This is a genomic window from Luteimonas sp. S4-F44, from assembly GCF_022637415.1.
Lineage (GTDB): Bacteria > Pseudomonadota > Gammaproteobacteria > Xanthomonadales > Xanthomonadaceae > Luteimonas.
Genome location: NZ_CP093340.1, coordinates 852,888 through 963,746 on the forward strand (window position 1 = coordinate 852,888; position 110,859 = coordinate 963,746).

The window sequence follows — 110,859 nt, forward strand, 5'->3', positions numbered from 1 at the left end:
TACCTGGGCCGGCTGTACGAGGAGTCCAAGCAGCGGCCGCTCTACTTCGTGCGAGATTGGCATCCGGCGGGCGCCGCCAGGCCTGCCGTCGACAATCCAGTCGACCACAATCCAGTCGACCACCGCCACAACGGCTGAGGCTCACTTGGCGTAGGCGCCGCCGCAGTTGCTGTCCTCGCCACCGCCCAGTTCCAGGGTTGCCAGCAGCGCTGCGGGCGGCGCGATCGAACCGAGCGCGAGCGCGAGTGCGCCACGCAGGCCCAGCCGGGCCATGTCGGGACGGAAGCTGGGATCGGCGAAGGTGCCGCCGATGACCAGCGGCGAGCGCAGCGCGAGGATGCTGCGGTCCTTGGGGCGCGGGCGCAGTTCCAGATCCAGCGTCTCCTGGCCGAGGTCGATGCGACCGTCGCCAACGATCAAAGTGTCGGTGGTGTCGAATGCGAGCGCGCGGCTTTGCATGACGCCCTTCTGCACGCCGAAATCGGCGAATGCGCAGCGGACCGGAATCTGCTTGTCCTTGCCGATCAGGTACTTGAGGGTTTCGTAGATGTCGATTCCGGCCAGTTCGACGAGCATGTTGCTGACCCGTCCCTTGCCCATGCCGACGGCGATGTCGCCGTTGGCGCTGCCCAGCATCGCGGCCACCGAGTTGCCGGTGCCGGCGAGGTTGAAATCGCCGCCGATCTTGCCCACCGCCTGGTTGGCGAGGGCGGTATCGGGGAACAGGCCGCCCAGATCGACGCGGCGGACGCTGGCCTGAAGCCGGGTATCGATGGTGTCCTTGCGCGCATCCATGCGGACGGTCGAGCGGATGTTGCCGCCGGCGACGCCGAAGTTCAGCGGGTCGAGCCGGAGCAGGCCGGCCTCGAGTTTGAGGTGGGCATCCATGTCGTCGATCGGCAGTCTCGGCGCGTTGATGCGTTGCGCATGCAGGCGCACATCGGCGTCCATCGAGCGCAACTTGCCGAGCTCATAGGGCGTATCGGGGATCACCTTGCCGCGGGCGGCCAGGGCCTGCTCGCGGCGGACGAGTTCGGGATCCAGCGGGGCATCGCCCTCGGCGTCGGGGGTGCCGCCGATGAAGCCGGCCAGGTCATCAAGATCCAGCCGCCTGGACACCAGGTCGGCCTGCAGGAACGGGCGCTCACCACCGATGGTGAAGGCGGCCGAACCGCCGAGGTCGCTCTGGCCGACCTTGCCGGTGAAGCCGTCGTAGTGCCAGGTCTGGCCATCGCGGGTCAGGCGCCCGTCGAGGGCGTAGGGCGGGGTGTCGGGCAGCGCGACGCCGACCAGCGGATACAGATGTTCGAGGTTGCGCCCGGACAGCGCGAATTGCAGATCGAAATCGCGCAGTTCGAACGGCGCGGTGAGGCTGCCGCGCGCGTGTGCGTGGGTGGTGCCGGCCGACGCGCGCAGGTCGAGGTGATAGGGCTTGTCCTCGTCCTGCAACGCGAGCGGTGATTCGGCCACGCCTTCGAGCGTGAAGCGGTTGCCGCTCCACTGGCCATCGCCTTCGATCGCGATCGAAGGCGCGGCGTCGGTCCCCGCGCGCGGTGGCCGGCTGACCAGGCGTACGTCGACCCGGGTCTTGCTCGATGCGTCGACGAAGCGCAGGCGCCCGTCATCGACCCAGAGACGGCGGATCTGCATCGGCTCGCCGTCGCCATCGCCCATGTCGAACGTCCAGTTGCCGCCGTTGCCGTCCGGGTTGGTTTCGAGCAGCAGCACCGGGCGCGCCAGGCGGATCTCGGGCAGGCGGATGCGGCCGCGCAGCAGCGGAAAGACTTCGACCTGGAGCTCCAGCCGGTCCGCCGCCGCCATCGTCCTGTCCTGGGCCCAGTCGGCGTTGGCGAAGCGCAGGCGATCCGCACGCACCGTGGTCACCCGGCCCAGGTCGACATCGAGGTCGCCGCCGATCTGCAGGACGCGGCCTGTCTGCGCGTGGACGATGCGCTCGACCGGGCGTTTGAACCAGTTCCAGTCCCAGAAGATGATCAGCAGCAGCATCAGCGCGGCGATCACCGCCAGCACGATGCGCCAGGGGTGGCCGGAGAACGCGTCGCGCACGCGCCTAGCGGGCGCGCGATGCGGCGGCGCGGGTGTGGGCGTGGGATCGGTCATCGGCTTGCGTCCTGTTTGCAAGGCACCTTCCCGCCGGATCGATCAAGCCCCGGTGAACCCGTTGTGGCGCGTTCAGTCCATCGGTGTGGATATCACAGCGCGCCGTCGCGTCAGCGGGCCGGTACGACCTGGGCCAGCACCGCGACGTAATGACAGACGCTGCCGGCGATGCAGAACAGGTGCCAGATCGCATGCGCATAGGGGATCGACTCGCGCATGTAGAAGAACGTGCCCAGGGTGTAGAACACGCCGCCGGCGATGATCCAGCTCAGGGTCCAGGTGTCGAGCGCGGCGGCGACCGGGCCGATTGCGATCACCACCAGCCAGCCCATCGCCACATAGATCGCGGTCGACAGACCACGGAAGCGGCCGGTGTAGAACAGCTTGAACACCACGCCGGCCAGCGCCAGGGTCCAGATGGTGCCAAACAGCCACCAGCCCAATGGGCCGCGCAGCCCGATCAGCGTGAACGGCGTGTAGGTGCCGGCGATCAACAGGTAGATCGCGCAGTGGTCGAATACTTTCAGCCGGCCCTTGAGGACCGGGTGGTGGATGGCGTGGTAGAGCGTCGAGGCCAGGTAAAGCAGCAGCAACGTGATGCCGAAGACGATCGAGGCGCCGAGTTGCCAGCCGTTTCCGAACAGCGCAGCGAGCGTGATCAGCACCGCGCTGGCGGCGAGCGCCGCGGTCGCGCCGAGGCCATGGGTCAGCGCGCTCGCGAATTCCTCGCGCTTCTCGCGCGCGGACAGGGCAGGGGAAGGCATGGTGGTGCGTCCGACGGGGGAGGGACTGGTCGGATTATGACTCCCGCGGCGTGCTCCTGTCAGACCGCGCCGGTCGAGCCGGCGTTCAGGCAGCCGGCATTGCGTGCGCATGTTCGCGCGTTGCCAGGAACTCGACGCCCGGCGCGCGCTCTTCGGCCAATTGCAGGTTCACCCGGGTCGGCGCGAGGTAGACCAACTGGTCGGCCGCGTCGATCGCGAGATTGCCGGCGTGCTTGTCGCGGAAGTCCTCGAGCTTCTTGGCATCCGCGCAGCGGATCCAGCGCGCGGTCGAGACCTGCACCGGCTCGAAGATTGCGTCCACGCCGTACTCGTCCTTGAGCCGGTAAGCGACCACGTCGAACTGCAGCACGCCGACCGCGCCCAGGATCAGGTCGTTGCTCATCAGCGGTTTGAAGAACTGGGTCGCGCCTTCCTCGCTGAGCTGCGCCAGGCCCTTCTGCAACTGCTTGAGCTTGAGCGGGTCGCGCAGGCGCGCGCGGCGGAACAGCTCGGGCGCGAAGTTGGGGATGCCGGTGAAGGCGATCGGCTCGCCTTCGGTGAAGGTGTCGCCGATCGAGATCGTGCCGTGATTGTGGATGCCGATCACATCGCCCGGATAGGCCTCGGCGGCAATCTCGCGGTCGCTGGCCATGAAGGTCAGCGCATTGGCGAGCTTGAGCTCCTTGCCGCTGCGCGGGTGGAAGGCCTTCATGCCGGCGGCGAACCGGCCCGAGCACACGCGCATGAACGCGACCCGGTCGCGATGCTGCGGATCCATGTTGGCCTGGATCTTGAACACGAAGCCGGTCAGCTTCTCTTCCTGCGGCGCCACGGTGCGCGTAGTCGTGGCGCGCGGTTGCGGCGGTGGTGCGTGTTCGACGAAGAAATCGAGCAGCGGCTGGACGCCGAAGTTGTTGACGCCCGAGCCGAAGAACACCGGCGTCTGCCGGCCGGCGCGGTAGGCCTCGAGGTCGAACGGATGGCTGGCGCCCTGCACCAGCTCCAGTTCGTCGCGCAGATCGGCGAGCATCGCCTCGCCGATCCGCGCGGCCAGGCCGGGCGCGTCCAGCGAGGGGAAGATCGTCGAGTCCTGGCGGGTGAAGTTGCGGCCCTGTTCGTAGAGGTGCACCTCGCCGGTGAGCAGGTGCACGACGCCCTTCAGACGCTGGCCCATGCCGATCGGCCAGGTCACCGGGGCGCACTGGATGCCGAGCACGCGCTCGACTTCGTCGAGCAGGTCGACCGGGTCCTTGCCCTCGCGGTCGAGCTTGTTGATGAAGGTCATGATTGGCGTGTCGCGCATGCGGCACACCTCCATCAGCTTGATCGTGCGCTCCTCGACGCCCTTGGCGACGTCGATGACCATCAGCGCCGAGTCGACCGCGGTCAGCACGCGATAGGTGTCCTCGCCGAAGTCGGCGTGGCCGGGCGTGTCGAGCAGGTTGACGATGCGGCCTTCATAAGGGAACTGCATCACCGAACTGGTCACCGAGATGCCGCGCTCCTTCTCCAGCGCCATCCAGTCGGACGTCGCGTGACGGGCGGCCTTGCGGCCCTTGACCGAGCCGGCCATCTGGATCGCGCCGCCGAACAGCAGCAGCTTCTCGGTGAGGGTGGTCTTGCCGGCGTCCGGGTGCGAGATGATCGCGAAGGTACGGCGGCGGGCGGCTTCGGTGGCGACGTCGGGCATGCAGGCGGCGCACGCGCGCGCGTGCGGTCTCAAGGCTTCAGGGAGCCGGCGATTATACGCGGCGGGTCGGCTCAGTCCGGCGGCGGGTGGGCGAAGCGCAGGACCCCGCCGGGGCCGAACATGCGGAAGGGCAGCGATTCCAGGCGCAGGCCACGGTTGGCCTGCACCGCGAAATGCAGGTGCGGACCGGTACTGGCGCCAGTGTTGCCGGAAAAGCCGAGGATCTGGCCGCGGCGCACGCGCTCGCCCGGCACGACGATGACGCCGCCGCGCTGCAGGTGCGCGTACAGCGCCATCGTGCCGTCGTCGTGCAGCACCCGCACGAAGTTCGCGCGGGCCAGGTCGTCGTGTGCCGCGCCCATGCGCGCATGGCCCGACATTCCAGCCTCGACCTGCATGACGGTGCCGTCGCGCGCGGCCAGGACCGGCGTGCCTTCGTCGACCGCGAAGTCGACGGCGTGGGCGTGCTCGGGGTCGCGATGGCTGAAGCCGCCGCCGAAGCCCTGGGCGATCCGCAGCGGGGCGCCGCGCAGCGGGTAGGCGTACTCGACGTCACGCGGGCGCGCATTGGGATGGCCGGGCACAGCCCGCAGCGTGAGGGTGACAGCGCCGTCGGCGGCATCGGGCAGCCAGGCGACGAGCGTGCGGCCATGGGCCGGGACGGTCGCGCGGGCCGGCAGCGGCGGGTCGCTGCCCGGCGTCGCGCCGTCGGCGGTCAGCAGCACTTCCACCGGACCAGCCAGGGTGTTCTCCGCGACGATGCCCACGCGTCCCGCGGCGGGCTGCCGGTGCAGTCGGACCGCTGGCAGTGAAGCTGTCGCCGGCACCCCCTGCATGGGCGCGGGAGGCGACGTCGGCCAGGCGGCGCTGGTCTGCGTCTGGGCCGAGACGACGGAGGGCAGCGCAAGCGCCAAGCCGGCGAGGCCGCCGGCAAGCGCGACATCAATGACCGGGCTGAGGCGTCTGGCGCGTGGGGCCAGGTCGGAAAGGGACGGGCGGCGCATGCGCGCGATTATGCCGGGCGCTCGCCCGTCGCCGATGCCTCGCTGCGTCGTGGCATCGGCCGCATCGGCGGCTCGGCTTGGAACCTGGAGGTCGCCCGGCATGGGTTCCATCGCTGCATCCGGATGAAGCGATTGACATCGCACGCAGGCGCTGGCAACCTGCATGACATCCATCGAGACCGGCGGAGGGACAGGCCCTTTGATGCCGGGGCAACCTGATGGGATCCGCGCGCCGCGCGGGCCCCGTCGCGGTGCCAAGTCCTGCGGGGACCTGTGCGTCCACCGGAAGATGGTTATGCGTCGCTTCGACATCGAGGCGATGCATCCGCCGAATCGGCGGCTTCCGGCATCCCCCGCAAGACGCGATGGTCCGTTCCCATCTGGACATCGCCATGAGTCTTGTCGACACCGCGCCCCGCCATTTCGATGCCGGCCCCGATCCGGCCTTCGTGCCCACGTCGTCGCCCGCGAACGCCGCGACCGAAGATCGCGCCCTGCGCGGCCGCATCGATGTCGCGCTGCCGATGCGTCACGCCGGTTTGCGCCACGTCGGCCTGCGTTACGAACTGCGCGGCACCCCCGGTGCGCCGGTGGTGTTCGTGGCTGGCGGCATCTCCGCGCACCGCCATGTCGCCTCGAGCGCCTCGTACCCCGAGCCGGGGTGGTCCGAGGCGCTGCTCGGGGAGGGGCGCGCGCTGGATCCTGCGCATGTGCAGGTGCTGGCCTTCGATTTCATCGGCGCCGACGGTGCGCTCGATGCGCCGATCGACACCGCAGACCAGGCCGATGCCGTCGCCGCGCTGCTCGACGCGCTCGATATCCCGGTGCTGCATGCCTTCGTCGGCTATTCCTACGGTGCGCTGGTCGGGCTGCAATTTGCGGTGCGCCACGGCGACCGGCTGCAGCGGCTGGTCGCGGTCAGCGGCGCGCATCGCGCGCATCCCTACGCCGCGGCGTGGCGCGCATTGCAGCGCCAGACCGTCGCACTGGGCCAGCTGCAATGCGCCGATGCGCAAGGCCTGTCGCTGGCCCGGCAGTTCGCGATGCTCAGCTATCGCACCCCCGAGGAGTTCGCCGAGCGCTTCGACGCTGCGCCCGAGGTCGTCAACGGCCGCGTGCGCGTCGCAGCCGAGGATTATCTCGACGCCGCGGGCGCGCGCTACGTCGCCTGCACGCCGGTCGCCGCGTGGCTGCGACTGTCCGAATCGATCGATCTGCACCGGATCGAGCCGGGGCAGGTCCGGGTGCCGACTACCGTCGTCGCCGTCGAGGGTGACCGGTTGGTGCCGCTGGCCGACGCGGTGACGCTGCTCGAAGGCCTCGGGCCGAACGGTCGGCTGCGCGTGCTGCGCTCGCCCTACGGTCATGACGCCTTCCTCAAAGAAACCGATCGCATCGACGCCATCCTGGCCGTCGCCCTGCGCGACACCGACCACGGAGATCCCGCATGAGCATCCAGAGCCCGTCCTTCGATCCGCCCGCGTGCCGCCCCAGCACGCGTGCGGTGCGCGCCGGTATCGACCGCGATCCCGCCTACGGCGCGGTGACCCCGCCGATCGTGCTGTCGAGCAACTTCAGCTTCGAGGGCTTCGAGCGCAAGCGCGACTACGACTACACGCGCAGCGGCAACCCCACCCGCGATCTGCTCGGCGAGGCGCTGGCCGCGCTCGAGGGCGGTGCCGGCGCGGTGGTCACGCCGACCGGCATGGCCGCAATCACACTGGTGCTCAACGCGCTGCTGCAGCCCGGTGACCGGCTGGTGGTGCCGCATGACGCCTACGGCGGCAGCTGGCGGCTGTTCGATGCGCTGGCGCGCAAGGGGCATTTCGAACTGGTCACTGCCGATCTCACCGACCCCCGCGCGCTGGCCGATGCGCTGGCCTGCGGGCCGAAGCTGGTGCTGATCGAGACGCCGTCCAACCCCCTGCTGCGCATCACCGACCTGCGTTTCGTCATCGAGGCCGCTCAGCGGGCGGGTGCGCTGACGGTGGTCGACAACACCTTCCTGTCGCCGGCGCTGCAGCGGCCGATCGATTTCGGCGCCGACGTGGTGCTGCACTCCACGACCAAGTACATCAACGGCCACAGCGACGTCGTGGGCGGCGCAGTGGTGGCGCGCGACGCCGAAGTGCACGCGCAACTGGCGTGGTGGGCGAACGCGCTGGGCATCACCGGCTCGCCGTTCGACAGTTTCCTGACTCTGCGCGGGTTGCGCACGCTCGATGCGCGGCTGCGTGTGCACCAGGAGAACACCGCCGGCATCGTCGACCTGCTGGACACGCATCCGGCGGTGGCGCGGGTGCACTATCCGGGCCTGGTCTCGCATCCCGGGCACGCGATCGCCGCGCGCCAGCAGTCGGGCTTCGGCGCGATGCTGTCGTTCGAACTGACCGGCCGCGATCCGCGCGCGGCGGTGCGTGCGTTCGTCGAGGGCCTGCAGTACTTCACGCTGGCCGAGTCGCTGGGTGGCGTCGAGAGCCTGGTGGCGCATCCGGCGACGATGACCCATGCCGCGATGAGCGCGGAGGCGCGCGAGGCGGCCGGCATCTCTGAAGGCCTGCTGCGGCTGTCGGTCGGCATCGAGGCGCTCGACGACCTGCTCGACGACCTGCAGGCAGCGCTGGCGCGCGCGGCCACGGTGGCCGGCCAGGCGCCGGCGATCCGCGCCGGAGCCGACGCATGACCACGGTCGTCGCCCTGCACCGTGCGCGCCGGACGCAGCCGCAGCCCGCCCGGCTCGCGTTGCTGGGCACTGGCACCGTCGGCAGTGCCTTCGTCGCACGCTACCAGCGGCTGGCCGCGCAGGGCGTGGCGCTGCCGGCCATGGCGCGGATCTGCAATTCGCGCACGCAGATCGCCTGCGGCGATGATGATCCGTTGGCGGTGCTCGAACAGGCGCGTGCCGCGGCGAGCCGACGCAACGGCTTTCCGCCCTGGGCCGAGGGCGAGAGTCCGCGGCCGGGCGATATCGTGGTTGATGCCACCGCCAGCGAGACTGTCGCCGACTGGCATCCCGAGTGGCTCGCGCGCGGGGTCCATGTGGTCACCGCCAACAAGCTCGGCAACGGCGGCGAACTCGGCCGGGCACAGGCGATCGCCGAGGCAGTCGGCAACGAAGGCGGCGGCCGCTATGGCGACAGCGCCACGGTCGGTGCTGGGTTGCCGTTGCTGCGCAGCCTGCGGGCGCTGGTCGCCGGTGGCGACCGCATCCACGCGGTGGAGGGGGTGCTATCGGGATCGCTGGCCTGGCTGTTCGCCCGGTTCGACGGCAGCCAACCGTTTTCGGCCCTCGTGCACGAGGCCCGCGCCGCCGGCTTCACCGAGCCCGATCCGCGCATCGATCTGTCGGGCGAGGACGTGCGCCGCAAGCTGCTGATCCTGGCGCGGGCGGCGGGTCTGCCGTTGTCGGCGCATCAGGTTGCGGTCGAATCGCTCGTGCCGCCGGTATTGGCCGGATGCGATGTCGGGGCGCTCGAGGCCGGATTCGCCGAGCTCGACACCGCGCTCGCGGCGCGCTGGACCGCAGCGTCCGCGGAAGGATTGCGGCTGTGCGTGGTGGGACGCTTCGACGCTCGCGGTGGCGCCAGTGTCGGTCTGCGTGCATTGCCGGCGCACCACCCGCTATGCGCGGGCAGCGGGACCGACAACCGCGTCGCGATCCACAGCGATCGTTATCGCGAGCAATCGCTGGTGATTCAGGGGCCCGGGGCCGGCGCGGAGGTCACAGCGGCGGCGTTACTTGACGACGTGCTGGCCTGCGCTCACCCCTGACCCGCCCCGCGCACTGGGGCCGGCCCTAGGTGGGGTTCACCCCGATGGCAGGAAGCTGAACGACGGTCTGAAATGGCGTCACTCAGTGTCTATGTCGATCACAGGGGTCTCCATCATGTCCAACCCGTCTTCCCTGAGCATGTCCGTCTCGCTGAGCGTCAGCGGCCAGTTACCGTCGGCGCAGAGTTCGGCGAGCACCCAGCGCACGCCCGACGGGCGGGTGCAGTTCGAGAACGACAACTACCGCATCACCGCCGGCGACAATGACGAGGTGGTGGTGTTCAACAAGAACACCGGCGAGAACTACCGAATCTGGGGCGATCCCCACGTCGAGATCGACGGCAAGCACGCCTTCGACTTCTGGGGCCAGACCACATTTCTGCTCGACGATGGCACCAAGGTCACCATCGAGACCACGCCGTGGGACCAGGGCGGCAATGGCGCGACGGTGGCCTCGGTTGTGACGATCACCGACGGCGACTACGGCGTGCAGATCTCAGGTGTCGACAGCAACACCCACGGCGACCTGGCGTTCCAGGAGTTCGCTGGCGGCGGCCGTCTGCTCGATGCGGCCGTGCGTGACGGCAACGTGCTGCTGGAGAACGAGAACGGCAGCGGCTTCATCGCCGTCGACAAGAACGGCAACATCCAGAACGTCGACCAGGCCTTCATCAATGCCACCGACGAGCTGAAGAACGGCGGCCCGGACTTCCTGGCCCACTTTGCCGAGATCTTCTCGTTCTTCACCGGCCTGATGTCGATCGGCTTCAATGGCGGGCTGTCGCTGGGCAGCGACAATCCCAACCGCGCGCCCGAGCCGGCCGCGCAACCGGTGCCGTGGCAGTTCAGCCTGACGCTGTCGATCAGCGCCTGATTGACGCGTGTCGCAAAACGGCGTCGCGCGGCGTCGCCGTGCGCGGCTTCAGCCTCGATACCCGAAGGGGTCGAACACTGGCACGCCAAAAGGGCGGAAATCCTTGAGGTTCCGTGTAACCACGGTCAGCCCATGGACGAGGGCCGTCGCAGCGATCAGTCCATCTTCGAGGTGATGGTCTGGACGGCCGTGCATCAGCCGCGCCCATTGCCGGAAGACGGCTGCATCGGCAGGCAGCACGGCGTATGAGCCAGCGAGCTCATCGAGCCAGACCTGGATGTCCGACGCCTTGGCCGGGTCGAGTCCCCGGGTGATCTCGATGCCGGCCTGGATTTCTCCAATCGTCACTGCCGACAGGTAAAGACCACTTTCGGGCGCCTGTCCAATCCAGGCCTGCACACCGCCGTGCGGCCTGTTCTTGCGCAGCTCTGAAACGACGTTTGTGTCCAGCAGGAACATGCGGTCAGTCGAGTGCCTCGGGATCGTGCCGCCGCAGACGGCCGCGCGGCGGCAAGGGCAGGCCATCCGGCCCATCGGGCGCCTGCAGCAACGCCTTCAGGCTGCGTGGCCGCTGCTGCAACCGTTGCCACTGCTCCATCGGAACGACGACCGCGGTCGGTTTGCCATGATGGCTGACGATCTGCGGGCCGTCCTCCACGCTAGCGCGCAGAAGCTCGCTGAAGCGCGCTTTTGCTTCCTGAACCTGCCAAGTCTTCATGACATCCTCAACCTCTACGTCCGAACTGGTCTGAATTCTGGTCCGAAATCGGGTCCGGGTCAACTCAGCACTCGATGACGTTCACCGCCAGGCCGCCGCGCGAGGTTTCCTTGTACTTGTCGCGCATGTCTCGGCCGGTTTCGCGCATCGTGCGGATGACCTTGTCGAGGCTGACCTTGTGCTTGCCGTCGCCGCGGAAGGCCATGCGCGAGGCGTTGATCGCCTTGACCGCGCCCATCGCGTTGCGCTCGATGCACGGAATCTGCACCAGGCCGCCGATTGGATCGCAGGTCAGGCCCAGGTTGTGCTCCATACCGATCTCGGCGGCGTTTTCGATCTGGCTGGGTGTGCCGCCGAGCGCGGCGGTCAGCCCGGCGGCCGCCATCGAGCAGGCCACGCCGACCTCGCCCTGGCAGCCGACCTCGGCGCCGGAGATCGAAGCGTTCTCCTTGTAGAGGATGCCCACGGCCGCGGCGGTCAGCAGGAAGTCGAACACGCCCTGTTCGTTCGCGTTGGGGATGAAGCGGTCGTAGTAGTGCAGCACCGCCGGCAGGATGCCGGCCGCGCCGTTGGTCGGCGCGGTGACCACGCGGCCGCCCGCGGCGTTTTCCTCGTTGACCGCCAGCGCATAAAGGTTGACCCAGTCGAGAACGGTCAGCGGATCGCGCATCGCCGCTTCGGGCTTGGCGGCGAGCTCGGCATGCAGTGCCGGGGCGCGGCGGGTGACGTGCAGCCCGCCGGGCAGGGTGCCGCCCTCGCGGATGCCGCGCGCGACGCACGACTGCATCGCCGCCCACAGTTCGCGCAGGCCGTCGAGGATCTCGGCCTCGCTGCGCCAGACCTTCTCGTTCTCCAGCATCAGCCGGGCGATGCCCAGCCCGCTGTCCTGCGCCTGGCGGATCAGTTCGTCGCCGCTGGCGAATGGGTAGGGCACCTGGGTGGTGTCGGCGACGATGCGGTCCTCGGCCGCCTCGTCCTGGTTGACGACGAAGCCGCCGCCGACCGAGTAGTAGTCGCGCGTGGCGATCACCGCATCGTCGGCGCCATAAGCAGTGAAGCGCATGCCATTGGTGTGGAACGGCAGCTTCTGGCGCTTGTTCATCACCAGGTCGCGCTTCTCGTCGAAGTCGATGTCGTGGGTGCCGCCCAGTCGCAGCCGGCGCTCGCCGCGGATGCGCGCCAGCGCATCGGGAATGATGTCCGGGTCGATACGGTTGGGCATGTGCCCTTCCAGACCCATCATCAGCGCCTTGTCGGTGCCGTGGCCGCGGCCGGTCAGCGCCAGCGAGCCGAAGACCTCCGCGCGGACGCGGACAACCTCGTGCAGGCGGCCGGGCTCGGCCAGCCAGCGCGCGACGAAGCGGGCACCGGCGCGCATCGGCCCGACCGTGTGCGAGGAACTCGGCCCGATGCCGATCTTGTAGAGGTCGAAGGTGCTGACTGCCATCGCGCTATTCTACGGCCCGCTTTCTGTTCCATGCCTGACGCGACGCCGCATGACGACGACCCCGGCCCTGATCCTGTACCAGCGCGACGACTGCCATCTGTGCGACCTCGCGCTCGCGGTGCTGGCGCAGGCGCGTGCGCCTGCGTTCGACAGTGTCTTCATCGATGATGACGATGCGCTCGAGGCGCGCTACGGCAGCCGCGTGCCGGTGCTGCGCGATGCCGGACGTGGCGTCGAACTGGACTGGCCGTTCGACGCCGATGCGGTGCGGCGGATGCTGGCCTGACCTGCCGACGACGCGACGTCAGTTCGCAGGCTTGAGATACACCCGCGTAGCGACCGCGATCTCGTCGGGGATCGTGCCGGTGTCGGCCCATTCACCGCCGCCGACGCCGAAATCCAGGCGACGCACGGTCGCCCGGCCCGACAGCAGCGGACGCGGGCCCGGGGTCCAGGTGAAGGTCAGCGTGACCGGTTTGCGTACGCCGCGCAGCACAAGCTCGCCGTCGGCGGCGTAGCGGCCATCGCCGAGGTCGCGGAACCGGGTCGCGATGTAGGTGGCCTGGGCGAAGCGGCCGGCGTCGAAGAACGACGCGCCGCGCATCTCGCCGTCGTAGTCGTCGTTACGGGTGGTCGCGGTCGCGATCGGGATCGTCACTTCCAGCTTGGCGCCGGTCAGGTCGGCCGGGTCAAACGCGAGTGTGGTGCGAAAGTCGGGGAACGTGCCGGTGAACACCTCGCCTTGGTACTTGCCGGCGAAAGCCAGCGACGAACCGGCGGCCTGCTCGTAATCGGCAGCGGAGGCGGAGAGCGGCATCGCGACGGCGAACGCGGCCGCGAGCAGGAAGCGGGAAGCAGGGAGCATCGGTCAGTCCTGGGGTGAGGGCGGGGAGACGGAGCGCAACCAGCCGCGCGGCAGCATCCGTGCCAGCGTGGCATCGCGCAGGAACAGGTGGTGATACAGCGCGGCGGCCGCATGCAGCAGCGCCAGCGCCACCAGCGTCCAGAACAGCCATTCGTGCACCTGGCCGGCCAGGCCGCGCAGATCCGGGTCGCGCGCGACCAGCCCCGGCAGGTTGAACAGGCCGAACCACTGCAGCGGGTAGCCGGCAGCCGAGTTGAAGGTCCAGCCGCTGAGCGGGATCGCCAACAGCAGCGCATACAGCAGCCAATGCGTGAGGGTGGCGATGCGGTCCTGCCAGCGCGGGGTGCCGGGCACCGGCCGCGGCGCGCCGGCGAACAGCCGCCAGGCCAGCCGCAGCACCGCAAGCGCGAGGATCGTCAGCCCCAGCGACTTGTGCAGCGCGTAGACCTGGACCTTGGTCGGGCTGGGCCGCATGTCGCCCATCGTCAGACCGATGATGCCGACCGCCAGGATCAGCACCACGACGGTCCAATGCAGCAGCTGGCTCACCGCGCCCCAGCGCTCGACATTCTTCAGCGTCATGGTGTCTCATCTCCGGGTGTGTCGGTGCCGACCGCCGTGTCGTGGGCATCGTCCGCATCCGCGTCTGCATCGTCGGGACCCACGCCGCGCTCGCGCTCGCGCACCGCTTCGAGTTCGATGCGCAGGCCGACCGCGTCACCGATCATCGATGGCCAGGCGTCGATGCCGAAGTCAGCCCGCGACAGCTGCGCGGTGGCCGAGAATCCGACCATGCGCCTGAACGGCGGCATCGGGTGGCGGCGCGCGGCGTTGAATGTCGCATCGAGCGCGACCTCACGGGACACGCCGCGTAGTGTCAGTGTGCCGTGGACGATCGCATGCGTGGCATCGCGCGGTTCGATGCGGCTGGAGACGAACGTGGCGGACGGATGGCGCTCGGTGTCGAGCAGATTGCGCGCGCGGACCGCGCGGTTCCAGCGGTCGTCGCCGAAGTCGACGCGGTCCAGCGGCACCGAAACCTCGACCCGCGCGCTCGACCAGTCCGCAGGATCGAAGACCAGCGTCCCCTGGCTGCCCGATACCGTGCCGATCGCCTTCGACAGGCCGGCGTGTTCGATCTCGAGCATCACCCGGGTGTGCACCGGGTCGAGCGCGTACTGCGCCGGCCGCGCGGCTGCCGGCGCGCAGGCCAGCGCCAGCAGCAGGCAGGGGACGAACAGGCGCTGCGGCAGTCGCATCGTCTCAGGCTCCGGTCGCCGCGGGCGGCGTGCGTGGATTCTAGGCACGAATCGCATGGCCGCGCAGCCGCGGTGCCGCTTGCATCCGGGACGATGCGTTGCGAGCATCGCGCGTTGCGGGCAAGGCCGCGGGGGAAGGGATGTCGGGCCCATGTGGAAGCGTGTCGCCGCTCTGGCGTTGATCTGGGCGTTCGTCTGCGGTGTCCTGGCCGCGACGCCGGAGATGCCGCGCCTGCGGGTGCTCGGCGTCGCCGACGGCCTGCCCACGTCCGATGTCACCGGCATCGCCCAGGACAGCGACGGTTTCGTGTGGATCGCCACCGCCGACGGCCTGGCCCGCTACGACGGTGCCGGATTCATGGTCTGGCAGCACGACCCCGAAGCGGCGGATGCCTTCCCCGGCAACAATCTGCAGGCGTTGCACGTCGACCACGAAGACCGCGTCTGGGTCGCGGCCCAGGAGGGCGGCGTCGCGGTAATGGACCGCGACCGCTCGGCGGGCTTCCGGCCCTATCGGATCGACGCCCATCCCGAAGCGCGGCTCGGCGATGTCTGGGACTTTGCCAGCCGACCGGGCGAGATCTGGATGGGCCTGGGCACCGACGGTGTCTACGGCCTGCGCGCCGACGGTAGCTTCGTGCATCTGCGCCACGATCCCAACGACCCGCGCACGCTGCCCAGCGACAACGTCGTCAGCCTGTCGTTCGACAACGACGGCATGTTGTGGATCGCGACGATGGCGGGCCTCGCCCGCTACGACGGCCGCCGAGTCTGGCGCGAGCCGTTGCCCGGCGGCGACATACCGCTGACGGTGACCGACGTGCAGGCGATGGGCGACGAAGTCTGGGCCTCGAGCGCGCGCGGGCTGTTCGTGCGCATGCGCGACGGGCAGTGGCACTGGCAGCCATGGTCGGGCATGTTCGCCCGGCCCAACAGCGTGCTGTCGATGCTCGCCGATCCGCGCGGCGGCTACTGGCTGGGCACCCGCCGCGGTCTGTGGCGGTTGTCGGAGGACGGCATCCCGACCCCGGTGCCGGTCGGTCGGGACGCCTCGCGGCCGTTCCCGGCGCGGGCGATGTTCCTCCAGCCCGACGGCGCGCTGTGGGCATCGGCGCCGGGCGAGGGCGTCGGCTTCCTGCGCTCGGATTGGCGGCACGTTGCCGAGCTGGTGCGCGGCGAACGCGGGTTGCAGGGCCACGGCTACGCGACGATCGCGCCGGCCAACGACGGCGGGCTGTGGCTGGGATCGGAAACCGGCGTCGTCGAGCACGTGGATCAGGCGCTGCAGGTCTCCCGGCTCGACGGCGAGGCGCGGGCGCGCCTGGCCAACCAGCGCATCCTTGGCATGGCCGAGACGCGCAGCGGCGTGCTGTGGATCGGCCATGTCGGCGGCCTGTTCCGACACGGCAGCGACGGCACCCTGAGCGAGTGGGAAGGCGAGCCGGGCACCTCGGTCGCGCACGGCGTGGGCTACAACATCGTGCGTGCCGCGCCCGACGGCACCTTGTGGACCGGCAGCATGGGCGGTTACGGGGTCGAGCACCGCGACGGCGACACCGGCCGCATGCTGTGGCAGGCCGGCGACGATCCTCTGGTGCATGAAGGCGTCTACGGCTTCGACGTCGCGCCCGACAACACTGCCTGGGCGGCCTCGGTGCCGGGGCTGGGTTACTTCGACCCGCAGGCCGGCCGATTCGTGATCGTCAGCGCAGAGCAGCCCTACTACGCGGTCGCCGCGCAGGGCGAGGACACGGTCTGGGCCGCCGGACGCGACGGACTGGAACGCTGGCACCGCGCGGACGGCACCTGGGCGCGGCAGGAGCGGATCGGCACGCGCGAGGGGCTGCCGTCGGTGATGCCGATGGGGCTGGCGGTCGACGTGCGCGGACGTGTCTGGGTCTCCACCCGGCGCGGTCTCTACCGCTGGGATCCGCAGGCCCGGCGCATGCGCCGTTACGGCAGCGAACACGGTCTGTCGTCGCAGGAGATGTTGTTCCGCTCGATCGCGGTGAGCAGCAGCGGCCTGCTCGCCGCCGGCACCGCGGTCGACTCGGTAGCCATCATCAATACCGCCTCGGAAGAGACCGGCCGGGTCGAGGAGCCGAAGCTGCGCGTTCTCGGCCTGGACGTGCGCCGCGATGGGCTGTGGCAACCGCTCGAGGGCGCTCGTCCCGAACTGTTCCCCGACGACCGCGAGCTGCGCGTCTCCGCCCGGCTGCTGGCCTACGACGACCCGGGCTCGAACCACTACTGGACCTGGCTCCAGGGCCTGGATACCGGCTGGGTCGACCAGGGCGCCAACGGCGACCGGGTGTTCTCGGGTCTGCGATCGGGCAACTACGTGCTGCGCATCCGCGCCAGCGACGCTTACGGCAACGCCGCACCGATGCAGGAACTGCGGTTCCGGGTGTTGCCGCCGTGGTGGCAGACCTGGTGGGCGCTGACGCTGCTGATCTGCGCGATGGGGCTGGTCGCGCTGTGGGGCGCGTCGATCTATCGTCGGCGTGTGCGGCGACGCGCGGAGCTGCAATTGGCCGGACGCCAGCGCGAACTCGCCGAACAGGCGTCGCTGGCCAAGAGCCGCTTCCTGGCCACGCTCGGTCACGAGGTCCGCACGCCGATGACCGGCGTGCTGGGCATGAGCGAGTTGCTGCTCGACACGCCGCTCGATGCCCGGCAGCGCGGCTACACTGAGTCCATCCGTCGCGCCGGTGACCATCTGATGCGTCTGGTCAACGACGCGCTGGACCTGGCGCGGATCGAGGCCGGCAAGCTCGAGCTTGATCCGCAGCCGTTCGAGCTGCGCGCATTGATCGAGGACATCGTCTCGCTGTCCGCGCCGATGGCCCGGCACAAGGCGCTGCGTTTCGAGGTCGCCTTCGACGATGGCGTGCCGGCCTGGGTACATGGCGATGCGGTGCGGGTGCGGCAGATTCTGTTGAACCTGATCGGCAATGCGATCAAATTCACCGACGACGGGCGGGTCGGGCTGCGGATTGCGCGTCCGCCCGAGGGCCTGTGCTTCCAGATCAGCGACACCGGCCCCGGGCTCAGCGCAGAGCAATGTCAGCGGCTGTTCCGGCGCTTCGAGCAGGCCGACGGCGCGCGCACCGCCGCGCGCTACGGCGGCAGCGGCCTGGGGCTGGCGATCAGCCAGGAACTGTCGCTGGCGATGGGCGGCCGTATCGACGTCGAGAGCACCCTCGGCGAGGGCACCCGGTTCACGGTCGTGCTGCCGTTGGCCGAGGTCGTCACGCCGCCGCGGCGCACGCGCTTCGAGGGGCACGAGCGCATCACCGCGGCGGTCGGGCTGGTGGTGCTACTGGTCGAGGACGATCAGACCGTGGCCGACGTGATCCGGGGCCTGCTCCAGGCGCAGGGCCACCGGGTCGCACATGCGATGCACGGCCTCGCCGCGCTGACCGAAGTGCGGACCCAGGCGTTCGACATCGCCCTGCTCGATCTGGACCTGCCGGGCATCGACGGCCTGACACTGGCGGGCATGCTGCGGGCCCAGGGCTTCGACCGCCCAATGGTCGCGGTCACCGCGCGCGCCGATGCCGAGGCCGAGCCGGCGGCGCGCGCGGCCGGTTTCGACGGCTTCCTGCGCAAGCCGCTGACCGGCGAGATGCTGGCCGACGTCCTGGCCCAGAGCTGGCGTCCGGTCCACGAAGGCGGCGGCCTGGACGACCGCGAGGACTGAATGGCGGCTTGGCACCGCCTGCACGGCGGCGTCGCCAGACTGCCGTCATGGCCGCCTTCCGTCCGTCTTCCACCGCCCGCATGCCGAAAGGGCGGCGCGACGACCTCATCCAGTTGCGCCCCGAGGGCCTGTACTGCCCGGCCGGCGATTTCCATATCGATCCGTGGCGCCCGGTGCCGCGCGCGGTGATCACGCACGGCCACGGCGACCATGCGCGCACCGGCATGGGCGCCTACCACACCACGCGCGCGGGGCTGCCGATCCTCGAGTGGCGCCTGGGCGAACAGATCTATGTCGCGCACGACTACGGGGCGCCGTTCCAGATGGGCGCGGCCACGGTGTCGCTGCACCCGGCCGGCCACGTGCTGGGCTCGGCGCAGGTGCGGGTGGAGGTCGACGGCGAGGTCTGGGTCGCCTCGGGCGACTACAAGCGCCAGCACGACCCGACCTGCGCCCCGTTCGAGGTCGTGCGCTGCGACACGTTCATCACCGAGGCCACGTTCGGCCTGCCGGTCTACCGCTGGCCGGACACCGCACAGGTCGCAGGCGAGATCGAGGCCTGGCGCGCGCAATGCGAGACGCGCGGCGAGGCGGCGGTGCTGTTCTGTTATGCGCTGGGCAAAGCCCAGCGCGTGCTGGCCGAACTGGCGGCGTACACCGATCGGCCCGCGCTGCTGCACGGCGCGGTCGCCGCCGGCGTCGAGGTCTACCGGCGGGCCGGCATCGCGATGCTCGACACGCTGCCGGTCGCCGAGACCGATCGGGGGGCCGATTTTGCCGGCCGGTTGGTCATCGCGCCGCCATCGGCGGCCGGCAGCGCATGGATGCGTCGGTTCCGCCGTGCGCAGCAGGGGTTCGCATCGGGCTGGATGCGCATTCGCGGCAACCGGCGCCGTCGCAACTACGATCGCGGCTTCGTGGTGTCCGACCACGCCGACTGGCCAGATCTGATGCGGACCGTGCGCGAGACCGGCGCCACGCGGGTGATCGCGACCCACGGCAACACCGATGCGATCATCCGCGCGCTGCGCGAGGGCGGCATCGCGGCCGAAGCCTTCCGCACTGATTTCGGGGACGAGGAATGAGCGTCCGGCGCCGGAGGATGCGCGCATGAGACGCTTTGCCCGGCTGTACCGGGAGCTCGATCGCAGCACCGCCACGCTCGACAAGCGCGCGGCGCTGGTCGCGTACTTCCGCGAGGCTCCGCCGCACGATGCGGCCTGGGCGCTGTTCCTGCTGGCCGGCGGCAAGGTCGCCGGTGCGGGGCGACGCATCGCCAATACCCGCGAACTGCGCGAATGGATCGGCCAGGCCGCGGCTCTGCCCGACTGGTTGGTCGACGACTGCTACGACCAGGTCGGCGACCTGGCCGAAACCTTGGCGCTGCTGCTCGACGATCCCGCCGCGCCGGCCGACGACGTCTCGTTGGCCGAATGGATCGAACGGCGGCTGATCCCGGTCGCCAATCGCGACCCCGCGGTCCGGCGCGCGCTGGTGGTCGAGGCCTGGGCCACGCTGTGTTTCGACGAGCGGCTGGTGTTCAACAAGTTGTTGACCGGCGCGCTGCGCGTGGGCGTCTCGCAGCGACTGGTCCAGCAGGCGCTGGCGGAGATGAGCGGGCTGGACATCGCGCGCATCGCCCAGCGCATGCTCGGCAGTTGGACGCCGAGCGCGCAGTTCCTGCGCGACCTGCTCTCGCCCGACGAATTGCCCAGCGACCGGCGCCAGCCGTATCCGTTCTTCCTCGCTTCGCCCTTGGAGCAGGCGCTGCGTCCCGACGCGGCGAGCGAGGGCTCGGACGCCGAGGCGGCTCCCGATGTGGATCTGGATGTGGATCCGGATGTGGATCCGGATGTGGATGTGGCGGCGCCGGCGCTGGCCAATGATCCCGACGCGGTCGCGCGTGCGCTCGGCCCGATCGACGATTGGCTGCTGGAATGGAAATGGGACGGCATCCGCCTGCAACTGATCCGCCGCGGCGCGGACATCGCGCTGTGGTCGCGTGGCGAGGAACGTCTCGACGGGCGCTTTCCCGAGATCGAGGCCGCGGCGCTGACGTTGCCGCGCGACTGCGTGTTCGACGGCGAGCTGCTGGCCTGGCGGCCGGGCGAACCTGCGCCGATGCCGTTCACCGCGCTGCAGACCCGCATCCAGCGCCGCAAGCCCGGGCCCAAGACGCTCGCCGACACGCCGGTGCGCGTGCAGGTCTACGACCTGCTCGAACTCGACGGTGAGGACTGGCGCGACCGGCCGCAGACCGAGCGTCGGGCGATGCTCGAGGCATTGGTTGCCGAGCACGACGATCCGCGCATCGTGATTTCGCCGCGCGTGGACGCTGCCGACTGGCCGCAGGCCGCGGCCCTGCGCGCTGATGCGCGCGCGCGCGGCGTCGAGGGGTTGATGCTCAAGCGTGTCGATGCCCGTTACCAAGCCGGCCGGCGTCGCGGTGACTGGTGGAAATGGAAGATCGACCCGCTGACCATCGACGCGGTGCTGATCTACGCGCAGGCCGGCCACGGCCGGCGCAGCACGCTCTACACCGACTACACCTTCGCGCTGTGGGACGGCGACACCCTGGTCCCGGTCGCCAAGGCCTATTCGGGGCTCGACGACCGCGAAATCCTCGCGCTCGACAAGTGGATCCGCGCGCATACCCTGGAGCGCTTCGGACCGGTACGTTCGGTCACCGCGCATCACGTGTTCGAACTCGGCTTCGAAGCGGTCAATCGCTCGAGCCGGCACAAGTCCGGTATCGCCGTGCGCTTTCCGCGCATCCTGCGCTGGCGCCGCGACAAGCCGATCGCAGAGGCCGATCGGCTCGAGACATTGCAGGCGCTCGCACGGTGACGGTGACGGTGGCGTCCGGCGAGTGCGGTCGCCCGCGGCGCGCAGGGCCGTGGCCAGGCCGGTGGCGATGACCCGGCTGCGCGGTCCCGATGCGCCGCTGCGCGCCTGGTTCGCCGCCCAGGGCTGGCGTCCGGCGCCGTTCCAGCGCGAGGTCTGGCGCCGCTATCTGGCCGGCGAGTCGGGCCTGCTGCAGACCCCGACCGGCAGCGGCAAGACCCTGGCGGCCTTCGGCGGGCCCTTGCTCGAGGCACTGGCCACGCGCCCGCGCGTTGCGGCCAGTCCGCGCGCAGCATCGGCGAAGCCGACCGCGCGTGGCGGCAAGGACGCAGGCCGCAGGCTGCAGGTGCTGTGGATCACGCCGCTGCGCGCGCTCGCGGTCGACACGGTGCGTGCGCTGCGCGCGCCGATCGAGGCGCTGGGGCTGGATTGGACGGTCGCGATGCGCACCGGCGACGCCAGCGCACGCGACCGGCGGCTGGCGCGCAGCGGCCAGGCCGAAGTGCTGGTGACCACGCCCGAATCGCTGTCGCTGCTGCTGTCCTATGCCGATACCGCGCCCTTGCTGGCCTCGGTGCGCTGCGTGATCGTCGACGAATGGCACGAACTGCTCGGCAACAAGCGCGGCGTGCTGCTGCAATTGACGCTGGCACGATTGCGCCGGCTCGAGCCGGCGCTGCGCATCTGGGGCGTCTCGGCGACGCTCGGCAACCTCGAGCAGGCGCGCGATGTGCTGCTGCCGCATTGCCCCCAGGCGCAGGTGGTCGCAGGTGTGGCGCCCAAGCGCTTCACGCTCGACACGCTGCTGCCGGGCGAGGACGAACGCTTCCCATGGGCCGGCCACCTCGGACTGGCGCAGTTGCCGCGTGTGCTCGAGCGGCTAATGGCCGAACGCACCAGCCTGTTGTTCGCCAACACGCGTTCGCAAGCCGAACTGTGGCATCGCGCGCTGTCGGCGGTGTGGCCGGAGGCGCCCGAGACGCTGGCGCTGCATCACGGTTCGCTCGACCCGAAGCTGCGTGCGGCCGCCGAGCAGGGGCTGCGCGCAGGCAGCGTGCGCTGCGTGGTTGCCACCTCCAGCCTCGATCTCGGCGTCGACTTTCCCGCCGTCGACCAGGTGCTGCAGATCGGCAGCCCGAAAGGCGTGTCGCGGCTGTTGCAGCGCGCTGGACGCGCGCGTCACCGCCCCGGCGAGGCCGGGCACGTGGTCTGCGTGCCGACTCACGCGCTGGAACTGGTCGAGTACGCCGCGGCCCGCGCAGCGGTCGCGGCCGGCACGATCGAATCGCGTCCGCCGCCGGTGCTCAGCCTCGATGTGCTGGCCCAGCACTGCGTGACGCTGGCGCTGGGCGGCGGCTTCGAGGCCGATGCACTCTACGACGAGGTCCGCGGCACCCATGCGTTCCGCGCGCTCGATCCGCTGGCCTGGCGTGCGGTGCTCGATTTCATCGTCCAGGGCGGCGCGGCGTTGGCGCATTACCCTGATTTCCGCCGCGTGGTGCGCGGCGAGGACGGCGTCTATCGGGTCGAGGACCGACGCATCGCGCTGCGCCATCGCCTGTCAATCGGCACAATCGCCAGCGACGGCGCGGTACGCGTGAAGCTGCTGCGCGGCGGCGGTCTGGGTTCGGTCGAGGAAAGTTTCGTCGGTCGATTGCGACCGCGCGACCGGTTCCAGTTCGCCGGCCGCACGCTGGAGCTGGTGCGGCTGGAAGACATGACCGCGTACGTGCGCGTGGCCAAGGCCGGCAGCGGCACGGTGCCCAAGTGGCAAGGCGGCCGGATGTCGCTGTCGGGCACGTTGGCGCACGAGGTCGAGCGCGTGTTCGCCGGCCCACGCGATGCACCGGAGCTGCGCGCGATCGGGCGGCTGCTCGATCTGCAGCAACGGCTGTCGGCGCTGCCGGCGCCGAACCGCCTGTTGGTGGAGTGGATCCGCGCGCGCGGTGCGCGCCACCTGTTCGTGTTTCCGTTCGCCGGGCGTCAGGTGCACGAGGGGCTGGCCGCGCTGCTGGCGCTGCGCTGGGGCCGCCTGCGCGCCAACAGCTTCTCATTCGCCGCCAACGATTACGGCTTCGTACTCTCACCGGCGCAGGAGGTGGAGCTCGATGCGCTCGATGTCGAGACGATGCTCTCGCCCGCGGCCTTGATCGACGACCTGCGCGAGAGTCTGAACCTGGCCGAGTTCGCCCGCCGTCAGTTCCGCGACATCGCCCGCGTCGCCGGTCTGCTGCCGCCGTCGCTGCCGGGACGCGCGCCACGCTCGATGCGCCAGCTGCAGGCCTCCAGCGGTCTGCTGTTCGATGTGCTGCGCCGGCACGATCCCGATCACATGCTGCTGGCGCTGGCCGAGCGCGAGGTGTTCGCCGCGCAGCTGGATGTGGTGCAACTGCGCACCACGCTGGAGGACTGCAGCGCCCGCACACTCGACCTGCACTCGTTGCGCACGTTCACCCCGCTGTCGTTTCCGCTGTGGGCCGAGTCGATGCGCGGCCAGCTCAGCACCGAGGACTGGCGCACGCGGGTGCAGCGCGCGGCCGCGCAACTGGAGCGGCGCAACCGTGGCTGACAGCGTGTTGGAGATCGAGATCGCCGGCGAAGCGCTGCGGTTGTTCGCCGAGCGTGCGCTGCTGTGGCCGCGGCAGCGCACGTTGGTCGTGGCCGACGTGCATCTGGGCAAGGCGCAGCACTTTCGCGAGGCCGGCATCGCGCTGCCGCGTGGCGGCACCGAGCACGATCTCGAACGGCTCGACAGGCTGATCAAAGCCAGCGGCGCGACGCGATTACTGGTGCTCGGCGACCTGCTGCATGCCGGTGCGCGCGATGCACCGTGGCGTGCAGCCTGGCAGGCATGGCGGGCCCGCCATCCGACGCTGTCGGTCGAACTGGTCGGCGGCAACCACGATCGCGCCCTGCGCGCCGCGCCCGAGCTGGCGCGCACGCTTGGCCTGCATCTGCACGGTGCGCTGTTGCACGCGCCGCCGTTCGTGTTCGTGCACGACGTCGACGATGCGGTCGCCGTCGACGTCGCGGGCTATCGGCTCGGCGGGCATCTGCATCCGGTGGTGCGCCTACCGGGCCTGCCGCGTCTGCCGGCCTTCGTGTTTGCACACGACGCCGGCCTGCTGCCGGCGTTCACCGCGTTCGCCGGTGGCCTGCCGATCGCACCGTCGCCGAGCGTGCGGCTGTATCCCTGCGCGCCGGGGGCGGTGGTGGCATTGCCGGCGGGTTGACCGTCAGCGCGCGCTGTAGGCGTGCACCTCGTCGACGAGCACGGCGACGTGGTCGGGATTCATGTCCGGCGACATGCCGTGGCCGAGGTTGAACACGTGGCCGTCGCGCGAGCCCTGGTTGCCGACCGCGTAGCTGTCGAGCGCACGTCGGACTTCGCGGCGGATCGCCTCGGGCGCGCCGTACAGCGTCGCCGGGTCGAGGTTGCCCTGCAGGGCGACGCGGCCGCCGGTGCGGCGCGCGGCATCGCCGAGTTCGATCAGCCAGTCCACGCCGACGCCGTCGGCGCCGGTCTGTGCGAGTTCGTCGAGATAGGCAGCGGTGCCCTTGCCGAACAGGATCAGCGGTGCGCGGTCGGCGCCGTCGCCGCGCTCGATTTCCTGGGCGATGCGCGCCAGGTACGGCAGCGAGAACTCACGGTACATCGCCGGGCTCAGCACGCCGCCCCAGGTGTCGAACACCTGCAGCGCCTGCGCGCCGGCGGCGCGTTGTGCGGCCAGGTAGGCGATCACCGCGTCGGTGTTGACCGACAGCAGGGCATGCAGCGCCTGCGGATCGTTGAGTGCCATCGCCTTGATGCGCGCGAAATCCTTGCTGCCGCCGCCCTCGACCATGTAGCAGGCCAGCGTCCACGGGCTGCCTGAAAACCCGATCAGCGGCACCGCGCCGTCGAGCTCGCGGCGGATCAGCCGCACTGCGTCCATCACGTAGCGCAGCTCGGTCTCCATGTCCGGCACGCCGAGCCGGGCGATCGCCGCCGCGTCGCGCACCGGATGGCGAAACTTCGGGCCTTCGCCCTCGACGAAGTACAGTTCCAGGCCCATCGCATCGGGGATGGTCAGGATGTCGGAGAACAGGATCGCCGCGTCGAGCGGGAAACGGCGCAGCGGCTGCAGCGTGACTTCGCAGGCGATCTCCGGCTGCTTGGCCATGCCCAGGAAGCTGCCGGCCTGGCGACGGGTCTCGCGGTACTCGGGCAGATAGCGCCCGGCCTGGCGCATCAGCCAGACCGGCGTGCGGTCCACGGGCTCGCGACGCAGGGCGCGCAAGAAGCGGTCGTTCTTCAGAGGTGCGGACAAGGCGTTCTTCCTTACTCGGTGCGTCGGCATGCGCCGCGCGGGCATCAGGGGGCGGACGGCATCGTCGCTGCGTGTGTGCCGACCAGGTGGAAACCGCGCCGCAGTTGGGTGTCTCGCGCGCGTTCGAGCGCCCCCAGCGCGCTAGGTTCGTCGGCGTACTGCTGGCTGCGCAACTGGCTGCGCCCGCCGATCTGCCCCGATTCGCGCACGAGCGTCCAGCCGCCGAGCAGGTCAGGCTGCAGCATCAGCTGGACGAAACGCGCGGCCTCGTGGCCCTGGGCCGGTTGTTGCAGCAGCACTCGCATGGGCGGCATTGTACGGGGCGCAGGCAGGGCGCGGGCCCGTCATCGGGGGAGACGCGATGTCGCAGTGGCGCTTAGCCGGCGCGTAGCACGCCGATCACCGCGCTTTCGGGCACGTCGGCCAGGACCTGCGCGCGACCGGCGCCGGACCAGACGATGAAGCGCAGGCCGCCGGCCTGGGCCTTCTTGTCGAGCCGCATATGCGCCAGCAGGCGTTCGGGGGCGAGGTCTGTCGGCAGCGCGACCGGCAACTGCAGGCGGGACAGCAGCGCGATCAGGCGCGCGGTGTCGTCGGCCGGCGACAGGCCCAGCGCTTCCGACAGACGTGCGGCGAGCACCATGCCGACCGCGACCGCCTCGCCGTGGTTGAGTCCGTCGTAGCCCTGCTCGGTCTCGATGGCGTGGCCGAAGGTGTGGCCGAAGTTGAGCAAGGCGCGCTCGCCGTGCTCGAACGGATCGCGCGCGACGATCGCGGCCTTGTGCGCGCAACTGCGCGCGACCGCCTCGGCCAGCGCGGCCTCGTCCATCGCCAGCAGCGCCGGAGCCTGCGCATCGAGCCAGTCGAGGAACGGCGCATCGGCGATCGCGCCGTACTTGACCACTTCGGCGAGCCCTGCGCGCAGTTCGCGCCCGGGCAGGGTGCGCAGCGCGGCGGTATCGGCGATGACCGCGCGCGGCGGATGGAAGGCACCGACCAGGTTCTTGCCCTGCGGCAGGTCGACCGCGGTCTTGCCGCCCACCGACGAATCGACCATGGCCAGCAGCGTAGTCGGCAGTTGCACGCAGTCGATGCCGCGCATCCAGCACGCGGCGGCGAAGCCGGCCAGGTCACCGATCACGCCGCCGCCCAGGGCGAACAGCGTCGCGTCTCGGCGCAGCCGCGCCTGTGCCATCGCATCGACGACCTGGGTGAAATGGGCCAGGGTCTTGGCCGATTCGCCGGCCGGCAACACATGGCGATGCAGGCGCAGGTCCGGCCGGGCGGCCTGCAGCGCGGCGGCGACCCGGTCGGCGTAGAGCGGGGCGACGTGGCGATCGCTGACCAGCATCGCCTCGCCGCCGCGCACGTGCCGGGCGAGCAGCGCGCCGTCGTCGAGCAGCGCCGGGCCGATGTGGATGGTGTAGGGGCGTTCGCCGGCGACGGCGACTTCACGAAGCGGTGAGGACATGGGGGAGGGCTCGGTTGCGCGTGGGGCCTGGCCTGCGGCATCGACGCGGCGCAGCTCAGGCAAGGGGCGTGGGGATGGAGAGGCGGCGCTCATGCGGCCGGCGGATCCGGTGTCGGGGACGTGGCGGGGCGCCAGTAGGTTTCGACCAGGTGGCCGAGTGCGGCAGCGGCTTCCGCGCAGCCGTAGGCGCCGGTGTCGAAGCGCAGATGGGCGGCCTGCGCATACAGCGGCGCGCGCGCCTGCGCCAGCCGATGCAGCACGTCGCTGCGATCGTCGCCGGCGATCAACGGCCGTGCCCGGTCGCGGTCCAGGCGCGCGAGCTGGGTCTGGACATCGGCGTGCATGTGGACCACGAAGCCGCGCGCGCGCATGCGCCGCCGGTTCTCGGCGTCGAGGACTGCGCCGCCGCCGGTCGCGACGATCTGGCGCGTGCCTTCGAGCACCGCGGCCAGTGCCGCCTGTTCGCGCGCGCGGAAGCCCGCTTCGCCCTCGCAGTCGAAGATCATGGCGATCGTCGCGCCGGTGCGGACCTCGATCTCGTGGTCGACGTCGACGAACGCCAGCCCGAAACGAGCCGCCAGGCGGCGGCCGATCGACGACTTGCCGGCGCCCATCGGACCGACGAGCACGAGGTTGGGAGCACAGTGCATGGCCGAATCCTAGCAGCGGTGCGCACCGCATCGCTGCCGGCCGCGGGTCATTGCCGGCGCGGGCCGGTCAGTCGGGCAGGCGCACGCGCCGCTGCGTGTCCAGCGCGATCACGACATCGGCCGTGTCCGGCAACGTATGCAGCAGCCGTCGGCTGACGCGCTCGTAGTGCTGCACGAAGCGTTCGACCTGGGCACGGTCCATGCCCGCCCGATCGGGCGTCGCACTGCGCAGCGCCTGCTCCTGCTGCCAGCGCCAGGCCGGCACCACCTCGAAACCGGGCGGCTGCAGGAATAGCAGCCGGTCCACGCGCCGCCACAGCGCGGGGTAGTCGCGGGCAAGCGCGGCGTTGCACCAGCGGCGCCAGGTGCCGTCGGGATCCTCGTCGCGCTCCAACGCGTTGATCGGCGCGGCGAGCGCGCCCGCAGGCTCGGGGGTCGCGCCCAGGCACCAGCCCTCGAACACGGTCAGCGCGACCGGGCCGGCGCTCGCCCACTCCGCCGCCGGCCGCCGGTCGTCACACCCCTTGTCGAAGCGCGGCAACCGGGCGGTGCCGCCTGCGCGCAGCGTATCGAGCAGCGCGCAGCCCAGCGCGACTTCGTGCGTGCCCGGCGGGCCACGGGTGGCGAGCAGCGGATGCACCGTGCGGGCGAGGGTCTGCCGGGCTTGGCGGTCGAGATAGAGGTCGTCGAGCGAGAGCACTGCGATCGCGAGGCCGCGCGCCTGACCGGCGGCTGCGAGCTGGGCGGCCAGCGTCGATTTGCCTGTGCCCTGCAGGCCACTGAGGCCGAGCACGCGCGCATCGTGCCGTAAAGCGTCGTCGAGCACGCGCGCGACGAGCGCGTCGGGCCATGGCGTGGGCGAGGGCGGGGTGGCCATCGCGGCACGATACCCGAGCGTCGACGCCGCCAGTGACGAACTGCGCGCCGACGTTCGACATCGCGACGCGGCGGCGCGATGATCGGCATATGACCACGCCCTGCGCCGCCTTGTTGACCGAAGCCCTGTCCACGTTCTCCGTGCTGTTCGACGAGGCCGCCGCGGCCGGCGAACCCGACCGCACCGCGATGACCGTCGCCACCGCCGCCCTCGACGGGCGCCCCTCGGCGCGGATTGTGCTGCTCAAAGCCTGGGACGAGCGCGGGTTCGTGTTCTACACCCATCTCGATGGCCGCAAGGGCCGTGAGCTGCAGGACAATCCGCAGGCGGCCTTGCTGTTCCATTGGCCGCGTGTGCGCCACGGCGTGCAGGTCCGCATCGAGGGGCCGGTGGTGATCGTCGGCGACGACGAGGCCGACGCGTACTTCGCGTCGCGTCCGCGTGGCAGCCAGCTCGGGGCCTGGGCCTCGCGGCAGTCGGAGGAACTCGATGATCGCGCGACCTTCGAGCAGCGGCTCGACGAGGTCGCCCGCGAGTTCGAAGGACGTGACGTGCCGCGCCCGCCGCGCTGGTCGGGCCTGCGTGTCCGTCCCGACCGGATGGAGTTCTGGTACGGCGCCGACTATCGCCTGCACGAGCGCTGGCTCTACGAATGCGATGCCGCTGGCAACTGCCGCAAGCGGATGCTCTATCCGTAGGCCTGGGGTCGGGCAGGGCGCCCGCTCAGGGAGCGGAACGCTGCTTTGCGCGGCCGTCATCCCCCCCGCGGCGACCCGCGCACTAGCATGCAGGCCCCAGTTTCGAGAATCCCCCAATGCAACGCATCGCCATTGTCGGCGTGACCGGTCGGGCCGGATCGCGCCTTGCGCGCGAACTGCTCGCGCGTGGTCACCGCGTGACCGGCATCGCCCGCAACACCGCCGATGTCCCCCCGCAGGCAGGGTTGAGTCTGCACTCCGCCGATGCCTCGCGTCGCGAGTCGCTTGCGCCGGTGCTGGCCGGGCACGACGTGGTGGTCGGCGCCGCCCGCTTCGACGGGGGACCGAGCGCCCAGGTTGTCGTCGACGCGGTCCGTGCGGCCGGTGTGCCGCGGCTGCTGGTCGTCGGCGGCGCCGGCAGTCTGGAGGTCGCGCCGGGTGTCGCCTTGATCGACACCCCGGAGTTCCCCGAGGCCTATCGCGCCGAAGCGGCTGCCGGCCTTGTGTTCCTGCGCGCCTTGCGCGATGTCGCCGACCTTGACTGGACCTTCGTCTCGCCGGCGGCCGTGTTCGAGCCCGGCGAGCGCACCGGCGTGTTCCGGGTCGGCGGCAACAGCCTGCCGGTCGATGGCCAGGGCCGCAGCGCGATTTCGATGGAGGATTACGCCATCGCGTTCGCCGACGAAATCGAACGTCCCGCGCATCCGCGCCAGCGCATCAGCGTCGGCTACTGAGACCGCAGATACGGGGCCGCGGCCTCGCCGCGGCGCCCGTGGAACCTGCGCGTCGTCAGCGTGGGATCTCGCGGCTGAAACGCAGCACGGTGCGGACGCCGTCGGTGCCCGCGACCTCGAGCTCCAGCCGCAAGGTGTCGGGGCCGGACGCGCGTGCGGTGGCGACATGATCGATCTGCCCGTCAACGGTGACCGCTGCGAACGTCAGTGACTGACGCATACCGCGCAGGTCGCGCGCATGGCCGGTCACGGTCACCGGCGGCGTGGCGTCGCCGTCGCGGACGCTGACCAATACCAGCACGCGGTCGTCGCCGCGGTCGATGCCGTACTGGCGCGCGGCGGCCTCGGAGATGCGCGCAGTCGGCACGACGCTGGCCTCGACCTCGGCGGTGCCGAGCAGGGCGCGTTCGGGCATCGCGAGGGTGTTGCCGCCGCCGCTGGCGACCGGCGGCGTGGACGGTTCGGCGCCGCAGGCGGCGAGCGCCAGCGCCAGCATGGCCGCCAGCGGTCGCCAGTGCTCAGTCATTGGCGGCCGACAGTTCGGCACCGCGTCGCGCCGCGCTGGCGATCGCCTCGGCGACCAGTGCGCGCAGCCCGCCGCCCTCGAAGGTCTCGATCGCCGCCTGCGTGGTGCCGCCGGGCGAGGTCACGCGCTGGCGCAGCGCGGCAGGTGCCTCGTCGCTCTCGGTGAGCATGCGCGCCGCGCCGAGCACGGTCTGCAGTACCAGCGTGCGCGCGTCGGCAGCCGGCAGGCCCTGGGCGACCGCTGCCGCTTCCATGGCCTCGGCGAGCAGGAAGACATAGGCGGGGCCGCTGCCCGAGACCGCGGTGACCGCGTCCATGCGCGCTTCGTCCTCGATCCACACCGTGGGCCCGGCGCTGCGCAGCAGGGCATCGGCGCGCTGGCGCCCGGCGGGGTCGACCTGGGCATTGGCGAACAGGCCAGTCACGCCAGCGCCGAGCAGGGCGGGGGTGTTGGGCATCGTGCGCACGACCGCGACCCCGCCGCCGAGCCAGCGCTCGAGCTGTGCGGCGGTGATGCCCGCCGCGATCGACAGCACCAGCGGACGCGCTTCGGCGGCCAGCGGCGCGAGCGCTTCGCAAACCCCGCGCAGCACCTGCGGCTTGGTCGCCAGCACCCAGGTCCCGGCGCCGGCGACAGCCTCAGCGGCGGTCTCGAACGTCAGGATGCCGAAGTCGCGTGCGAGCGCGTCGCGGGTGCCGGCATTGGGATCGGCGACGCGGATCGTGCGCGGGTCGGTGTCGCGCGCGAGCAGCCCGCCGATCAGGCTGCGTGCCATGTTGCCGCCGCCCACGAAAGCGGTCGCGGTGGCGGTATCGGAGACGGAGGTTTGGGGCATGAGGAGTCCGGAACGGCAGGAAGGGCGCCGCCCCGGATGCCGCGCCGCGCAGTCCGGCGACGCGGCCGCATTGGGGCTGCGACGGCGAGGTCTATACTGCCGCCGGACACCGGGAGGCGCCAGTCGCCGCCGGCCTGCGCCGCTGCCGGACCACCAACGAGGGAACCATGGACATCGCCGAACTGTTGGCGTTCTCGGTCAAGAACAAGGCCTCCGACCTGCATCTTTCGGCCGGTCTGCCGCCGATGATCCGCGTCGATGGCGACGTGCGGCGTATCAACATTCCCGCGCTCGACCACAAGCAGGTGCACGCGCTGATCTACGACATCATGTCGGACAAGCAGCGGCGCGACTACGAGGAGTTCCTCGAGGTCGACTTCTCGTTCGAGATCCCCGGACTGGCGCGGTTCCGCGTCAACGCGTTCAATCAGAACCGCGGCGCCGGCGCGGTGTTCCGCACGATTCCGTCCGAGGTGCTGACTCTTGACGACCTCAACTGCCCGCCGATCTTCCGCCAGCTGATCGACCAGCCGCAGGGCCTGATCCTGGTGACCGGGCCGACCGGCTCGGGCAAGTCGACCACGCTGGCGGCGATGCTCGACCACATCAACAAGAACGAGTACGCGCACATCCTGTCGGTCGAGGATCCGATCGAGTTCGTGCACACCTCGCAGAAATGCCTGGTCAACCAGCGCGAAGTCCACCGCGACACCCACGGCTTCAACGAGGCACTGCGCTCGGCGCTGCGCGAGGACCCCGATTACATCCTGGTCGGCGAGTTGCGCGACCTGGAGACGATCCGTCTGGCGCTGACCGCGGCCGAGACCGGCCACCTGGTGTTCGGCACTCTGCACACCAGTTCGGCGGCAAAGACCATCGACCGCATCATCGACGTCTTTCCGGCCGGGGAGAAGGCGATGGTGCGCTCGATGCTGTCCGAATCGCTGCGCGCGGTGATCTCCCAGGCGCTGCTCAAGAAGGTCGGCGGGGGCCGCACCGCGGCGTGGGAGATCATGGTAGGCATCCCGGCGATCCGGAACCTGATCCGCGAGGACAAAGTCGCGCAGATGTACTCGGCGATCCAGACCGGCCAGCAGTCGGGCATGATGACCCTTGACCAGCATCTCCAGGACCTGGTCAGGCGCGGCGTCGTCGCGCGCGCTCAGGCGAAGGAAAATGCGAAGGACAAGCGACTTTTCGAATAGCCGCGATGCGTGAAGCGTGATGCATCAAGGCGAAGCGCGGCTGCCGCTCGTTCGACTCACCGATCACCCATGACCAATCCCGGCTCCGCAGGAGCACAGATGAGCAGCCTCGACTTCACTTCGTTCCTCAAGCTGATGGCCCACCAGCGGGCGTCGGACCTGTTCATCACTGCCGGCCTGCCGCCGTCGATGAAGGTGCACGGCAAGATCACGCCGATCACCCAGACGCCGCTCACGCCGCAGCAGGCGCGCGACATGGTGCTCAACGTGATGACGCCGCCGCAGCGCGAGGAGTTCGAGCGCACGCACGAATGCAACTTCGCGATCGGCGTCTCCGGCGTGGGCCGGTTCCGCATCTCGTGCTTCTACCAGCGCAACCAGGTCGGCATGGTGCTGCGGCGCATCGAGACCCACATCCCGACGATCGAGGAACTGAACCTGCCGGCGGTGGTCAAGACGCTGGCGATGACCAAGCGCGGCATCGTGATCATGGTCGGCGGCACTGGCGCCGGCAAATCGACGTCGCTGGCGGCGATGATCGGCTACCGCAACCAGAACTCGACCGGCCACATCATCACGATCGAGGATCCGATCGAGTTCGTGCACCGGCACGCCGGCTGCATCATCACCCAGCGCGAAGTCGGCATCGACACCGATAGTTGGGAGGCCGCGCTCAAGAACACCCTGCGCCAGGCCCCCGACGTGATCATGATCGGCGAGGTGCGCACCCGCGAGGGCATGAACCACGCGATCGCCTTCGCCGAAACCGGGCATCTGGTGCTGTGCACCCTGCACGCCAACAACGCCAATCAGGCGATGGACCGGGTCATCAACTTCTTCCCCGAGGATCGGCGCAGCCAGTTGCTGATGGACCTGTCGCTCAACCTCAAGGGCGTCATCGCCCAGCAATTGATCCCCACGCCCGACGGCAAGGGCCGGCGCGCGGCGATGGAGATCCTGCTCGGGACGCCGCTGGTGCAGGACTACATCCGCGAAGGCGAGATCCCCAAGCTCAAGGAGATCATGAAAGAGTCGACCAACCTGGGCATGAAGACCTTCGACCAGTCGTTGTTCGAGCTCTATCAGGCCGGCGAGATCTCCTACGAGGACGCGCTGCGCTACGCCGATTCGGCCAACGAGGTGCGCCTGCGCATCAAACTCGCCCAGGGCGGCGATGCGCGCACGCTGGCCCAGGGCCTGGATGGGGTGGAAGTCGCCGAGGTCCGCTGAGGTGTGTGCCAGCCGCTTGATCGGCGAGGCGCGTGCGGCCGAAAATCCGCGCGCGGCGACGGGCCCGGTGCGCGTCGTCGAGCCATCCCATTACAAGGAAGCACCATGCACCACTTCGTTCCCCGCTGCGTCCTGGCCGTTTCGCTGCTGGCCGCGGCGGTCTCGGCCGCGCACGCGCAGAGCGCCCTTGACCGGCTCAAGGGGCTGGGCGGCGGCCGCGCGCAGACCGCGCTGGATGTTGGCAGCGACGTCGTCAAGGGCCTGACGCTCAGCGATGCCGACATCGCCACGCTCGGCGCCGAAGCCGCGGTCGCCTACGATGCCGAAAACCTGGTCGCGCCCGCCAACGATCCCTACGCGCAGCGGCTATCGCGCCTGGTCGCGGGTTGGGAGAACGATGCCGACCTGAGGCTCAACTTCAAGGTCTACCGGACGCCTGAGATCAACGCGTTCGCCTTGCCCGACGGCTCGGTCCGGGTGTTCAGCGGGCTGATGGACACGATGGACGACGACGAACTGCGCTTCGTCATCGGGCACGAGATCGGCCATGTCAAACACGGCCACAGCAAGGCCCGGTTCCGGACCGCCTACCTCGCCCAGGCCGCGCGCAAGGGCGTGGCGAGCACCGACAACGCCGCCGGCCGCCTGGCGGCGTCCGAGCTGGGTGGCGTCGTCGAAGACGTGATCAAGGCGCAGCACTCGCAGTCCAACGAGCTCGAGTCCGACGGTTATGGTCTGGGACTGCTGCAGCGCGGCGGCTTCAATGCCCAGGCGGCCGTGACCGCATTGCAGAAGCTCGACGACGGCGGCCCCAAGGCCGGCATGCTGTCCAGCCACCCCGATCCGGCGCGCCGCGCGCAGCGGATCCAGGCGCAACTGCGCTAAGCGCGTCGGGCACGCGCTCGCGGGTCTTGCCTGCTGCGCGTGTCGCGAAACGCTGCGTTGTTCCGATCTCGCCCGTGCTGCGCGTATTGTGGCCGGGCCTTGTCGCCAGTTTGACCTCCGCCGGAGGACAATGGCGCATTCATACAGAGGAGTTCCGCTGATGGCCTACACCCTTCCCGAACTTGGCTACGCCTACGACGCGCTCGAGCCGCACATCGACGCCAAGACGATGGAGATCCATCACACCAAGCACCACCAGACCTATATCAACAACGCCAACGCCGCGCTCGAAGGCACCGAGTGGGCGGATCGCCCGGTCGAAGAGCTGGTGGCCAACCTCGACAAGCTGCCCGAGGACAAGCGCGGCCCGCTGCGCAACAACGCTGGCGGTCATGCCAACCACTCGCTGTTCTGGACGGTGATGTCGCCCAAGGGCGGCGGCGCGCCGGTCGGCGATGTCGCCAAGCACATCGACAGCGACCTGGGTGGCTTCGACGCGTTCAAGGAAGCCTTCACCAAGGCCGCGATCAGCCGCTTCGGCAGCGGCTGGGCCTGGCTGTCGGTCGACAAGGCCGGCACGCTGAAGGTCGAGAGCAGCGCCAACCAGGACAATCCGCTGATGCAGGGCATCGGCTCGGGCAACACCCCGATCCTGGGTCTGGACGTCTGGGAACACGCCTACTACCTCAAGTACCAGAATCGCCGCCCCGACTACATCGCCGCGTTCTACAACGTCGTCGACTGGAACGAGGTCGAGCGCCGCTATCAGGCCGCGGTCAAGGGCTGAGCCCAGGCCGCAGCAGTGTCGCCACCATTCCGGCCGCGTAAGCGGCCGGAATGCGTTCGGGCGATGGCGCTGCGATCGGCACCGTCGCCAGGTCCGGTCATCGCGCCGATCGCCGGGCGAGCGTGCGCGCGACCGGGCAGTCGGGGCGATGCGCGCCGGGCAGATAGCCCAGGCTCATCAGGAACTCGCCGGTGATCTCGCCGCCGGTGAACCGGAACGTGCGCTTGAACAGCTTCACCCACGAGGCCTTGTCCCGTGGCTTGCCGTCTTCGTCGGCGTGCGCGTCCAGCCACGCGGCGAAGCCGCCATGGCTGGCACGCATGCGCTGCACGACCTGGGCGTTGTGGATCGCCGCGTCGATCTTGAGCCGGTTGCGGATGATCGCCGGGTCGGCCATCAGGCGCGCGCGGTCGGCCTCGCCGTAGCCGGCGACCGCATCGACGTCGAACCCGTCGTAGGCGGCGCGGAAGCCCGCGCGTTTGCGCAGCACCGTCTCCCAGCTCAGCCCGGCCTGGTTGATTTCCAGCAACAGGCGCTCGAACAGCACCGCCTCTTCGCGCTGCGGAAAGCCGTACTCGGTGTCGTGGTAGGGCCCGTGCAGCGGATGGCCGGGGGCGATGTCGCAGTAGCCGCTCATGCGCGCAGCATAGGCAGGGCCACGGCCTGGCGCCAGCGCCGGCTTGCGCCCTTCACGGCGGCCGCGCGACCATGCGCCATCGCCCAGCAGGAACCGCCGATGGAAATCGCACACCGTCGTGTCGCCACGGTCCACTTCACGCTGTCGGACACCGCCGGCGCGCAGATCGCCACGACCCGTGGCCACGATCCGCTGGTCTACATGCACGGCAGTGGTTCGATCATCCGCGGGCTGGAAGAGGCGCTCGAGGGGCGCAGCGCCGGCGACACGTTCACCGTCGAGATTCCGCCCGAGGCCGGCTTCGGGCCGCGCCACGACGGTCTGGTGCAGCGCCTGCCGCGCAGCGTGTTCACCGGCAGCGCCGTGCCGGCGGTCGGCGAGAAACTGCGTGCGCAGACCGAGAAGGGCCCGTTGGACGTCACCGTCACCGCGCTCGATGCCGACAGCATCACCGTGGACGGCAACAACCCATTGGCCGGGCGCACGCTGCGCGCCGAGGTCGAGGTCGTCGGCGTGCGGGTGGCCACGCCCCAGGAAATCCAGTTCGGGCTGTAAGCCGACCGCCCGCTCAGCCTGGGCCGGGCGCACGCGTTGCGCAGCTGTCGGCGGCGGCTGTGTGAAGCCAGGCCCACCGGCCATGGTGCCGACCAGTGGATCGTGCACGCGTGGCGTGCGGCGCGGCCGGCTAGAATGCCGCCATGTCGTTCTTCGCCAATCACCTGCTGGTCGCACTGCCGGCGCTGCAGGATCCCGACTTCGCGCGTTCGGTCGCGCTGATCTGCCAACACGATGCCGAGGGCGCGATGGGCGTGGTCGTCAATCGGCCCTCGGAGTACACGCTGGGCGAGGTATTCGAGCAGATGGGCATCGTGCTCATCGACCAGCGCCTGCGCGACCACCGGGTGCTCGCCGGCGGCCCGGTGCATCCCGAGCGCGGCTTCGTGCTGCACGACGGCGAAGCGCGCTGGGATTCGAGCCTGGCGATCGCCGAGGGCCTGAGCGTGACCACATCGCGCGACGTGCTCGAAGCGATGGCGGCTGGCGAAGGGCCGGACAATGCGATCGTCGCGCTGGGCTGCGCCGGCTGGGGGGCCGGCCAGCTCGAGCAGGAAATGACCGAGCACAGCTGGCTGACCGTGCCCGCCGATGCGCCGTTGCTGTTCGACACGCCGCTCGATGCGCGCTGGCAGGCGGCGGCGGGCCGGATCGGCGTCGACATGACGCTGGTCGTCAGCCACGGCGGCCGCGCGTGAGCGAGGCCAGCGCCGAGTCCGCCGCCCCGACGATCCGCCGCGACGGCACGGTACTCGGGTTCGACGTCGGGGCGCGACGCATCGGCGTGGCCGTGGGCAGCGCGTTCGGCCACGGCGCGCGCGCGCTGGCCGTCGTCGACGTGCACGGCGGCCAGATCGATTGGCCGGCGGTCACGCGCCTACACAAGGAATGGCGGCCGGACGGCATGATCGTCGGCGACCCGCTGACCCTGGACGGCGGCGACCAGCCGGCGCGGGTGCGGGCGCATGCGTTCGCGCGCGAACTTGTCGCCCGCTTCGGCCTGCCAGTGGTCTTGATCGACGAGCGCGCAAGCTCGATCGAGGCGGCCCGCCGCTTCGCGGTCGACCGGGCCGAGGGGCGTCGGCGCCGCCGCGATGCGGCGACACTCGATGCGGTCGCCGCAGCGGTCATCGTTGAGCGCTGGCTCGCCGCGCCGGACACCGGCACGCCGGTGCGCTGACCGACGCGTGCTATCCGCGCAGGTACCGGGTGCGGGACAATCGAGCTCCCGCCGCTGCCCGCCCACTGCGATGTCCCCGACCGCTTCTTCCGCGCAACTCGATGCCGACGGCCGCCTGCGCCACCTGTTGACCCTGGACGGCCTGCCGCGTGCGACGCTCGAGGCGCTGCTGGTGCGCGCCCAGGCGATCCTCGACGGCGATCAGACCCATGCGCCGCTCGCCGGAGTCGCGGTCTGCACGCTGTTCTTCGAGCCGTCGACGCGCACACGGCTGAGCTTCCAACGGGCGACCCAGCGGCTCGGCGCCGACGTGCTCGGCTTCGACGCCTCGACCTCGTCGACGACCAAGGGCGAGACGGCGCTCGACACCTTCCGCAATATCGAGGCAATGGGCGTGCGCGGTTTCGTCGTGCGCCACAGCGCCGACGGCGCAGTGGCCGCGCTGGCGCAGGCCGCGGCACCGGGCACGGCGTTGCTCAACGCCGGGGATGGGCGCAGTGCGCATCCCACGCAGGGTCTGCTCGACATGCTGACGCTGCGTCAGACCAAGGGCACGGATTTCTCGGGCCTGCGCGTGGCGATCGTCGGCGATGTGAAGCACTCGCGGGTCGCACGCAGCGACCTGCAGGCGCTGCGCACGCTCGGTGCCGGCGAGATCCGCGTCTGCGGCCCGGCAGCGTTGCTGCCCGACGAGGCGACGCTCGCCGGCTGCACCGTCTCGCACGAGCTCGACGCGGCGCTTGCGGGCGTGGATGCGGTGATGATGCTGCGGCTGCAGCGCGAGCGCATGGAAGAGGGGCTGGTTGGTTCACTCGAGGACTACCACCGCGACTACGGACTTGACGCACGCCGGCTGCGGCTGGCGGCGCCCGATGCGGTGGTGCTGCATCCCGGGCCGATGAACCGCGGCGTTGAGATCGCCGACGAGGTCGCCGACGGCCCGCAGTCTCAGGTGCTGCGTCAGGTCCACAACGGCGTCGCGGTGCGCATGGCCGCGCTGGAAGCGTTGCTGGCGTAGCACGGCCGAGCGGCCGGGACTACGCGCCGGCGCGCAGCTCGGCGAGCAACTGCTGGGCACGGTCCTGGCGGACGTGGCCGTCGGCCACCAGCCGGGCGGCCAGCGCTTCGACTTCGTGTTCGGCGGCGCCTGCGGCGACGGCGACGTTGCGCGCGTGCAGCGACATGTGGCCGCGCTGGATGCCTTCGGTCGCCAGCGCGCGCAGCGCGGCCGTGTTCTGCGCCAGCCCCACGGCGGCGGTGATCTCGGCCAACTGGTTGGCGCTGCGGACGCCCAGCAGCTTCACCGCCGCCTGTGCGGTGGGATGGGTCCGGGTTGCGCCGCCGACCAGGCCCAGAGCGAGCGGCAGTTCGAGGCTGCCGACCAGGTGGCCGTCGGCGTCCTTCTCGAAGTGCGACAGCGACGTGTAGCGACCGTCGCGGCAGGCGTGGCAATGGGCACCGGCCTCGATCGCGCGAGTGTCGTTGCCGGTCGCCAGCACGACTGCGGAAATGCCGTTCATGATGCCCTTGTTGTGGGTCGCCGCGCGGTAGGGATCGGCGGCGGCGAAGCGGTACGCATCGACGATCCCGTCGACCACGGCCTCGCCACCCAGCTTGTCGGCATCGAACACCGCGCGCACCCGCACCAGGCGCAGGTCGGCCTTATTGCTCAGGATGCGCAGCAGGCTGCGTCCGCGCGCGATCGCCGCGATCCGCGGCGCCAGCGCCTCGGCCATGGTATTGACCGCATTGGCGCCCATGGCGTCGCGCACGTCGACCTGCAGATGCAGTACGACGGCGCGGAAATCCGTCGATTCGACCAGCCGCACGTCGATGTCGCGTGCGCCGCCGCCGAGTTCGACCAGCAACGGATCCTGCGCGTTGGCCAGTGCGAGCAGTTCGTCGCGGGCCTCGAGCAGGCGCAGTCTCGCGGCCTGGGGATCGGCGACATCGAGCACCTGCACCTGGGCGATCATGACCGGCGCCATGCTGGAGGTGTGGAACCCGCCGCGCTCGCGAGCCACCAGAGCGGCATTGCTCGCCGCCGCGACCACCGAGGGCTCCTCGGTCGCCATCGGCACCAGATGGTCGCGGCCGTCGATCAGGAAATTGGCCGCGACGCCCAACGGGATCGCGATGGTGCCGATGGCGTTCTCAATCATGCGGTCGGCGATCGATGCCATGCCGGCAGCGGTGTGCCGCAACGCGTGCAGGTGCTCGGCGGGCAGGCCGCTGACCTCGACGATCTTGCGGAAGCGGCTGTCGGGGTCGAGCTTGTAGAAACCGGGGATGCGGCTGCTGGCGTTCATGGCGGTCCTGGAGACGAAGGGCGTGGAGATCGGATGGCCCGGCAGCGCTGGCGCGGGCATACCGGACGTGGTGGCGTCGGGGGGGCGCAGCGGCCCGGATCAGTCGAAGACCGGAGTCTGCTTCTTCGCGAACGCAGCCAGGCCGCGCCGGGCATCGGCGCTGGTGAAGGCACGCTGGCCCAGTCGCGCTTCTTCGGCGAAGGCCTCGGCTTCGGGCAGGTCGACCAGCCGCTGGACCGACTCCTTGATCACCGCCAGCGCGCCGGGGCTGAGCGCTTTGATCCGCTCGGCCAGCGCCAGCGTCTGCGGCATCAGGTCGGCGGCCGGCACGACGCGATTGATCAGTCCCTTGGCCAACAGCTCGTGGGCGCTGAAGCCGTTGGCGGTGAGCAGCAGTTCCATCGCGTGCGCATAGGGAATCTGCCGAACCAGCCGCACCAGGGTGCCGCCGGCCGGTACGATGCCCAGCGAGGGCTCGGGCAGCGCGAACTTGGCGTGCTCGGCCGCGATGCGGATGTCGGTGCCCAGCATGATCTCGAAGCCGCCGCCCAGGCACAGTCCGTTGATCGCGCACAGCACCGGCTTGTAGAGCCGCAGGTTCTTGAGGTGGGCGTCGTCCCATTGCGAGATATCGAACTGGTCCTCCATCAACGCGGGGATCGACTCGCCGAGGTCGGCCCCGACGCAGAACGCGCGCTGGCCGCTGGCGGTCAGGATCACCACGCGCACGCGGGAGTCGTCGCGGGCGGCGACGAACGCCTCGCCCAGCGCCTGATACATCGCCAGGGTCAGCGCGTTGAGTTTTTCGGGCCGGTCGAACCGGATCATCGCGATGCCGTCCGACACCTCGTATGCAATGGCCATCAGCAGTCTCCTGTCGACGCGCGGTGCATCACACCGCGCCCAGCGATTTCAGGCGTTGAAGTTCCTCGGCATCGATACCGAGCAGTTCGGCATAGACCCCGGCGTTGTGCTCGCCCAATCGCGGCGCCCGTCCGCGGGCGTCGGCCTGAGTGCGCGAGAGCTTGATCGGCGTGCCGAACATGCCGATCCGGCCTTCGGGATACTCGACGTCCACCACCATGTCGCGCGCGGCGATATGCGGGTCTTCGACCACCTCGCGGATGTTCTTCACCGCGCACAGCGGGATGTCGTCGCCCGCCATCGCTTCGAGTTCGGCCTTGTCGCGGTCGCGGAACCAGCCTTCGACGACCGGCTTCACCCGGTGCGCATACACCTGCGGGTCGAAGCGCTTGGCCATGGTGTCGATCTGCGGATCGTCGATCAGCTCGGGCGTGCCGAATGCCCGGCACGACAGGGCCCACAGTTTGTCGTTGTAGCCGCCGAAGAAGACGTGGCCGTCCCGGCATGGGAACTGCCCGTAGGGCCTGACGAAGGGATGATCGTTGCCCAGCGGCGTGGCGATCTCACCGTCGACGGTGTACTTGACCACCGCGTTCTCGGTCAATGCGAGTACCGAGTCCTGCTGGGAAACATCGACCAGTTGCCCCTGCCCACTGCGCTCGGCTTCGCGCACCGCGGCCAGCACGCCGATCGTGGCGAACAGCGTCGCCGACACATCGCCGACGATCGTGCCCACCCGGACCGGTGGGCGGTCGGCGAAGCCGTTCATCGACCACAGGCCGCCGGTGGCCTGGCCGCTGTTGTCGAAGCCGGGCTTGCGCGCATTCGGACCGGTCTGGCCGAAGCCGCTGATCGCCGCGTAGACCAGCCGCGGATTGAGCTCACGCAGCACCTCGTAGCCGACCCCGAAGCGCGCCATGGTGCCGGGGCGGAAGTTCTCCACCAACACATCGGCCCGTGTCGCCAGCTGTTTGAGCAGCGCGCGGCCGGCCTCGTGCTTGAGATTGAGGGTGATGCCTTCCTTGTGCCGGTTGTACTGCGCGAAGAAGGCGCTGAAGCGCTCGTCGCCCTCGCCGACCAGCGGCGGGAACTCGCGGACGTAGTCGGGGTCTTCCGGGTGTTCGATCTTGATGACCCGTGCGCCGAGGTCGGCCAGGATCATCGCGCAGTAGGGGCCGGCGACGACCCGGGTGATGTCGAGCACCAGTAATCCGGACAGCGGACCGCGGCGCGCCTGCGAGGCACCGGCGCTCATCGTGCGCCTCCCGGGGCCGGGCGAGTCTCCGGGCTCAGCCGGTGGCCGATGTCAGCGGGTAGCCCTTGAAGGCTTTCATCTCTTCCATCAGGAAGCTGGAGACGATCTTCTCCACGCCGAAGTCGCCATCGGTCATCTCGCGCATGATCCGCTTCCAGTCGTGGAGATCGCTGACCACCACGCGCAGCAGATAGTCGTAGTGGCCGCTGATGCGGATCGATTCGGCGATCTCCGGGGTGCGTGCGGCCCAGGCGTCGAAGTCCACGAACCGTCCCGCCGAGTGCCGCTCGAAGGACACCTGCGCGATCACGATCGTCGCGGTGCGGATACGGTCGATCGCGACGTGGGCGCGATAGCCGGTGATCAGCCCGCGGGCTTCCAGGTCGCGGATCCGGCGCAGGCAGGCGCTCGGCGACAACGCGACCCGACGGGCCAGGTCGCGATTCTTGGTCTGGGCATCCTGCTGCAGAATCTGCAGGATTCTCAGATCGATCCGGTCGAGCGTGTCTTTCGGGGGCATGGCGGGCATCGGGCGAAGCGGATGCCACGAGTCTCGCCGCTGCGACGCGGGACGACAACGGCGCCGGCTGCGGACGCACCATGCCCACGCCGGCACAACCGCGCGCATTGCCGACGCCGCGACGCGCTGCGCGCGCGTTTGCATCGCCTGCGACGCCGCGATATTGCGTGCGGTCGCGGGCTTTTCCTGTCGGAACAACGACATATCCGAAATCGTGTCGGTCGCACCGCCTCTGGACAGCCGACCCGTGCCGGCTTTTGATGCGGGAATGGACTGAAAGGATGATGGCCAAGAATCGAGGCACCGGTGGAAGGTGTTCGAAGCGTAGTCCCGGGGCGCGGCCGCCAGGATGCCGATCGGGGCGGCGACTTCACCGAAACCGCCCGGGGCCGCGCTGGCGCCCATGTGCTGCACGCCGTTCGTCCACGACGGGTCCAGGCCGGCCTCACGACCGGTCGCGGAGATTGCGCCGCCTGCTGGATGCGGATGGCCCACCGGCTCGACGCGGGCACGACGCCCGTCGCTCGGCCAGGTATGGAGGTGAGATCGATGCTCCTCGACGAGCGCACCATTGAAGACATGCGCGCCTGCGCCGGGCAGGCCTCGGAGCTGACGCACTGGCGCAGCGCCGCGGTGCACGAAGGCTGGCGCGAACCGCTGGCGGCCGGGCATGGCTTCCGGCACCGCTACGACGCCGCCGTCGGCGACGGCGGCTGGGTGTTCCACCAGCTCAACGACGCGCTGTCGATGGCGATCGTCGATTTCCGCGCCGCGCGTCCGCTCTCGCGATTGCATCGCCACGACGACCACCTGGTGTTCTGCGCCTGGATCGAAGGGCGCAGCACGATCTGTGCCGGCGACGAGCGTGATGACGATGCGCTGGCGCACGGCTTCTGCACGTTCTACGGCCTGTCCAGCGGCGATGCGGTGCGCACCGTCTACGAACCCGACCGCCCTCTGCGCTGGGTGTCGATCTTCCTGCGCCGCGACCGCGTGCGCGATGTCCTGGGCGTGGACGCGGCTGCGCTGCCGGCCCTGTTTCGCGACTACATCCTGCATCGGACGCCGACCGGGCTGCGCCACGTGCCGCTGGGCAGCGCCGCCAGCGTTGCCGCACACCAGGCGTTCGAGTGCGCCGAGCAGGGCGAGCTGCGGCGGCTCTATCTCATTGCCAAGGCGATCGAGATCATCTGTGCGGTGATCCGCGCGCATGCCAGTGGCCACGCCGATGGCGGTCCGGCGCTGTCGCGTATCGAAGTCGACAAGGTCAAGCTCGCCAGGCAACTGATCGAGCGCAATCTCGACGAGCCGCTGAGCGTATCGGAACTCGCGGCGGCCGTCGGCATGACGGTCAAGAAGCTGCAGGCCGGGTTCCAGGGGCTGTTCCGGGGCAGTGTGGGGCAGGTCTACAAGCAGGTGCGGCTGTCGAAGGCACTGACCCTGGTGAGCAAGAGCGACATGCCGATGATCGACATCGCCATCGAATGCGGTTACGAGTGTCCGGGCAGCTTCACGCGTGCGTTCAAGCTGGCGTTCGGCACCTGTCCGACCCTGGTGCGCGCATCGGCGGCCCGTGGCGCTTGCGCGTCGTCGGACTGCGATGGCGTGGCGGGTCGGGTGAACTAGCGTGTCGCGCCGAAGGGCTGCGCGATCGATCGGAGACGTGACGATGCGGTACGTGCTGAACCCGCTTGCCATCGCGACGCTGCTCGCCATGGCCCCCGCCGCCACCGCAGCAGGGCTGCCGTCCCCGGACGGCGCGTACGCCGTCGGCACGACGCACGTCCAGTTTGTGGATCGTGCGCGAACGCTCGATCGGCGCGATGTCGCGAGCGGGCCACGGGCGGTGCCTGCGGTCGTCTGGTATCCGGCCCGCGAAGATACGCGTACCGACGCGGCGCCGACTTACCTGGCAGGCCCGGCGCTCGCCACGACGCTGCCGGCGATCGCCCGCAACTTCGGCTATTCCCCAAACGACCTGCACGCATTGGCGACCGTCCGCGTCGACGTGCACCCCGCGGCACCACCGGCGCACAGCCCGCAGGGCTTTCCGGTCGTGGTGTTCAGCCACGGCTTCTTCTTGTATCCGTCGCAGAACACCGCGCTTGCGATGCACCTGGCCAGCCACGGCTACATCGTGGTCTCGATCGCCCATCCGGGCGATGCCGCCGACATCGGCCTGGATGACGGCCGCGTCGCCGCGACCCGGGTTGGCGTCGAGGGCGACGATCCGCGGTTGGCGCAGGCGATGCAGGTGCTGGCGAACGGTGCCGATCCGCAGCCATTGCGCGAGGCGCTTTCGACCTACGCGGACGCATTGCCCGCGACGCGGATCGGACGGTCCTTCGCCGACTGGCGCGACGACACCTTGGCGGTGGCGCAGCAACTGCGCGACGGGCGGTCGCCCGAGGCGCTGCACGACGTGTTGGCCGGTGCAGATCTCGGGCGTCTGGCCTTTGTCGGGATGTCGTTCGGCGGTGCCACCGCGGCCACGAGCTGCCGGCTGGTGGCCGTCTGCCGCGCTGCGGTCAACCTTGACGGCCAGAACTTCGACCCGGCGCTCTACGACGGCCCGGTCGATCGCCCGCTGTTGCTGATGCTCAGCGACTGGACACGCTACGGTCTGCTCGCGGGCCAGTCGCGCGATGCCGACTTCAGCCCGAACGATCTGGCCTATGCGCGATGGCGCGATGCCGCGCGCGACAGCGACGTCGTCCGCGTCCGCCTGCAGGGGGCGCGCCACCTCGGATTCACCGATCTCGTCGCCCTGCTCGATGGCCCCGAACGCGAGGCGCGCGTCGGCGAGCTGGACGGCGACGCGGCGCTGTCGGCAATCGGCGACCTGGTCCTCACCTTCCTCGACGCGCATGTGCGCGATGGCGAGGTCGCGGACATCGATCGTGCGATCGGACGCCATCCGGCCTTGGTGCCGCATGTGCCCACGCGGCTGCGGTCCTGGACGACGCCGGTGCGCGCGGCCACGCCCGATCCGCCGTGAGCGGCGGGTCGCGCGCTGCCGCCTGCGGCATGTCCGGATGCGGGCCGCAGGCGTGACGGGTGGATGACGCGCGCCGGTCCGCCCGGCGAATCCAGCCTCAGAAGCGCCAGTCCAGGCTGATGGCGTACTCGCGCGGTGCGCCGTAGTAGCTGACCGAGTACAGACTCTGGATGTACTTTTTGTCGCCGACGTTGTTGACGTTGGCGCGCAGCGTCAGGTCGGGGGCGATATCCCAGGCGGCGAAAGCGTTGAACAGCGTGTAGCCGCCCTGTCGCACCGGTGCACTGGTCACGTAGCTCTCGAAGTTGGAGATGCGGCTCTGCCAGCGGCCACCCACGCCGAAGGAGAATGCCGGATTGCCGGGCAGGCGCGTGCTCAGCAGCAGGTTCGCGGTGCGACGCGGCACCCAGCGGTAGGTATCACGGCCATCCTCGCCGTCCATCGACAGTTGGGTGTAGCCCAGCAGCAGGTCGCTGTGCTCGCCGAGCCGGCCGGATGCCTCGAACTCGAAGCCCTGCGAATCGATGTCCACCGGCCGCGAGTAGCCGTAAGCGTAGCCATCCATGAATCGCGTACCGACATAGGTGGCCAGGCCCGCCTGCTTGGCACTGAACCAGGCCAGCGTGGTCAGCAACCGCCGGTCCAGCCATTCGGCCTTGACCCCGAGCTCGTAGTTCGTGCCCTTGCTCGGATCGAAGTACTGGCGCTCGTAATCGACCTCGTCTTGGGGCTGGAAGATGTACGAGTAGTTGGCGTAGCCGGTGATGCGGTCAGTGAAATCGAAGGTGAGACCGGCATACGGCGCGAGATTGCGATCGGTGTTGTCCGAGGCGCCGCCGGCGTTGTCGGTCGTGTCGCGCTGGTACTGCGCCCAGTTGAAGCCGAGAACACTCTTGAAGCGGTCGGTGAAGGCGAGGCGGGTCGCGCCGAATACGCGGGTCATGCGCTGGTTCAACGTGGTGTAGACCGCGCGCTCGCCCCAGGTGGGTTCGCCGATCGCGTTGCCGGGGTAGGGGAAGCCGGGCAGTGCGCCGAACGCCGGTCCGGTGGTGTCGGTCGGGTGGTACCAGTCCATCCCGCGGCTTCTGGCTGCGCTCACGCCCAGCATCGCCTCCTGCTCGCGGCCGAACAGAGTGAACCGCCCGTTGAGGGTCAGATCGCCCAGATGCGCCTTGGTTTGGTACGGGCTCTTGTAGGCCCAGCCGTACAGCCCGGTGCCGGTCGCTGCATCGAGGCCGAACAGCGAGTAGCCCATGAACAGCTGGGCGTCGTGCTCGTAGAGCCGGTAGTTGTAGGAGACCTTCGCCTGCCAGTTGGTGCCCAACTGATGGGTGTAGTCGACGAACCCGGTCTGGGTGGTCGAGTTCCAGTAGGTCCAGTCCTGCGTGGTCGAGGCGCTGCGGTCCCATTCGAGCTGGCGGCCCTGGGTATCGATGAAGCTCAGCGCGCCCCACATGTTGCCGCTGGTGTCGGCCTGCTGCCAGGCGTAGCCGACGGCCAGCGTGCCGTTCTCGCCGACCTGGCCGTCGACGACGCCGTAGAGGTAGCTGCGGTCGCTTTCGAAGTCGCGCAAGTAGGAATCGCTGTCCTCGCGCGCGGCGACGATCCGCCCGGCCCACGTCCCCTCCTCGGTGAGCGGTGTCGAGTAGTCGGCTTCGAGCCGGCGGCGGCCGTGCGAACCGAAAGTGACGCCGAGTTGCCCGCGGGTGTCATTGGTGGGCCGCTTGCGCACGTAGTTGATCGTGCCCGAGGCATTGCCCACGCCGGTCAGCAGACCATTGGCGCCGCGGATCACCTCCAGCTTCTCGAAGCCGAAGGCATCCATCGCGTTGGTGACCACGCCCCAGCCGTTCGGCAGGCCGACGCCGTCGATCTGGGTGTTCTTGATCTCGAAACCGCGCGCGAGGTACTGCGTCTGGTTGGTCGAGACCTTCTCCACCTGGATCCCGGTGGCCAGGCGCAAGGCATCGTCGAGGCTGTCGGCACCGAACTGCTGCATCTGGGTCTGATCCACCACGCTGATCGACTGCGGGGTTTCCTTGATGTCCAGGTCGAGGTTGGTGGCACCGTTGCTGACGCGGCTGGCACGCTGGCCCACGACCAGCACCGCATCCAGTTCGCGCGCCTGCGGGCTCGTTGCGGTGGCGGGCAACGGCGTGCCGGTGTCGTCGGCAGTCTGTGCGAAAACCGGTGTCGCCAGCAGCGCGAGCGCGAGCGCGCTCGGCATCGCGGCGCGGGTGGATGCGTTCTTCATGTCGACCTGTCCCCTTTCAGGATGTCGTGCGTCGGCGGCGTATCCGCGTCCTGTCACGATCGTGTGATAACGCAGGCGCCGCCCGGCCCGCTTGGCAGGTCAGCGCGGGCGCTTAGCCATTCGATGCCGACGCGGCGGCTTCGCTCGCGCCAATGTCGGCGCGCAGGTGCCGGGCCGCCATCACGAAGCCGAACACCGACAAGGCCGAGCCCGCGGTCGCGGCCAGCATCGCGTAGCGCAGCGAGTCCTCGCCCAGCGCCGGTCGCCACAGATCGCTGGCCAGACCGACGAACTGCGGCCCCAGGCCAAGGCCGACGACGTTGTCGATCAGGATCAGGGTCGCCACCGCGGTGGCGCGGCTGCGCAGCGGCACCAGCCGCTGGACGACCGCGATCGTCGGACCGATGAAGGCGGCGGTCAGCGACAGCGGCACGATCGCCGCAGCCAGCGCGATGCCGGTGTCCCGGGCCAGGAAGCAGATCGGCGCCAGCGGCAACGGCGCCAGGGCGGCCAGTGCCGGGATGTAGGCGTACCAGCGCTGGTCGCGGCGTCCCAGGCGGTCGGCGAAGTATCCGGCCGTGTACGTTGCCAGGCCGCCGCACACGCCCATGATCAGCGCCATGACGATGCCGATGTCGCGTGTCGACATGCCGTGGCTGCGATCGAGAAACAGCGGAAAGAAGCTGCCCAGGGCGTAGGCGGTGAAACACGTCGACGACGCGCCGAGCGCGGTGTAGCGAAACGCGCGACTGCGCCAGAGTTGCACCATCACCGTAGCGAAACCCGGTGCGTCCTGTTGCGCGGCGCGCGCCGGATCGTGCGCGCCGCGCTTGGGATCGCGGACGGTTGCCAGCAGCACCAGGGTCAGTGCGAGCCCAGGCAGACCGGCTGCGATGAAGGCGATGCGCCAGCCCCAGGCGTGGGCGATCGCGCCGCCGGCAGCGAAGGCGACCAGCACGCCGAGGTTGGCGCCGGTGGCGTACACCGCTTGGGCGCGGGCGCGCCGCTCCGGCGGATACAGATCGGTGATCATCGTCTGCGAGGCGGGGCCGGTGCCGGCTTCGCCCACGCCGGTCAGGACCCGCGCCACCGCCAGCTGCCAGAACTGCGCGACCAGGCCGCAGGCAATGGTCATCGCCGAGAACAGGGCCAGTGACGCGGCGATCAGCCGACGTCGATTGACGCGGTCGGCGAGCAGCGCCAGCGGCAGCCCCATCGTGGCGTAGAACAACGCGAACGTCGGTCCCACCAGCAGACCCAGCACGGTGTCCGACAGGTCGAACTCCGCTTTGACCTGTGGCAGCAGGATCGACAGGATCTGGCGATCGATGAAGTTGACCAGATAGATGGCGGTCAGTACGCCGAGGACCCAGCCGCGACTGCCGACGATCCGTTGCGGCGACGCGGGCAGGGCGCTCATTCGCACAGCGCCTCGATCAGGCGATCCATGAATGCTTCCGCTGCGGCGAGCTGGTCGATCGCGATGTACTCGTCGGGCTGGTGGGCCTGTGCGATCCAGCCCGGCCCGCAGATCACCGTGGGCAGACCCGCGCGCTCGAACAGCCCCGCCTCGGCGACATAGGACGCGGCCTGGCGCGTGTCGCTGCCGGCCAGGCGGGCGATCAGTGCCCGTGCCGGTGCGTCGAGTGCGCCGGTCAACGGCGGCACGTCGGACAGCACCTCGGTGGCAATGCCGCAGTCCTCGAAGCGGGCGCGGATATCGGCCCCCAGCTGCCGGGCCAGGACGTCGACCTCGTCGAAGACCCGGCGCGCCTCGTCCGGCGTGCCGGCGCGGATGTCCCACACGAACGTGCAGCGCCGGGCCAGGATGTTGGGCGCAGTACCACCTTCGACCAGGCCGATCGTGACTGTCGCATGCGCGGGCTCGAAGCCGGTGCACGTCGCCGGCGCAGTGGCCAGCCGCTCGGCGATCGCCACGATCCGGGCCATCAACTGCGCGGCCACCATGGTCGCGCTCACGCCCAGATGGGTCTGGCTCGAATGCGCTTCGTGGCCGAGCACGGTGGTCCGCAGTCCCATGATGCCCTTGTGGCGGTCCACCACCTGCATGCCGGTCGGTTCGCCGACGACGACCAGGCGCGGCCTGGGCACGTTGGCCATCAAGGCCTCGATCAGCGCGGGCGCGCCGAGCAGTCCGACCTCTTCGTCGTAGGACAGCGCGAAATGCACCGGACGTGTCAGCCGCGCGCCAAGCATGGCCGGCACGCGCGACAGACCGGCGGCGATGAACCCCTTCATGTCCGCAGCCCCACGCCCGTGCAGGCGCCCGTCGCGCTCGGTCAGCGTCCACGGATCGCTGCGCCAGGACTGACCGTCGACCGGCACCGCGTCGGTATGTCCCGACAGCACGACGCCGCCCGGTACGTGGGGTCCGATCGAGAACAGCAGGTTCGCCTTGCCGCCGCCGGCTGCCGGGATCCGTGTCGAGCGCACGCCCAGCGTTTCCAGCCAGTGCTCGATCGATTCGACCAGGGCGAGGTTGGAGTTGCGCGAGGTCGTGTCGAAGGCGACCAGATGGGCAAGCCAGTCGCGTGCGCTGGCGGGGAAGGCGGGAAGCGGAATGGTCAAGTCCTGGCCTGCTGCGGGAGCGAGCTCCGAGCCTAGCCGCGCGCCGGCGCCGTGGACATGCCGATCTTGCCCGCGGCTTATCCGAAACAGCCCGGACCGGCCCGGACGTCTTGCCCTCGCACGACGGGGCTGCATCAATGGTCGAGTTCGCCAGCATGCGAGGCGAGCGTTCTGGAACGGGGGCGGCGCAGTGGGTCGATCGACCACCGCCGGTGGCGAGTGCGGGATCAGCAGACAGGAGCGCGACATGGCGGGGATATGCAGGGTGGGTTGGCGCTACGGCGCGGCACTGCGAGGCGCGATGGTCGTCGTGGCGTTGTGCCTGTACAGCCTGCAGGCCTGGGCCCGCCCGGCACCCCGTGAGGCGGTGCGGCCGCAGGCGACGGGCTACACAATGCCGGCGACCGAGGTTTGGGAGCTCGCCGCCCACAGCGGCGAGGTGTACCGGATTTTCGTGTCCTACCCCGCCGGCAAGGAGGACGAGTCGCCCGAGGACGGCTATCCGGTGCTGTACGTGCTCGATGGCAACGCCTACTTCGGCGCGTTCGCGCAGGCGCGCTGGGTGCAGGATGATCTGCCGGTCGGCAAGTCCATCGTCGTCGGCGTCGGCTATCCGGGCGACGCGGCCTGGGACGTGCGCCGGCTCAAGGACTTCACCGCGCCGTTGCTCGATCCGCCGCCGCGGCAATGGCGCGCGCTGGCGCAGTACGAAAGCGGCGCGCGCCGGCAGTTCCTGGACTTTCTGACCGGCAAACTGCGCGAGGAAATCGCCCGTCGCCATCGTGTCGATCCCGATCGCCAGTCCCTGTTCGGCCACTCGCTGGGCGGGCTGTTCGCGCTTTACGCGCTCTACGAACGGCCCGGCGCGTTCCACTCGATCGTCGCCGCCAGCCCGTCGATGGAATGGAATGCGCAGGGCATCCTCGAGGACGAGCGCGCGTTCACCGCGCGTCTGGCGAGCGGCGCGATTGCCGGCACCAGCCGCTTGATGGTCGTGGTCGGCGATCGCGACACCGACGACGATCCGGAGCCGGCCCGGGCACTCGTCGATCGGTTGGACCGACTGTCCGGCCAGGGCCTGCGCGTCCGCCTGCATCGCTACCCGGACGAGGTGCACGTCAGCGTGCCGGCTCGTGCGGTGACCGACGTCCTGCGGTTCGCGTTCGAGATCCGCTGACACGCCGCGTCATCGGTCGGGTCGCGGGATCGTATGGCGCAACCGCGGCCTGTTCGGCCAAGTCGGAGAGCGGGATGGCGAAGCGCCGGCTCCGCGTTGCGCACAGCATCGACGGCATGACCGCTCGCCGACGTCCCTCCCGCCGTGCCCGCACGCCATCGCCCGTGATCGCGCACCGCGTCGGTGACCGCCGGTGACCGCGCCGGTCCGGCCGGATGCCGCGCCCGGGCTGCAGCCGCGGCTCGGCTGGGACGCGCTGCTGGTGCTGGGCGTGGCCCAGATCCTGGGCGCCGGCGTGTACGTGTTGATCGGCACTGCGGCGTCGCTGTACGCCGGACCGGCGGTGACGGTGTCGTTCCTGATCGCGGGTCTGGCCTGCCTGCTGGTCGGCCTGTGCTATGCCGAACTGGCGTCCAGCGTGCCCGAGTCCGGATCGGCCTATAGCTACTGCAAGTCCACGATGGGCATCGGGCCGGCCTGGACCCTGGGCTGGTTACTGTTTCTGGAGTTCAGCGTGGCAGCGTCGCTGCTGGCGGTGGGGTTCTCCGGCTATCTGGCCAGTCTGCTGGTCGATCTGCGCATCGCGCTGCCGGCGGCGGTGTCCACGCCAGCGATCGTGCTGCAGCCCACGGGCGAGGGCGGATCGTTGGCGGTCAGCGGACACCTCAACCTGGTGGCCGCCGGCGCAGCGCTGGGCGCCGGTGCGGTCGTCGCGCTGGGGGTCAGTCGCTCGTCGCTCGCCAACGCCGTGCTCGTCGCGGTGAAGGTGCTGGTGCTGGTCGGTTTCATCGTCGCCGGCGCGACGGCGGTCGACCCGGCCAACTGGTCGCCGTTTCTGCCGCCCAACGAGGGGGGCTTCACCTATGGCTGGGAAGGCGTGGCGCGGGCCGCGGCGCTGCTGTTCTTCGCATTCCTGGGCTTTGAGACCGTCTCCACGGCGGCAGCCGAAACCCGCAATCCGCAGCGCGATGTGCCGATCGGCATCCTCGGTTCGCTGGCGATCTGCGCGACGCTGTATGTGGCCGCGGCGATCGTGTTGACCGGACTGGTGCCGTTCCGCGACCTCGATGTGCCCGATCCGATCGCGCTCGCGGTCGACCGCATCGGCTGGCCGCAGTTCGCGGTGGTGATCAAGATCGGCGCGCTTGCCGGATTGGCATCCGTCCTGCTGGCCAACGCCTTCGGGCATTCGCGGGTCTGCTACGCGATGGCGCGCGACGGCCTGCTGCCTGACCTGTTCGCCCGCCTGCATCCCACCCGCAACAGCCCGTGGATCGCCAATCTGCTGCTCGCGACGCTGGCCGCGGTCAACGCCGCGCTGCTGCCGATCTCGGTGATGGCCGACCTGATCTCGTTCGGGGTCGCCTTCATGTTCGCGATCGTGGCGATCGCGCTGATCCGCATGCGCAGCCTGCCAATCGGGCGGCCCGGGCGCTTCCGGGTGCCGCTGGGCGGCGTGCGCATCGGCGGCATCTGGTTCGGCGTGGTGCCGGTCGCGGCGATCGTGCTGAGCTTCGCGATGACGCTGCCGGTGGCGTTGGACATCGCGCAGCAGGCCCGCGATGGCGACCTGCTGCCGATCGCCCTGCTGGGCGGCTACGCCGTGCTCGGCGCCTTGCTCTACCGCTTCTACGGCCGCGATCGCGCGTTGCGGCGCTCTGCCTGACTTCCCTCGACACGACTTGCCTGCATGCCTCATCACGACACGCTGACCCGGTCCGATGCGTTCCGCATCGGACGCCTGGATGCCCACGACCAGGCCGCGCTGGTGCGGTCCGGCCAACTCGATGCCGCCGGCCTGATCGACGCGGCGATCCTGCGCATCGAGGCGCTCGATCCTGCGTTGCAGGCCTTGAGTCATCGCGCGTTCGAGCCGGCCCGGCGTGAGGCGGCCGAACTGGACCGCGCACACACGCGCGCGCCGATGGCCGGTGTGCCGTGGCTGCCGAAGGATTCGCTGGACTATCCGGGCATGCCGACGCGTTCGGGGTCGCGCAGTCGCAGCGCCACACTGGTCGCGCACGGGCATCCGTATGTGCAGCGTCTGGTCGCGCAGGGCCTGGTTGCCGTCGGCAAGTCGGCGATGCCGGAGTTCGGCCTGCTCGCGTCGACCGAGCCGCTGCTCGGTCCGGTGACCCGCAACCCCTGGTCGCTGGCGCATTCGCCCGGCGGCTCGAGCGGCGGTGCGGCGGCCGCGGTCGCCGCCGGCCTGGTGCCGGTCGCGCACGGCAGCGACGGCGGCGGCTCGATCCGGTTGCCGTCCTCGTGCTGCGGCGTCGTCGGCCTCAAGCCCGGCCGCGACAGCACCGTGCGTGTACGCGACCGCCATCTGGTCGAAGACCTGCTGGTGGCCGACGGTCTGCATGCGCGCAGCGTCCGCGATGTCGCCTGGGGCTTCGCTACGACCCATCCGCAGGTCGGGCGTCCGATGGTCCGTGCACCGTCGGCGCGCCGCCTGCGTATCGGCGTGATCGAGCAGGGCCTGCGCGGCGCGGCGCCGCACCCGGAGGTGCGCGACGCGGTCGCGCGTACGGCCACGCTGTGCGAGGCGCTGGGGCATCGTGTCGAACGCGTGCGCTGGCCGATCGACGGCGACGCCTTCCTGACCGCATTCGAGGATCTGTGGTCGCACCTGGCCGCTGATGCCGTCGATGCAGCCACCGCGCTGATCGGTGGCCGCCGGCTGGAGGATGCGCTGGAGCCGTGGACGCTGGCGCTGGGCGCGCGCGCCCGTGCACTGCCCACGCGCGCGCTCGAAGACGCGTACGCACAGATCGCCGGGTTGCCGCGCCAGCTGTCGGCCTTCTACGCGACCCACGATGTCGTGCTGACGCCGGTGGTCAGCGCGCCGCCGCCGCCGATCGGCACATTCGCGCCCGAGTTGCCGACGGAGGCCCTGATGCAGACGATGTTCGCGTGGATCGACTACACGCCGCTGCAGAACATGGCGGGTACGCCGGCGATCTCGCTGCCGCTGGGCATGTCTACCGACGGGCTGCCGATCGGTGCGATGTTCGCCGCCGATCGCGGCCAGGAGGATGTGCTGCTCGCACTGGCCTACGAACTCGAAGCCGCGGCGCCGTGGGCCGACCGCTGGCCCGCGCATTCGGTGGCTGCACCGGCCGCCTGACCGTCCTTGCTGATTTCCCCCCGACCAGGTTCGCATGTCCATGTCTTCCCCGTTTCAAGCCCGCTCCGCGCGCGATGTCGCCGACCTCGTCGCCGAGCAACCGTTCGCCTGGATCGTGTCCGGCGCCGCCGGTGCGCTGGTCACCACACCGCTGCCCGTCCAGCTCGAATGCGATGCCGATGGCACGCCGCTGCGCCTGCTCGGGCATTTCGCCCGCCGCAACCCGCAATGGCGTGCGTTCGTCGAGGATCCGCGCGCCACCGTGCTGCTGCTGGGGCCGCATGGCTATGTCTCGCCATCGTGGTTCGCCGATCGCACGCGCGCGCCGACCTGGAACTATGCCGCGGCGGTGTTCCAGGTCGAGATCGAACTGCGCGACACGCCGGAGGACGCGGACGCGCTGTTGCGGCATCTCACCGACGATCTGGAGCGCGACCGTCCCGGGGCCTGGCGCGCGGACGAGGTGGGTGCGCGCTACGAGACCTTGCGCGAGGGCGTGGTCGGCTTCCATGCGCACGTGCGCGCCACGCACGCCACCTTCAAGCTGGGCCAGGACGAGCGCGACGATGTGTTCGACGACATCCTGCGCGGCCTGTGGGACACGCGCCAGCACGACCTGGCGGCGTGGATGCGGCGCTTCGACGACGGCCGCGGCGCCGATGCGATCGCCGCGATCGAACCGCGTGCGCGGCCGATCGATCCGGAGATCGCCGGTTTCATCGACAGCGTGATCGCCGAGGGCCGGCGGCTGGTCGCCGGACGTGACCTGGACTGGCCTGCGCGGCGCGAGATCGTCGAACAGGTCCGGCGGCCCTGGCGGGAGGGCGGCCCGGTCATGGGCCGCACCGAGGAGGTGACCGCACCGACCCGCCACGGCCCGGTGCGGCTGCGTATCCACGATCCCGCCCCGGGCGTACCCAAGCCGACGCTGGGGTTCCTGCATGGCGGCGGCTGGGCGATGTTCAGCCTCGACACCCACGACCGGGTGATGCGCGAACTGGCAGCGCGCGCTGGTGTCGCGGTCGTCGGCATCGACTACGCGCTGTCGCCCGAGGTGCATTATCCGGTCGCGCTCGAACAGGTCGTCGATGTCGTGCGCTGGCTCCAGGACCACGGCGCCGCGCATGGGCTGGATGCATCGCGGCTCGCGCTGGGCGGGGATTCGGCCGGCGGCAACCTCACCACCGGCGCGTTGCTGGCGTTGCGCGATCAGGGGGAGGGCGGGCGCGTGGCCGCGGCGCTGAACTACTACGCCGGCTACACGCCCGACTGCTCGCCGCATTCGCGCCGCCGCTACGGCACCGCCGAGGACATGCTGACCGCCGCCGAGGTGGATACGTTCTGGAACCACTACATTTCCCGGCCCGGCGACCGCAATGCGCCTTATGCGCACGGCTTGCTCGCCGAGGTGGAGGGACTGCCGCCGTTCTTCATCGGTGTCGGCGAGTGCGACGTGCTCGCCGAGCAGAACCTGACGATGGCCGGCAAGCTGCTGGCCGCCGGCGTCGGCGTCGAGGTCAAGCTCTACAAGGGCGCCCCGCACAGCTTCATCGAGGCCGTGTCGGTCTCGGCCATCGCCCGGCAGGCGCTGGAGGACGGTGCCGCATTCCTGCGCAGGCGCTTCGACCTCGATCGCGACTGACCGCTGCCGGTCGCGCGTCCGGGGCCGGCGCCGAACGCGCGGCCGCGATCCTGTATCGTGCCTCGCTTTCGAACCAGGCCGGCCCTGATGCAGCCCACCCGCACGCCCCAACCACAGGCCGGCCGCCCGGTCGCGACCGCCGCGCACGCGCTCAAACCCCGTCAGTTGGTGATGATGGGGCTGGGCAGCGCGATCGGCGCCGGTCTGTTTCTGGGCTCGGGCGTCGGCATCCAGGTCGCCGGCCCGGCGGTGCTGCTGTCCTACCTGATCGCCGGTGCGCTGGTGATCGTGGTCATGCACGCGCTCGGCGAGATGGCTGCGGCCAAGCCGGCCAGCGGTGCGTTTTCGGTCTACGCCGAGGACGCGATGGGCGCGACCGCCGGTGCCACGGTCGGCTGGCTGTGGTGGCTGCAGGTGGTGATCGTCATCGCCGCCGAGGCGGTCGGCGCCGCCGGCCTGCTGGCCACCTTGTGGCCCGGCGTCTCGGTACCCGGATTGGCGCTGACCTTCATGGCCATGTTCACCGCGATCAACCTGCTGGGTGTGCGCCACTTCGGCGAATTCGAGTTCTGGTTCGCGATCCTCAAGGTGGTCGCGATCCTGGCCTTCATCGCGGTTGGCGTCGCGCTGCTGCTGGGCTGGCTGCCGGACGTCGCATCGCCGGGGCTGGCACATTTCCATGCCGATGGCGGCTTCGCGCCGAACGGGCTGATGGGCATCGGCGCGGCGCTGCTGGTGGTGGTGTTCGCGTTCGGCGGCACCGAGATCGTCGCCATCGCCGCCGCCGAGACCGACGATCCGGCGCGCAGCCTGGCGCGCGCGATCCGCACCGTCGCCTGGCGCATCTTGGTGTTCTATCTGGGCTCGATCGCGGTGATCGTCGCGGTGGTGCCGTGGAGCAGCCCGGCGCTGGCCTCGCCGTTCGCGGCGGTGTTGCAGGTGGCGCGTATTCCCGGCGCGGCGGCCGCGATCACCCTGGTCGCAGTGATCGCGCTGCTATCCGCGCTCAACGCTAACCTCTATGGCGCGTCGCGGATGATCTGGTCGCTGGCCCGGCGCGGCGAGGCGCCGGCGGTGCTCGGTCGCAGCGACCGCCGCCAGGTGCCGGTCGCCGCGGTCCTGGCCAGCGTCGCCTTCGGCTTCCTCGCGGCGGGCCTGGAGCTGCTGTTCCCGCAGCGGGTGTTGCCGGTACTGCTCAACATCGTCGGCGCGACCTGCCTGCTGGTCTGGACGATCGCGCTGGTCTCGCAGCTGATCCTGCGCCGTCGCGCCGACCGCACCGGCGCTGCACTGCCGTACCGGATGCGCGGGTTCCCGGTGCCGACGCTGGCCGCGCTGGCGATCCTGGGGCTGATCTTCGTGCTGTTGATCGTGTCCCCGGACACCCGTGCGCAGTTCCTGTCGATGGTGCTGCTGGTCGCGGTGATCGCCGCGCTTGGCGCGTTGGCGCGCCGGCTGCGGTCGAGCGCGCGCGCCGCGCCTTAGTCGTGTGTCGCGCGCGGCCGGCGATGCCGGTCCGCGTTCGGCACGGGCGACGCGTCGCTCAGCGCCGCTGCGCGAACAGCCAGTCCCACAGCGCCGGCGTGGCGTAGGCCGCGTCCCAGCTGTTGTGGTTGGCCTCGGGGAACTCGGTGTAACGCACGTCGGCGCCGACGCGCTGCAGCGCTGCGTACATCCGGCGCGACTGCTCGGGGGGCACGACATCGTCGCGGGCGCCGTGAAACAGCCAGCTCGGGATGTCGCGCAGGCGTTGCGCGGCGGCATCGAACGGGTCGGGCGCATCGCGGGTCGATTCGACCTGCAGACTGTTGAGATCGGGGCGCGTGCCGGGCGGGGTGATGCCGCCGCAGACCGGCACCAGCGCGGCAAAGCGCTCGGGCGCACGCAAGGCCAGCGACCAGGTGCCGTAGCCGCCGCGGGACATGCCGGTCAGCGACGTGCGGCGCGGGTCGCCATCGAATTCGGTAGTCGCGGCATCGAGTGCAGCCAGTGCCATCGACGCCACGTCGCCTTCCCACGACGTGCCCTCGGGCGATTGCGGGAATACCACCAGGGCCGGGAAATCGGCCGCATGCGTGCGCACGTACGGACCCAGGCCGGAGCGGGTCTGCCTGTCGCCGTCGCTGCCGCGTTCGCCCGAGCCGTGCAGGAACAGCACCACCGGCAGCGGCCGGGGCACCGCCGCCGCTGGCACGAAGACCTGGTAGGCATAGTGGCGTCCGCCGACCTCGACCGCGCGACGCACGAAGCGGCCCGAGGCCGGTGTGGACGGCGACGAGCGGCAACCGGCGAGCCAGGCCGCGCCACCGGCGCCGGCGAGTGCGAGACCGCGCAGTACGCGGCGGCGGGAGGTGGAATCGGGGGACTGGGACATCGGAGACTCCAGGACGGGGCGCGCTCAGAGGGCGGGCCGAAGGACGAGGGCGAGGGCGATCGCGTGCAGTGCGATCATCGCCACAAAGACATGGCGGTAGGCGCGTTTGGCGCTCTTGTGTCGCAGCAGGCGCTGCGCCAGCCAGGCGGCCGGCCAGCCGCCGAGCAGTTCGAACAGGTGTAACTGGGCCTCGGGCGTGCGTCGGCGTCCGGCCTGTGCGGCGCGCTTGTCGAGCGCGTAAGTCCCAAAGGTGACCAGGTTGAGGACGGCCAGCGCCGGGACCAGCGCCACGGGCAGGCGGCCGGTGTCGATGCCCCAGGCCACGGCTGCGGCCCACAGCGCGATCGCCAGCGTCATCGTCAGCGCCCCGCCCGAGCCGCGTGCGTGCGAGCGCGGGGCCGGCGGTGCCTGACGCGACCGACGCGTGCGGGTGGCGGCCAGTGACACGCGCACCACCCGGTGGGCGCGCCAGCGGCCATCGGGCTGACGTTCGGGCGTGTAGCGCACGATCTCGCCGACGTCCGGCCGACGGCCGCCTTGGTGGTAATCGCGGATGTGGAAGAACGCGCGTGGCCCGTCTGCGGGATCGAGCGGCTCGATAAACCCGTAGCCGCGGCTATCGTCCCAGCTGGCGATCTTTCCCGGTTGCGAGGTCGGCGGCATCGGCGGGCGTCTTCAGCGCAACATGATCACAGTGGCCAGGCCGAGGAAGCTGAAGAAGCCCATGATGTCGGTCACCGCGGTGACAACGACGGTGCCGGCGACCGCGGGGTCGACGCGCATGCGCTTGAGCAGCAGCGGCAGCAGCACGCCGGCGGTCGCGGCCGAGCAGAAATTGATGACCAGCGCGGTGAAGATCACCAGCGACAGCACCCAGTCGTGGAACCAGACCAGCGCGACCAGCCCGACCAGTGTGCCGATCAACATGCCGTTGATCAGCGCCACGCGCAGTTCCTTCCACATCAGAATGCGCGCGTTGCTGGCGCCCACCTGGCCCAATGCCAGGCCGCGCACCATCAGCGTGAGCACCTGCACCGCAGCGTTGCCGCCGATGCCGGCGACGATCGGCATCAGCACCGCCAGCGCGACCACCTGTTCGATCGTCGCCTCGAAGCGGCCGATCACGAAGGCGGCCATGAACGCGGTCAGCAGGTTGATGCCCAGCCACACCACGCGGCCGCGCACCGCGCGCCGGATCGGCGAGAACAGGTCTTCGTCCTCGTCCAGGCCCGCCGCGCCCAGAGCCTGGTGCTCGGCCTGCTCGCGGATGATGTCGACGACGTCGTCGACGGTGATCCGGCCCAGCAGCACGTTGCCGTCGTCGACCACCGGTGCGGACACCCAGTCGTTGTCGGAGAACTGGCGCGCGACCTGGTCGGCCGATTCATCGACGTGGATCGAGTCGAGCTCGTCGTCGATCAGCCGGTTGATCGGGGTGCCGGGATCGCGGGTCACCAGATCCTGCAGCGCAACCCAGCCGATCAATTGGTGACGGCGATTGACCACGTACAGATGGTCGGTGTGATCGGGCAGTTCGCCGCGCAGACGCAGGAAGCGCAGCACCACGTCGACTGTGGTGTCGGCGCGCACCGTCACCACGTCGGGGTTCATCAATCGACCGGCGGTGTCCTCGGGATAGGAGAGCACCTGCTCCAGACGTTCGCGGTTCTCCCGGTCCATCGAGTGCAGAAGCGTATCGATGACCGCATCGGGCAGATCCTCGACCAGGTCGGCGAGGTCGTCGATATCGAGATCTTCGACCGCCGCGACCAGCTCGTCGGGATCCATGTCCGCGATCAGGCTCTCGCGGACCTCGTCGCCGACGTGGACCAGCACCTCGCCATCGTCGTCGGCATCGACCAGCCCCCAGACCACGATGCGCTTGTCGTGGGGCAGGGACTCGAGCAGGTTGCCGATCTCCGCCGGCGCCAGCGTGTTGACCATGCGCCGCACCGGCCCCAGCCGCCCGCTGTCGAGGGCATCGGAGAGCAGGCGCAGCTGGCGCGCGGTCTTGTCGTGGCGGACGGCTTCGGCCATCAACGGCTCCGTTGCGCGTCGCGACGGACGCGGCGCGACTGGGTCAGATGTGCATCGGCGCATTATCCGCGCTGTGTTGCGGAATAGGAACGGTCCAGCGGCGGGAAGACGCGGCTGCCATCACACCACGGTCAGGCCGGCACCGTCCGCGGGCCAGCGGCGATCGGACTCAGGCGGCCCCGCGCGCCGGCTGCGCGGCGTCGAGCCAGCGTTCGATCGCCGCGCGGTCGCGCGCGCGCAGCAACGCCGGTGTCCGCGATCGTAGGGCGCCCAGGTCGATCCCGCGGATCGCACGGCGTACTTCCAGCAACGGCGACGGGTGCAGGCTCAGTTCCTCGATGCCCAGCGCCAGCAGCAGTGGGGTGAAGCGTGCGTCGCCGGCGATCTCCCCGCAGACCGAGGCTGAAATGCCGCGTGCGCGCGCCACGCGCACGACACCGTGCAGCAGGCGGATCACCGCCGGGTGCAGCGGCGAGTACAGGTCGCCGAGCGCGTCGTTGTTGCGGTCGGCCGCCAGCAGGTACTGCACCAGGTCGTTGGTGCCGATCGACAGGAAGTCGAGCTCGCGCACGAACGTAGGCAGCGCGATCGCCGCCGACGGCACCTCGATCATCGCCCCCAACGCGATCCGCTCGGCGGTCTCGTGTCCCTCGCCGCGCAGGTCGCGCTGGACCCGGTCCAGCAGCCGGCGCACGGCGACGACCTCCTCGCGGCCGCTGACCATCGGCACCAGTACCCGCACCGGGCCGTAGCCCGAGGCCCGCGCGATCGCCCGCAACTGGGTCTCCAGCAAACCGGCGCGCGCCATCGACAGCCGGACGCCGCGCAGGCCCAGCGCGGGGTTGGGCTCGTGGCGCAGGGCCAGGCCGGTGTCGTCGGCCTTGTCGGCGCCGATGTCGAGCGTGCGGATCGTCACCGTGCGGCCGGTCATGCCCAGCACCAGATCGCGATAGGCGCGGAACTGCGCGTGCTCATCGGGGATCTCGCGGCCCTGCAGGAACAGGAACTCGGTGCGGTAGAGGCCGACGCCGGCGACACCCAGCGCGTGCGCCTCGGCGACATCCTCGCGCGATTCGGCATTGGCCCACAGCTTCATGTCGACGCCGTCGAGCGTCTTGCTCGGCTCGCGCCGGAGCCGGCGCAACTGCTTGCGCTCGCGCTTCTCCTCGCGCACCCGCGCGCGGTAGGCGCGCAGGTCCTCGGCATTGGGCTCGACGACGATCTCGCCGGTGCCGCCATCGACGACCAGCACCGCGCCGTCGTTGATCTGGGCCAACGCCTGCGGCGCGTTGACGATCAGCGGCAACTGCAGGCTGCGGGCGAGGATCGCCGAATGCGACAGCGTGCTGCCGGTGGAGGTGATGATGGCCAGCACACCCTGGGCCTGCAGCCGGCCGATCTCCGACGGCGCGATGGCATCGGTGACCAGGATCTCGCCAGCCACACCCTGCAGCTCGGCCTCGTGCGCGTGCAGCGCGGCATGCACCCGCCCGATGACGTGGTCGATGTCCTCGATGCGGCTGCGGAAGTAGGCATCGTCCATGCCTTCGAACACCGCCGCCAGACGGTCGCGCTGCAACCGCAATGCGTAGTCGGCACCGTACAGCCCGGTGCCGACGAGTTCGTCCAGGCCCTGCAACAGTTCCGGGTCGTCCAGCAGCAACGTGTGCAGGTCGAGGAACTCGCCCACCTCGTGGGCCAGCGCGCCGTGCAACTGGTCGCGCATGGTGCGGATCTCGCCGCGCACCTGGGCGATCGCAGCGTGCAGTCGCGCCAGCTCGGCCGGCGCCTGCGCCGCGCTGATGCGCTCTTCGGCGACCTCCAGCGCATGCGGTTCGCGGACGCGCGCACGCCCCAGCGCGTTGCCGCGCGAGGCGCCGTGCCCGTGCAGCGACTGCCGCATCAGGCGCGCTCGCCCGTCGCTGGGCGGCAGGTTGCGCGAGCGGGCGGGAAGGCGTTCATCACCCTTCCTCGTCGAACCGGCGTTCGAACAGCGCGGCGGCCGCGTCCATCGCGGCGGCTTCGTCGTCGCCATCGAGCCGCAGCACCACCCGCGTGCCGTGCCCGGCCGCCAGCAGCATCACCCCCATGATGCTCTTGGCGTTGACCTCGCGGCCCTTGGCGAGCAGCGTCGCATTGCAGCGGAAGCCCGACAGCACCTGCACCAGTTTGGCGGTGGCGCGCGCATGCAAGCCGAGCTTGTTGGCGACGAGCAGTTCACGTTCGATCATCGGGGGCGGGGCCTGTCCTGGAAGCGGGAGAAGGGGGCGCGTCAGGCATCGTCGAGGACGACGCCGTTGCGGGCGCCCGCCGCGGCGGTGGCCGGCAGCGTGTCGAGCGCCTGCTCAGGATAATTCATCACCCGCAGCAGCATCGGCAGGCTGAGCGCGGAGATGCGCCGGGCCGGGGTGCCGAGCCGCGCGAGCTGGGCGGCGACGTTGCTGGGGCTGGCGCCGTAGAGATCGGTGAGGATCAGCACGCCGTCGCCATCGTCCACTGCGCGCATCGCCGCGCTGGCCTTGGGCAGCGACACCTCGAGCGCCTCGTCGAAGGGCACCTCGAACACCGCGGTGCGCAGCGGCAGTTGCGTCAACAGGCGTACGGCCACCGCGTGCATCGCCGTGCCGATACCTTCGTGGGTCAAGAGGAGTACGCCGACAGCCATGCTGGGACGTTACCAGAGCGAGGGGATCGCCCGGAAGCGTCGCGATCGCGATGCTGCGTCCCTCGTCGGTGTTGCGGCGGGTGCGGCAGTGCAGCAGGGGGCGGTCTTCAGTCGAGCTCGCGGTGCCAGGTCGCCACGTCCGGCCAGCCGGTCTCGCGGGCATGACGCGCGAGCGCTTCGGCCAGATAGACCGAGCGATGCCGGCCACCGCTGCAACCGAATGCGACGGTGACGTAGCTGCGCGTGGCGCTGCGCATGCGCGGCAGCCAGGTGTCGAGGAACTGCGTGACCTGCGCCACGAACTCGCCGACCTCGGCATGGGTCTCGAACCAGGTCCGTACATCGACATCGCGCCCCGACAGCGGCCGCAGGCGCGGATCCCAATGCGGGTTGGGCAGCGCACGGGCGTCGAACACGAAGTCGGCATCGGGCGGCACGCCGCGGCGGTAGGCGAAGGATTCGAACAGCAGCGACAGCGCATCGTTGTCGGCCAGTTGCAGTTCGGTGACCACGCGCCGACGCAACTGGTGGACATTGAGGTCGCTGGTGTCGATCACCGTGTCGGCCAGCGCCCGCAACGGTCGCAGCAAGGTGCGTTCCAGCGCGATCGCGTCGGCCAGCGACACGCCGACGCGGCTGAGCGGATGGCGGCGGCGGGTGTCGGCATAGCGGCGCAGCAGAATCTCGTCGCCGGTCTCGAAGAACACCAGGCGCGGGTCCAGCCCCATGCGACCGACCTCGGCCAGCCAGGTCGGAATCCGCGACAGGTCGGTATGCCGGTTGCGGACGTCGATGCCGACCGCGAGCCGCCGCGGCGGCTCGTCGTCGCGGGTCACGTTGCCGACGAACTCGGCCAGCATGCCGGCCGGCAGGTTGTCGACGCAGTAGAAGTCCAGGTCCTCGAGCGTGCGCAGCGCCACCGACTTGCCGGCGCCCGACAGGCCGCTGACCACGTACAGCAAGGGCGCATCGGTCATGGCGCGCCCCGCTCGAGGAACTGCGAGTGCCGAGCCAGGAACGCCGCCGCCGGGTCCAGGCCCTTGGTGCGCAGCACATGCGTGCGTGTCGCGGCCTCGGCGAGCACCGCCAGGTTGCGGCCGGGCATGACCGGCAGCGTGATCAGCGGCACGTCCAGGTCGAGCACGCGGCGGATGCCCAGGTCGCCGGTCAAGCGCACCATGCCATCGCTGTCGCCGGCCAAGGGGTCGGCGTTGGGCCGGCTCAGGTGCACGATCAGCCGCAAATACTTGTTCCGCTTGACCGCGGTGTCGCCGAACATCTCGCGGATGTTGAGCACGCCCAGTCCGCGCAGTTCCAGCAGGTCCTGCAGCAGCTCGGGGCAGGCGCCGTCGAGCACGTCCGGTGCGATCTGGGTGAACTCGGGCGCATCGTCGGCAACCAGGCGGTGGCCGCGGGTGATCAGCTCCAGTGCCAGTTCGCTCTTGCCCGATCCCGACTCACCGGTGATCAACACGCCGATCGAGTAAATCTCCATGAAAACCCCGTGCAGCGTGATCCTGGGCGCAAGCACGCGCGCCAGGTGGTACTGCAGCAGGTTCAGCAGTTCGTGGCCGCGCTTGGGCGAGCTCCACAGTGGCGTCTGCGATTCCTCGGCCGCCTCGCGCAGGTCCTCGGGGCAGGGCTGGTCCTTGCTGATGACCAGCGCCAGCGGGCGGTACTGGACGATGCGCTCGATGGTCTCCCAACGCAGCCGCGAATCCAGTCCGTCGAGCCAGGCCAGCTCTTCGGTGCCCAGAATCTGTACCTTGTTGGGATAGATGATGTTGAGGTAGCCGGCGAGCGACGGGCGGCGGGCGATCGTCTCCACCGCCTCGAGCGAGCGTTGCGCGCCATGCTGGCCGGCCAGCCAGCGCAGCCCCAGTCGATCGTGCAACTGCGCGAACAGCTCCTGCGCTTCGATGGTCGCGTTCATGCGCTGGCCGCAGTCGATTGCCCGACATCGTCGAGCAGCAGCGCCTGCAACGCGTGGCGGTCGTGCGCGCCGCGCAGCGCGTCGCGGAAGGCGGCATCGGAGAAGCGCTCCACCAGGCCCGAGAGGAACTGCAGGTGCTGCTCGACCAGGTGTTCGGGCACGCACATCGCAAAGACCAGGTCGACCGACTCGCCGTCCGCGGCGCCGAAGTCGACCGGCGACGACAGCCGCAGGAAGGCGGCGCGCGGCTCGTGGAACGCGCCGCTGCGTGCATGGGGAATCGCCACGCCGCGTCCGATACCGGTGCTGCCCAACTGCTCGCGTTCGCGCAGGGCGCGGCCGAGCAGTGGGGTCATGGTCGGCGAATTGCCGGACAGCAGGCGTGCGGCCGAATCCAGCACAGCGTCGCGGGAACCGGGCGCGACCAGCATCACGATGCGGTCGGCCGAGAGCAGATCGGAAAGAGGCATGCCGAGCGGGCTCGAGGACGGGGCGTGGGGCCAGCAGTCTAGCCCGATTCGACACGGTGTCGTCGCAGCACGCGGTCCAGGCCGTGGCGGGCGTGTCGCCTGCGGCCCGCGAGAGGGGATACGGGCGGCGCCCCGGCCCGTCGGTGTCGGCCGGCCGCGTCGCCGCGGCCGGCCAGGGCTATACGATCAGCCGAACGTGCCGTCGCGCGCGGTGTTCTCGCCGCGATGGTGGTCGACGATCTTCTTGCGATGCTTGACGACGATCCGGTCGAGCTTGTCGGTCAGCAGGTCGATCGCGGCGTACATGTCGATCGCGCTGGCGTCGACGTGCTGCGTCTTGCCGGCGATCGTCAGCGTCGCCTCGGCCTTGTGGTCGGGCTTCTCCAGGCTGAGCTGGACGCGGACCTCCAGCGGGCCGTCGAAATGCCGGGAGAGCTTCTGCAGCTTGGTCTCCACGTACTCGCGCAGTGCGGGCGTCACTTCGATCTGATGGCCATGGGTCTCGACGTGCATCGGCAACCTCCTTCAAGGTAGGAAACGGACCGTGCGCTGATGTCGCGGCGGTCCGGGTTCAGAGTAGCGCGGCCGGCGTGGCTGACAAGCGGCCACGGGTCGCACCCTTAGGGACCATCGTGCAGGGCGGGAAGTTCAGGCGATGCGAACGCGGTCGTGCGACGAGGCGATCTGCATTGCCTCGCGGTATTTGGCCACGGTGCGACGCGCGACCGGCACCCCGGCCGCCTTGAGCAGATCGGCCAGGCGCGCATCCGACAGCGGTTTGCGTGGATCCTCGGCGTCGATCAGGCCGCGGATCATCTGCTGGATCGCGGTGCTCGAAGCCTCGCCGCCGCCTTCGGTGCCGATGCCCGATGCGAAGAATGTCTTCAGCGGCAGGGTGCCGCGCGGGGTGTGCACGTACTTGCGCGCGACCGCGCGCGAGACCGTCGACTCGTGCATGCCGATCTCGTCGGCGACCTCGCGCAACGTCAGCGGCCGCAATGCGCGTTCGCCGAACTCCAGGAACCCCGATTGCTGGCGGACCAGGCAGCGCACGACCTTGAGCAGGGTTTCACCGCGTGCCTCGAGATTGCGCAGCAGCCAGCGCGCCTCCTGCAGCCGCCCGCGCAGATAGCCCGCATCGCTGCTGCAGGCGTGTTCGATCATGCGTTCGTAGCCGCGGTGGATCGTCAGCCGCGGATGCTGGCGGCCGGCCAGCGTCACGCGCCAGACGCCGTTGTGACGGCTGATCACGCAGTCGGGGGTGACGTAGTTGTCGTGCGGCACGCCGCCGATCCGTGCGCCGGGCCGCGGGTCGAGGCTGCGCAGCAGTTGCAGCGCGGTCTGTGCCTGCTCGAGCGTGTGGCCCAGTGCATCGGCCAGACCCTGCGGGCCGAGCCTGGGCAGTCGCTCGATATGCGTGGTCGCCGCCTGCAGCGCGATGGCGCGCGCAGGGGTGTCGGCGGGCAGCGCCTCGAGTTGCAGTCGCAGGCACTCGCCCAGGTCGCGCGCGCCGACGCCGGGCGGGTCGAAGCGCTGAATCCGGCACAGCACCGCGGCGATCTCCGCCTCGGTGGCGCGGGTTTCGGGCAGCAGCGCCTCGGCGATGCCCGCGAGCGTTTCGCGCAGGTAGCCGTCGTCGTCGATCGCATCGATCAGCGCGATGCCGATGTTGCGGTCCCGTGGCGAGACCGGGCTCAGATGCCACTGCCAGGACAGGTGATCGCGCAGGTCTTCGGACTGGACGATGCGGTCGGCGGGATCGCCATCGCTGTCGCTGTCGGCCTCGCCGCGCTGCCCGCCGGACGTCTGCCAGCCATCGTCACCGTCCCAGACAGGCGCTGCGCCCGCGTCGCCGTGTGTCCGGTCCGGTGCGTCGGGCGTGTCGTCGGCGGCGGCCGAGCCATCGCTGCGCTCGCCGGCGCTCGATGGGGCCAGCGTCGGGGCCTCATCCCAGTCGAGCAACGGATTGCTCTCGACCGCAGCCGCGATCTCGGTTTCCAGTTCCACCGCCGAGAGCTGCAGCAGATGCAGCGCCTGACGCAACTGCGGCGTCAAGACCAGGTGCTGCCCCTGCGATGTCTGCAACCGTGGCTTCATCGTCCCCGGATCTCCATGGCCGGATACGCGGACACGTTACAGACGGAAGGAATCCCCCAGGTACACGCGGCGCACGTCCGGATCGGCCAACAGCGCCTCGGGCGCTCCCTGCGCGAGCACGCCGCCATCGCTGAGGATATACGCGCGGTCGCAGATTCCCAAGGTCTCGCGGACGTTGTGGTCGGTGATCAGCACCCCGATACCGCGTTCCTTGAGATGGGTGACGATGCGCTGGATCTCGCCGACGGAGATCGGGTCGACGCCGGCGAACGGCTCGTCGAGCAGGATCATGCGCGGGTTGGCGGCGAGCGCGCGCGCGATCTCCACCCGACGGCGCTCGCCGCCCGACAGGCTGGCGCCGGCTTGGTCGGCGACGTGGCTGATCTGCAATTCGTCCATCAGATCGGCCAGTGCCTTGTCGCGCCCCGGCTTGTCGAGGTCCTCGCGCAGTTCGAGCACCAGCATGATGTTGTCGGCCACGCTGAGCTTGCGGAACACCGAGGGTTCCTGCGGCAGGTAGCCGACGCCGCGCTTGGCGCGGGTGTACATCGGCTCGGCGGTGATGTCGTGACCATCGAGTACGATGCGCCCGGCATCGGCCGGCACCAGACCGACGATCATGTAGAAACAGGTGGTCTTGCCAGCGCCATTGGGGCCGAGCAGGCCGACGACCTCGCCCGCCTCGAGCGTCAGCCCGAACTCCTTGACGACCTCGCGCTGTTTGTAGCGCTTGCGCAGCCCCTCGGCGACGAGCATCAGCGGCCGCCCTCCTGCGTAGGCTGGGCGGCCGGCTGCGCGGCAGGCGTGGCGGCCGGCTGTGCCGGCTGGCGGTTACGCGGCTCGAACTGCATGCGCACGCGCCCCTGGCCCTCGCCACCGCCCTGCACCTGGCCGGTGGACATGTTGTAGACGATCCGCTCGCCCTCCATGCGGCCGCGGCCGGGCTGGTTGACGATCGCGTTGCCGGTCAGCACGACGGTGTCGTTGGGCATGTTGTAGTCGGCCTGGGCGGCGGTGGCGTCGACCCAGCCGCCGTCGTCCATCTGCTGCTTCATCTTGACCGGGCCGCCGGTGAGGATCACCCGTTGGAACTCGCCGCCGTGGCGGCGCACGTCGGCACGGCTGGCCTGGATCTCAAGCGTGCCCTGGCTGATCGTGACGCCGTTGGTGAACAGGCAGGGCAGTTGTTCGTTGCTGACCGAGCAATCGCTGCCGCCGGCATCGACCGACAACGTCTGGTTGCGGTCGGCCGCCTTGGCCAGGACGGCGCCGGGCACCAGGGCCAGGACGAGGAGCAGGCTAGCGGCGGGAATTGGGTTCATTGCGGAATTTGACCTGGGAAAGGAGTTCGATCCGCCCCGACTCGAGATCGGCGCGCATGCCCGTGCCCTGCATTGTAGAGCCGGGCTGGACCACGTCCACGAGTGCGTCGGAGGCGGCCTGGTTGCGTTGCGGGAACACGTCGAGCGCTTCGGTACGCATCGTCGTGGGGCGCGGCGCACCGTCGGGGCTGGTCGCGGTGACCTCGCCGCGCAGACGCACCAGTTCGTTGTCATCCGAGACCCAGCCGGTCTTGGACCGGACCTGCCAGTGGCCGCCGGACTCGGCAGGGATGTTGAACACCGGGGTGACCAGTTCCAGCGTGCGCGCGCCCGGGGTCTGCTGCAGTTGCGGCGCCTGCACTGCGAACGCTTCGCGGCCGTCGCTGTCGAGCGCGACGAGGTCGAAATCACGCAGCAGGTAGTCGGTGCGGGTGTCGGCGGGACCGTCGACGGTCAACCGGTCCTTCTGGCGCCAGGCCGACCAGCCCGACACCAGTGCGCCGGTGAGCAGCAACAGCGTCAGTCCCAGGCGCCAGTTCACGAGACCCGCCCGTCGGCGTGGATCGTCGCCAGGCGCCCCTGTGCGTGCAGGATCAGGTCGCACAGTTCGCGGCCCGCGCCGCGCCCGCCCGGCGCGCGGGTGCGCCAGTGCGCGGCCGAAACGGCGCAGGCGTTGGCGTCGGCCGGGGCCACTGCGAGGCCCGCCTCGCGCATCGCGCCGACGTCGGCCAGGTCGTCGCCCATGAACGCAACCTGGTCGTCGTCCAGGCCGAGTTCGGCGCACAGCGCGACGACCCGGGCCCGCTTGTCGGCGACGTGCACATGCGCCTGCACGCCGAGGTCGGCGGCGCGGCGCTCGACGATGCCGCCCGGGCGCGCGGTGACCATTGCCACCGTGATTCCGGCCTTGCGCAGCAGCACCAGGCCCTGGCCATCGTGGACGTGGAAGGTCTTGATCTCGCGCCCCTCGCTGTCGAAGCCGAGCCCGCCGTCGGTCAGCGTGCCGTCGACGTCGAAGCAGGCCAGGCGCACGCGCGCCGCGCGCGCGAGCACATCGGGCGGCACGTGGTCGAAAAGAGAGGCGGGCATCGGCGTCGTTCTGTCCATGAATGGAGAGTGGGGTTACACCACGCGGGCGCGCAACAGGTCCTGAATATTGAGGGCGCCCACGACCCGGCGCTCGGCGTCGAGTACCGGCAGCATCGTGATCTTGCGCGTCTCCATCAGCCGCGCGGCTTCCACCGCCAGCGCGTCGGCGTCGATCGCGATCGGGTCGCGGGTCATGACATCGGCAATGCGGGCATCGCGCACGTCGATGCCCGGGTCGGTGAGTGTCCGCCGCAGGTCGCCGTCGGTGTACAGGCCGATCAGCCGCTGCGCCTCGTCCACGACGACGGTCATGCCCAGCCGCTTGCGGCTCATCTCCATCAGCGCATCGGCCAGCGAGGCGTCCGCGCGCACCGCCGGCACCTCGTCGCCGCCATGCATGACATCGCGGATGTGCAGCAGCAAGCGCCGGCCGAGCGCGCCGGCCGGGTGGGAGCGGGCGAAGTCGTCGGCGGTGAAGCCGCGCGCGTCCAGCAGCGCCACCGCCAGCGCATCGCCCATGACCAGCGAGGCGGTCGTGCTGCTGGTCGGCGCCAGTGCCAGCGGGCAGGCTTCGGCCGGCACGCTGATGTCGAGATGGATGTCGGCGGCGGTGGCCAGCGTCGAGGCGGGGCGGCCGGTCATCGCGATCAGCCCGTTGCCCTGGCGCTTGAGCACCGGCAGCAGCATCAGGATCTCGTCCGATTCGCCCGAGTACGACAGCGCCAACACCACGTCGGCGTCGGTGATCATGCCCAGGTCCCCGTGCCCGGCCTCGCCCGGATGCACATAGAAGGCCGGGGTGCCGGTCGAGGCCAGGGTCGCAGCGATCTTGCGCGCGATATGGCCGGACTTGCCCATGCCGGTGCACACGACCCGGCCTCGGCACTCGAGCATGCGCGTGCAGGCGGCGGTGAAGGCGCCGTCGAGTCGGGCGGCCACGGCGTGCAGGCCCTGAACCTCGACCTCGAACACCTGGCGTCCGCTGTCGGCGAACGCCGCCGTACGTGGGGCGGGGGGGGCGGAGACGGCCTGGGCCGCGTCGTCGAACGTATCCGGCAAGGGTCTTTTCCGTTAGGCTAAGCCATTCATTTTATGCGCTTCCCGGCGTGAATGCCCCGCGACCGTCGGCGGCGTCGAAGACGGCTCATCCCCGCTTCACGCGAGGCGGCGCCCGGCCCGTCCTGCGGCGCCCACAGGATCGAAGACTTGGATACCCGCACCATCACCGCACTCATCCAGCAGGGCATGCCCGACGCCCATGTGCATGTGGAGGGCGCCGACGGCGTCCATTTCGAAGCGCTGGTCGTCTCGCCCGCCTTCGCCGGCAAGCTGCCGCTGGCCCGCCATCGCATGGTGTACGCCACGCTCGGTACCCGCATGGGCGGCGAGATCCACGCGCTGGCGCTGCGCACGCTGACCCCCGACGAACACGCGCGGCAGACGGGGCAGGGCTGATGGACAGCATCATCGTCTCCGGCGGCGCCACACTGCAGGGCGAGGTCCGCATCTCCGGCGCCAAGAACGCCGTGTTGCCGATCCTGTGCGCGACGCTGCTGGCCGACGCGCCGGTCGAGATCGGCAATGTCCCGCATCTGCACGACGTGCTGACCACGGCCAAGCTGCTGGCCGGCCTCGGTGCCGGCGTCGAGCACGACGTCGAGGGCGCGCGGGTGATCGTCGATCCGCGCGGTGTGCACAGCCACGTCGCGCCGTACGAACTGGTGCGCACGATGCGCGCCTCGGTGCTGGTGCTTGGGCCGCTGCTGGCGCGCTTTGGCGCGGCCGAAGTGGCGCTGCCCGGCGGCTGCGCGATCGGCGCCCGGCCGGTGGATCTGCACATCAAGGCGCTCGAGGCGTTGGGCGCGACGATCACCGTCGAGCATGGTTTCATCCGCGCCCGTGCGCAGCGCCTGCTCGGCGGGCACGTGGCGTTCGAGACGATCAGTGTCGGCGCGACCGAAAACGTGCTGATGGCCGCGACGCTGGCCGAGGGCGACACGGTGATCGACAACGCCGCGCGCGAACCGGAGATCGTCGATCTGGCGCAGTGCCTGGTCGCGATGGGCGCAGACATCCGCGGCGCCGGCACCTCGCGGATCGAGGTCCGCGGCGTGGAGACGCTGCACGGCGCGCATCACGCGGTCGTGGCCGACCGCATCGAAACCGGCACGTTCCTGGTCGCCGCGGCGATGACCGGTGGGCGGGTGACCGTCACATCCGCGCGTCCCGACACGCTCGGCGCAGTGCTCGACAAGCTGCGCCAGGCCGGCGCCGAAGTGACCATCGACGGGGACCGCATCACGCTCGATATGCAGGGCCGCCGCCCGCGCGCGGTCGACATCGTCACCGCGCCGCATCCCGGGTTCCCGACCGACATGCAGGCCCAGTTCATGGCGCTCAACTGCATCGCCGACGGCCGTGGCACGATCGACGAGACGATCTTCGAGAACCGCTTCATGCACGTCAACGAACTGATGCGCCTGGGCGCGGAGATCGACATCGACGGGCCGCGGGCCTCGGTCACCGGGGTCGAACGGCTGAGCGGCGCGCCGGTGATGGCGACCGACCTGCGCGCCTCGGCGTCGCTGATCCTCGCTGGTCTGGTCGCCGATGGCGACACCACGATCGACCGCATCTACCACCTCGACCGCGGCTACGAGCACATCGAGCGCAAGCTCGGCGGCCTTGGCGCGAACATCCGACGGGTGCGCTGACGATGGCGTTTCGCGGTCGCATGTCGAGCCGGCGGGTCGCGCTGTTCGCGACGCTTGCCGTGGTGCTGCTGGCGCTGGGCTGGATGCGCTACACCGGCGCGGCGGCCTTGAGCGGGATCGAGTTCAAGGACATGGACTGGAACGAGGACGGTGAATTGACCCGCAGCGAGGTGCTGCAGGGCTTCTTCACGATCGTCGCCGTGCGCACGACCGACGGCACCCGCAGTTGCGTCGACTACCGCCGACGCGGCTCGGGCGAATCAATCCGCGTCGAATGCCGGACCACGCCCACCGCGCCGTAGCAAGGGGGCGGCGTGCGATTTTGCTTCGCGAAATTGCACGCTGACCCCGGTTTCGACCCGGGCGGTTTGCCGTCATCGCGCCAATAAACAAGGCCCCGCAGTGCGGGGCCTTATTCGTGCTGCGTCAGCGGCGCTCAGTTCACCGATTGCAGGCGCATGTCGATATGGTCGCTGCCGTCGCGGCGCTGCAGCAGCCGCGCCGGCACCGGCAGGTCGTCGACGATCCACGCCACGATCTGGCGCCGCCCGTCGGTGCGCACCACCTTGGTGGCCTGCAGCGTGCGGCCGCCGACGGTCACCGCCTCGGTGCCCTGGCGCTCGAACACCTGGCGCTTGCTGCGGCCGTCCTCGACAAGGCGATAGCGCAGCGGCGAGCGGCCGGCCTGCACGTCGCGCACCAGCACCAGGTTCATCAGCATGCCGTCCAGGTCGCCGGTCTGCAGCTTCACCGGGCCGCCCTGGTCGTCCTTGACGTCGCCGCTCCAGCGCGCCTCGCCGGCGTTCCAGTCGTAGGTCGCGTTGACACTGCGACGCTTGACCAGCATCGCCGCCAGGCCCGACTCGCCGCGCTGGGAGTCGGTGCTGCTGATCGGCCGCCACTGGTCGCCGTTGGCTTCGAACACCGTGCTCTGCTCGAGCCGGGCGCCGGCACCTGCGACATTGAGGCTGTACTTCCAGCGCTCGCTGCCTTCGCGGGCGAGCTTCATGTCGGCCTGCCCACGCAGACCCATGAAGGTCGTCTGGTAGGTCGCAGTGAAGGGCTCGAGCGCCAGCGCCGGTAGCGTGGCGAGCGACAGCAGGGCGGCGCCGCAGGCGGCGAGCAGGCGGGGGCGGCGGGTCGTCTGGGGCATCTTAAGGAACTCCTTGGTATTCGACGAGGCGCAGGTCGATCGCGTCTTCGCCGTCTTCGCGTTGCAGGATGCGGATGGGGGTGGGAACGCCATCGGCGATCCAGACGATCATCTCGTCATTTCCGCCGTTGGTCCGTGAAACCCGCAACGCCGAATAACTGACGTCGGCGACCTGGATGATCTCCGGCTCGGGCGCGGTGAGGTAGGCATAGTCGCGCGCGCGGCCACCGTCGACGAAGCGGTACTGCAGCGCCGCACCCGGGGCGGCGTCGCGGACGATCGCCAGGTTGATCAGCAGCGCGCTCATGTCGCCGGGCTGCAGCGGCACCGGGGCACGGCGGCGCTTGCTGATGTCGCCGGTCCAGGTCGCAACGCCCTTCGTCCAGTCGTAGACGCCTTCGGTACGGCGGTTGAACAGCACCGCCGCCTTGCGCAGCGTGTGCTGGGTCAGTGGGCGGAAGGTCTCGCCGACGAGGTCGAAGCGGGTGCCCTGCTCGACGTTCAGCCCGAGAATGCCGGCGAACCCGCGGTTGCCACGGATGCCCAAGTCGATCTGCCAATTTGGCCCGTCGGGCTGCAGGCGCATGGTGGCCGTGCCCGCCTGGCGGCCCTGGTACCAGGCCTCGTAGGTCGCGACGAACGGCTGCAACGGCGCCGCCCGCCCGACGGGCATCCAGGCGATCAGCAGGCCGGCGACGAGGGCGAGGAGAGGGCGCATTCGGCGGCCATCATGGGAAGCGCTGGTTGGCTGCCAGCTGAAGCGGGGCCGCCGCGGTCCGGCCGTCGATCTGCACCGCGCCGGCGGCGTTCAGCCGGACCCGGCCGGCGGCGATCCAGCGCAGGGTCTCCAGCAGCAGCGGATGCTCGCGCGCCAGCACCCGCTGGGCGAGTGCGGCCTCGTCGTCGCCGGGCTGCACCGGGACACGCGCCTGGGCGATCACCGGGCCCCCGTCGAGGTCGGCGGTCACGAAATGCACGCTGGCCCCGTGCTCGCCGACGCCGGCCGCCAACGCCTGGCGATGTGTGTGCAGGCCCTTGAAGGCCGGCAGCAATGAAGGGTGGATGTTGATCATCCTGCCTGCGCGCCCTTCGACGGCCGCGGCGCCGATCAGCCGCATATAGCCGGCGCAAACGATGAGGTCGGGCGCGGCGGCGTCGATCGCCGCGAACAGTGCGACGTCGTGGGCGTGGCGGTCGGCGTGGTCACGCGGGCGGACGGCCTGTGCCGGCACCCCAGCGGCTTGCGCGCGTGCCAGCGCACCGGCATCGCCGCGGTCCGACCACACGCCGGCAACTGTCGCGTCGAGTGTGCCGGCGGCGATCGCGTCGAGGATCGCCTGCAGGTTGCTGCCCCGGCCCGAAGCGAGCACCGCGATGCGCAGCGTCATCGAGCAGATCCGGTGGCGGCGAAGGCGGCGCGCACGTCGGGGCGCGCCAGCACCGACAATGCATAGATCCCGAGCGCAGTGCCGAGCGGGATGTTCAGGCAGGCGAGCGCGGCGACCGCCACGCACAGTCCGTGATGACGGCGGCGCGCCAGGTCGATTCCGGCCCGGATGCACAACGCCCCGCCGCCCAGCGTGAACACGACCAGGCTGCCGACCACCGCCATCATGCCAATCCCGGCCGGGTCGGCGAAGTCGTCCGCGGCTTCGTGGGCGATGCCAAATACCAGCAGCACCACAAACGGCAGGCTCCCGGCCAGCGACAGCGCACCCAGGACATGATGCAGGACCGAGAGCGTGCGCAACTGTCCGTCGATCTGTGCCGACGACGAGGCCGGTGCGGTCGGGCCGGGCGCCCGGGGTGGCGCGTACGGCGCGGGGTCGAGATCGGCGCGCATGCGGCCGGTTCAGCCGATGTGCACGCGCTCGCCGTCGCCGTGCGCGACGACTTCGCCGATCGACCAATGGGCCAGGCCCAGGCCATCGAGCGCGGCGCCGAACGCCCCGACGCTGTCGGCCGGCACCACCAGCACAAAGCCGATGCCGCAATTGAAGGTGCGCCACATCTCGTGGTCGGCCACCGCGCCTTCGCGCTGCAGCCAGTCGAACACCGGCGGCAGCGGCCAGGACGCAGCGTCGATCGTCAGGCCGAGGCCGTCGGGAATCACCCGGATGATGTTCTCGGTCAGGCCGCCGCCGGTGACATGCGCCATCGCGTGCAATTGCGGCCCCAGCGGCCCGCGCAGCAATTCGAGCACCGGTTTGACGTACAGCGTGGTCGGCGCCATCAGCGCATCGACCAGCTTCACGCCGCCCACTTCGACCTCGGCCGGACTCCCGGCCCGCTCATAGATGCGGCGGATCAGCGAATAACCGTTCGAATGCGGGCCGCTGGACGCGATGCCGATCAGCACATCGCCGGCCTGGACCTTGCCGCCGTCGCGCAGTTCCGATTTTTCGACCGCGCCGACGGTGAAGCCGGCCAGGTCGTATTCGCCGATGCCGTACATGTCCGGCATCTCGGCGGTCTCGCCGCCGATCAGTGCGCAGCCCGACAGTTCGCAGCCGCGGGCGATGCCGCCGATGACCGCGGCCGTGGTGTCGATGTCCAGCTTGCCGGTGGCGAAGTAGTCGAGAAAGAACAGCGGCTCGGCGCCCTGCACCAGCACGTCGTTGACGCACATCGCGACCAGGTCGATGCCGATGGTGTCGTGGCGGCCGAGCTGCTGGGCGAGCTTGAGCTTGGTGCCCACGCCGTCGGTGCCCGAGACCAGCACCGGTTCGCGGTACTTGCCCGACAGGTCGAACAGCGCGCCGAAGCCGCCCAGGCCACCCATGACCTCGGGCCGGAAGCTGCGCTTGACCAGCGGTTTGATGCGTTCGACGAGTGCATTGCCTGCGTCGATGTCGACGCCGGCATCGCGGTAGGTCAGGGGAGTGGGGGCGGTCACGGCGGCCGTCGCGAAGCGGAAAGGACCGGGGATTCTAGCAGCCGCGGCCGGCCCGCCGCGGCTGGCGCGCGGGCGCATCGCGACGGACCGCTCGCGCGGTTTGTGGCACCATCGCGCGTCGATGTCCCCCGACCCAGGATCAACCGGATGCACCGCCCGAAGCGCTCGTTGGGAATGATGGCGTGGCTGTTGGCCGCCCTGCTGCTGGCCGCCGGCCAGGCGGCCGCACAGCGCGTGGAGGGCGACCGCGCCGAAGGCACCGGTCTGTACGCGGCCGAGATCCCGGTGCGCAGCCAGAACGAGAACGAGCGCACCGCGGGCTTCTCGCGCGCGCTGGCCCAGGTGCTGGGCAAACTGTCGGGCGACCGCGGGGTCGCCCAGCGGCCGGGCGTGTCGCAGGAGCTGCGGCGCGCAGAACAGTATGTGGAGGGCTACGATTACCGCCAGGACGAGGGCGTGTCCTCACGCGGCTCGCCGACCTTCACCACGACCCTGGTGGTGCGCTTCCGTCCCGAGGACGTCGATGGCGTGGCCGCCGCGCTCGGCCTGCCGGTGTGGCCCGATCCGCGGCCCAAGCCGGTGCTGTGGCTGGCGATCGACGACGGCTCCGGGCCGCGTCTGGTCGGCCTGCAGCAGAACAACGTCGCCAGGCCAGTGCTTCAGCGCGCGATCGAGCGCGGCTACCGGCTAGGTCTTCCTGGCGGCAGCGCCGCCGAGCAGGCCGCCGTCGGCGCGATCTGGCGGGGCGATACCGCCGCGATCGCGCGCATCTCGGCGCGCTACAACCCGCCGATGCAGCTGGTCGGCAAGCTCTATCGCGACGGCAGCGGCTGGAAGGCCGACTGGATCTTCGTCGACGGCGGCCGGGTGCTGGCGCGCTGGAGCGAAACCGGCGACGACGCCCGGCGGATCCTGCCGAGCGGCGCCGACGGTGCCGCCGATGCGCTGACCCGCCGCTACGCCAAGGCGAGCCCCGCGGGCACGCCCTCGACCGAGACGGTCCTGTTCACCGGCATCAACAGCAGCGCGGACTTCATCCGCCTGTCGGCGCAGTTGCAGCGCATGTCGGTGGTCCGTGCGATCCGCCCGGTGCGTGCGACCCCGCGCGGGCTGGAGGTCCAGCTCGACCTGCTGACCGGACTAAGCGGATTCCGCCGCATGGCCGACGAGAATGTGCTGGTCGAAGCCGACGGCGCCCCCGAGGGCGTGACCCCCACCTTCCACCTGCGCTGATCGTCCCAGGACCGCCATGACCGAGCACGATCCCGCGAACGCCGACATCGCGCGTTTTCTCCGGCGCCTACAGTGGGGGTTGGTTCTCGTCGTGGTCGCCTGGGTGATCGGGCAACTGGGGCCGGTGCTCACGCCGTTCGTGCTGGCCGCGCTGCTGGGCTGGCTCGGCGACCCGCTCGTCGACCGCATCGAGCGTCGTGGCCATTCGCGTACGCTGGCCGTCTCGTTGGTCTTCGCGCTGATGACGTTGCTGCTGGCGCTGGTGCTGATCATCCTGGTGCCGATGATCGAGCGGCAGATCGTCACGCTCGTCGACAGCCTGCCGGCCTACCGCGACTGGATCATCGGGACCGCGCTGCCGTGGATCGAGCAGCGCACCGGCTACGAGGTCGTCGCCTGGCTCGACACCGACCGGCTGATCCAACTGGTCCGCGAGCACTGGCAACAGGCCGGCGGCATCGCCGCGGCGGTGCTGGGCTATCTGTCGCGCTCGGGCTTCGCGCTGCTGGCGGTGGTGATCAACCTGGTGCTGGTGCCGATCCTGACCTTCTACTTCATGCGCGATTGGGACCTGCTGGTTGAGCGTTGTGCGTCGCTGGTGCCGCGCGATCACATCGGCACCGCCACCCGGCTGGCGCGCGAGACCAGCGACTCGCTCGGTGGCTTCCTGCGCGGGCAGTTCCTGGTGATGCTGGGGCAGGGCGCGATCTATGCGGTCGGCATGTCGCTGGTCGGCCTGCGCCTGGGTCTGCTGATCGGCATGATCGCAGGCCTGATCAGCTTCATCCCGTATCTGGGCGCGACGGTCGGCATTCTGATGGCGCTGATTGCCGCGATCGTCCAGGTGCAGGGCTTCGACTGGACGCTGCTGATCCTGATCGGCGTTGTGTTCACGATCGGCCAGCTCGTCGAAAGTTACGTGCTGACCCCGCGTCTGGTCGGCGACCGCATCGGCCTGCATCCGGCCGCGGTGATCTTCGCGGTGCTCGCCGGCGGACAACTGTTCGGGTTCCTGGGCATGCTGCTGGCGCTGCCGATGGCAGCGGTTGCCAATGTGCTGTTGCGCTACGCGCACGAGCGCTACACCCAGAGCAAGCTCTACGCGGGCGACAAGCCGACGATCGCGCTGTCGGGCCGCACGCTCGTCGTACCCGCCGACGGTCGCACCGATGAGCCGGTCGATCCGACGCGATGAGTGCACCGTCACCGCAATTGCCGCTGGCGCTGCGCTATCCGCCAGACCAGCGGCTGGACACATTCGTCGCCGACGACCCGGCGTTGTTGCCGCAGCTGCATGATTTCGCGCTCGCCGGCGCGCGGCGTGCGCTGTACGTGGCCGGCCCGGCCGGCACCGGCAAGACCCACCTGGCGATCGCGCTGTGCGCGCAGGCCGAACAGCTGGGGCGCAGCGCCGTCTACCTGCCGTTGCGCAGCCTGGCCGGGCGCGTGCGCGCAGCGGCCGAGGCGCTGCAGGGCCACGATCTGGTCGCGGTCGACGGCCTGGACGCAATCGCCGGCGACAGGGACGACGAGGTGGCGCTGTTCGACCTGCACAACCGGCTGCACGACGCCGGCCGCAGCGTGTTCTACACCGCCGACCAGCCGCCCGAAGCACTGGCGCTGACCTTGCCCGACCTGCGCTCTCGCCTCAGCCAGAGTGTGCGCGTGGCACTGGCGCCACTCGACGACACGGGCCGGCACGCGTTGCTGCGCCTGCGTGCCGAACGTCGCGGCCTGCAGGTGGATGCGGCGACCATCGACTGGCTGCTGCGCCGGGTCGACCGCGACCTGCCGGCGCTGACCGCGCTGCTCGATCGGCTCGACCGGGCCTCCTTGGCCTCGCAGCGGCGGCTCACCGTGCCGTTCGTGCGTCAGGTGCTGGCCGAAGCCTCGTAGCGGCGGTGGCCGCGCGCCGTCATTCCTTCAGGCGCGGACGGATCGTCGCCAGGTTGCAGGGTCGGGTGGTCGAATCGAGCTGGTGACGGATGATCCGCTCCCACGCGGTCGTGCAGGCCGAGGTCGAACCAGGCAGGGCAAAGACGAAGGTCGCGTTCGCCAGGCCGGCGAATGCGCGCGACTGCAGCGACGAGGTGCCGATCTCCTCGAACGACACCGCGCGGAACAGTTCGCCGAAGCCCGGCATCTCCTTGTCGAGCAGGGGCAGCAGCGCCTCGGGCGTCGAATCGCGGCCGGTGAAACCGGTGCCGCCGGTGACCAGGATGCCGTCAACCTCGGGATCGGCGATCCAGCGCGAGACCAGCGCGCGCATCGCATAGCGGTCATCGGGCAACAGCGCACGCTCGGCGACGCGGTGGCCGTCGGCGCGCAGCGCTTCGGCGAGATAGTCGCCGGACGTGTCGTTGGCGGCCGTGCGGGTATCGGAGACCGTCAGCACGCAGATGGACAGCGGGATACGTTCGTTCAGTGCGCTCATGCGGTCAGATTACCACCGGTGCCTGCACCTCCCCGAAGCATTCGTCGGTTCGAGTGCGGTTGGAATCGCGATACGAGGCGACAGGGTGACTTGCCATGAGCAGGTGCGCAGCAGCCGTCGAGGCCATGTGCATCAGTATTTTCCTATACGCAATGAAGGAGAATTCTGACGGCGTGTGTGCGGTGTATCCGCGATGGTTGGCCTCGCGAGCCATCCGGCTCGCTTGCATGGAGGAACATCATGAAGAAACTGGGTCTGCGATTCGCCCTCGTGTGTGCGGTCGCCGTTGCGGCGTCGGGTAGCGCAAACGCGCTCGAGGGCACGCCGTGCACGGAGGGTCAGGAGAACGCATACGTGCAGACCGGGATGTACGGCTACAAGGTCTATCAGTGTTTGGGCGTGTGGACCTATCTTTACGAATGCGATGAATCCGGCTACTGCTTCATCGGCAGTCCCGGCTGACGCGGTGGCTTGAAACCCGGGGCTCTGACTCCGTCAGAGCCCATCAACTGAGCGCGCGAGCGATGAGCAGCGTCGCTCAGGCGGCTCGGCAAGGCTCGCGCACGCTCACTGCGCGGTGAGCTGCGCCAACGCGTCGGCCTGGTGTTCCTGCGACAACCGGTCGACGAGCGGCTCGAGTTGGCCCTCGAGCACGTTGGGCAGGTCGTAGAGGGTCAGGCCATCGACCCGGTGGTCGGTGATCCGGCCCTGCGGGTAGTTGTAGGTGCGGATGCGCTGGCTGCGGTCACCGCTGCCGACCTGCAGCCGGCGGATCTGCGCCGTCGCAGCCGCACGGCGTTCGGCCTCGGCCTCGGCCAGCATCGCGCGCAGCCGCTTCATCGCTTTGTCGCGGTTGGCGTGCTGGCTGCGCTCGGTCTGCGACTCGACGACGGTACCGGTGGGCACGTGGGTGATGCGGATCGCCGAGTCGGTCTTGTTGACGTGCTGGCCGCCAGCACCCGAGGAGCGGAAGGTGTCGACTTTGAGGTCGGTCGGATTGAGCACGATGTCAGCGGCCTCATCCTCGATCGGGATGATCGCCACGGTTGCCGCCGAGGTGTGGATGCGCCCCTGCGATTCGGTCTCGGGCACGCGCTGCACGCGATGGGTGCCCGACTCGAACTTCAACCGCGCGTAGGCGCCGGCGCCCTCCACGCTGGCGACGATCTCGCGGAAGCCGCCATGTTCGCCGGGGTTAGCCGATTCGACCTCGACCCGCCAGCCGTTGCGCTCGGCGAAGCGCTGGTACATCCGGAACAGGTCGCCAGCGAAGATCGCGGCTTCGTCGCCGCCGGTGCCGGCGCGGATCTCCAGGTACAGGCCGCCCTCGTCGCGGGCGTCGCGCGGGATCAGCAGCGCCAACAGTTCGGCCTCGAGCGCCTCGAGTCGCGCGGTCGCCGCGGCGATCTCTTCTTGGGCGAGTTCGCGCAGGTCGGCGTCGTCGAGCATCGCGCGTGCGGCGGCGAGGTCGGCATGGACGGCCCGTTCCTGCGCCAGCGCTGCCGACAATGGTTCGAGCTGGGCGAACTCGCGCGATAGCGCACGGTAACGGCCCTGGTCGGCGACCGTGGCCGGGTCGGAGAGCAGGCGTTCGACCTCGTCGCGACGCTCGGCCAGGGCCTCGAGCTTAACGCGCAGGGTCGGCAGCATCGGCATCGGTCCGAGCGGGCGCGGGTGGCAGCAGCCGGTCGAGGCTGTCGGCCAGCGCGTCGTCGCCGCGCAGCGCGGCTTCGCGCAGCGCGGCGGTAGGCAGGTGCAGCAGCCGGTTGGTCAGGGTGTGCGCGAGCAGTTCGAGCACCGCCTCGGCGGACTGGCCGGCCGCCAGTTGCTGGCGCGCGCGCGTCAGCGATTCGCTGCGGATCGCGTCGCCGTGCGCGCGCAGTCGCTTGACCGGGGCCAGGCGCGCGCTCGCCGCGCGGGTTTCGCCGTAGCGGCTGACCTGCAGATCGATGATCGCCTCGGCATCGCTCGCGGCCTCGCGCCGGCTGCGCCGGTTGTCGTCGAGCGTGCGCTCGAGGTCGTCGACGGTGTACAGGAACACGTCGCGCAGCTCGGCGACGTCGGGTGCGATGTCGCGCGGGACTGCGAGGTCCATCAGCAGCATCGGACGGTGCTTGCGCGCGGACAGCGCGGCGGCGACCTGCGGCCGGGTCAGTACCGGTTCGCGGCTGGCGGTGGCCGAGAACACGATGTCGGCCAGGAACAGATGCCGGTCGATCTCGTCGAGCGGCAGCGCGATGCCGCCGTGCCGCGCCGCCAGTTCCTGGGCGTGGGCATAGGTGCGGTTGGCGACCAGCAGCCGCTTGACCTTGGCCTGCGCCAGGTGCCGCGCGGCCAGTTCGATGGTCTCGCCGGCGCCGATCAGCAGCACGGCCGAATCGGAGGGCCGCGCGAACGACTCCTGTGCGAGCCGCACGGCGAGCGAGGCGACCGACACCGGGCTGTTGCCGATCCGGGTCTCGCTGCGCGCCCGCTTGGCGGTCACGAACGCGTGCTGGAACACGCGGTCGAGTTCGCCGCCCAGCGTGCCGGCGCTGCGCGCGGTCGCCCAGGCCTGTTTGACCTGGCCGAGGATCTGCGGCTCTCCGAGCACCAGCGAGTCCAGCCCGGTCGCCACCCGGAACAGATGACGCACCGCATCGTCGTCGCGATGGCGGTAGAGATAGGCGTCGAGCGAACCGCCGCCGGTGCCGCCGTCCTGGTCGGGATGGGCGGCCAGCCAGTGCGCCAGCGCGCTGCCGTCGTCATCGGCCACCGCGTAGAGCTCTGTGCGGTTGCAGGTCGACAGCAGCGCGACCTCGCGCACCTGCGGCAGCGACTTGAGTTCGGCCAGCGCCGTCTGCAGCGCATCCCCGGAGAACGCGACGCGCTCGCGCAGGGCGACCGGCGCGGTCTGGTGGTTGATGCCGAGGGCGTACAGACTCATGGGCTGGCGGGCTCTCCCGGGATGGCTCATCCCGTTCAGGCGCTTGCGATAAGCTTCCGGTGAAGCGCCCATTTTACGGCCCGGTTGCCCCAGATGCCCGTTTTCGATTCCATTCCGGTCGCCCGAGTGCGCGCGGCCCTGCTGGTGCCGTTGCTCGGCGTCGCCTGCGCGGTGCAGGCGCAGCCCGCGGTCGAGGCCGCCGACCCGCTCAGGCGCGATGTGCTCGGCGCCACATTGGCCGGGGAGTTTGCGGTGCAGGCCGGGCGTCTGGACGAGGCCGCTAACTGGTACCTGGACGCGGCCCGTCATTCCGACGGCGATGCCGGCCTGGCCGAGCGGGCGACCCGCATCGCGCTGCTCGCTGGCGACGACCGCCGCGCGGGCCAGGCGTTGGACCTGTGGCGTCGTCATGCGCCCGAGTCGCTGCCGATGCGCGCTGCAGAGGCGACACTGTCGCTGCGCAATGGACGCGATCGCGCCGCGCGCCGCCAGCTCGAAGCGTTGCTGCGCAGTGGCGATCCGACCGGCTGGCGGCATGCCTTCACGGTGCTGTCGGGCGGCGGTCGCGACCCGCGGCAGGCGGCGCGCCTGCTCGAGCGGATCGTCGCCGACGGCGCGATTCCCGACGAATTGCAGGCGTGGATGGCCTTCGGTGGCCTGGCCCAGCGCCTCGATCGCCCGGACCTGACCGAGCGCGTGCTCGACAACATCGTGGCGCGCTTCCCCGGCGAACCGCGGGTCGCGCTGCTGCGGGCCAGCCAACTGCGCGAATCGGGTCGCCTCGACGAGGCCCGCGCGGCGCTGGCGGCGATGGCCGAGGCGGCGCTGGCCGCGCCCGACCTGCGTCTGGCGATCGCGGGTGAGTACGAGGCGATGGGCGATCTCGACGCCGCCGAGGCCACGCTGGCCAACGGGCCACAGGACGGCCGCACCTACGTGCTGCGCGCCTCGCTATTGGCCCGGGCCGAGAACAAGGCCGCGCTCGCGGCGCTGTACGACGAGGTCAAGGCGGTGGCGCTGGCGCCCAATCCCGCGCAGCGCCTGCTGCTGGGACAGATGGCCGAGTACCTCGAACAGTACGACGAGGCGCTGGAGTGGTACGACGCGGTGCCGGGCGGCGAAGAACGCTTCCAGGCCAGGCTGCGCGGCGCCCGGGTGCTGCACGAACTGGGGCGTCACGACGAGGCCTGGGCGCGCTTGCGCGCACTGCAGGCCGACGGGACCGCTGATGACGAATTCCGCCGCAGTGCCTACCTGCTGGAGGCCGAGCTGCGCCGGTCGGCCGATGATCCGGCCGAGCTCGACACCTACAACCGCGGGTTGTCGGCGATGCCCGACGACCCGGCGCTGCTCTACGCGCGCGCGTTGATGTGGGAGCGCCGCGACGACATTCCGCGCGCCGAGGCCGACCTGCGCCGGCTGCTGGTCGCCGAGCCGGAGAACGTGGCCGCGCTCAATGCGCTGGGTTACACGCTGGCCGACCGCACCACCCGTTATACCGAGGCGCTGGAGCTGATCGACCGCGCGCGCGTGGCCGAGCCCGACAATGCCGCGATCGTCGACAGTTACGGTTGGGTGCTGCACCGGCTGGGCCGCAATGCCGAGGCGCTGGTGGAGCTCCGCCGGGCTTATTCGATGATGAGAGACGCGGAAGTCGCTGCGCACATCGCCCAGGTGTTGTGGGCGATGGGGCGCCGCGACGAGGCGCGCAAGTACTTCGACGAGGCGCGCGCCATCGATCCGGAAAACCGGTCGCTGCTGCGTGCGCTGGAGGTCACCGGCGCATGAGGCGGTGGCACGGTATGGCGATGCTCGCGGCGGTGGTCACGCTGTCGGCCTGCACCAGTGTCCCGGTCCGGCCGCCTGCCGAGGTGGTGCGGCTCGATGCCGACGCGCGGGTGGCGGCCGATGCCCGGCTCGCCGCGCGTGAAGCGGCGGTGCGCGCCCTGCCGGAGTTCGGATTCGCCGGGCGCGTGGCGATGTCCAACGGGCGCGACGGCGGCAGTGGTCGCATCGAATGGCTGCAGCAGGGTGCGCGTTACCGGGTCGTGCTCAGCGCACCGGTCACCCGCCAGAGCTGGCAACTGCAGGGCGGGCCGGACGGCGCGCGGATCGACGGCCTGGACGGTGGCCCGCACGAAAGCACCGATGTTGGGCAACTGCTGTGGGAGACCACCGGCTTCGAGATCCCGGTCGCGGCGATGGCCGCCTGGGCGGCCGGCGCGCGCGCCGACGCCGCGCTGTCGGGCGAGGCCCAGGTCGACTACGACGCCGCGGGGCACCTGGCACGGCTGCGCCAGGACGGCTGGACGATCGACTACCTGGAATGGCAGCCCGAGAGTGCCGGGGCGCTGGCGCTGCCGACCCGAGTGAATGCCGCGCGCGGCACCGCGCGGGTGCGGCTGGTGGTCGATGCCTGGACACTTCCCGACGTCGCGCCCGCAGCGCCTGTAGCACCGTGAGCCCGCTGGACGACGCCGGCTGGTCCAGTTGGCCGGCCCCGGCCAAACTCAATCTTTTCCTGCGGATCACTGCCCGTCGCGCGGACGGCTACCACGTCCTGCAGACGGTGTTCCGGATGCTCGACTGGGGCGATACGGTGCGCCTGCGGCTCCGCGACGACGGCCTGATCCGCCGGGTGGGCCCCTCGGTGCCCGGATTGACGGAGGACGATGACCTGGTCGTGCGGGCCGCGCGCGCGCTTCAACGTGCAGCCAATTGTGCGCAAGGGGTCGATATCACCGTCGAAAAACGGATTCCGACCGGTGCAGGGCTGGGCGGTGGGTCGTCGGATGCGGCCACCGTGCTGCGGGCGCTCGACCGACTGTGGGGCATCGATCTCGGCGAGGACCGGCTGGCCGCACTGGGCCTGACGCTGGGGGCCGATGTCCCGGTGTTCGTCCGCGGACGCAACGCCTGGGCCGAGGGCGTGGGCGAAACGCTGACGCCGGTGGCGCTCGAACCCGCCTGGTATCTGCTCGCCGACCCCGGCGTACACGTGAACACTGCGGGCTTGTTCCAGGCCCCTGAATTGACGCGAAATGCCCAGCCCGCGACAATGGTCGACTTCGTTTCAGGTGCTTCGCTCGGCAACGCGTTCGAGCCGGTCCTGCGGCGCCGGGAGCCAGCCGTCGAGGCGGTGTTCGCCGCGCTCGCAACGGTCGGCACGCCACGTCTGACCGGGACGGGCAGCGGCTGCTTCGTCGAATTCGCGACCCGCGAATCCGCCGAGGCCGCCCAGGCGCAGGTCGCATCGCGGGTCCAGACCCGCGTCGTCGCCGGCGCCGCCCGCTCGCCGCTGCTCGAGGCACTGGACGCGATGTAATGGGTGATGTGGCCTTCGTGATGCCGGCTTCGACGCATCGGCAATCGCGGGTCCCCATCACCGCTCATCCAGAGGGGCGTCGCCAAGTGGTTAAGGCACCGGGTTTTGATCCCGGCATTCGCAGGTTCGAATCCTGCCGCCCCTGCCATCCCCGTGCGCGCGTGCGTGCGCGGTCCTTCCATCCGCTCGGTCAGAGCGACGCGGAATCTCCAACATGAAAGAAGAACGCAATCTCCTGATCTTCTCGGGCAACGCCAATCGCCCGCTTGCCAAGTCCGTCTGTCGCGAGCTGGGTGTGCGCCAGGGGCGGGCGCTGGTGTCCACGTTCTCCGACGGCGAGGTGCAGGTCGAGATCGAGGAGACCGTGCGTCGCCAGGACGTGTTCGTCCTGCAGCCCACCTGCGCGCCCTCGGCCGAGAATCTGATGGAGCTGCTGGTGCTGATCGATGCGCTCAAGCGCGCATCGGTATCGAGCGTCACCGCGGTGATCCCGTACTTCGGCTACTCGCGCCAGGACCGCCGGCTGCGCTCGAGCCGCGTGCCGATCACCGCCAAGGTCGCCGCGCGCATCATCACCGCCGCCGGTGCCGATCGCGTGCTGACGGTCGACCTGCATGCCGACCAGATCCAGGGCTTTTTCGATATCCCGGTCGACAACGTCTATGCTTCGCCGCTGCTGCTGGCCGACATCTGGCGCGCGCACGGCACCGACAATCTGATCGTCGTGTCCCCGGACGTCGGCGGCGTGGTGCGCGCGCGCGCGATCGCCAAGCGGCTCGACGATGCGGACCTGGCGATCATCGACAAGCGCCGTCCGCGCGCGAACGTCGCCACGGTGATGAACATCATCGGCGACGTGCAGGGCAAGACCTGCGTGCTGGTCGACGACATCGTCGATACCGCCGGCACGCTGTGCGCCGCCGCCGCCGCGCTCAAGGCCCAGGGGGCGATCAAGGTCGTCGCCTATTGCACGCACGCGGTGCTGTCGGGGGCTGCGATCGACAACATCAACAAGTCCCAGCTCGACGAGATGGTCGTCACCGACACCATTCCGCTGTCGGAAGCCGCGCGCAACTGCGCGCGCATCCGCCAGCTCAGCGTCGCCGAACTGCTCGCCGAGACGATCCGCCGGATCGCATTCGGCGAGTCGGTCAGCTCGCTGTACGTCGATTGATCCCAACCCAACCGGCTCTTCTGGTCGCGGAAGAGTCAATCCAACCGCCGCGAGGCGGAATCATCGCAACATCAAGAGTGAATCCAATGGCCATTTCGCATGAAATCAAGGTGCAGCGCCGCGAGGACGAGGGGAAGGGTGCGAGCCGCCGCCTCCGTCACGCCGGTGAAGTGCCTGCTGTCGTCTACGGCGGCGATCTCGCACCGGTGAGCATCAAGCTCAGCCACAACGATGTCTGGCTCGCCAGCCAGCACGAGTGGTTCTACGCGTCGATCCTGGACCTGAGCCTCAATGGCGACATCCAGAAGGTGCTGCTGCGCGATATGCAGCGTCACCCGTTCAAGCAGCAGATCCTGCACCTGGACTTCCAGCGCGTGAACGACAACGAGGTGATCAAGACGGCGGTGCAGCTGCACTTCCTCAACGAGGACACCTCGCCGGCCGGCAAGGCGGGCGACGTGATCGTGATGCACGAACTCACCGAAGTCACCGTGACCTGCCTGCCCAAGGACCTGCCGTCCTCGATCGAGGTCGACCTGGGCAATCTGACGGTCGGCGACATCATCCACCTCTCGGCACTGAAGCTGCCCAAGGGCGTGGAGATTCCCGAGCTGGCGCTGGGCCCCGACCACGACGTCGCCGTCGTCGTCGCCAAGCACGGCCGTGTCGAAGCCGAGCCTGAAGAGGGCGAAGCTGCGTCGGCCGACGTGCCGGCGACCAAGGCCGCGAAGGAAGAGTGATCCCGTCGCGGACGCGCGCGCCTGTCGGTGCGCGCGTCCCGGCGGCGTTGCGATGACGACCGGTCTGCAATTGATCGTGGGACTGGGCAATCCCGGTCCCGAGCACGCGCGAACCCGGCACAACGCCGGGTTCCGTGTCGTCGATGAGATCGCCGCACGCGCCGGCGAGGCGTTCGGCATCGACGCCAAGCTGTTCGGCGAAACCGCGCGGGTGCGGATCGGCGGCCATGACGTGCGCCTGCTCAAGCCGGCGACCTTCATGAACCTCAGCGGCAAGTCGGTGTTGGCTGCGCAGCGGTTCTGGAAGATCGACCCCGAGCGCACGCTGATCGCCCACGACGAGCTGGACTTGCCGCCCGGCGTGGCCCGGTTCAAGTTCGACGGCGGCCATGGCGGGCAGAACGGCTTGCGCGACACGATGCGGTTGCTGGGCCACGGTCGGTTCCATCGCCTGCGCATCGGCATCGGTCATCCCGGCCACCGCGACAAGGTCACGCCCTGGGTGCTGGGCCGGCCAAGCGCCGACGACGACATTCTGATCGGCCGCGCCGTGGACGATGCGATCGACGCACTGCCGCTCGCACTGGCGGGCAATTTCATGGACGCGATGACGCGGCTGCATACGGCGAAGCCGTAATTGGTGATTGGCGATTCGCCGCGGCATGCGCCGGCGCGTTCGAATCCCCAATCACGAATTACGAATCACGAATCACGGACGCGCCATGGGCATCAAATGCGGCATCGTCGGCCTGCCGAACGTCGGCAAGTCGACTCTCTTCAATGCGCTGACCAAGGCGGGCATCGCTGCGGCCAACTTCCCGTTCTGCACGATCGAGCCGAACGTCGGCATCGTGCCGGTGCCGGACCTGCGTCTGAACGCGCTGGCGACGATCGTCAAGCCGCAGAAGGTGCTGCCGACGGCGGTCGAGTTCGTCGACATCGCCGGGCTGGTCGCGGGCGCGGCCAGCGGCGAAGGCCTGGGCAACAAGTTCCTGTCGCACATCCGCGAGGTTGATGCGATCACGCATGTCGTGCGCTGCTTCGAGAACCCCGACGTCATCCACGTCAACAACAAAGTCGATCCGATCGCCGACATCGAGACGATCGACACCGAGCTGGCGCTGGCCGATCTCGATTCGGTCGAGCGCGCACTGCAGCGCGCCGAGCGTTCGGCCAAGACCGGCGACAAGGATGCGAAGGTCCGCGCCGAGGTGCTCGGCCGCGTGCATAAGGGCCTGGCTGACGGGCGGCCGGTGCGCGCGCTCGCGCTGTCGGACGACGACCGCGCGGCGATCCGCGACCTGTTCCTGCTCACCGCCAAGCCGGTGCTGTACATCGCCAACGTGCTCGAAGACGGCTTCGAGAACAATCCGCACCTTGATGCGGTGCGTGCGCGCGCCGTGGGTGAGGGCGCCGAGGTCGTGCCGGTGTCGGCGGCGATCGAAGAGGAACTGTCGCAGCTCGATGATGCCGACCGCGACGCGTTCCTGGCCGACCTCGGGCTCGACGAGCCGGGTCTTAACCGGGTGATCCGCGCCGCCTATGGCCTGCTGGCGCTGCAGACCTACTTCACTGCCGGCGTCAAGGAAGTGCGGGCGTGGACAGTGAAGATCGGCGCGACCGCGCCACAGGCCGCGGCGGTCATCCATACCGACTTCGAGAAGGGCTTCATCCGCGCCGAGGTCGTCGGTTACGACGACTTCATCCGCTACGGTGGCGAATCGGGCGCCAAGGAAGCTGGCAAGTGGCGCCTGGAAGGCAAGGAGTACATCGTCAAGGACGGCGACGTGATGCACTTCCGCTTCAACGTCTGATCTGCGTCGAGGGGCTTTGGCGTGAGTTTCGCCGTCTGAGTCCTTGAAGGTCGAGTATCGCCAAAGGCGTCCTTCGGGGCGCCTTTCGCGTGTATGGCACCCATGGGCAGGCGCCGCATGTGGGCAGCGATGGCCGCGACGCGTCGCGTGTCGATGGGCTGCGGCCCGCCTACACTCGACGTCTCGTTATGTCACCGGAGTTCCCATGCGCGCCCTCGCCCTGTCCGCCTGCGTTCTGCTGTCGAGCGCCGTCCTCGTTCCATCTCCGGCCGTCGCGTCCGGTGCGGCGCCGGACCAGGTCGCGCCCGGCCCGGTGCTGGCGATCCACGGCGGCGCCGGGGTCGTGCGCGGCAATCTCACGCCCGAGGAAGAGGCGTCGGCGCGCGCGGCGCTGGCGCTGGCCCTGCGCACCGGTCATGCCTTGCTGCGCGAGGGGCGGCCGGCGCTCGATGCGGTGGTCGCGGCGGTGACCGTGCTCGAAGACGATCCGGCGTTCAATGCCGGTCGCGGCGCGGTCTTCACCCACGAGGGCCACAACGAGCTCGACGCTTCGCTGATGGATGGGGCCACACGCGCCGCGGGTGCAGTCGCGGGCGTGCGGCGGATCCGCAATCCGATCCAGCTCGCAAGGCGGGTCATGGAGGACTCCCCGCATGTGATGCTAATCGGCGAGGGCGCCGAGGCGTTCGCCCACTCGCAGGGCGTCGAGCTGATCGATCCGATCTGGTTCCGGACCGAGAAGCGCTGGCAGCAACTGCAAAAGGCCCGCGCCGAGGGCGCAGCGGGCGGGCGCGCCGCGACCGTCGTCGCCGACGACCCGCTGCGTTACTTCGGGACCGTCGGCGCGGTCGCGCTCGACACGCGAGGCGCACTGGCCGCGGCGACCTCGACCGGTGGCATGACCGATAAGCGCTGGGGGCGCGTCGGCGATGCACCGGTGATCGGCGCCGGCACCTGGGCCGACGCGCGGTGTGCGGTCTCGGGCACCGGTTGGGGTGAGTTCTACATCCGCAGCGCCGCCGCGCACGCCATCTGCAGCCGCGTCGGGCTGCTGGGCGAGGGCATCGGCGAGGCGGCGGCCGCGGTGATCGACCGGGACATCCCGGCGATGGGCGGCAATGGCGGCGCGATCGCGCTCGATGCCGCCGGCAACATCGCCATGCCGTTCAACACCGAGGGCATGTACCGGGGCTGGATCGGCGCCGACGGCGTGCCGCATGTCGCGATCGGACGCGACGATGTGTCTGCAGAGGATGGCGCGTCGGCGCGTTGACCGGTACTATGCGCGCCCCGCCATCGCGTACCGCAGGTACCGGGGCGGGGCAGCCTGGCTCCACCGCACCGCGGCGTTGACAGGAAGGAGAACTGGCCCCAAAATCGCGGGCTGTTTTCACCGGCAGCGCGAAATCGCCGGAGGGATACCCAAGTGGCCAACGGGGGCAGACTGTAAATCTGCTGGCTTACGCCTTCGGTGGTTCGAATCCACCTCCCTCCACCATTTTGCAGTTCGGTGGAACGAACAAGCAGTGCGACAGGTTGTGCGGCAGGCTGGATCCCGGTGCGGGAGTAGTTCAATGGTAGAACCTCAGCCTTCCAAGCTGATGGTGCGGGTTCGATCCCCGTCTCCCGCTCCATTGACGGCTCCGGCCGCATCCAGAGGTTGAAATCGTTGCTCACGTAGCTCAGTCGGTAGAGCACCTCCTTGGTAAGGAGGAGGTCGAAGGTTCGATTCCTTTCGTGAGCACCACATCTATGCGGATCCTTCCGCGAAAAGCCCGGCCCTGCATGGCCGGACTTTTCATAAAGGCAGTCATTCACAAACGTTCAGCGAGACAAGGCAGCCATGGCAAAGGGTAAGTTCGAGCGCACCAAGCCGCACGTCAATGTCGGCACGATCGGTCACGTCGACCACGGCAAGACGACGCTGACGGCGGCGCTGACGAAGATCGGCGCTGAGCGTTTCGGCGGCGAGTTCAAGGCCTACGACGCGATCGACGCGGCGCCGGAAGAGAAGGCGCGCGGCATCACGATCTCGACCGCGCACGTGGAATACGAGAGCCCGACGCGCCACTACGCGCACGTCGATTGCCCGGGCCACGCGGACTACGTCAAGAACATGATCACCGGTGCGGCGCAGATGGACGGCGCGATCCTGGTGTGCTCGGCCGCTGACGGCCCGATGCCGCAGACGCGCGAGCACATCCTGTTGTCGCGTCAGGTCGGCGTGCCGTACATCGTCGTGTTCCTGAACAAGGCCGACATGGTGGACGACGCCGAGCTGCTCGAGCTGGTCGAGATGGAAGTGCGCGAGCTGCTGAGCAAGTACGAGTTCCCGGGCGACGACACCCCGATCATCTCGGGTTCGGCGCGCCTGGCGCTGGAAGGCGACCAGTCGGAGATCGGCGTGCCTGCGATCCTGAAGCTGGTCGACGCGCTGGACACCTGGATTCCGGAGCCGGAGCGCGACATCGACAAGGCGTTCCTGATGCCGGTCGAGGATGTGTTCTCGATCTCGGGTCGCGGCACGGTGGTCACGGGCCGTATCGAGCGCGGCATCATCAAGGTCGGCGACGAAATCGAAATCGTCGGTATCCGTCCGGTGCAGAAGACGACCGTCACGGGCGTCGAGATGTTCCGCAAGCTGCTCGACCAGGGCCAGGCGGGCGACAACGCCGGTCTGCTGCTGCGCGGCACCAAGCGTGACGACGTCGAGCGTGGCCAGGTGCTGGCCAAGCCGGGTTCGATCAAGCCGCACACCGACTTCGAGGCCGAGGTCTACGTGCTGTCGAAGGACGAGGGTGGCCGTCACACGCCGTTCTTCAAGGGCTACCGTCCGCAGTTCTACTTCCGCACCACCGACATCACCGGTGCGGTGGAGCTGCCGGAAGGCACCGAGATGGTGATGCCGGGCGACAACGTGAAGATGGTGGTCACGCTGATCAACCCGGTGGCGATGGACGAAGGTCTGCGCTTCGCGATCCGCGAAGGCGGCCGGACCGTCGGCGCCGGCGTGGTGGCCAAGATCCTGAAGTAAGCCCACGGCCCGCGCGTTCACGCGTGCGGCGCCGGATCACTCTCGCTTCGCGGCGGGGGTGACGATTCAAAGGCGGGCCGGCAACCCGGTCCGCCTTCGTCGTCTAAGGGGTATCCTGGGCGACGTGTTCCAACAGCCACACGCCAGTAGCTCAATTGGCAGAGCAGCGGTCTCCAAAACCGCAGGTTGGGGGTTCGAGTCCCTCCTGGCGTGCCATTTTTGCGGAGCCTTTTCCGCACGGGCCCTGGCGCAGCGCGGCCTGGCCTGCCAAACGAGCAGTCGCAACCGATGAGTCGCCGGGACTTGAACAGCAGAGTGGAACATTCGAAAGGCGCATCCTCTACGGATCTCGCCAAGTACGCCGCCGCCGCGCTGCTGGTCGTCGCCGGCGTCTTCGCCTTCTACTGGTTCCAGGCGCAATTGGCCACGCCCGTGCGCAGCATCATCGTCGGCCTGTGCGTCGTCGGCGCCGCGGCGGTCTTCCTGACCACCGGCAAGGGCCATCAGACCCGCGAGTTCTTCTCGGAAACCCGTTTCGAGATGCGCAAGGTGGTCTGGCCGACGCGCCAGGAAGCGATGCGCCTGACCTGGATCGTCATCGTCGCGGTGATCCTCATCAGTTTGGTGCTGGCCGGTTTCGACCGGGTCATCCAGTGGCTCATCCAGCTCATCCTGCGGCAGTGACGGAGTAACGAACCTGATGGAAACCGAAGGCGTCAAGCGCTGGTACGTCGTGCATGCCTATTCCGGCTTCGAAAAGTCGGTGGCACAGGCGCTGCGCGATCGGATTGCGCGGACCGGCATGCAGGACCGTTTCGGCGATGTCCTGGTACCGACCGAGGAAGTGATCGAAATGCGCTCCGGCCAGAAGCGCCGTTCCGAGCGCAAGTTCTTCCCCGGCTACGTCCTGGTGCAGATCCTGACCTCGGACGAGGGCGGCATCCCGCGCATGGATAACGAGAGCTGGCACCTGGTCAAGGAGACCCCGAAGGTGATGGGCTTCATCGGTGGCACCGCAGACCGCCCGCTGCCGATCCGCGACGAGGAAGCCGCCGCGATTCTCGATCGCGTTCAGGAAGGTGTCGAGAAGCCGCGTCCGAAGGTGCTGTTCGAGGCCGGCCAGATGGTCCGCGTCGTCGACGGTCCGTTCAACGACTTCAACGGCGTCGTCGAGGAAGTCAACTACGAGAAGAGCCGGCTGCGCGTCGCCGTGCTGATCTTCGGCCGTTCGACCCCAGTCGAGCTGGAATTCGGGCAGGTCGAGAAGGCCTGACCCGCGGCGCGCCGCCGATGTGACGGGCGCGCCAAACCCTGCTATAGTGCCCGACTCACTGTCCGGTCGAGCAGGGCAAGCGCATAGGCCGCCGCATGGGCGGCCTTTCGCGCGGATGGACAACGTGAAGCCGGGACACGTGATTTTCCCGGCCCGATGGGGAGCCTGAGCACCAGGCGTTCGCACCCGGAGAGCACACAATGGCAAAGAAAGTCGTCGGTTACATCAAGCTGCAGGTGAAGGCCGGGCAGGCCAACCCCTCGCCGCCGGTCGGTCCCGCGCTGGGTCAGCGTGGCCTGAACATCATGGAGTTCTGCAAGGCGTTCAACGCAGCGACCTCCAAGCTCGAGCCGGGTCTGCCGACCCCGGTCATCATCACCGCGTACTCCGACCGTACGTTCACCTTCATCACCAAGAGCACGCCGGCCACGGTGCTGCTGAAGAAGGCGGCGGGCGTGGGCTCGGGCTCCAAGCGTCCCAACACCGAGAAGGTGGGCAAGGTCACGCGCGCCCAGCTCGAGGACATCGCCAAGGCGAAGGAGCCGGATCTGACCGCAGCGGATCTGGATGCAGCAGTGCGCACCATCGCGGGCTCGGCCCGTTCGATGGGCCTGACGGTGGAGGGCTGAGACCATGGCACAGACCAAGCGACAGAAGCGGCTGCAGGCCGCGGTGCAGCCGGGCAAGAGCTACGGCATCGATGATGCGCTGAAGATCGTCAAGGACAACAGCAACGCCAAGTTCGCCGAGGCCGTGGACGTCGCCGTCCGCCTGGGCGTCGATGCGCGCAAGTCCGACCAGCAGGTCCGCGGCTCGACCGTGCTGCCCGCCGGTACCGGCAAGAGCGTGCGCGTCGCGGTGTTCGCCCCGGCCGGTGCCAAGGCCGACGAGGCGCTGGCCGCTGGTGCCGACGCCGTCGGCATGGACGATCTGGCCGAGAAGATGCAGGCCGGCGACATCAACTATGACGTCGTGATCGCGACCCCGGACGCGATGCGCGTCGTCGGCAAGCTCGGCACGCTGCTCGGCCCGCGCGGCCTGATGCCCAACCCGAAGGTCGGCACGGTGTCGCCGAACCCGGGCGAGGCGGTCAAGAACGCCAAGGGCGGTCAGGTCCGCTACCGCACCGACAAGGCCGGCATCATCCATTGCACGATCGGCAAGGCCGACTTCGACGCCGACAAGCTCAAGGAAAACCTGCAGGCGCTGCTCGCCGACCTGGTCAAGGCCAAGCCGGCCACCGCCAAGGGCCAGTACCTGCAGAAGATCTCGCTCAGCTCGACGATGGGCCCGGGCGTGATCGTCGACCAGTCCACGCTGAGCATCGCGCGCTGATCGAGTGGTGATATCGCGCGTCGCCCCGTCCGCGGGGCGACGCCACTTTTGGGGGCATCGCGACGGACCTGTGGTCCAGCGCGGCGCCGTCAAAGACCGCAGGCGCGGTCTGGATCAACGTGGCGACGGGCATCGGATGCGCCCAATTGGCAGGGAATCGCCGCCACCGAGGATCGAGAGCGCTTAATCCCGAGGTGTCCGCACCAAAGGGCCTGCGCAGATGGTGATGCCCTTTCTGGAGTTTTCTGGTTCGACATGTGTCCAGCCAGGCAGGAAAGGCCACCACCGGGATGCTTCGCGCATCCCCGGCCTCCCAGGGACGGGGGCCGCTCAGGACCGCAAGCGGCAGGAGCCGTGAGCGGAGTTCACAACGAGGAGTGATGAATGGCTCTCAATCTGTCCCAGAAGCAGGAAGTTGTCGCCGAGCTGGCACAGGTCGCCGCGAACGCCCACTCCCTGATCGCCGTCGAGTACCTGGGCACCTCGGTCAGTCAGCTGACCGCGATGCGCAAGAAGGCTCGTGAGACCGGTGTGTACTTGCGTGTTGTCAAGAACACCCTGGCCGCGCGTGCCGTGGAAGGTACCGAGTACGAGTGCGCCAAGGACTCGCTGTCCGGCCCGCTGCTGTACGCGTTCTCGACCGAGGAGCCCGGCGCTGCCGGTCGCCTGATCAAGGAATTCGCCAAGACCAACGACAAGCTGCTGCCCAAGCTGGTCGTCGTGGAAGGCCAGCTGTATCCGGCCAGCCATGTCGACGTGCTGGCGTCGCTGCCGACGCTCGAGCAGGCGCTGTCCATGCTGGCCCGCGTGCTCTCCGAGCCCGCCGCGATGTTCGCCCGCGCCGTCAAGGCCGTCGGCGACAAGCAGGGCGGTGGCGAGGATGCGCCGGCCGAAGCTGCTGCCGAAAGCGCGACCGAAGCGACGGCGTAAGCCCGACCTGCTGGTCCAACGAACCCAATCCCAGAAAACTTTTCAAAGGTAATCACAATGTCCCTTACCACTGAGCAGATCGTCGACGCCATCGCCGAGAAGTCCCTGATGGAAGTGATGGAGCTGGTCAAGGCCATCGAAGAGAAGTTCGGCGTCTCCGCTGCCGCCCCGGTCGCCGCTGCCGCCGCCGCTGCCGGCCCGGCCGCCGCTGCCGAAGAGCAGACCGAGTTCACCGTCATCCTGAAGGCTGCCGGCGACAAGAAGGTCGAGTCGATCAAGGTCGTCCGCGCCATCACCGGCCTGGGCCTGAAGGAAGCCAAGGACCTGGTCGAAGGCGCGCCGAAGGAGATCAAGGAAGGCGCGACCAAGGAAGAAGCCGAGAAGATCAAGAAGGATCTCGAAGCCGCTGGCGCGACTGTCGAGATCAAGTAAGCGGCACCATGGCATCGCAGCACATGCTGACGATGCGCCGGGGCCGGGGGCGAAAGCTCCCGGCCCTTGGTCGTTCCGGAAACCGGGCGGCCTGAACAGACAACGACGCAGTTGTCAGTGGGTAGTAGCGGGAGAAGGCGTGCTGGTGCCGGCAATACCAGCGACTACCCAGTGGCAACTCATGTTCCCGGATCGCCAGTCGGTCCACCGATCCATCGAGGCGTACTCCCCATGACGACGTCCCAGCTCCAGTCGAACCCGCATCAGGCGAACTACTCGTTCACCGAGAAGAAGCGCATCCGCAAGAACTTCGGCAAGCGCCGCCAGATCCTCGAGGTGCCGTTCCTGCTGGCCATCCAGGTCGACTCCTATCGCGAGTTCCTGCAGGCCGACCGCGACCCCGCCAAGCGCGAGGACCGCGGCCTGCACGCCGCACTCAAATCCGTGTTCCCGATCGTCAGCTACAACGGCTACGCCGCGCTGGAGTACGTCGGCTACAAGCTCGGCGAACCGGGGTTCGACGAGCGTGAATGCCGCAACCGTGGCCTGAGCTACGGTGCTCCGCTGCGCGTGACCGTGCGCCTGGTGATCTACGACCGCGAGTCGTCGAGCAAGGCCATCAAGTATGTGAAGGAGCAGGAGGTCTACATGGGCGAGATCCCGCTCATGACCGACAACGGCACCTTCATCATCAACGGCACCGAGCGCGTCATCGTCTCGCAGTTGCACCGCTCGCCGGGCGTGTTCTTCGATCATGACCGCGGCAAGACCCACAGCTCGGGCAAGCTGCTGTACTCGGCCCGCATCATTCCTTACCGCGGCTCTTGGCTGGACTTCGAGTTCGACCCGAAGGACGCGCTGTTCACGCGTATCGACCGTCGCCGCAAGCTGCCGGTGTCGGTGCTGCTGCGCGCGCTCGGCTACAACAACGAAGAGATGCTCAACGAGTTCTTCGAGATCAACAGCTACCACATCCTGCCCGAAGGCGAGGGTGTGCAGCTGGAGCTGGTCTCCGAGCGTCTGCGCGGCGAGACGTTGAACTTTGACCTGCTCGACGGCGAGAAGGTCATCGTCGAGGCCGGCAAGCGCATCACCGCGCGCCACGTCAAGCAGCTCCAGGCCTCGGGCATCACCGCGCTGGCAGTGCCGGACGACTACCTGGTCGGCCAGATCCTGTCGCACGACGTCATCGACCCGTCGACCGGCGAGCTGGTTGCGACCGCCAACGACGAGATCTCGCTCGAGACCCTCGAGGCGCTGCGCAAGGCCGGTATCGAGACCATCGGCACGATCTGGGTCAACGACCTCGACCGCGGTCCGTATCTGTCCAACACCCTGCGCATCGACTCGACCAAGACCCAGCTCGACGCGCTGGTCGAGATCTACCGCATGATGCGTCCCGGCGAACCGCCGACCAAGGACGCCGCGCAGAACCTGTTCCACAACCTGTTCTTCACCTTCGAGCGCTACGACCTGTCGGGCGTGGGCCGGATGAAGTTCAACCGCCGTCTGGGCCGCAAGGAAGTCACCGGCGCGCCGGTGCTCTACGACGCGCGCTACTTCGCCGAGCGCAAGGACGAGGACTCGGTCAAGCTGCGCGAGCAGTACGGCCAGACGTCCGACATCCTCGACGTGATCCGCGTGCTGACCGAGATCCGCAACGGTCGCGGCGTGGTCGACGATATCGACCACCTGGGCAATCGTCGTGTGCGTTCGGTTGGTGAAATGGCCGAAAACGTGTTCCGCGTGGGCCTGGTCCGCGTCGAGCGCGCCGTGCGCGAGCGCCTGACGATGGCCGAGGCCGATGGCCTGACCCCGCAGGAGCTGATCAACGCCAAGCCGGTCGCGGCCGCTGTCAAGGAGTTCTTCGGGTCCTCGCAGCTGTCGCAGTTCATGGACCAGAACAACCCGCTGTCGGAAGTCACGCACAAGCGTCGCGTCTCGGCCCTGGGCCCGGGCGGTCTGACCCGCGAGCGTGCCGGCTTCGAAGTGCGCGACGTGCACCCGACCCATTACGGCCGCGTGTGCACCATCGAAACGCCGGAAGGCCCGAACATCGGCCTGATCAACTCGCTGGCGACGTTCGCGCGCACCAACAAGTACGGCTTCCTCGAGACCCCGTACCGCAAGGTCGTCGACAGCCGCGTCACCGACGAGATCGAGTACCTGTCGGCGATCGAAGAGAACGACTACGTCATCGCGCAGGCCAACGCCGTCCAGGACGAGAAGGGCGTGATGACGCAGCAGTTCGTCGACTGCCGCTTCCAGGGCGAGTCGCTGCTCAAGCCGCCGGCCGAGATCCATTACATGGACGTCTCGCCGATGCAGACCGTGTCGGTCGCGGCTGCGCTTGTGCCGTTCCTCGAACACGACGACGCCAACCGCGCACTGATGGGCGCCAACATGCAGCGCCAGGCTGTGCCGACGCTGCGCGCGCAAAAGCCGCTGGTCGGTACCGGCATCGAGCGCGCCGTGGCGCGCGACTCGGGCGTGACCGTGAACGCCCGCCGTGGCGGCGTGATCGAGCAGATCGACGCCGGTCGCGTCGTGGTCAAGGTCAATGAAGAGGAGATCTCCGGCGAGCACGATGCCGGCGTCGACATCTACAACCTGATCAAGTACACGCGCTCCAACCAGAACACCTGCATCAACCAGCGTCCGCTGGTGAATGTGGGCGACGTGGTCGCGCGCGGCGACGTGCTGGCCGACGGTCCCTCGACCGACATCGGTGAGCTCGCGCTGGGCCAGAACATGCTGGTCGCATTCATGCCGTGGAACGGCTACAACTTCGAAGACTCGATCCTGCTGTCGGAGCGCGTCGTCAAGGAAGACCGCTACACGACGATCCACATCGAAGAGCTGACCGCGGTCGCCCGCGACACCAAGCTGGGACCGGAGGAGATCTCCGCCGATATCCCGAACGTGTCGGAGAACGCGCTCAACCGTCTTGACGAGTCGGGCGTGGTGTACATCGGTGCGGAAGTGCGCGCCGGTGACATCCTGGTCGGCAAGGTCACGCCGAAGGGCGAGAGCCAGCTGACGCCGGAAGAGAAGCTGCTGCGCGCGATCTTCGGCGAGAAGGCCTCGGACGTGAAGGACAGCTCGCTGCGCGTGCCCCCGGGCATGGACGGCACCGTCATCGACGTGCAGGTCTTCACCCGCGACGGCATCGAGAAGGACAAGCGCGCCAAGCAGATCGAGGAATCCGAGATCAAGCGCGTCAAGAAGGACTTCGACGACCAGTTCCGCATCCTCGAGTCGGCGATCTACGCGCGTCTGCGCGCGCAGATCCAGGGCAAGGTCGCCAATGGCGGTCCGGGCCTGAAGAAGGGCGATACGGTCTCCTCGCTGGTGCTCGACGGCCTGAAGAAGTCCGACTGGTTCCAGATCCGGATGAAGGACGAGGACGCGGCCGACGCGATCGAGCGCGCGCAGAAGCAGATCGACGCGCATCAGAAGGAATTCGAACGCCGGTTCGCCGACAAGCGCGGCAAGATCACCCAGGGCGACGACCTCGCACCGGGCGTGCTGAAGATGGTCAAGGTCTATCTGGCCGTGAAGCGCCGCATCCAGCCGGGCGACAAGATGGCCGGCCGTCACGGCAACAAGGGTGTCGTGTCGACCATCGTGCCTGTGCAGGACATGCCCTACATGGCCAACGGCAACACCGTCGACATCGTGCTCAACCCGCTGGGCGTGCCGTCGCGTATGAACATTGGCCAGATCCTCGAAGTCCACCTGGGCCTGGCGGCCAAGGGTCTGGGCGAGAAGATCCAGCGGATGCTCGACGCGCAGGCCAAGGTCAACGAGCTGCGTGCGTTCCTCGACCAGATCTACAACCACGACAAGTCGGTGGCTGCGCAGCGCGTCGACCTGTCGCAGTTCAGCGACGAGGAGCTGCTGACGCTGGCCGGCAACCTGACCGACGGCGTGCCGATGGCGACCCCGGTGTTCGACGGCGCCGCCGAGTCGGAAATCAAGGCGATGCTGGAGCTGGCGGACCTGCCGACCAGCGGTCAGACCCGCCTGTTTGACGGCCGTACTGGTGAAGCGTTCGAGCGCGAGGTGACCGTGGGCTACATGCACATGCTCAAGCTCAACCACCTGGTGGACGACAAGATGCACGCACGCTCGACTGGTCCGTACTCGCTCGTCACCCAGCAGCCGCTGGGCGGCAAGGCGCAGTTCGGCGGTCAGCGGTTCGGCGAGATGGAAGTCTGGGCGCTGGAAGCCTACGGCGCGGCCTACACCCTGCAGGAAATGCTGACGGTGAAGTCCGACGACGTGCAGGGCCGCAACCAGATGTACAAAAACATCGTCGACGGCGAGCACGAGATGGTTGCCGGCATGCCCGAGTCGTTCAACGTGCTGGTCAAGGAAATCCGCTCGCTGGCGATCAACATGGAGCTGGAGGAGCACTGAGGCAGGGCGTTTCGTCGCGCGGCGCATGTGAGCGCGCCGCGCGCGACCACGATCCATCCCGCCCCAGGTTCCCCATTCCCGGAGTAAAGACATGAAAGACCTGCTCAACCTCTTCAACCAGCAGCGCCAGATCCCGGACTTCGACGCGATCAAGATCGCGCTGGCCTCGCCCGACCTGATCCGTTCGTGGTCGTTCGGCGAAGTGAAGAAGCCCGAGACGATCAACTACCGCACGTTCAAGCCTGAGCGCGACGGTCTGTTCTGCGCGGCGATCTTCGGCCCGATCAAGGACTACGAGTGCCTGTGCGGCAAGTACAAGCGCATGAAGCACCGCGGCGTGGTGTGCGAGAAGTGCGGCACCGAGGTCACGCTGGCCAAGGTGCGCCGCGAGCGCATGGGCCACATCGACCTGGCCTCGCCGGTCGCCCACATCTGGTTCCTCAAGTCGCTGCCTTCGCGCATCGGCCTGATGCTGGACATGACCCTGCGCGACATCGAACGCATCCTGTACTTCGAGGCGTTCGTCGTCACCGAGCCAGGCCTGACCCCGCTCGAGCGCGGCCAGCTGCTCAATGAAGAGCAGTTCATGCAGATGCGCCAGGAGCACGGCGACGACTTCGACGCCGCGATGGGCGCCGAGGCGGTGTTCGACCTGCTGCGCACGATCGATCTACAGGCCGAGATGGCCCGTCTGAAGGAAGAGATCGCCGCGACCGGCTCGGAGACCAAGCTCAAGCGTCTGACCAAGCGCATCAAACTGGTCGAGGCGTTCATCGATTCGGGCAATCGTCCCGAGTGGATGATCATGACCGTGCTGCCGGTGCTGCCGCCGGATCTGCGTCCGCTGGTGCCGCTGGATGGCGGCCGCTTCGCGACCTCGGATCTCAACGATCTGTACCGCCGCGTGATCAACCGCAACAATCGTCTGCGCCGCCTGCTCGAACTCAACGCGCCCGACATCATCGTGCGCAACGAAAAGCGCATGCTGCAGGAATCGGTCGACGCGCTGATGGACAACGGCCGTCGCGGCCGTGCCATCACCGGCACCAACAAGCGTCCGCTCAAGTCGCTGGCCGACATGATCAAGGGCAAGCAGGGCCGGTTCCGCCAGAACCTGCTGGGCAAGCGCGTCGACTACTCGGGCCGTTCGGTCATCGTGGTCGGCCCGACCCTGCGCCTGCACGAGTGCGGCCTGCCGAAGAAGATGGCGCTGGAGCTGTTCAAGCCCTTCATCTTCGCCAAGCTGCAGCGCCGTGGCCTGGCCACGACGATCAAGGCCGCCAAGAAGCTGGTCGAGCGCGAAGAGGCGGAAGTCTGGGACATCCTCGAGGAGGTCATCCGCGAGCACCCGGTCATGCTCAACCGTGCGCCGACGCTGCACCGCCTGGGCATCCAGGCGTTCGAGCCGGTGCTGATCGAAGGCAAGGCAATTCAGCTGCACCCGCTGGTGTGTACCGCGTTCAACGCCGACTTCGACGGCGACCAGATGGCCGTGCACGTCCCGCTGAGCCTCGAGGCCCAGCTCGAAGCGCGTGCGCTGATGATGGCGTCCAACAACATCCTCTCGCCGGCCAATGGTGAGCCGATCATCGTGCCGTCGCAGGACGTCGTGCTCGGTCTGTACTACATGACCCGTGCGCTGGAGAACATCCCGGGCGAGGGCATGGTGTTCGCCAACATCGCCGAAGTGCGTCGCGCGTTCGACAACAAGGCCGCCGGCCTGCACGCCAAGATCAAGGTTCGTATCAACCAGACCGTGATCGGCGAGGACGGCTCGCGCGAGAAGGTGACCTCGATCGTCGAAACGACCGTGGGTCGTGCGCTGCTGCTGGAGATCATGCCCGACGGCCTGCCGTTCGAGCTGGCCAACGTCGAGCTCAACAAGAAGAACATCAGCCGGCTGATCAATGCCTGCTACCGTCGCCTGGGCCTCAAGGACACGGTCGTGTTCGCCGACAAGCTGATGTACACCGGCTTCGGCAACGCGACCCGCGCGGGTGTTTCGATCGGCATCAATGACATGACGATCCCCAACGAGAAGAAGGGCATCCTGGCCGAGGCGGAGACCGAGGTGCTGGAGATCCAGCAGCAGTACCAGTCGGGTCTGGTCACCGCCGGCGAGCGCTACAACAAGGTCGTCGACATCTGGTCGCGCACCAATGAGCGCATCGCCAAGGCGATGATGGACGCGATCGGCACCGACCACGTGACCAACGCCAAGGGCGAGACGGTCGCGCAGAAGTCGATGAACTCGCTCTACATCATGGCCGACTCCGGCGCGCGTGGTAGCCAGGCGCAGATCCGTCAGCTGGCCGGTATGCGCGGCCTGATGGCCAAGCCGGACGGCTCGATCATCGAGACGCCGATCATCGCGAACTTCCGCGAAGGTCTGAACGTGCAGGAGTACTTCAACTCCACGCACGGTGCCCGTAAGGGTCTGGCCGATACCGCGCTCAAGACCGCGAACTCCGGTTACCTGACCCGTCGCCTGGTCGACGTGGCCCAGGACGTGGTGATCACGGAAGTCGACTGCGGCACGGTCGACGGCCTGACCATGACCCCGATCGTCGAAGGCGGCGACGTGGTCGAGCCGCTGCGCGACCGCGTGCTGGGTCGTGTCGTGGCCGAGGACGTGTTCCTGCCGGGCAACGACGAAGATCCGATCGTCACGCGCAACACGCTGCTCGACGAGCAGTGGGTCGTGCGTCTGGAAGAGGCCGGTGTGCAGTCGATCAAGGTCCGCTCCACGATCACCTGCGAAAGCGCGTTCGGCGTGTGCTCGAGCTGCTACGGCCGCGACCTGGGCCGTGGTCACCTGGTCAACCAGGGCGAGGCCGTGGGCGTGGTCGCCGCGCAGTCGATCGGTGAGCCCGGTACCCAGCTGACGATGCGCACGTTCCACATCGGTGGTGCGGCGTCGCGTGCGGCCGCCATCGACAACGTGACGGTCAAGACCACCGGCTCGATCAAGTTCAACAACCTCAAGTTCGTGACCCACGAGAGCGGCAACCTGGTCGCGGTCTCGCGTTCGGGCGAGCTGTCGGTGCTCGACGGCCATGGCCGCGAGCGCGAGCGCTACAAGCTGCCCTACGGCGCGATGATCACCGTGCGTGATGGCGATGCCATCAAGGCCGGCCAAACCGTTGCGAACTGGGATCCGCACAATCACCCGATCGTGTCGGAAGTGGCGGGTTTCATCCGCTTCGTGGACTTCGTCGAGGGCGTCACCGTCATCGAGAAGACCGATGAACTGACCGGACTGGCGTCGCGCGAGATCACCGATCCCAAGCGCCGCGGCTCGCAGGGCAAGGACCTGCGTCCGATCGTGCGGATCGTCGACAAGGCTGGCAACGACCTCAACATCCCGGGCACCGACCTGCCGGCGCAGTACCTGCTGCCGCCGCGCTCGATCGTCAACCTGCAGGACGGCGATGCCGTCGGCGTGGGCGACGTGGTGACCAAGGTGCCGCAGGAAGCGTCCAAGACCCGCGACATCACCGGTGGTCTGCCGCGCGTGGCCGATCTGTTCGAGGCCCGCAAGCCGAAGGACCCGGCGATCCTGGCCGAGAAGTCGGGCATCGTCAGCTTCGGCAAGGACACCAAGGGCAAGCAGCGCCTGATCATCAAGGGTGCCGACGGCGAAGACCATGAGGAGCTGATCCCCAAGTATCGCCAGATCATCGTGTTCGAGGGCGAGCACGTCGAGAAGGGCGAGACCGTGGTGGACGGCGAGCCGAGTCCGCAGGACATCCTGCGCCTGAAGGGCGTCGAGGAGCTGGCGTCGTACCTGACCAAGGAAATCCAGGACGTCTACCGGCTGCAGGGCGTGAAGATCAACGACAAGCACATCGAGGTGATCGTTCGCCAGATGCTGCGCAAGGTCGAGATCACCGATGCCGGCGACAGCCGCTTCCTCCATGGCGAGCAGGCCGAGCGCCAGCGCGTCATCGAGGACAACGCCAAGCTGATCGCCCGCAACGAGCTGCCGGCCAAGTTCGACCCGGTCCTGCTGGGCATCACCAAGGCATCGCTGGCGACCGAGTCGTTCATCTCGGCCGCCTCGTTCCAGGAAACCACCCGCGTACTGACCGAGGCGGCCGTGCGCGGCACGCGCGACAGCCTGCGCGGCCTCAAGGAGAACGTGATCGTCGGCCGCCTGATCCCGGCCGGTACCGGCCTGGCCTACCACACCCAGCGCCGCCGGGCGGCGTCGGGCCTGACCGAGTCCGAGATGGACACGCTGTCGGGCGGTTTGGTGGCCCAGGACGTGGTCGAGACGGCGGCGCCGGTGGCGCTGTCGCCCGATCAGGTCATGCTCGAGGACGCCCCGGTGTCCCAGGTGGCTGACAGCGACGAGAACGCAGGCTAAGATAGCCCACCTTTGGCGGCCCTTCGGGGCCGCCCAGACTCCGAAATGAGGCGCAGGACGCGGCTCGTATTCGGTCCAGGACGGACGGGACGCGTTGTAGGCCGGGTCGACCCTGTGGGCGGCCGGCGGCAGTAGAGCTTGCGTTGACGCGTTGCGTCAGCGCGGGCTATACTTTTTCGTCTGGCAGACGGCATGTTCCGTCTGCCTTCGTTTTCACCGGGCCCAGGCCCGATCCACAGACCAGAGACTGATGGCAACGATCAACCAGCTGGTGCGGAAGTCGCGCAGCCCCGAAACCTACAAGAGCACTTCGCCCGCGCTGGCGAACTGCCCGCAGCGCCGTGGCGTCTGCACCCGCGTCTACACCACGACCCCGAAGAAGCCGAACTCGGCGCTGCGCAAGGTCGCCAAGGTCCGCCTGACCAATGGCTACGAGGTCATCTCGTACATCGGCGGCGAAGGCCACAACCTGCAGGAGCACTCGGTGGTGCTGATCCGCGGCGGTCGCGTCAAGGATCTGCCGGGTGTGCGTTACCACACCGTTCGCGGTTCGCTCGACGCTGCCGGCGTTGCGAAGCGCAAGCAGGCACGTTCGAAGTACGGCGCAAAGCGTCCGAAGGGCTGAGGATTAGAGAATGTCGCGTAAAGGAAACACCCCGCAGCGCTCGGTGCTGCCCGACCCGAAGCATGGCAGCGAGACGATCGCCCGCTTCATCAACATGGTCATGAAGAGCGGCAAGAAGTCGGTCGCCGAGAAGATCGTCTACGGTGCGATGGACGTCATCGGCGAGAAGAACCCCGAAGCGCTCGAGCTTGTCGAGAAGGCGCTGGGCAACGTCTCGCCGGCCGTCGAGGTCAAGTCCCGCCGCGTCGGTGGCGCGACCTACCAGGTGCCGGTCGAAGTGCGCGCCTCGCGCCGCATGGCGCTGGCGATGCGCTGGCTGATCGAGTCGGCGCGCAAGCGCGGCGAGAACAGCATGCCGCGCAAGCTCGCCGCCGAGCTGATCGACGCCTCCGAGAACCGGGGCGGTGCGATCAAGAAGCGTGAAGAGACCCACCGCATGGCCGACGCCAACAAGGCGTTCGCGCACTACCGCTGGTAAGCGGACCTGCGGGCTCCGGTTGAACCCGGGGCCCGCCGGCACCATTCAAGGTGCCTCCAGGCGGTCATCGACCGCACGCAGGATTCGAAGGCCGCCGAAAGGCGGCATTCGTCCATTCAAGCGATTCCATCGCGAAGGCGCCCGGGCTCTGTCGGGTCCTTCCATCCAAACGAGAATACTGACGTGGCTCGCACGACTCCCATCGAACGCTACCGCAACTTCGGCATCATGGCTCACATCGATGCCGGCAAGACGACCACCTCCGAGCGCATCCTGTTCTACACGGGCAAGAGCCACAAGATCGGCGAGGTGCACGACGGCGCCGCGACCATGGACTGGATGGAGCAGGAGCAGGAGCGTGGCATCACGATCCAGTCCGCGGCGACGACTGCGTTCTGGAAGGGGATGGACAAGTCCTTCCCCGAGCACCGCTTCAACATCATCGACACCCCCGGGCACGTTGACTTCACGATCGAAGTCGAGCGCAGCCTGCGCGTGCTCGACGGCGCAGTGTTCGTGCTGTGTGCGGTCGGTGGCGTGCAGCCGCAGTCGGAGACCGTGTGGCGCCAGGCCAACAAGTACCACGTGCCGCGCATCGCGTTCGTCAACAAGATGGACCGCACGGGCGCCAACTTCCTCAAGGTCCGCGACCAGCTGAAGGCACGCCTGGGTGCGGTGCCGGTGCCGATGCAGGTGCCGATCGGCGCCGAGGACGGCTTCGAGGGCGTGGTCGACCTGCTGAAGATGAAGGCGATCCACTGGGACACCGCGTCCCAGGGTCTGAACTTCGAGTACCGCGACATCCCGGCCGAGCTGCAGGCGCAGGCCGAAGAGGCGCGTGCCTTCATGGTCGAATCGGCCGCCGAGGCCAGCGAAGAGCTGATGGACAAGTACCTGGAGAGCGGTGAGCTGTCCGAGGACGAGATCGTCAACGGCCTGCGCGAGCGCACGCTCAAGACCGAGATCGTGCCGATGTTCTGTGGCACGGCGTTCAAGAACAAGGGCGTCCAGGCGATGCTCGACGGCGTCATCAAGCTGCTGCCGTCGCCGGTCGACGTGCCGGCGGTCAAGGGCGTGGACGTCGACGACGAGACCAAGGAACTGTCGCGCGAGTCGAGCGACAAGGCCCCGTTCTCGGCGCTGGCGTTCAAGATCATGACCGACCCGTTCGTGGGTTCGCTGACGTTCTTCCGCGTCTACTCGGGCACGCTCAACGCCGGTGACCAGGTCTACAACTCGGTCAAGGGCAAGAAGGAGCGCATCGGCCGTCTGTTGCAGATGCACTCCAACAACCGCGAAGAGATCAAGGAAGTGCTGGCCGGCGACATCGCCGCGGCGGTGGGTCTGAAGGACGTCACCACCGGCGACACGCTGTGCGCGCAGGACGCGCCGATCGTGCTCGAGCGCATGAGCTTCCCCGAGCCGGTGATCTCGATGGCCGTCGAGCCCAAGACCAAGTCCGACCAGGAGAAGATGGGCCTGGCGCTCGGTCGCCTGGCGCAGGAGGATCCGTCCTTCCGCGTGCGTACCGACGAAGAGTCGGGCCAGACGATCATCTCGGGCATGGGCGAGCTGCACCTGGACATCATCGTTGACCGCATGAAGCGCGAGTTCAACGTCGAGGCCAATGTCGGCAAGCCGCAGGTGGCCTACCGCGAGACGATCCGCAAGTCGGTCAAGTCCGAAGGCAAGTTCGTGCGGCAGTCGGGCGGTAAGGGCCAGTTCGGTCACGTGTGGCTGGAAATCTCGCCGCAGGAGCCGGGCACCGGTTACGAGTTCGAGAACGCCATCGTCGGCGGCGTCGTGCCCAAGGAGTACATCCCGGCGGTCGACAAGGGCATCCAGGAAGTGCTGGCCAACGGCATCATGGCTGGCTATCCGATCGTCGACGTCAAGGTCCGGCTGGTCGATGGCTCCTACCATGAAGTCGACTCGTCGGAAATGGCGTTCAAGATCGCCGGCTCGATGGGCTTCAAGGAAGGCTTCAACAAGGCCAGCCCGGTGCTGCTCGAGCCGATCATGAAGGTCGAGGTCGTCAGCCCCGAGGACTACCTGGGCGACGTGATGGGCGACGTCAGCCGCCGTCGCGGCATCCTGCAGGGCCAGGACGACAGCCCGTCGGGCAAGATCATCAACGCGATGATCCCGCTGGGCGAGATGTTCGGTTACGCCACCCAGCTGCGCTCGATGTCGCAGGGTCGCGCGACCTTCACGATGGAGTTCGACCACTACGCGGAAGCGCCGGCCAACATCGCCGAGACCGTCACCAAGAAGTAAGCGTGATTCGTGATGCGGGATCCGTGATTTGAAAGAACACGGGTCCCGCTTTTCACCGATCACCAATCACCAATCACGAATTACGGAGTTATTACAATGGCAAAGGGTAAGTTCGAGCGCACCAAGCCGCACGTCAATGTCGGCACGATCGGTCACGTCGACCACGGCAAGACGACGCTGACGGCGGCGCTGACGAAGATCGGCGCTGAGCGTTTCGGCGGCGAGTTCAAGGCCTACGACGCGATCGACGCGGCGCCGGAAGAGAAGGCGCGCGGCATCACGATCTCGACCGCGCACGTGGAATACGAGAGCCCGACGCGCCACTACGCGCACGTCGATTGCCCGGGCCACGCGGACTACGTCAAGAACATGATCACCGGTGCGGCGCAGATGGACGGCGCGATCCTGGTGTGCTCGGCCGCTGACGGCCCGATGCCGCAGACGCGCGAGCACATCCTGCTGTCGCGTCAGGTCGGCGTGCCGTACATCGTCGTGTTCCTGAACAAGGCCGACATGGTGGACGACGCCGAGTTGCTCGAGCTGGTCGAGATGGAAGTGCGCGAGCTGCTGAGCAAGTACGAGTTCCCGGGCGACGACACCCCGATCATCTCGGGTTCGGCGCGCCTGGCGCTGGAAGGCGACCAGAGCGAGATCGGCGTGCCTGCGATCCTGAAGCTGGTCGACGCGCTGGACACCTGGATTCCGGAGCCGGAGCGCGACATCGACAAGGCATTCCTGATGCCGGTCGAGGACGTGTTCTCGATCTCGGGTCGCGGCACGGTGGTCACGGGCCGTATCGAGCGCGGCATCATCAAGGTCGGCGACGAAATCGAAATCGTCGGTATCCGTCCGGTGCAGAAGACGACCGTCACGGGCGTCGAGATGTTCCGCAAGCTGCTCGACCAGGGCC

Annotated in this window: 105 protein-coding genes, 5 tRNA genes and 1 riboswitch (2 of these 111 running past the window's edge); of the genes, 61 read left to right on the forward strand and 49 right to left on the reverse strand. The window is 69.3% G+C overall.

What is annotated here, in order from left to right:
* Nucleotides 1–138, forward strand: partial view of a glycosyltransferase family 2 protein gene (locus tag MNO14_RS03820; RefSeq protein WP_241945460.1) — the 3' portion only. It extends 882 nt beyond the left edge of the window; the window shows 138 of its 1,020 coding nt (coding positions 883–1,020); its start codon lies beyond the left edge, outside the window; it ends in the stop codon at nucleotides 136–138.
* Nucleotides 139–141: 3 nt separating this feature from the next.
* Here MNO14_RS03820 and MNO14_RS03825 read toward each other — a convergent pair whose 3' ends face one another.
* From MNO14_RS03825 to MNO14_RS03840, 4 genes are all read right to left on the reverse strand, one after another.
* Entirely contained in the window at nucleotides 142–2,007 is a 1,866-nt protein-coding gene (locus tag MNO14_RS03825; RefSeq protein WP_241946252.1) for an AsmA family protein, read from the reverse strand.
* A 224-nt stretch (nucleotides 2,008–2,231) separates the two neighbouring features.
* Nucleotides 2,232–2,885: a hemolysin III family protein gene (locus tag MNO14_RS03830; RefSeq protein WP_241945461.1), complete on the reverse strand. Its 654-nt coding sequence runs from the start codon at nucleotides 2,883–2,885 to the stop codon at nucleotides 2,232–2,234.
* 85 nt (nucleotides 2,886–2,970) lie between these two features.
* Nucleotides 2,971–4,575 carry a peptide chain release factor 3 gene (locus MNO14_RS03835; RefSeq protein WP_241945462.1) on the reverse strand — a complete coding sequence of 535 codons (1,605 nt, stop codon included), beginning with the start codon at nucleotides 4,573–4,575 and terminating at the stop codon, nucleotides 2,971–2,973.
* A 71-nt stretch (nucleotides 4,576–4,646) separates the two neighbouring features.
* Nucleotides 4,647–5,753, reverse strand: a complete 1,107-nt coding sequence (locus MNO14_RS03840; RefSeq protein ID WP_305879408.1) for a M23 family metallopeptidase — start codon at nucleotides 5,751–5,753, stop codon at nucleotides 4,647–4,649.
* A riboswitch (SAM riboswitch) is annotated at nucleotides 5,747–5,875 on the forward strand. Its footprint overlaps the gene before it by 7 nt.
* Before the next feature lie 96 nt (nucleotides 5,876–5,971).
* Here MNO14_RS03840 and MNO14_RS03845 point away from each other — a divergent pair.
* The 4 genes from MNO14_RS03845 to MNO14_RS03860 all read left to right on the forward strand — a co-directional run bounded on the left by MNO14_RS03845 (nucleotide 5,972) and on the right by MNO14_RS03860 (nucleotide 10,224).
* Entirely contained in the window at nucleotides 5,972–7,030 is a 1,059-nt protein-coding gene (locus tag MNO14_RS03845) for a homoserine O-succinyltransferase (protein WP_241945463.1), read from the forward strand.
* The gene (locus MNO14_RS03850) at nucleotides 7,027–8,262 is read left to right on the forward strand and encodes an O-succinylhomoserine (thiol)-lyase (RefSeq protein WP_241945464.1); all 1,236 of its coding nucleotides are present in this window, start codon (nucleotides 7,027–7,029) and stop codon (nucleotides 8,260–8,262) included. The genes MNO14_RS03845 and MNO14_RS03850 overlap by 4 nt, the downstream gene beginning before the upstream one ends.
* A complete protein-coding gene (locus MNO14_RS03855) occupies nucleotides 8,259–9,350 on the forward strand; it encodes a homoserine dehydrogenase (protein ID WP_241945465.1) in 1,092 nt (363 codons plus the stop codon). Before MNO14_RS03850 ends, MNO14_RS03855 begins: the two co-directional genes overlap by 4 nt.
* 139 nt (nucleotides 9,351–9,489) lie before the next feature.
* Entirely contained in the window at nucleotides 9,490–10,224 is a 735-nt protein-coding gene (locus MNO14_RS03860; RefSeq protein WP_241945466.1) for a DUF1521 domain-containing protein, read from the forward strand.
* A gap of 48 nt (nucleotides 10,225–10,272) precedes the next feature.
* Here the strand turns inward: MNO14_RS03860 and MNO14_RS03865 are convergent, their stop codons facing one another.
* From MNO14_RS03865 to MNO14_RS03875, 3 genes are read right to left on the reverse strand one after another with little or no spacing between them, the layout of a single operon-like run.
* Nucleotides 10,273–10,683, reverse strand: coding sequence for a type II toxin-antitoxin system VapC family toxin (locus tag MNO14_RS03865; RefSeq protein WP_241945467.1), 411 nt, complete (start codon nucleotides 10,681–10,683; stop codon nucleotides 10,273–10,275).
* 4 nt (nucleotides 10,684–10,687) lie between these two features.
* On the reverse strand, nucleotides 10,688–11,005 hold the full coding sequence (locus tag MNO14_RS03870; RefSeq protein ID WP_241945468.1) for a type II toxin-antitoxin system Phd/YefM family antitoxin: 318 nt from the start codon (nucleotides 11,003–11,005) through the stop codon (nucleotides 10,688–10,690).
* Nucleotide 11,006: 1 nt separating this feature from the next.
* The gene (locus tag MNO14_RS03875; protein ID WP_241945469.1) at nucleotides 11,007–12,389 is read right to left on the reverse strand and encodes an L-serine ammonia-lyase; all 1,383 of its coding nucleotides are present in this window, start codon (nucleotides 12,387–12,389) and stop codon (nucleotides 11,007–11,009) included.
* Between the two features lie 49 nt (nucleotides 12,390–12,438).
* Between MNO14_RS03875 and MNO14_RS03880 the strand changes: the two genes are divergently transcribed.
* Complete coding sequence (locus MNO14_RS03880; protein ID WP_241945470.1) at nucleotides 12,439–12,675, forward strand: glutaredoxin family protein; 237 nt, start codon at nucleotides 12,439–12,441, stop codon at nucleotides 12,673–12,675.
* An 18-nt stretch (nucleotides 12,676–12,693) separates the two neighbouring features.
* Here the strand turns inward: MNO14_RS03880 and MNO14_RS03885 are convergent, their stop codons facing one another.
* From MNO14_RS03885 to MNO14_RS03895, 3 genes are read right to left on the reverse strand one after another with little or no spacing between them, the layout of a single operon-like run.
* Complete coding sequence (locus MNO14_RS03885; RefSeq protein WP_241946254.1) at nucleotides 12,694–13,206, reverse strand: YceI family protein; 513 nt, start codon at nucleotides 13,204–13,206, stop codon at nucleotides 12,694–12,696.
* 51 nt (nucleotides 13,207–13,257) lie between these two features.
* Nucleotides 13,258–13,836, reverse strand: a complete 579-nt coding sequence (locus tag MNO14_RS03890; RefSeq protein ID WP_241945471.1) for a cytochrome b — start codon at nucleotides 13,834–13,836, stop codon at nucleotides 13,258–13,260.
* A complete protein-coding gene (locus MNO14_RS03895) occupies nucleotides 13,833–14,513 on the reverse strand; it encodes a YceI family protein (RefSeq protein WP_343226413.1) in 681 nt (226 codons plus the stop codon). The genes MNO14_RS03890 and MNO14_RS03895 overlap by 4 nt, the downstream gene beginning before the upstream one ends.
* Nucleotides 14,514–14,664: 151 nt before the next feature.
* Between MNO14_RS03895 and MNO14_RS03900 the strand changes: the two genes are divergently transcribed.
* The 5 genes from MNO14_RS03900 to pdeM all read left to right on the forward strand — a co-directional run bounded on the left by MNO14_RS03900 (nucleotide 14,665) and on the right by pdeM (nucleotide 24,293).
* Nucleotides 14,665–18,216, forward strand: a complete 3,552-nt coding sequence (locus MNO14_RS03900; protein ID WP_241945472.1) for an ATP-binding protein — start codon at nucleotides 14,665–14,667, stop codon at nucleotides 18,214–18,216.
* An 80-nt stretch (nucleotides 18,217–18,296) separates the two neighbouring features.
* A complete protein-coding gene (locus MNO14_RS03905) occupies nucleotides 18,297–19,301 on the forward strand; it encodes a ligase-associated DNA damage response exonuclease (protein ID WP_241946255.1) in 1,005 nt (334 codons plus the stop codon).
* Nucleotides 19,302–19,326: 25 nt separating this feature from the next.
* A complete protein-coding gene (locus MNO14_RS03910; protein ID WP_241945473.1) occupies nucleotides 19,327–21,063 on the forward strand; it encodes a cisplatin damage response ATP-dependent DNA ligase in 1,737 nt (578 codons plus the stop codon).
* A gap of 67 nt (nucleotides 21,064–21,130) precedes the next feature.
* On the forward strand, nucleotides 21,131–23,629 hold the full coding sequence (locus tag MNO14_RS03915) for a ligase-associated DNA damage response DEXH box helicase (RefSeq protein ID WP_241945474.1): 2,499 nt from the start codon (nucleotides 21,131–21,133) through the stop codon (nucleotides 23,627–23,629).
* The gene (pdeM, locus tag MNO14_RS03920; RefSeq protein ID WP_241945475.1) at nucleotides 23,622–24,293 is read left to right on the forward strand and encodes a ligase-associated DNA damage response endonuclease PdeM; all 672 of its coding nucleotides are present in this window, start codon (nucleotides 23,622–23,624) and stop codon (nucleotides 24,291–24,293) included. The genes MNO14_RS03915 and pdeM overlap by 8 nt, the downstream gene beginning before the upstream one ends.
* 3 nt (nucleotides 24,294–24,296) lie before the next feature.
* Here pdeM and hemE read toward each other — a convergent pair whose 3' ends face one another.
* From hemE to MNO14_RS03945, 5 genes are all read right to left on the reverse strand, one after another.
* Nucleotides 24,297–25,370 carry a uroporphyrinogen decarboxylase gene (gene hemE, locus MNO14_RS03925; RefSeq protein ID WP_241945476.1) on the reverse strand — a complete coding sequence of 358 codons (1,074 nt, stop codon included), beginning with the start codon at nucleotides 25,368–25,370 and terminating at the stop codon, nucleotides 24,297–24,299.
* Nucleotides 25,371–25,414: 44 nt separating this feature from the next.
* A complete protein-coding gene (locus tag MNO14_RS03930) occupies nucleotides 25,415–25,675 on the reverse strand; it encodes a WGR domain-containing protein (RefSeq protein WP_241945477.1) in 261 nt (86 codons plus the stop codon).
* A gap of 71 nt (nucleotides 25,676–25,746) precedes the next feature.
* Nucleotides 25,747–26,841 carry a 3-dehydroquinate synthase gene (aroB, locus tag MNO14_RS03935; protein WP_241945478.1) on the reverse strand — a complete coding sequence of 365 codons (1,095 nt, stop codon included), beginning with the start codon at nucleotides 26,839–26,841 and terminating at the stop codon, nucleotides 25,747–25,749.
* An 89-nt stretch (nucleotides 26,842–26,930) separates the two neighbouring features.
* Nucleotides 26,931–27,491 (reverse strand): shikimate kinase, encoded by a 561-nt coding sequence (locus MNO14_RS03940; RefSeq protein WP_241945479.1) that lies wholly within the window; start codon nucleotides 27,489–27,491, stop codon nucleotides 26,931–26,933.
* Nucleotides 27,492–27,558: 67 nt separating this feature from the next.
* Complete coding sequence (locus MNO14_RS03945) at nucleotides 27,559–28,368, reverse strand: kinase (RefSeq protein WP_241945480.1); 810 nt, start codon at nucleotides 28,366–28,368, stop codon at nucleotides 27,559–27,561.
* A gap of 89 nt (nucleotides 28,369–28,457) precedes the next feature.
* On the opposite strand from MNO14_RS03945, the gene pdxH reads away from it, so the two are divergent.
* On the forward strand, nucleotides 28,458–29,066 hold the full coding sequence (pdxH, locus tag MNO14_RS03950) for a pyridoxamine 5'-phosphate oxidase (RefSeq protein WP_241945481.1): 609 nt from the start codon (nucleotides 28,458–28,460) through the stop codon (nucleotides 29,064–29,066).
* 116 nt (nucleotides 29,067–29,182) lie between these two features.
* The gene (locus MNO14_RS03955) at nucleotides 29,183–29,800 is read left to right on the forward strand and encodes an NAD(P)-dependent oxidoreductase (protein ID WP_241945482.1); all 618 of its coding nucleotides are present in this window, start codon (nucleotides 29,183–29,185) and stop codon (nucleotides 29,798–29,800) included.
* A gap of 55 nt (nucleotides 29,801–29,855) precedes the next feature.
* Here MNO14_RS03955 and MNO14_RS03960 read toward each other — a convergent pair whose 3' ends face one another.
* A complete protein-coding gene (locus MNO14_RS03960; protein WP_241945483.1) occupies nucleotides 29,856–30,326 on the reverse strand; it encodes a DUF4426 domain-containing protein in 471 nt (156 codons plus the stop codon).
* On the reverse strand, nucleotides 30,319–31,161 hold the full coding sequence (proC, locus tag MNO14_RS03965; RefSeq protein WP_241945484.1) for a pyrroline-5-carboxylate reductase: 843 nt from the start codon (nucleotides 31,159–31,161) through the stop codon (nucleotides 30,319–30,321). The genes MNO14_RS03960 and proC overlap by 8 nt, the downstream gene beginning before the upstream one ends.
* A gap of 167 nt (nucleotides 31,162–31,328) precedes the next feature.
* Between proC and MNO14_RS03970 the strand changes: the two genes are divergently transcribed.
* The 4 genes from MNO14_RS03970 to MNO14_RS03985 all read left to right on the forward strand — a co-directional run bounded on the left by MNO14_RS03970 (nucleotide 31,329) and on the right by MNO14_RS03985 (nucleotide 35,268).
* The gene (locus MNO14_RS03970) at nucleotides 31,329–32,366 is read left to right on the forward strand and encodes a type IV pilus twitching motility protein PilT (protein ID WP_241945485.1); all 1,038 of its coding nucleotides are present in this window, start codon (nucleotides 31,329–31,331) and stop codon (nucleotides 32,364–32,366) included.
* A 99-nt stretch (nucleotides 32,367–32,465) separates the two neighbouring features.
* Nucleotides 32,466–33,596 carry a PilT/PilU family type 4a pilus ATPase gene (locus MNO14_RS03975; RefSeq protein ID WP_241945486.1) on the forward strand — a complete coding sequence of 377 codons (1,131 nt, stop codon included), beginning with the start codon at nucleotides 32,466–32,468 and terminating at the stop codon, nucleotides 33,594–33,596.
* A 105-nt stretch (nucleotides 33,597–33,701) separates the two neighbouring features.
* Nucleotides 33,702–34,481, forward strand: coding sequence for a M48 family metallopeptidase (locus MNO14_RS03980; protein ID WP_241945487.1), 780 nt, complete (start codon nucleotides 33,702–33,704; stop codon nucleotides 34,479–34,481).
* Nucleotides 34,482–34,641: 160 nt separating this feature from the next.
* Nucleotides 34,642–35,268 (forward strand): superoxide dismutase, encoded by a 627-nt coding sequence (locus MNO14_RS03985; RefSeq protein WP_183427425.1) that lies wholly within the window; start codon nucleotides 34,642–34,644, stop codon nucleotides 35,266–35,268.
* Between the two features lie 97 nt (nucleotides 35,269–35,365).
* Here MNO14_RS03985 and MNO14_RS03990 read toward each other — a convergent pair whose 3' ends face one another.
* Nucleotides 35,366–35,905 (reverse strand): DNA-3-methyladenine glycosylase I, encoded by a 540-nt coding sequence (locus MNO14_RS03990; RefSeq protein ID WP_241945488.1) that lies wholly within the window; start codon nucleotides 35,903–35,905, stop codon nucleotides 35,366–35,368.
* Between the two features lie 99 nt (nucleotides 35,906–36,004).
* On the opposite strand from MNO14_RS03990, the gene MNO14_RS03995 reads away from it, so the two are divergent.
* From MNO14_RS03995 to MNO14_RS04010, 4 genes are all read left to right on the forward strand, one after another.
* Complete coding sequence (locus MNO14_RS03995; protein WP_241945489.1) at nucleotides 36,005–36,460, forward strand: peptidylprolyl isomerase; 456 nt, start codon at nucleotides 36,005–36,007, stop codon at nucleotides 36,458–36,460.
* A 143-nt stretch (nucleotides 36,461–36,603) separates the two neighbouring features.
* Nucleotides 36,604–37,158 carry a YqgE/AlgH family protein gene (locus MNO14_RS04000; protein WP_241945490.1) on the forward strand — a complete coding sequence of 185 codons (555 nt, stop codon included), beginning with the start codon at nucleotides 36,604–36,606 and terminating at the stop codon, nucleotides 37,156–37,158.
* Entirely contained in the window at nucleotides 37,155–37,640 is a 486-nt protein-coding gene (ruvX, locus tag MNO14_RS04005; RefSeq protein ID WP_241945491.1) for a Holliday junction resolvase RuvX, read from the forward strand. The genes MNO14_RS04000 and ruvX overlap by 4 nt, the downstream gene beginning before the upstream one ends.
* A 70-nt stretch (nucleotides 37,641–37,710) precedes the next feature.
* Nucleotides 37,711–38,658 carry an aspartate carbamoyltransferase catalytic subunit gene (locus MNO14_RS04010; RefSeq protein ID WP_241945492.1) on the forward strand — a complete coding sequence of 316 codons (948 nt, stop codon included), beginning with the start codon at nucleotides 37,711–37,713 and terminating at the stop codon, nucleotides 38,656–38,658.
* A gap of 19 nt (nucleotides 38,659–38,677) precedes the next feature.
* On the opposite strand, the gene MNO14_RS04015 is transcribed toward MNO14_RS04010, so the two are convergent.
* The 4 genes from MNO14_RS04015 to MNO14_RS04030 form a co-directional block, all read right to left on the reverse strand.
* The gene (locus tag MNO14_RS04015; protein WP_241945493.1) at nucleotides 38,678–39,949 is read right to left on the reverse strand and encodes a hydroxymethylglutaryl-CoA reductase, degradative; all 1,272 of its coding nucleotides are present in this window, start codon (nucleotides 39,947–39,949) and stop codon (nucleotides 38,678–38,680) included.
* A gap of 99 nt (nucleotides 39,950–40,048) precedes the next feature.
* Nucleotides 40,049–40,813, reverse strand: coding sequence for an enoyl-CoA hydratase/isomerase family protein (locus MNO14_RS04020; RefSeq protein ID WP_241945494.1), 765 nt, complete (start codon nucleotides 40,811–40,813; stop codon nucleotides 40,049–40,051).
* Nucleotides 40,814–40,841: 28 nt separating this feature from the next.
* Nucleotides 40,842–42,068 carry a CoA transferase gene (locus MNO14_RS04025; protein ID WP_241945495.1) on the reverse strand — a complete coding sequence of 409 codons (1,227 nt, stop codon included), beginning with the start codon at nucleotides 42,066–42,068 and terminating at the stop codon, nucleotides 40,842–40,844.
* Between the two features lie 34 nt (nucleotides 42,069–42,102).
* On the reverse strand, nucleotides 42,103–43,083 hold the full coding sequence (locus MNO14_RS04030) for an Lrp/AsnC family transcriptional regulator (protein WP_241945496.1): 981 nt from the start codon (nucleotides 43,081–43,083) through the stop codon (nucleotides 42,103–42,105).
* A 54-nt stretch (nucleotides 43,084–43,137) separates the two neighbouring features.
* Between MNO14_RS04030 and MNO14_RS04035 the strand changes: the two genes are divergently transcribed.
* Nucleotides 43,138–44,214 (forward strand): AraC family transcriptional regulator, encoded by a 1,077-nt coding sequence (locus tag MNO14_RS04035; RefSeq protein ID WP_241945497.1) that lies wholly within the window; start codon nucleotides 43,138–43,140, stop codon nucleotides 44,212–44,214.
* A gap of 43 nt (nucleotides 44,215–44,257) precedes the next feature.
* Complete coding sequence (locus MNO14_RS04040) at nucleotides 44,258–45,586, forward strand: hypothetical protein (RefSeq protein ID WP_241945498.1); 1,329 nt, start codon at nucleotides 44,258–44,260, stop codon at nucleotides 45,584–45,586.
* 97 nt (nucleotides 45,587–45,683) lie between these two features.
* Here MNO14_RS04040 and MNO14_RS04045 read toward each other — a convergent pair whose 3' ends face one another.
* The 3 genes from MNO14_RS04045 to argE all read right to left on the reverse strand — a co-directional run bounded on the left by MNO14_RS04045 (nucleotide 45,684) and on the right by argE (nucleotide 50,429).
* A complete protein-coding gene (locus tag MNO14_RS04045; protein WP_241945499.1) occupies nucleotides 45,684–47,840 on the reverse strand; it encodes a TonB-dependent siderophore receptor in 2,157 nt (718 codons plus the stop codon).
* 112 nt (nucleotides 47,841–47,952) lie between these two features.
* Nucleotides 47,953–49,260, reverse strand: a complete 1,308-nt coding sequence (locus MNO14_RS04050) for an MFS transporter (protein WP_241945500.1) — start codon at nucleotides 49,258–49,260, stop codon at nucleotides 47,953–47,955.
* The gene (gene argE, locus MNO14_RS04055) at nucleotides 49,257–50,429 is read right to left on the reverse strand and encodes an acetylornithine deacetylase (RefSeq protein ID WP_241945501.1); all 1,173 of its coding nucleotides are present in this window, start codon (nucleotides 50,427–50,429) and stop codon (nucleotides 49,257–49,259) included. Before argE ends, MNO14_RS04050 begins: the two co-directional genes overlap by 4 nt.
* Nucleotides 50,430–50,694: 265 nt before the next feature.
* On the opposite strand from argE, the gene MNO14_RS04060 reads away from it, so the two are divergent.
* The 5 genes from MNO14_RS04060 (at nucleotide 50,695) to MNO14_RS04080 (ending at nucleotide 57,863) form a co-directional block, all read left to right on the forward strand.
* On the forward strand, nucleotides 50,695–51,606 hold the full coding sequence (locus MNO14_RS04060) for an alpha/beta hydrolase-fold protein (RefSeq protein ID WP_241945502.1): 912 nt from the start codon (nucleotides 50,695–50,697) through the stop codon (nucleotides 51,604–51,606).
* A gap of 193 nt (nucleotides 51,607–51,799) precedes the next feature.
* Entirely contained in the window at nucleotides 51,800–53,272 is a 1,473-nt protein-coding gene (locus tag MNO14_RS04065) for an amino acid permease (RefSeq protein ID WP_241945503.1), read from the forward strand.
* A gap of 24 nt (nucleotides 53,273–53,296) precedes the next feature.
* Nucleotides 53,297–54,736, forward strand: coding sequence for an amidase family protein (locus MNO14_RS04070; RefSeq protein ID WP_241945504.1), 1,440 nt, complete (start codon nucleotides 53,297–53,299; stop codon nucleotides 54,734–54,736).
* Nucleotides 54,737–54,770: 34 nt separating this feature from the next.
* The gene (locus tag MNO14_RS04075; RefSeq protein WP_241945505.1) at nucleotides 54,771–56,378 is read left to right on the forward strand and encodes an alpha/beta hydrolase fold domain-containing protein; all 1,608 of its coding nucleotides are present in this window, start codon (nucleotides 54,771–54,773) and stop codon (nucleotides 56,376–56,378) included.
* Nucleotides 56,379–56,465: 87 nt separating this feature from the next.
* Nucleotides 56,466–57,863, forward strand: coding sequence for an amino acid permease (locus tag MNO14_RS04080; protein ID WP_241945506.1), 1,398 nt, complete (start codon nucleotides 56,466–56,468; stop codon nucleotides 57,861–57,863).
* A 58-nt stretch (nucleotides 57,864–57,921) separates the two neighbouring features.
* On the opposite strand, the gene MNO14_RS04085 is transcribed toward MNO14_RS04080, so the two are convergent.
* The 16 genes from MNO14_RS04085 to MNO14_RS04160 form a co-directional block, all read right to left on the reverse strand.
* The gene (locus tag MNO14_RS04085; protein ID WP_241945507.1) at nucleotides 57,922–58,752 is read right to left on the reverse strand and encodes a prolyl oligopeptidase family serine peptidase; all 831 of its coding nucleotides are present in this window, start codon (nucleotides 58,750–58,752) and stop codon (nucleotides 57,922–57,924) included.
* A gap of 24 nt (nucleotides 58,753–58,776) precedes the next feature.
* The gene (locus tag MNO14_RS04090; protein ID WP_241945508.1) at nucleotides 58,777–59,415 is read right to left on the reverse strand and encodes a DUF1294 domain-containing protein; all 639 of its coding nucleotides are present in this window, start codon (nucleotides 59,413–59,415) and stop codon (nucleotides 58,777–58,779) included.
* 12 nt (nucleotides 59,416–59,427) lie between these two features.
* Nucleotides 59,428–60,789, reverse strand: a complete 1,362-nt coding sequence (gene mgtE, locus MNO14_RS04095) for a magnesium transporter (RefSeq protein ID WP_241945509.1) — start codon at nucleotides 60,787–60,789, stop codon at nucleotides 59,428–59,430.
* A gap of 169 nt (nucleotides 60,790–60,958) precedes the next feature.
* Nucleotides 60,959–62,692, reverse strand: coding sequence for a phosphoenolpyruvate--protein phosphotransferase (ptsP, locus tag MNO14_RS04100; RefSeq protein WP_241945510.1), 1,734 nt, complete (start codon nucleotides 62,690–62,692; stop codon nucleotides 60,959–60,961).
* 58 nt (nucleotides 62,693–62,750) lie between these two features.
* Nucleotides 62,751–63,020, reverse strand: coding sequence for an HPr family phosphocarrier protein (locus MNO14_RS04105; protein WP_241945511.1), 270 nt, complete (start codon nucleotides 63,018–63,020; stop codon nucleotides 62,751–62,753).
* A 41-nt stretch (nucleotides 63,021–63,061) separates the two neighbouring features.
* Nucleotides 63,062–63,454, reverse strand: a complete 393-nt coding sequence (locus tag MNO14_RS04110; RefSeq protein WP_241945512.1) for a PTS fructose IIA subunit family protein — start codon at nucleotides 63,452–63,454, stop codon at nucleotides 63,062–63,064.
* A gap of 107 nt (nucleotides 63,455–63,561) precedes the next feature.
* Nucleotides 63,562–64,431: an RNase adapter RapZ gene (gene rapZ, locus MNO14_RS04115; RefSeq protein WP_241945513.1), complete on the reverse strand. Its 870-nt coding sequence runs from the start codon at nucleotides 64,429–64,431 to the stop codon at nucleotides 63,562–63,564.
* Nucleotides 64,428–65,387 (reverse strand): HPr(Ser) kinase/phosphatase, encoded by a 960-nt coding sequence (gene hprK / locus MNO14_RS04120; RefSeq protein ID WP_241945514.1) that lies wholly within the window; start codon nucleotides 65,385–65,387, stop codon nucleotides 64,428–64,430. The genes rapZ and hprK overlap by 4 nt, the downstream gene beginning before the upstream one ends.
* Nucleotides 65,384–65,857: a PTS sugar transporter subunit IIA gene (locus MNO14_RS04125; RefSeq protein WP_241945515.1), complete on the reverse strand. Its 474-nt coding sequence runs from the start codon at nucleotides 65,855–65,857 to the stop codon at nucleotides 65,384–65,386. Before MNO14_RS04125 ends, hprK begins: the two co-directional genes overlap by 4 nt.
* 186 nt (nucleotides 65,858–66,043) lie before the next feature.
* Nucleotides 66,044–66,370 (reverse strand): ribosome-associated translation inhibitor RaiA, encoded by a 327-nt coding sequence (raiA, locus tag MNO14_RS04130; RefSeq protein WP_241945516.1) that lies wholly within the window; start codon nucleotides 66,368–66,370, stop codon nucleotides 66,044–66,046.
* Nucleotides 66,371–66,505: 135 nt separating this feature from the next.
* On the reverse strand, nucleotides 66,506–67,954 hold the full coding sequence (locus MNO14_RS04135; RefSeq protein WP_241945517.1) for an RNA polymerase factor sigma-54: 1,449 nt from the start codon (nucleotides 67,952–67,954) through the stop codon (nucleotides 66,506–66,508).
* A gap of 36 nt (nucleotides 67,955–67,990) precedes the next feature.
* Nucleotides 67,991–68,710, reverse strand: coding sequence for an LPS export ABC transporter ATP-binding protein (lptB, locus tag MNO14_RS04140; RefSeq protein ID WP_241945518.1), 720 nt, complete (start codon nucleotides 68,708–68,710; stop codon nucleotides 67,991–67,993).
* Nucleotides 68,710–69,276: a lipopolysaccharide transport periplasmic protein LptA gene (gene lptA / locus MNO14_RS04145; RefSeq protein WP_241945519.1), complete on the reverse strand. Its 567-nt coding sequence runs from the start codon at nucleotides 69,274–69,276 to the stop codon at nucleotides 68,710–68,712. Before lptA ends, lptB begins: the two co-directional genes overlap by 1 nt.
* A complete protein-coding gene (gene lptC / locus MNO14_RS04150) occupies nucleotides 69,254–69,817 on the reverse strand; it encodes an LPS export ABC transporter periplasmic protein LptC (protein ID WP_241945520.1) in 564 nt (187 codons plus the stop codon). The genes lptA and lptC overlap by 23 nt, the downstream gene beginning before the upstream one ends.
* Nucleotides 69,814–70,365 (reverse strand): HAD hydrolase family protein, encoded by a 552-nt coding sequence (locus tag MNO14_RS04155; RefSeq protein ID WP_241945521.1) that lies wholly within the window; start codon nucleotides 70,363–70,365, stop codon nucleotides 69,814–69,816. Before MNO14_RS04155 ends, lptC begins: the two co-directional genes overlap by 4 nt.
* A gap of 33 nt (nucleotides 70,366–70,398) precedes the next feature.
* Nucleotides 70,399–71,337, reverse strand: coding sequence for a KpsF/GutQ family sugar-phosphate isomerase (locus tag MNO14_RS04160; RefSeq protein WP_241946256.1), 939 nt, complete (start codon nucleotides 71,335–71,337; stop codon nucleotides 70,399–70,401).
* Between the two features lie 234 nt (nucleotides 71,338–71,571).
* Between MNO14_RS04160 and MNO14_RS04165 the strand changes: the two genes are divergently transcribed.
* The 3 genes from MNO14_RS04165 to MNO14_RS04175 are packed head-to-tail and all read left to right on the forward strand — an operon-like array spanning nucleotide 71,572 to nucleotide 73,381.
* Nucleotides 71,572–71,820, forward strand: coding sequence for a BolA/IbaG family iron-sulfur metabolism protein (locus tag MNO14_RS04165; RefSeq protein WP_241945522.1), 249 nt, complete (start codon nucleotides 71,572–71,574; stop codon nucleotides 71,818–71,820).
* Entirely contained in the window at nucleotides 71,820–73,079 is a 1,260-nt protein-coding gene (murA, locus tag MNO14_RS04170) for a UDP-N-acetylglucosamine 1-carboxyvinyltransferase (protein WP_241945523.1), read from the forward strand. The genes MNO14_RS04165 and murA overlap by 1 nt, the downstream gene beginning before the upstream one ends.
* A 2-nt stretch (nucleotides 73,080–73,081) precedes the next feature.
* The gene (locus tag MNO14_RS04175) at nucleotides 73,082–73,381 is read left to right on the forward strand and encodes a hypothetical protein (protein ID WP_241945524.1); all 300 of its coding nucleotides are present in this window, start codon (nucleotides 73,082–73,084) and stop codon (nucleotides 73,379–73,381) included.
* Between the two features lie 134 nt (nucleotides 73,382–73,515).
* On the opposite strand, the gene MNO14_RS04180 is transcribed toward MNO14_RS04175, so the two are convergent.
* From MNO14_RS04180 to purM, 5 genes are read right to left on the reverse strand one after another with little or no spacing between them, the layout of a single operon-like run.
* Entirely contained in the window at nucleotides 73,516–74,232 is a 717-nt protein-coding gene (locus MNO14_RS04180) for a DUF3108 domain-containing protein (protein WP_241945525.1), read from the reverse strand.
* 1 nt (nucleotide 74,233) lies between these two features.
* Nucleotides 74,234–74,950 (reverse strand): DUF3108 domain-containing protein, encoded by a 717-nt coding sequence (locus MNO14_RS04185; protein ID WP_241945526.1) that lies wholly within the window; start codon nucleotides 74,948–74,950, stop codon nucleotides 74,234–74,236.
* A 10-nt stretch (nucleotides 74,951–74,960) separates the two neighbouring features.
* Nucleotides 74,961–75,620, reverse strand: coding sequence for a phosphoribosylglycinamide formyltransferase (gene purN / locus MNO14_RS04190; protein ID WP_241945527.1), 660 nt, complete (start codon nucleotides 75,618–75,620; stop codon nucleotides 74,961–74,963).
* Complete coding sequence (locus MNO14_RS04195; protein WP_241945528.1) at nucleotides 75,617–76,075, reverse strand: hypothetical protein; 459 nt, start codon at nucleotides 76,073–76,075, stop codon at nucleotides 75,617–75,619. The genes purN and MNO14_RS04195 overlap by 4 nt, the downstream gene beginning before the upstream one ends.
* A gap of 9 nt (nucleotides 76,076–76,084) precedes the next feature.
* Nucleotides 76,085–77,128 carry a phosphoribosylformylglycinamidine cyclo-ligase gene (gene purM, locus MNO14_RS04200; protein WP_241945529.1) on the reverse strand — a complete coding sequence of 348 codons (1,044 nt, stop codon included), beginning with the start codon at nucleotides 77,126–77,128 and terminating at the stop codon, nucleotides 76,085–76,087.
* 147 nt (nucleotides 77,129–77,275) lie between these two features.
* Here purM and MNO14_RS04205 point away from each other — a divergent pair, with 147 nt between their 5' ends.
* From MNO14_RS04205 to hda, 3 genes are read left to right on the forward strand one after another with little or no spacing between them, the layout of a single operon-like run.
* The gene (locus tag MNO14_RS04205) at nucleotides 77,276–78,361 is read left to right on the forward strand and encodes a DUF2066 domain-containing protein (protein WP_241945530.1); all 1,086 of its coding nucleotides are present in this window, start codon (nucleotides 77,276–77,278) and stop codon (nucleotides 78,359–78,361) included.
* Nucleotides 78,362–78,377: 16 nt separating this feature from the next.
* Nucleotides 78,378–79,556 (forward strand): AI-2E family transporter, encoded by a 1,179-nt coding sequence (locus MNO14_RS04210; RefSeq protein WP_241945531.1) that lies wholly within the window; start codon nucleotides 78,378–78,380, stop codon nucleotides 79,554–79,556.
* Nucleotides 79,553–80,257 carry a DnaA regulatory inactivator Hda gene (hda, locus tag MNO14_RS04215; protein ID WP_241945532.1) on the forward strand — a complete coding sequence of 235 codons (705 nt, stop codon included), beginning with the start codon at nucleotides 79,553–79,555 and terminating at the stop codon, nucleotides 80,255–80,257. Before MNO14_RS04210 ends, hda begins: the two co-directional genes overlap by 4 nt.
* A 19-nt stretch (nucleotides 80,258–80,276) precedes the next feature.
* Here hda and moaB read toward each other — a convergent pair whose 3' ends face one another.
* Nucleotides 80,277–80,795 (reverse strand): molybdenum cofactor biosynthesis protein B, encoded by a 519-nt coding sequence (gene moaB / locus MNO14_RS04220; protein WP_241945533.1) that lies wholly within the window; start codon nucleotides 80,793–80,795, stop codon nucleotides 80,277–80,279.
* A 240-nt stretch (nucleotides 80,796–81,035) separates the two neighbouring features.
* Between moaB and MNO14_RS04225 the strand changes: the two genes are divergently transcribed.
* Nucleotides 81,036–81,257: a hypothetical protein gene (locus tag MNO14_RS04225; protein WP_241945534.1), complete on the forward strand. Its 222-nt coding sequence runs from the start codon at nucleotides 81,036–81,038 to the stop codon at nucleotides 81,255–81,257.
* A gap of 105 nt (nucleotides 81,258–81,362) precedes the next feature.
* On the opposite strand, the gene prfA is transcribed toward MNO14_RS04225, so the two are convergent.
* The gene (prfA, locus tag MNO14_RS04230) at nucleotides 81,363–82,445 is read right to left on the reverse strand and encodes a peptide chain release factor 1 (protein ID WP_241945535.1); all 1,083 of its coding nucleotides are present in this window, start codon (nucleotides 82,443–82,445) and stop codon (nucleotides 81,363–81,365) included.
* A complete protein-coding gene (gene hemA, locus MNO14_RS04235; protein ID WP_241945536.1) occupies nucleotides 82,423–83,721 on the reverse strand; it encodes a glutamyl-tRNA reductase in 1,299 nt (432 codons plus the stop codon). The genes prfA and hemA overlap by 23 nt, the downstream gene beginning before the upstream one ends.
* A 93-nt stretch (nucleotides 83,722–83,814) precedes the next feature.
* Between hemA and MNO14_RS04240 the strand changes: the two genes are divergently transcribed.
* The 26 genes from MNO14_RS04240 to tuf (MNO14_RS04365) form a co-directional block, all read left to right on the forward strand.
* Nucleotides 83,815–85,509, forward strand: a complete 1,695-nt coding sequence (locus MNO14_RS04240) for a tetratricopeptide repeat protein (protein WP_241945537.1) — start codon at nucleotides 83,815–83,817, stop codon at nucleotides 85,507–85,509.
* Nucleotides 85,506–86,183 (forward strand): lipoprotein insertase outer membrane protein LolB, encoded by a 678-nt coding sequence (gene lolB, locus MNO14_RS04245; RefSeq protein WP_241945538.1) that lies wholly within the window; start codon nucleotides 85,506–85,508, stop codon nucleotides 86,181–86,183. The genes MNO14_RS04240 and lolB overlap by 4 nt, the downstream gene beginning before the upstream one ends.
* Complete coding sequence (gene ispE / locus MNO14_RS04250) at nucleotides 86,180–87,046, forward strand: 4-(cytidine 5'-diphospho)-2-C-methyl-D-erythritol kinase (protein ID WP_241945539.1); 867 nt, start codon at nucleotides 86,180–86,182, stop codon at nucleotides 87,044–87,046. The genes lolB and ispE overlap by 4 nt, the downstream gene beginning before the upstream one ends.
* Nucleotides 87,047–87,118: 72 nt before the next feature.
* Nucleotides 87,119–87,194 (forward strand) — tRNA-Gln (locus MNO14_RS04255).
* A 66-nt stretch (nucleotides 87,195–87,260) separates the two neighbouring features.
* A complete protein-coding gene (locus MNO14_RS04260; RefSeq protein WP_183427372.1) occupies nucleotides 87,261–88,220 on the forward strand; it encodes a ribose-phosphate diphosphokinase in 960 nt (319 codons plus the stop codon).
* Between the two features lie 86 nt (nucleotides 88,221–88,306).
* On the forward strand, nucleotides 88,307–88,960 hold the full coding sequence (locus MNO14_RS04265; RefSeq protein ID WP_241945540.1) for a 50S ribosomal protein L25/general stress protein Ctc: 654 nt from the start codon (nucleotides 88,307–88,309) through the stop codon (nucleotides 88,958–88,960).
* A 52-nt stretch (nucleotides 88,961–89,012) separates the two neighbouring features.
* Nucleotides 89,013–89,597: an aminoacyl-tRNA hydrolase gene (pth, locus tag MNO14_RS04270; RefSeq protein ID WP_241945541.1), complete on the forward strand. Its 585-nt coding sequence runs from the start codon at nucleotides 89,013–89,015 to the stop codon at nucleotides 89,595–89,597.
* Nucleotides 89,598–89,682: 85 nt separating this feature from the next.
* Nucleotides 89,683–90,774 (forward strand): redox-regulated ATPase YchF, encoded by a 1,092-nt coding sequence (ychF, locus tag MNO14_RS04275; RefSeq protein WP_241946257.1) that lies wholly within the window; start codon nucleotides 89,683–89,685, stop codon nucleotides 90,772–90,774.
* Nucleotides 90,775–90,979: 205 nt separating this feature from the next.
* A complete protein-coding gene (locus MNO14_RS04280; protein WP_241945542.1) occupies nucleotides 90,980–92,047 on the forward strand; it encodes an isoaspartyl peptidase/L-asparaginase in 1,068 nt (355 codons plus the stop codon).
* Nucleotides 92,048–92,186: 139 nt separating this feature from the next.
* Nucleotides 92,187–92,272 (forward strand) — tRNA-Tyr (locus MNO14_RS04285).
* Between the two features lie 62 nt (nucleotides 92,273–92,334).
* A tRNA-Gly gene (locus MNO14_RS04290) sits at nucleotides 92,335–92,408 on the forward strand.
* Between the two features lie 37 nt (nucleotides 92,409–92,445).
* A tRNA-Thr gene (locus MNO14_RS04295) sits at nucleotides 92,446–92,521 on the forward strand.
* Between the two features lie 96 nt (nucleotides 92,522–92,617).
* Nucleotides 92,618–93,808: an elongation factor Tu gene (gene tuf, locus MNO14_RS04300; RefSeq protein WP_241945543.1), complete on the forward strand. Its 1,191-nt coding sequence runs from the start codon at nucleotides 92,618–92,620 to the stop codon at nucleotides 93,806–93,808.
* 140 nt (nucleotides 93,809–93,948) lie between these two features.
* Nucleotides 93,949–94,024: transfer RNA gene (locus tag MNO14_RS04305), tRNA-Trp, on the forward strand.
* 87 nt (nucleotides 94,025–94,111) lie between these two features.
* Nucleotides 94,112–94,492: a preprotein translocase subunit SecE gene (gene secE / locus MNO14_RS04310; protein WP_241946258.1), complete on the forward strand. Its 381-nt coding sequence runs from the start codon at nucleotides 94,112–94,114 to the stop codon at nucleotides 94,490–94,492.
* A 16-nt stretch (nucleotides 94,493–94,508) separates the two neighbouring features.
* Nucleotides 94,509–95,081 (forward strand): transcription termination/antitermination protein NusG, encoded by a 573-nt coding sequence (gene nusG, locus MNO14_RS04315; protein WP_241945544.1) that lies wholly within the window; start codon nucleotides 94,509–94,511, stop codon nucleotides 95,079–95,081.
* Nucleotides 95,082–95,281: 200 nt separating this feature from the next.
* A complete protein-coding gene (rplK, locus tag MNO14_RS04320) occupies nucleotides 95,282–95,710 on the forward strand; it encodes a 50S ribosomal protein L11 (protein ID WP_047138323.1) in 429 nt (142 codons plus the stop codon).
* Nucleotides 95,711–95,714: 4 nt separating this feature from the next.
* A complete protein-coding gene (gene rplA, locus MNO14_RS04325) occupies nucleotides 95,715–96,416 on the forward strand; it encodes a 50S ribosomal protein L1 (protein WP_183427981.1) in 702 nt (233 codons plus the stop codon).
* 384 nt (nucleotides 96,417–96,800) lie between these two features.
* On the forward strand, nucleotides 96,801–97,346 hold the full coding sequence (rplJ, locus tag MNO14_RS04330) for a 50S ribosomal protein L10 (protein ID WP_183427980.1): 546 nt from the start codon (nucleotides 96,801–96,803) through the stop codon (nucleotides 97,344–97,346).
* A 57-nt stretch (nucleotides 97,347–97,403) separates the two neighbouring features.
* Nucleotides 97,404–97,778, forward strand: a complete 375-nt coding sequence (rplL, locus tag MNO14_RS04335) for a 50S ribosomal protein L7/L12 (protein ID WP_183427979.1) — start codon at nucleotides 97,404–97,406, stop codon at nucleotides 97,776–97,778.
* A 231-nt stretch (nucleotides 97,779–98,009) separates the two neighbouring features.
* Entirely contained in the window at nucleotides 98,010–102,200 is a 4,191-nt protein-coding gene (gene rpoB / locus MNO14_RS04340; protein ID WP_241945545.1) for a DNA-directed RNA polymerase subunit beta, read from the forward strand.
* Between the two features lie 91 nt (nucleotides 102,201–102,291).
* On the forward strand, nucleotides 102,292–106,569 hold the full coding sequence (gene rpoC, locus MNO14_RS04345) for a DNA-directed RNA polymerase subunit beta' (RefSeq protein WP_241945546.1): 4,278 nt from the start codon (nucleotides 102,292–102,294) through the stop codon (nucleotides 106,567–106,569).
* Between the two features lie 250 nt (nucleotides 106,570–106,819).
* Complete coding sequence (gene rpsL, locus MNO14_RS04350; RefSeq protein ID WP_183427976.1) at nucleotides 106,820–107,194, forward strand: 30S ribosomal protein S12; 375 nt, start codon at nucleotides 106,820–106,822, stop codon at nucleotides 107,192–107,194.
* A 10-nt stretch (nucleotides 107,195–107,204) separates the two neighbouring features.
* Nucleotides 107,205–107,672, forward strand: coding sequence for a 30S ribosomal protein S7 (rpsG, locus tag MNO14_RS04355; protein WP_183427975.1), 468 nt, complete (start codon nucleotides 107,205–107,207; stop codon nucleotides 107,670–107,672).
* Between the two features lie 183 nt (nucleotides 107,673–107,855).
* A complete protein-coding gene (gene fusA / locus MNO14_RS04360; protein WP_183427974.1) occupies nucleotides 107,856–109,949 on the forward strand; it encodes an elongation factor G in 2,094 nt (697 codons plus the stop codon).
* Between the two features lie 96 nt (nucleotides 109,950–110,045).
* Nucleotides 110,046–110,859, forward strand: partial view of an elongation factor Tu gene (gene tuf, locus MNO14_RS04365; protein ID WP_241945543.1) — the 5' portion only. Its footprint extends 377 nt past the window's final position; only the first 814 of its 1,191 coding nucleotides appear in the window; its start codon is at nucleotides 110,046–110,048; its stop codon lies off the right edge, out of view.

What these genes read in the sequence shown, in the direction of transcription:
- tuf (WP_241945543.1), top strand. Translation starts at nt 92,618, where the DNA reads ATGGCAAAGGGTAAGTTCGAGCGCACCAAGCCGCACGTCAATGTCGGC.
- MNO14_RS03890 (WP_241945471.1), bottom strand. Translation starts at nt 13,836, where the DNA reads ATGACGCTGAAGAATGTCGAGCGCTGGGGCGCGGTGAGCCAGCTGCTG.
- hda (WP_241945532.1), top strand. Translation starts at nt 79,553, where the DNA reads ATGAGTGCACCGTCACCGCAATTGCCGCTGGCGCTGCGCTATCCGCCA.
- purN (WP_241945527.1), bottom strand. Translation starts at nt 75,620, where the DNA reads ATGACGCTGCGCATCGCGGTGCTCGCTTCGGGCCGGGGCAGCAACCTG.
- MNO14_RS04210 (WP_241945531.1), top strand. Translation starts at nt 78,378, where the DNA reads ATGACCGAGCACGATCCCGCGAACGCCGACATCGCGCGTTTTCTCCGG.
- MNO14_RS03990 (WP_241945488.1), bottom strand. Translation starts at nt 35,905, where the DNA reads ATGAGCGGCTACTGCGACATCGCCCCCGGCCATCCGCTGCACGGGCCC.
- MNO14_RS03900 (WP_241945472.1), top strand. Translation starts at nt 14,665, where the DNA reads ATGTGGAAGCGTGTCGCCGCTCTGGCGTTGATCTGGGCGTTCGTCTGC.
- MNO14_RS03880 (WP_241945470.1), top strand. Translation starts at nt 12,439, where the DNA reads ATGACGACGACCCCGGCCCTGATCCTGTACCAGCGCGACGACTGCCAT.
- proC (WP_241945484.1), bottom strand. Translation starts at nt 31,161, where the DNA reads ATGCCCCAAACCTCCGTCTCCGATACCGCCACCGCGACCGCTTTCGTG.
- MNO14_RS04085 (WP_241945507.1), bottom strand. Translation starts at nt 58,752, where the DNA reads ATGTCCCAGTCCCCCGATTCCACCTCCCGCCGCCGCGTACTGCGCGGT.
- aroB (WP_241945478.1), bottom strand. Translation starts at nt 26,841, where the DNA reads ATGTCCTCACCGCTTCGTGAAGTCGCCGTCGCCGGCGAACGCCCCTAC.
- MNO14_RS03845 (WP_241945463.1), top strand. Translation starts at nt 5,972, where the DNA reads ATGAGTCTTGTCGACACCGCGCCCCGCCATTTCGATGCCGGCCCCGAT.
- prfA (WP_241945535.1), bottom strand. Translation starts at nt 82,445, where the DNA reads ATGCTGCCGACCCTGCGCGTTAAGCTCGAGGCCCTGGCCGAGCGTCGC.
- MNO14_RS03985 (WP_183427425.1), top strand. Translation starts at nt 34,642, where the DNA reads ATGGCCTACACCCTTCCCGAACTTGGCTACGCCTACGACGCGCTCGAG.
- MNO14_RS03825 (WP_241946252.1), bottom strand. Translation starts at nt 2,007, where the DNA reads ATGCTGCTGCTGATCATCTTCTGGGACTGGAACTGGTTCAAACGCCCG.
- MNO14_RS03875 (WP_241945469.1), bottom strand. Translation starts at nt 12,389, where the DNA reads ATGGCAGTCAGCACCTTCGACCTCTACAAGATCGGCATCGGGCCGAGT.
- MNO14_RS04035 (WP_241945497.1), top strand. Translation starts at nt 43,138, where the DNA reads ATGCTCCTCGACGAGCGCACCATTGAAGACATGCGCGCCTGCGCCGGG.
- MNO14_RS04040 (WP_241945498.1), top strand. Translation starts at nt 44,258, where the DNA reads ATGCGGTACGTGCTGAACCCGCTTGCCATCGCGACGCTGCTCGCCATG.
- MNO14_RS04135 (WP_241945517.1), bottom strand. Translation starts at nt 67,954, where the DNA reads ATGAAGCCACGGTTGCAGACATCGCAGGGGCAGCACCTGGTCTTGACG.
- MNO14_RS04090 (WP_241945508.1), bottom strand. Translation starts at nt 59,415, where the DNA reads ATGCCGCCGACCTCGCAACCGGGAAAGATCGCCAGCTGGGACGATAGC.
- MNO14_RS04265 (WP_241945540.1), top strand. Translation starts at nt 88,307, where the DNA reads ATGGCCATTTCGCATGAAATCAAGGTGCAGCGCCGCGAGGACGAGGGG.
- MNO14_RS04280 (WP_241945542.1), top strand. Translation starts at nt 90,980, where the DNA reads ATGCGCGCCCTCGCCCTGTCCGCCTGCGTTCTGCTGTCGAGCGCCGTC.
- MNO14_RS04000 (WP_241945490.1), top strand. Translation starts at nt 36,604, where the DNA reads ATGTCGTTCTTCGCCAATCACCTGCTGGTCGCACTGCCGGCGCTGCAG.
- MNO14_RS03840 (WP_305879408.1), bottom strand. Translation starts at nt 5,753, where the DNA reads ATGGATGTCATGCAGGTTGCCAGCGCCTGCGTGCGATGTCAATCGCTT.
- MNO14_RS04075 (WP_241945505.1), top strand. Translation starts at nt 54,771, where the DNA reads ATGTCCATGTCTTCCCCGTTTCAAGCCCGCTCCGCGCGCGATGTCGCC.
- MNO14_RS03910 (WP_241945473.1), top strand. Translation starts at nt 19,327, where the DNA reads ATGAGACGCTTTGCCCGGCTGTACCGGGAGCTCGATCGCAGCACCGCC.
- nusG (WP_241945544.1), top strand. Translation starts at nt 94,509, where the DNA reads ATGGAAACCGAAGGCGTCAAGCGCTGGTACGTCGTGCATGCCTATTCC.
- MNO14_RS03905 (WP_241946255.1), top strand. Translation starts at nt 18,297, where the DNA reads ATGCCGAAAGGGCGGCGCGACGACCTCATCCAGTTGCGCCCCGAGGGC.
- MNO14_RS03860 (WP_241945466.1), top strand. Translation starts at nt 9,490, where the DNA reads ATGTCCGTCTCGCTGAGCGTCAGCGGCCAGTTACCGTCGGCGCAGAGT.
- MNO14_RS03930 (WP_241945477.1), bottom strand. Translation starts at nt 25,675, where the DNA reads ATGCGAGTGCTGCTGCAACAACCGGCCCAGGGCCACGAGGCCGCGCGT.
- MNO14_RS04180 (WP_241945525.1), bottom strand. Translation starts at nt 74,232, where the DNA reads ATGCCCCAGACGACCCGCCGCCCCCGCCTGCTCGCCGCCTGCGGCGCC.
- lolB (WP_241945538.1), top strand. Translation starts at nt 85,506, where the DNA reads ATGAGGCGGTGGCACGGTATGGCGATGCTCGCGGCGGTGGTCACGCTG.
- MNO14_RS04225 (WP_241945534.1), top strand. Translation starts at nt 81,036, where the DNA reads ATGAAGAAACTGGGTCTGCGATTCGCCCTCGTGTGTGCGGTCGCCGTT.
- MNO14_RS04045 (WP_241945499.1), bottom strand. Translation starts at nt 47,840, where the DNA reads ATGAAGAACGCATCCACCCGCGCCGCGATGCCGAGCGCGCTCGCGCTC.
- rplL (WP_183427979.1), top strand. Translation starts at nt 97,404, where the DNA reads ATGTCCCTTACCACTGAGCAGATCGTCGACGCCATCGCCGAGAAGTCC.
- MNO14_RS03975 (WP_241945486.1), top strand. Translation starts at nt 32,466, where the DNA reads ATGAGCAGCCTCGACTTCACTTCGTTCCTCAAGCTGATGGCCCACCAG.
- MNO14_RS04240 (WP_241945537.1), top strand. Translation starts at nt 83,815, where the DNA reads ATGCCCGTTTTCGATTCCATTCCGGTCGCCCGAGTGCGCGCGGCCCTG.
- pth (WP_241945541.1), top strand. Translation starts at nt 89,013, where the DNA reads ATGACGACCGGTCTGCAATTGATCGTGGGACTGGGCAATCCCGGTCCC.
- lptB (WP_241945518.1), bottom strand. Translation starts at nt 68,710, where the DNA reads ATGCTCGTCGCCGAGGGGCTGCGCAAGCGCTACAAACAGCGCGAGGTC.
- pdxH (WP_241945481.1), top strand. Translation starts at nt 28,458, where the DNA reads ATGACCACGCCCTGCGCCGCCTTGTTGACCGAAGCCCTGTCCACGTTC.
- MNO14_RS04185 (WP_241945526.1), bottom strand. Translation starts at nt 74,950, where the DNA reads ATGCGCCCTCTCCTCGCCCTCGTCGCCGGCCTGCTGATCGCCTGGATG.
- rapZ (WP_241945513.1), bottom strand. Translation starts at nt 64,431, where the DNA reads ATGACCGATGCGCCCTTGCTGTACGTGGTCAGCGGCCTGTCGGGCGCC.
- MNO14_RS04205 (WP_241945530.1), top strand. Translation starts at nt 77,276, where the DNA reads ATGCACCGCCCGAAGCGCTCGTTGGGAATGATGGCGTGGCTGTTGGCC.
- MNO14_RS03970 (WP_241945485.1), top strand. Translation starts at nt 31,329, where the DNA reads ATGGACATCGCCGAACTGTTGGCGTTCTCGGTCAAGAACAAGGCCTCC.
- ptsP (WP_241945510.1), bottom strand. Translation starts at nt 62,692, where the DNA reads ATGCGGCAGTCGCTGCACGGGCACGGCGCCTCGCGCGGCAACGCGCTG.
- raiA (WP_241945516.1), bottom strand. Translation starts at nt 66,370, where the DNA reads ATGCACGTCGAGACCCATGGCCATCAGATCGAAGTGACGCCCGCACTG.
- MNO14_RS03830 (WP_241945461.1), bottom strand. Translation starts at nt 2,885, where the DNA reads ATGCCTTCCCCTGCCCTGTCCGCGCGCGAGAAGCGCGAGGAATTCGCG.
- MNO14_RS03835 (WP_241945462.1), bottom strand. Translation starts at nt 4,575, where the DNA reads ATGCCCGACGTCGCCACCGAAGCCGCCCGCCGCCGTACCTTCGCGATC.
- MNO14_RS04080 (WP_241945506.1), top strand. Translation starts at nt 56,466, where the DNA reads ATGCAGCCCACCCGCACGCCCCAACCACAGGCCGGCCGCCCGGTCGCG.
- rpsL (WP_183427976.1), top strand. Translation starts at nt 106,820, where the DNA reads ATGGCAACGATCAACCAGCTGGTGCGGAAGTCGCGCAGCCCCGAAACC.
- MNO14_RS04105 (WP_241945511.1), bottom strand. Translation starts at nt 63,020, where the DNA reads ATGATCGAACGTGAACTGCTCGTCGCCAACAAGCTCGGCTTGCATGCG.
- MNO14_RS03995 (WP_241945489.1), top strand. Translation starts at nt 36,005, where the DNA reads ATGGAAATCGCACACCGTCGTGTCGCCACGGTCCACTTCACGCTGTCG.
- MNO14_RS03915 (WP_241945474.1), top strand. Translation starts at nt 21,131, where the DNA reads ATGACCCGGCTGCGCGGTCCCGATGCGCCGCTGCGCGCCTGGTTCGCC.
- MNO14_RS03945 (WP_241945480.1), bottom strand. Translation starts at nt 28,368, where the DNA reads ATGGCCACCCCGCCCTCGCCCACGCCATGGCCCGACGCGCTCGTCGCG.
- MNO14_RS04050 (WP_241945500.1), bottom strand. Translation starts at nt 49,260, where the DNA reads ATGAGCGCCCTGCCCGCGTCGCCGCAACGGATCGTCGGCAGTCGCGGC.
- MNO14_RS03940 (WP_241945479.1), bottom strand. Translation starts at nt 27,491, where the DNA reads ATGCACTGTGCTCCCAACCTCGTGCTCGTCGGTCCGATGGGCGCCGGC.
- rplJ (WP_183427980.1), top strand. Translation starts at nt 96,801, where the DNA reads ATGGCTCTCAATCTGTCCCAGAAGCAGGAAGTTGTCGCCGAGCTGGCA.
- MNO14_RS03960 (WP_241945483.1), bottom strand. Translation starts at nt 30,326, where the DNA reads ATGACTGAGCACTGGCGACCGCTGGCGGCCATGCTGGCGCTGGCGCTC.
- hprK (WP_241945514.1), bottom strand. Translation starts at nt 65,387, where the DNA reads ATGAACGCGACCATCGAAGCGCAGGAGCTGTTCGCGCAGTTGCACGAT.
- MNO14_RS03980 (WP_241945487.1), top strand. Translation starts at nt 33,702, where the DNA reads ATGCACCACTTCGTTCCCCGCTGCGTCCTGGCCGTTTCGCTGCTGGCC.
- rplK (WP_047138323.1), top strand. Translation starts at nt 95,282, where the DNA reads ATGGCAAAGAAAGTCGTCGGTTACATCAAGCTGCAGGTGAAGGCCGGG.
- ychF (WP_241946257.1), top strand. Translation starts at nt 89,683, where the DNA reads ATGGGCATCAAATGCGGCATCGTCGGCCTGCCGAACGTCGGCAAGTCG.
- MNO14_RS04025 (WP_241945495.1), bottom strand. Translation starts at nt 42,068, where the DNA reads ATGAGCGCCGGTGCCTCGCAGGCGCGCCGCGGTCCGCTGTCCGGATTA.
- rpsG (WP_183427975.1), top strand. Translation starts at nt 107,205, where the DNA reads ATGTCGCGTAAAGGAAACACCCCGCAGCGCTCGGTGCTGCCCGACCCG.
- mgtE (WP_241945509.1), bottom strand. Translation starts at nt 60,789, where the DNA reads ATGGCCGAAGCCGTCCGCCACGACAAGACCGCGCGCCAGCTGCGCCTG.
- murA (WP_241945523.1), top strand. Translation starts at nt 71,820, where the DNA reads ATGGACAGCATCATCGTCTCCGGCGGCGCCACACTGCAGGGCGAGGTC.
- rpoC (WP_241945546.1), top strand. Translation starts at nt 102,292, where the DNA reads ATGAAAGACCTGCTCAACCTCTTCAACCAGCAGCGCCAGATCCCGGAC.
- MNO14_RS04125 (WP_241945515.1), bottom strand. Translation starts at nt 65,857, where the DNA reads ATGCCTCTTTCCGATCTGCTCTCGGCCGACCGCATCGTGATGCTGGTC.
- MNO14_RS03955 (WP_241945482.1), top strand. Translation starts at nt 29,183, where the DNA reads ATGCAACGCATCGCCATTGTCGGCGTGACCGGTCGGGCCGGATCGCGC.
- rpoB (WP_241945545.1), top strand. Translation starts at nt 98,010, where the DNA reads ATGACGACGTCCCAGCTCCAGTCGAACCCGCATCAGGCGAACTACTCG.
- MNO14_RS03855 (WP_241945465.1), top strand. Translation starts at nt 8,259, where the DNA reads ATGACCACGGTCGTCGCCCTGCACCGTGCGCGCCGGACGCAGCCGCAG.
- lptA (WP_241945519.1), bottom strand. Translation starts at nt 69,276, where the DNA reads ATGAACCCAATTCCCGCCGCTAGCCTGCTCCTCGTCCTGGCCCTGGTG.
- MNO14_RS04015 (WP_241945493.1), bottom strand. Translation starts at nt 39,949, where the DNA reads ATGAACGCCAGCAGCCGCATCCCCGGTTTCTACAAGCTCGACCCCGAC.
- hemA (WP_241945536.1), bottom strand. Translation starts at nt 83,721, where the DNA reads ATGAGTCTGTACGCCCTCGGCATCAACCACCAGACCGCGCCGGTCGCC.
- rplA (WP_183427981.1), top strand. Translation starts at nt 95,715, where the DNA reads ATGGCACAGACCAAGCGACAGAAGCGGCTGCAGGCCGCGGTGCAGCCG.
- MNO14_RS03895 (WP_343226413.1), bottom strand. Translation starts at nt 14,513, where the DNA reads ATGCGACTGCCGCAGCGCCTGTTCGTCCCCTGCCTGCTGCTGGCGCTG.
- MNO14_RS04175 (WP_241945524.1), top strand. Translation starts at nt 73,082, where the DNA reads ATGGCGTTTCGCGGTCGCATGTCGAGCCGGCGGGTCGCGCTGTTCGCG.
- MNO14_RS04260 (WP_183427372.1), top strand. Translation starts at nt 87,261, where the DNA reads ATGAAAGAAGAACGCAATCTCCTGATCTTCTCGGGCAACGCCAATCGC.
- MNO14_RS04020 (WP_241945494.1), bottom strand. Translation starts at nt 40,813, where the DNA reads ATGGCCATTGCATACGAGGTGTCGGACGGCATCGCGATGATCCGGTTC.
- MNO14_RS04195 (WP_241945528.1), bottom strand. Translation starts at nt 76,075, where the DNA reads ATGCGCGCCGATCTCGACCCCGCGCCGTACGCGCCACCCCGGGCGCCC.
- MNO14_RS03885 (WP_241946254.1), bottom strand. Translation starts at nt 13,206, where the DNA reads ATGCCGCTCTCCGCCTCCGCTGCCGATTACGAGCAGGCCGCCGGTTCG.
- MNO14_RS04110 (WP_241945512.1), bottom strand. Translation starts at nt 63,454, where the DNA reads ATGGCTGTCGGCGTACTCCTCTTGACCCACGAAGGTATCGGCACGGCG.
- MNO14_RS04070 (WP_241945504.1), top strand. Translation starts at nt 53,297, where the DNA reads ATGCCTCATCACGACACGCTGACCCGGTCCGATGCGTTCCGCATCGGA.
- MNO14_RS04155 (WP_241945521.1), bottom strand. Translation starts at nt 70,365, where the DNA reads ATGCCCGCCTCTCTTTTCGACCACGTGCCGCCCGATGTGCTCGCGCGC.
- MNO14_RS03850 (WP_241945464.1), top strand. Translation starts at nt 7,027, where the DNA reads ATGAGCATCCAGAGCCCGTCCTTCGATCCGCCCGCGTGCCGCCCCAGC.
- MNO14_RS03865 (WP_241945467.1), bottom strand. Translation starts at nt 10,683, where the DNA reads ATGTTCCTGCTGGACACAAACGTCGTTTCAGAGCTGCGCAAGAACAGG.
- MNO14_RS04010 (WP_241945492.1), top strand. Translation starts at nt 37,711, where the DNA reads ATGTCCCCGACCGCTTCTTCCGCGCAACTCGATGCCGACGGCCGCCTG.
- moaB (WP_241945533.1), bottom strand. Translation starts at nt 80,795, where the DNA reads ATGAGCGCACTGAACGAACGTATCCCGCTGTCCATCTGCGTGCTGACG.